Raw genomic sequence first — 110680 nt, forward strand, 5'->3', positions numbered from 1 at the left:
GATACGGCTCGAGTGACCATCTGGGGAACAGGTTGCTCGAGTGGCAGTAAAACGTTCCGAACGGCGGCGACAGCGGGTGGGTTTACGGCAGCTGCGCCCGGCGACGCACTCGAGCGACGCAAACGGCGGAATCTTATGGCACTGGGATGCGGACGTGTACGCATGCCAACCGACCGAGACGAGCGACGCGGCACCGACCATCACGGCCACGACATCATCGATCCCCTCTACGTCGGGATTGTCACGGTCTCGACCTCGCGCGCCCAGTCCGACGAAAAAGCGCCGGACGATCCGGGCGGCGACACCGTCGAAGAGTGTTTCGAGGCTGAGGGCCACGAGGTCCAAGAGCGCGTGCTCGTTCGGGACGACTACGCTGCGATTCGCACGGCGGTCCGACGACTCGTCGCGCGCCGGGATATCGACGTCGTGATCACGACCGGCGGAACGGGCGTCTCCGCTGACGACGTGTCGCCGGAGGCCACGTCCGCGCTGTTCGAGCGCGAACTGCCCGGCTTCGGCGAGTTGTTCCGGTCGCTGTCGTGGGACGAGGTCGGCACGCGGGCGATGGCCTCGCGCGCGACGGCCGGCATCGCCGTCGACACGCCCGTCTTCTGTCTGCCCGGCAGCAAGAACGCCTGCCGGACCGCCTGCGAGGAACTGATCGTTCCAGAAGCGCCCCACCTCGCGGGCGTCGCAACCAGCCACCAGACCGACCGAACGGACCAGTCGCTGTCGGCCTACGGCGACGACGAGTAACGGCCGAACCGAACTCCTATCTAGCCGCCTTCGGGCGATTGTACCGCCGCTGTTCACTTTCACCACGGTTGCGGCAATTTAAATACTATTGGGCGCGAATAGTGGTATGCCTCCCAATGAAACGAAAGAGGAGGCGTGACACAATGAGCGACGTACGACAGCATGCGGACGACATACACGACCAGTTTTCGGACCACATAGACGTTAGCGTCGACGACATCGCAGAGCGACTCACGACGCTCGTCGACGAGTACAAAGTACCCATGGACGAGGCACGACGAAGCGTCACCAACCACTACTTAGAGGAGGCCGGTCTCGAGCGCGAGGATATCTCGAGTGGCTCGAGCGAGGCCGTCAACATCGAAGACGTTGACGAACCCGAGGAGTGGATCGACCTCACCGCGAAAGTGATCGAGCTGTGGGACCCACGCAGCGACTCCGTCGCACAGGTCGGCCTGCTGGGCGACCCGACGGGAACGATCAAGTTCACCAAGTGGGCCAAATCCGACCTGCCCGCGCTCGAGGAAGGCGGTGTCTACGACCTTCAAAACATCGTCACTGACGAGTATCAGGGCCGGTACTCGGTCAAACTCAACTCGACGACCATCGTCGAAGAGCGTGACGAAGAGATCGAAGTCGGCGACGACACCAGCGTCGTCGAAGGCGCGCTCGTCGACATGCAACGCGGGAGTGGCCTGATCAAGCGGTGCCCGCACGAGGACTGTACCCGCGTTCTCCAGAACGGTCGCTGTAACGAACACGGCGAGGTCGAAGGCGAGTTCGACCTCCGCATCAAGGCCGTCGTCGACGACGGCATCGACGCCCACGAGGTCATCTTCAACAAGGAAGCCACCGAGGACCTGACGGGACTCAGCCTCGAGGAGGCCAAGGACATGGCGATGGACGCCTTAGACACGACCATTGTTGCCGACGAGATCGCAGACGACATCGTCGGCACCTACTACCGAATCGAGGGGCCGACCTTCGGCCGGTACGTCTTGGCTGACGAGGTCGAGGAACTCGAGGGGCCAGCGGATGCAGAACAGTTGCTGATCAAAGCGAGGTCGATGTAAATGTCTCAGGCAGAACTCACCCGCGAAGTCGCCCGCCGCGTCTTCGCCTCCGAATTCAACGACGCGACGTATTCGTTCAAAGAAAGCGACGACGAACGCGCGCCAAACTACGCGCTCTTGCCGACGGGGGACCGCGCAAACCGCGTCTTCGTCGTCGGCACTCTCACGGAAACCGAAGATGTCGGCGAGGACAGCGAGTACTGGCGGGGCCGGGTCGTCGACCCGACAGGGACGTTCTTCGTCTACGCCGGCCAGTACCAGCCCGAAGCCGCCTCGGCACTTCGCGACACGGAGCCGCCAGCGTACGTCTCCGTCGTCGGGAAGCCCCGAACCTACGAGACCGAAGACGGCACGGTCAACGTCTCGTTGCGACCCGAGAACATCACCGTGGTCGACGACGCCACCCGCGACCGCTGGGTCGTCGAAACCGCCGAACGGACGCTCGACCGCATTGAGGCCTTCGGAGAGTGGGAAGCCGAACAGGAAGCACCCGAGAGCGGGTCGACCGCCCCGACCAACGAGTACGCCGAGATGGTCCGTGACCGGTACGACTCACCTGTCGAGAACTACCGCCGCGACGTGATTCAGGCACTCGAGCAACTCGAGACGGTCGAGGATACGGAAGCCGCCCCGCAGTAACAGTCGGTAGCCTATCGCAAACACAGCAGGGTCGTTTTTCGATCCTGTTTCACCCCATTTTCGTGATGTCCGTGTGTGCACACTCCAGCACAGCCATTACTGGATTCGGCCTCGTTGGCTCGAGTACTATGGTGACTGACGCTGAGTCCGATGCTGACGACGAGGCTCCCAACGGTTCTGCAGACCACCTCGAGAGCACAGCGCCCGACCGCGCGCGTCTCGTTGGGACCAACCACGTCGCACTCGAGGTCGGCGACATCGACGAGGCGCTCGCGTTTTACGACTCGCTATTCGCCTTCGACCTCCGGGGCCGCGGTGACACGAAGGCCTTCATCGACATGGGCGATCAGTTTATCGCGCTCGCAGAGACTGACGCAGCGGACAAGGCGACCGACGACGCCCGTCATTTCGGGCTGGTCGTCGACGACGCGGCTGCCGTCGAGCGCCGACTCAAAGACCTCGAGATCGACCAACTCGACGCTCCTGGCCTCGAGTTTCACGATCCGTGGGGAAACCGGGTACAGGTCGTCGACTACGAGGAGATCCAGTTTACGAAGACAGACCACGTACTCGAGGGAATGGGTCTTACAGACCTCGAGAAGACGGACGAGGCACTCGAGGAGCTACGTGAAAAGGGGCTCGCACCGGACTCGAGCGGTGAGTGATGATCAGGTGTCGTCTGCGAGCAGCGCCTCGAGCATCGCCCGGACGGCGTCGAACTCGTTGTCGGTGACTTCGTGGCCGACGCCGGGATAGGCTCGCTCGTCGACGTTGGCACCTGCATCCGCGAACGTGCGGGCAGTCCGTACGACTCGCTTGGAACTGACGTGTGGGTCGTCCTCGCCGTAGCCGAGCAGTACTGGCGTTCCCTCGAGCGCGCCTGCAATTTTCCAGTCGTCATCGCTCGAGCCAGGGAGCACACCCGAAAGACAGCACAGACCGCCGTAGCGCCGTGGATTTCGGCGGAGGAACTCCGCGGCGACACAGGCACCCTGCGAGAAGCCACCGATGACGGTTCGTTCCGGGGGCACATCGACCGCTCGCGCGGCCTCGAGTGCTGCGCCGACGCACTCGACGCTCGAGGTGAGCCAGGGTTCGTTCTCGGCTCGCGCTGCGGTTGCACGGCGAGGATACCAGCGACTGCGCTCGGCGTTTGGCGCGAGGACGGTCACGCCGTGGCGATGGGTCGGTGAAAAGAGGTTGACGACACCCTGTGCAGTTGCGCCGCGGCCGTGACAGAGCACGAGCGCGGCGTCGGCGGCCATCGCGGGCGCACCCGCCGTCACCATCGGCTGGCCGCGGTGGGGGCCGGAAACGGACTCGAGGCGGCGAGTATCGCTCATCGTTTCACTTCGATATCGTCTCCGGAAGGTGTAGTTTTGGCAACTGACTCTCGATCAGATCTCGGTCCTGTTCGAACCACTCAGGAAGTACGAGTTCGATGCTGGGTTCGGCTGCCCGGTCGCCGTCGTCGAGGGCAACGCCACCCGTCTCGGTCGCCAACTCGACGAGCACGCCACCCGGCTCGCGGACGTACAGCGAGTGAAAGACGTGGCGATCCTTGACGCGTGAGACGTCGTAGCCGCGGTCGTCGAACAGGTCGCGCCACTCGTGTAACTCGTCTTCGTGTTCGACGCGGACGGCGACGTGGTGGTGTGTTCCCTGCCCTTCGCGGCCGTAGGGACCGTCTCGAGTCAGGATATCCACTCGCGTCGCTCGCCGCCCTGGGGCTTCGTACCGGACGCGCTCGCCCTGTTCGGCGACGTACTCGAATCCGAGCGTCTCGAGCAGGCTCGCCGTCGCGTAGGGATTGACCGAGAGTGTCGTGACGCCGTCGATACCACGGAGTGCGTGCTCGAGGGGGACTGGGCTGTATTCCCACGACTCGAGGGCACTCGCATCGATTTCTGTGGCCGGTCGGGCGACCAACTCGAGGTGAGTACCGACCGGATCCTGAAACTGCACGACGGTGTCGCCGAAGCGTTCACGTCGCTCGAGTTCGATGTCGTGGTCCTCGAGTCTGTTCTGCCAGTAGGGGAGGCTATCCTCGGAGATCAGAAACGAGACTGATTCGACTTGTGGTCGACCAACGCGGCCGTCGTCGCCGTAGGGGTCGGGAAAGACGGTCAGGACCGTTCCCGGCGTTCCGGCCGCGTCGCCGAAGTAGAGGTGATGCTGGAGGATGTCCTCGAAGTTCACCGTCTGCGTGACGAGGCGCAGTCCGAGCACGCCGGTGTAGAACTCAATCGCTTCCTGCGCGTCACCGACGATGCCCGTCACGTGGTGAATCCCGGACGTCTCTGAGACCATTATTGATGCTTCGGCCTCGAGCGAGATAGGGTGTGGGGTCGGCGCTGTGGGTCCGCCCATCCGCTCGAGCGCGCCAGCGCCCGTTTTAGAAGAACTTGTAGAGATCGTCCCGATTCTGTTCGTGGAGCTGGTCGCGAACGGCCTCGTTGAGCGCGTCGATCTGGCCGCGTTTGGCGGTGATCGGCGCGATAATTTCTTGCCACTGCTTCCAGGGTGGGTAGAGCCCGAGTCGATCACAGAGTTCGTTCAGCCGCTCGTCTTTGTCATCGACCTTATCCATCTTGTTGACGGCGACGACGGTCGGAATGTCCAGCTCCCGCAGGAAGTGAAACATTTCCACGTCGTAGGGGATCTCGTCCGGCCCCGAGTGGCGGTCGATGATATCGATGGCGCTCTTGCCATCGACGACCAAAATTGCGACGAGGATGTTGTCGGCATAGTCCTCGAGATAGTGGACGATGTTGGTCTTGATCTCCTCGCGGTAGTCTTCTTCGACGCCGCTCATGAAGCCAAAGCCGGGCAAATCCGTGATGACGAAGTCCTCGGCGTTCCAGTCGTAGTGGTTCGGGTTGCGGGTCACACCGGGCTTGCCGCCGGTGTCGAAGCTGTGGCCGGTTATCTCGCGCATGAGCGTCGACTTGCCCACGTTCGAGCGACCGACGAGTGCGACCTCGGCCTCGCGATTGGGGCGATTCTCAAACATAGCGCCACCTAGGTTCGTCAGCCGTTTATACGCAGTGTGTTCAAGTCGCCCGCTCGAGTCACACGACCATTGCAAGAATGAGTCCGATCCCGATGGAGCCAATCGCGAGTGCGAACACGCCAACGAGCCGTCTGCGGGAGGGTGTCGCCTCGAGGTCGACGTGGCGCGTCTCGCGGGCAGTCTGTACGCCGAACCAGCCCAGCGAGATGCCACCGATGATGGCTGCCACGCTGAACAGGAGCGGTGCTGTCCCGTCAACGATGATGGCTGTGTGAAGCCCCGATGCGATGATACTGACCGCCAGAACGCCGTCTGCCCCACCGAGCAGTGTGTTCCACGGAACCGTGTACGGCCCAATCGAGACTGACGAGCGGACTCCACCGAGGATCGACAGCACACCGACAATCATGAGTCCACCAACGCCGAGTGCAATCAGTGGCTCCGTAAGCGCCTCGAGTCCGAAACCGACGAGACCGCTGGCGGCGAGTCCCAGCACGAACAGACCGAACCAGGGAGCGAGGCGTCGATGCATGCTGTCAGTACAGTGAGTTTACAGATAGTAGTTGTGGTGGTCGTTTTCCGTCCGGAGACGAGGGACTGACTCGTGTGCCCAGAGACGACAAAAGAGCCGAAGTTATGACCCCAGGGGTTCTCAGCCAGAGACGTGCGGCTCGTACAGCTGACGGTTCCGACGGGAAAGCAGGAGACGATCCTCGAGGCGTTAGACGACCGAGAGATCGATTACGTGTTGACTGACGAGAACAGCAATCGCGAGTACGCGGGCGTCGTGTACTTTCCGTTACCTGCACCCGCTGTCGAACCCGTCCTTGACGAGCTACAGGACGCTGGCGTCAACGAGGATGCATACACGGTCGTCGTCGACGCTGAAACGGTCGTGTCACGACGGTTCGAAGCCCTCCGAGACGAGTACGAAAATGGTGACGTCGATTCCGACCGCATTTCGCGTCAGGAACTACAGGCCGAAGCCCAGTCGCTGACGCCGACGTTTGCCGTCTATGCGATCATGACGATCATCAGCGCCGTCGTCGCAACCGCGGGGTTGTTCCTCGACTCGCCGGCCGTCGTCGTCGGCTCGATGGTGATCGCGCCGCTGATCGGGCCAGCACTCGGTCTCTGTGTCGGCTCGGTCATCGACGACGAAGAGCTGTTTCGTGAAAGCCTTCTGTATCAGATTCTCGGCGTTCTCCTCGCGATCAGCGCCGCGGCCATCTTCGCCTGGCTGGTTCGGATAACCAACATCGTTCCGCCCGGCCTCGAGATCGGGTCCGTCGACGAGATTTCGGAACGACTCGCGCCGGATCTACTCTCGCTGGCGATTGCGCTCGGAGCCGGCGTCGCGGGGATTATCAGCATCGCAACGGGTACCTCCGTCGCGCTGGTCGGCGTAATGATCGCTGCCGCGTTGATTCCGCCCGCTGCGGCGGCTGGCATCGCAATTGCGTGGGGCCAGCCGTCGGCTGCAATCGGCTCGACGGTTCTCGTGCTGGTAAACGTCCTCTCGGTGAACCTCGCCGGCTTGCTCACCCTCTGGTACACCGGCTACCGACCCGAGAACTTGTTTTCAATCGGTCAGACCGAACAGCGGGTCCGCCGCCGTGTGATCGGGCTTGCCGGCATCGTGCTCATCTTCGCGCTTTTTCTCGGCGCGATTACCTACACCTCGTTCGTCGCCGCGTCGTTCGAAGAAAACGCCCGCGAGGAAGTCGAGATGATCCTCTCCGAAGAAGAGTTTGCCGAGTACCAACTCCTCGAGTTCGAGGTCGTCATGGATGACGACTACCCCTTCGTTGGCCCGGAGCGCGTCGTCGTGACGATTGGCGGCCCAGCAGGTGAGTCACCGCCGGAACTCGCGGATCAAATCCACGAGCACATCAATCGCCATAGCGACGAGACTGTCGCTGTCGAAATTCGCTATTTCGAAACGGTCGAGCGCTGACCTGCCGACACTCCGGCGCTGCTTTTTCGTGACGTTCCAGAACAACTGTCTCGTTATCGCCTGCGAAGTCGCTCGAGCAGACTCGGACTCGAGTGTCTGGAATCGGTCTCTCCAGTCTGTGCTCCCGACCTCGAGTCGGCCTCTGATGGATCGTCGGCTGCCTGGTCGGACTCGGACTCCGATGTCCGTCCGAGGCGGCGCGCGACCCACGTCCGCGGGCCGCCGATTCGGCGCACACGACCGGTGAAGCGGTTGACCAGAAACGTCGGGAGATACAGCGCGAACGCTCCCATTGCAAAGAAGCCAATTCCGGCCGCGGTCCGCCCGGTCCGGACGAACTCGAGGCCAACGACGAACATCGGGCCGGCCATCGAGAACCCGGCGGCCGTCTGCAGCATCCAGAGGATACCCGGATTTTTCATCGACTCGTCACCATCGTTCTCGCCTTAGCCGTCGAACGGCAATTCCGGCTCGTAATCGACTGCCTCGACTGCTGCCTCGAGGACGGTCTCGACGTTTTCGCCAGTCTCAATACTCATCTCGAAGTCGGCCTCGAGGTCCTCGAGTTGGTCGTCCCAGACCTCTCTGCGGTCGGTCTTGTTCGCGATTGTGAGTACGGGGACGGTCTCGAACTGGGCGGCAATCGAGTCGCGTAACTCGAGTTGGGAGGCAAGCGGGTAGCCACACTCGCCGCTCGGATCGACCATCACGAGCATGCAGTCTGCGAGGTGTTCGACGGCGCTGACGGCCTGTGATTCGATCTCGTTGCGCTCGGCTGGTGGCCGGTCGAGCAGTCCCGGCGTGTCGACGATCTGGTAGCGAAGCCGTTCGTGTTCGAAGTGACCGAGGCCGATCCCTTTCGTCGTGAAGGGATAGGATGCGGTCTCGCCGCGGGCGTTCGTCACGTCGTTGACAAACGAGGACTTGCCGACGTTGGGGTAGCCGGCGACGACGATGGTTGGCTCATCGGGGTTGATCTCCGGCAGGTCGCGCAGGTCGTTACGCGACTTGTTGATATACAGTAGTTCGTCATCGACCTGCTCGACGATATCCGCCAGTCGCGCGAAGGCCTGCTTGCGGTGCTTGCGCGCCGTGTCGGTGTCCGTTTTCCGGAGACGTGGTTGGTACTCCTCGTGAATCTCGCGCGTTTTCCGGCTGGCCCACATTACCTCCGAGAGGCTCTGTCGGAGCCGGTCGACGTCGACGATGGCGTCGGCCAGTTCGTAGTAGAACGGATGGACGTCGTCTTCGTACTCGAAATCGGGCCACGCCGTGACCACGTTCTCGAGGTTATCCGACATGATGTTTGCCGCGGTTTGGAGCATCGACTGCTGGGCCTCGAGGCCGCGTTTTGCGTTGCCTGACCGTGCTGCCCGCGAGAACGCCTTGTCAATCAGCTCTTCCGACGTGGGCGTCGTCGGAAGGTCTTCGAAAATCATACTCGGTCTAGCGGCCCCAATCATAAAAGGCCGTTCGATCCGTGTGTCGGTGTTTCGACTTACGCGCGCAGCGATGTCGACTTCCTGTGGGTGCAACTGTCTCGATCCGTCGCTGATTATCCGTTCGCATCCCCGATTCTCGAGGTCGTCACGTTCTGGCGCACGCCAGACGGCGAGTCGTTTATCTGGATGCCAGCCCTTTAGACGGCTATGACCAACTGGCGGGCCGTCATTATTGGCTTTCTCGTCGCAACCGTTGTCGGCGTGCTCGGCGTCGCCGTCCCCGGAATCGGACAACTCGCCGCCGGACTATTCGGTGGCTTTGTCGCTGGCTACATCGCCGGTGGCGGACTCCTGCGGGGCTTCTGGCACGGCCTGCTCGCCGGCGCGCTCGGTGGGATCGTCGCCGGACTCGCAATCGCGTTCATCGTTGGCATCGTCGGCTGGGCTGGCGGCCCACTCGGTGGCGCGCTTTCGGGCATCGCCGGCATTGGCATCTTTGCCGTCGTGGTGCTCGTTTCATTCGTCATGGCACTCGAGAGCGCGATTGCAGGAGCTATCGGCGGCGTGCTCAACGCCAACCCGGAGTCGTCTCGCTCACAAACCCATACTCGCTACTGATCGCTCCACTCACTCGAGTGAACCGACATGCTGCTCAACTCGCGGTCATCTCGCGACAACTGTTGACGCACTCCGGCAGCACTTCCGCACAGGCCTGACAGTGGTCGTGATCGTGCTGGCTGCACTCCTCAGCACACGCCTCGCAGAGATCCGCACAGAGTTCGCCCAGTTCCGCGTGATACCCCGAGTTTCGGGCCATGAACCGTGCGTGCAGCGACGCGATATCCGCGACGTCCCGACAGAGTCGGATACAGCGGGCCATCTCTTCGCCCTCGCCCGCACAGGCATCAGCGCACCACTCACAGACCTGTGCGGCCTCGAGACAGTTGTCGATACACTCTTGCATCTGGTCGTCTGCGTGCTCGAGTTGTTGCAGTGCCATTGCACTGCACCGTCATCGACCGACCCAATGAAAATGAGAGTAGCGAGTGCAAGCGCCGCGCTGTTGAACGGATCTTACCGGCGTGCCTCGAGTTCGGCCTCCAAGTCCTCGAGATCCATGTCTTTCATCGAGAGCAAGACGAGCATGTGGTAGACGATATCGGCGGCTTCGTAGGCGATTTCGTCGTGGTCGTCGTCTTTCGCGGCGAGTACGAGTTCCGTCGATTCCTCGCCGAGTTTCTCGAGGACGGCGTTTTCGCCTTTCTCGTGGGTAAACAGCGAGGCGGTGTAGGAGTCCTCAGGGAGCGTCTCTTTGCGGTCTTCGATTACGTCAAATAGCTCGGCGAGTGTGTCATCCATCTATAGGTCACCGGGTACGTTGCGGATATCTTCGAGTTCCGCGAACTTTGCGCTGTCGTCTCGACTACTTTCGAAGACTGCCTCTGTGACGTCGATTTCGACGTTCGTCCGTGCCGCGAGCGCGAGTGAATCGCTCGGGCGGGCGTCAATCACGGTCTCCCCGCGTGGCGTCTCGACGTGGAGATCAGCGATGTAGGTGCCACCCTCGCCAACGCCGCTGCCGTCGATTTCACTGACGACGACGCGGTCGATCCGCCCGCCGAGTTCTTCGACGACGTCCAACAGCAGGTCGTGTGTCATCGGCCGGCCGATATCTTCGGCCTCGAGGCCGCGGGCGATGCTCGTCGCCTCGCTGAAGCCGATGAAAATGGGGACGACATCGTCTTCGCCCTCAATTGTGAGGACCACGACCGGTATCGGTCCCTGCTGGGTCCCGGCGACGCGAACCGCGTCGATAGATGCCTGCATACACCAGTGCTTGCGGGCGAGCGGGAAAACAAGTCCGGTCGCGAATGCATGCATACGGCCAGCCGCGGCCGCTCCGACCGAATCGCAACCGATATTCCGACCGCGCTGATCGACTCGAGTATGGATATTTTCTTCAGCGGTTCGATCCGCGGCGGTCGCGACGATGTCGACCTGTACGCAGCCCTCATCGACTGTCTCGAGACTCATGGCACCGTCCTCACTGAACACGTTGGAACTGAAAATGTCGAAGCAGTCGAACAGGAACAGGGACTCACCGACGGCGATATTCACGACCAGGACGTGACCTGGCTCGAGCAGGCTGACGTCGTCGTCGCCGAGGTGACGACGCCGAGTCTCGGCGTCGGCTACGAACTCGGTCGTGCGGTTGCCTGGGAGAAGCCCGTTCACTGCCTGTATCGCCCGGACTCGACGCACGACCTCTCGGCGATGATCCGGGGCAACGACGCCGTGACGATCACCGAATACGACGACCTCGAGGAGGCCGAAGCTGCGCTCGAGGACTTTCTCGAGCGCAACCGCTGAGCTAGTTTAGGTTAGACGCTCTCTGCTCGGTCTGCATCACCGATGACCGCGTCGTCGTTCGCAAAAAAGGCAAGTTCGTGAATCCGGTCGTCGGGCGTCAGTTCCGGGTGGAACGCGGTGGCGACGACTGGCCCCTGTTTGACCGCAACCGGGCGGTCGTCCCACGTCGCGAGGACCTCGGCGTCGCTGTCGTCGACGGCGTCGATTGCTGGTGCACGGATGAATACTGCAGGGTAGGGGTCGTCCTCGGCGAGGCCATCCACGATTAGCGGCGCTTCGAAACTGTCCTTCTGCCGGCCGAAGGCGTTGCGCTCAACGGTCACGTCCAGTAACTCGAGTTCTTCAACGCGGTCATCGGCCGCATCACTCGAGGCGACGATCAGGCCGGCACAAGTCGCAAGCAGCGGCTTGTCTGCCTCGACGTGGGCGACGATTTCGGGGGCAATGCCGTCGCTATGAATCAGCCTCGAGATCGTGGTCGACTCGCCACCGGGCATCGCGAGCAGGTCGCAGTCGGGGACGATGCCGGCCTCGCGGATTTCGTGGACGGTGATCTCGTAGCCGTGTGCGCGGGCCGCCCGCTCGATGGCGGCGGCATGTTCGGAGACATCGCCCTGGACGGCGATGACGCCAGCGGTCAGTGACATACTCCGGCGTATGAACAGCGGCGGGAAAAGTGTCGCGTCACGTCCGTCGAGTCTTGTTCCGAGCCTACGCGATTGGGGCAACGGCAACCCACGTCAGCAACTGGACGAGAATGCCCAGCAGGACGCCGCTCGCGATGATCGTTTTCGGGTTGAGCAAGATCGCATTCGAGTCTTCCGCGTCGAAGTACCGGACCAGTCCGGCACTGGACATCAAGCCGCCAGAGTTCTGTCCTCTATCCATACTCGTGTGTATGGGTCCCCGAAACTAAATCTTTCGTCCTTGCATCTACCTCCACTCGAGTCCGCAATATCCCTCCAGCGGAGGGGATAACACGCTCTCGCCCGAGGTCGCGGCAAACGATTACGACTGGGAAACCCTTATGCGCGACGGGTAGCAACGTAGCGATGACTGCATGACTGTTACGCTTAAGGATTTCTACGCGGACTGGTGTGGCCCCTGCAAGACGCAGGATCCCATCCTCGAGGACCTCGAGGACGATTGGGATGGCCGCTTCGAAGTCGAGAAAGTAAACGTCGACGAACAGCAGGATCTGGCAAACGAATATCAGGTCCGTTCGCTGCCAACGCTGATTATCGAAAACGACGACGGCATCGTCGAGCGATTCGTCGGTGTCACTCAGCGCGAAGACTTAGAAGACGCCCTCGAGACGGCTGGCGCGTAAGTTTTCTGCCGACGACCCGTCTTCGGTTTTTGCGTCCTGTCGGGAGTCACAACGATATATACTACCTCTACGCGCCCCGGCGGTAAACGACCACGGGTCGGGTGACCCGTGGAACTCTCGCTGTTTTCTTTAGACCCACTTCACGCCGGCCTCATCCAGTTCGCTGTTGTATTTCGTGATGTTGATCACGAGCGGGGTGAGGCTCTCGACTTCGCGCGCGTTCGCGAGTGGACCAGCCGCGAGTCCGCGGAGGCCCTCGACTTCGTTTGTGAGCGAAATAACCATCTGGACGGCGTCTGTGTCGCCGACGACGGGAGTGTCGAAGTCAATCTCGGTCTCGAGGTCGGCGAGGGTGTTCGCAGGAAGGTTATGGTAGGTGCCGACGACGGGGGTGCCCGCAGGTGCGCGATTCGCGACGAGTTCGGTCGTGCTGCCGGCGGGCGGAGAGTGATAGTGCATGCCGTTTTCATCGCGTTTCATGCCGACAGCGGGCGAGACGAGAATCGTATCGCCATCGAGTTTGTCTGCAATCGCGTCAACCGTGTCACCGACGTAGTACGGCGGGACTGCGAGGACGACGATGTCGGCTCTGTCCGCGACCATTTCGTTGGTAAAGCCCTTGATCGAGCCGGACGCGCCGTGGGTCTCGAGGGTGTCTTCGTACGCTGTCACGGCCTCGCGGGCGCGTTCCGGGTCGCGCGAGCCGATGAGGATTTCGTGATCGGTGTCGCGAGCGAACCGAAGCGCCAGCCCTTCCCCAAAGTCTCCGGTCCCGCCGAGCAGTGCAAGTCGCATACTGGCCACTCTGAGCGAAATCAGGATAAAAGCACAGGATCCGGACGCGGACAGCCGACTCGAACGGTTACCGTGAAAACACTTGCACGGTCGTCTGGACGGTGTCGTCGGCCCCGACCACCCGAACCGGAAACTCCTCGTCTTGCCGTGTCGGATACGTCTCGAAGCCAAGCGTCGCCGCGCCGGTCTCGCCCGGTTCGACGATGATCTCCTGTGTGTCAAGCACCTCGGGGTCGTGGCCCACGACTAGCTCGAGGACGTCCTCACCTATCTCAGAGCCGGTATTTTCGATGTCGACGATCACCTCGAGATACTCGCCCGCGTCGACGGGCGAGTCTGCGTGTCGGATCGAGAGGTCGAGCGTTGGGCCGGGTTGCTCGTCGCCGTTGTCGTCGTCATCCTCGACCATCTCGAGTTGCCACTCGCCGTCCAGTTCGGCGACGGTGCCGTCCGCACAGATCACCCATGGGACGACATGGCAGGTGTGACAGGTCGAATCCGTCGTGAGCTGTGCCGTGTCCCTCGTGCCGCTGAGGTCGCTCGTTCCCACGATCACGTCGGCCTGCGTGAGCCACCAGACAACGCGCTCGAGGCTGGTCGCTGGATCGCTCGCCTCGAGTTCGAAGGTAATCTCATCGCCGCGTGCGGGAACGGTGCCGAGGGCGGGCTGGAGTGCTTCGACTGTCGGTGCGTGCCAGCCGCCGTTGGTCACCTCGACCTCCCAGTGGAGCGTGTAGGTTTCTTCGCGGTCGTGCGGGAGTATGGCTACGGCGACGTCGTGCGTGCCGGGCGTCTCGAACGATTCCTGGGCAAAGTGTGCGCCGGTTTCCTGTAGATACTCCCACTGCCAGGGACCACCCAGTGCACCGACCTGCTCGCCGTCGACCCACCAGACCGTCTGCTGGGATTCGTCCGGATCGACGGGGACGGCCTCGAACATGACGGTTGTGTCCGGCTGGACGCTGACCGTCTCCGACGGATCGGGGCTCCCATCCGACAGAAACGATGCACCGACGACGGAGACCATCTCGTTGGCCGCGTCGCCCTCGACTGCGACCCGGATCGGAAACTCGTCGTCAGTCGGCACCGGATAGGTGTAAAAGCCGAGCGTCATCGTGTGTGTCTCGCCCGCCTCGACCGTCGTCGTGATGCGACTGAGTTGGGTCCGATCCTCGCCAACGAGCAGGTCGACGTCGGTCCGGACGTTCGATGCGCTCGTATTCTCGATCTCAGCGGTCACATCGAGATACTCGCCCGCGCCGACCGGCGCATTTGTCTCGCGAATCGATACCTCGAGTGCGTCAGTGGCTGCATCCTCGAGCGCGGTGACGTCGTCACCGGCCGCTGCTGTGGCAGTAGATGTTCCACGGTCTCGAGTCCGCGTCCAGGCCGCTGTTCCGAGGACGACGGTGCCAGTTGAGACTCCGTGGAGCACCCGTCGTCGCGTTGGTCGCGTCATACTCTTGTAGAGTCGTCAAGACACGCAAAAGTCCGCGTACCGTTTCGCGAGGAAACACGTTGTTTCGGCCTGTAGGCTCTCATTTCAGCCGTTGCACGTGCTGGGATCGGCGTCGATTTCACCAGTCGTCTCAGGGCGCGTCGTCATCCGTCGGATTCATCGCCGACCCAAGCCCGCCATCGTAGGCATCACGCTCACTGACCGCTCGCAGGCGCTGTTGCACTCGCTCCTCGAGTTCCGTCCGGCGTTTCGCATCGACGCTCGAGTCGCCCTCCAGCGACTCGAGTCGATCCTGTGTCTCACGGATGAGGGTCATCGCGTCCTCGGTCTCGAGTTCCGTTGCCCGATTGAGCTGGCGTTCGATCTCCTCGAGCGGTGACTCGGTCATAGCAACGGTCTTGCTCCCAACCGTTGTGAATGAATGGCAAGAATGTGCCGACGTGCCCTCGAACACGACTCTGTGAGAGTGAGTTATACTATTCATCACGTTGAGAAGCCTGTATGAGCGGTCCTTCACTCATCGCCCATCGCGGCTATGCCGGCATCGCCCCCGAAAACACCGTTGGCGCGGCCGTTCGTGCGGCCGGTCACGACGCGACGACGATGATCGAAATCGACGTCCAGCCCGCCGCTTGCGGAACACCGGTTGTCATCCACGACACCGCACTCGATGGGAGACGTGATGGCCGCCCGTTGACCGACGCGACGGGTCCCGTCTGGGACGCCTCGCTCGAGGCGCTCGCAGAAACCAGCGTCCTCGGCACTGACGAATCCGTCCCGACGCTTCGGACACTGCTCGAGGCGATTCCGGACACCGTCGGCGTTAACGTCGAACTGAAGAATCCGGGCTGTGCGCCAACCGAACTGCGTGTCGGTGAGGCTCTCGACGCTGCCACACGCGAGGAGCGCCAGGCTGTCTGGCAGCCGTTCGTCGAGCGCGTCGTCGATGACTGTGTCGAGGCTGTGTTCGGTGGTGAGGTGCTCTTCTCGACGTTCTGTGAAGGCGCACTCGCAGCGGTTCGTGACGTCACGCCCCACTATGGGGTCGCCCCGCTCGTCTGGGATGACCTCGAGGCCGGACTGGAACTTGCTCGTCGCTACGACTGCGAGGCGATCCATCCACCCAGAAACGTCATCGCCGAGACAGCGCTTTCGAGCACCGCCTATGCGGGTTTCACCGCCAGCGAACCCGCTGTCGACGTCCTCGAGACTGCCCATGCGGAGGGGCGAGCCGTCAACGTCTGGACCGTCGAGACCTGGCAGCAGGCTGCCCAACTCGAGGCTGCCGGTGTCGATGGGCTCATCGCGGAGTATCCGGGGGTTCTCGAATGGGCTGCCGACGCTTCGGAGTGACAATACTCCTCACGGCGCCTCGCCGAAGCCAACGTGTAGCGCGAGCAACTGGATACTTACCGCAGCGACTGCACCGACTGTTGGCTCGAGAATCCACGCGCCAAGCAGTGTCTCGAGAATGCTACTGAGCGAGAGCAACGACTCGAGCGTGACGACAGCGAGGACGGCACACAACACGACGAGAAACGCCCAGCCGAACTGTGCCGTCTCGAGTGACAGTCGCTCGAGACCACCGTCGAACGCGAGCCAGCCGGCACAGAGCACACACGCAGCGAGATAGAGATTGATGAGGAAACCGGGACCGTCGACGAGAGTCCAGAGTGCATAGCCAGCGGGCAAGAACAAGATGGGGAGATAGCAGACGCCGAGCCAGGCAAAGTCCCGGCCGGCGTGTGCGTTCGCACGCAGGTATCGAGAGCCGCCGTGCTCGAGCCAAATCGTTCCTGTTGTAGCGACTGCGAGGACGCCGATCCAGAGCCCCGCTTCGGGAACCCAGCTATCGGCTGTCGACCACTCGAGAAGGCGACTGCCGGCGATCACGAGGTGGCCGGTGAGCCAGGTGAACGCGACGAACGTCCCAACGGCTGCGCCGATTTCAGCGAGTATCGAGCCAGCAGTCGTCCGGAGCGTCCGAATCGTTCTGGTCACCAGCGATCTTTTTCGAGTTCTCACAGCGAGTTTAAATAAATATCTCTGCTACATGTGTTTGTGATTGTCTATCCTACTGAACACTAGTACCGACTAGCGGTTCGAATCCGACACTACTATTCTACAGCCGGGGCCGACGCTATCGCTCCGACTGGGTGTCTCGAGTCGGTAACGGGTCGGTTGCCGGCCCCTCGAGTACCTCGCCGTCGAGGTCGAATCGGGAGCCGTGACAGGGACAGTCCCAGCTGCCTTCGGCGTCGTTCCACTCGACGACACAGTACATGTGGGTACAGACGGCCGAGGTCGTATGCAGGTCGCCGTCGGCATCGCGAGCGCAGGCGACCGGTTTCCCACCCTCGCGGATGACGGTTCCCTCGCCGGGCTCGAGGGCGGCGTGGTCGGGGCCGAACAGCGTCTGGAGCCAGTCAGTTGCGAACGTACTCGCGGTGTCTGCGTTCTCGGTGAGCGTCGTTCCAAGCGAGGGCTTCGGGGTGAATCGAAGCGGGTCGAACAGGCTCCGTGTCGATGGCTGGTCGCCAGCGATCAGGCCCGCGAGCAGCCGGCCCGCTGCGACGCCGTTCGTCATTCCCCAGCCGCGAAAGCCGGTTGCGACGGAGACGTTCTCGGTTCGCGGGCCGGCACGACCGACGAGTGGCACCTGATCTGCGGGAACGTAATCCTGCGTTGACCAGTGGTACTCGACCGACCGAACCGGAAAATGCTCGCGCGTCCAGCGCAGCAGTCGCTGATAGCGATCAATTGTCGACCCACCCTGTCCAGTCTTGTGGTTTTCGCCGCCGACGAGCAGCAGTTCGCCGTCCTCGTCGCGGTGGGTCCGCACCGAGCGATAGGGATCGCCCGGCCGGTAATACATCCCCTCAGGTGGGCGTCCGTCGAGTCGCACGCCGAGTACGTAGGATCGTTTCGGATGCATCCGAGCGAAGTAGCCCGCTCGGTCGAATATCGGAAAGCCAGTCGCGAGAACAACCTGCCGTGCCCGAACCCGCTGTCCGTTCGCCCGAATCTGACACGGCGATCCCGGTTCGAGGTCTGTCACTTCGGTCCCCTCCGCAATCGTCGCGTCGTCGTCTTCGGCCAGCGCGTCGGCGATCCCGAGGAGGTACTTTCTGGGGTGGAACCACGCCTGTTCGTCGAACCGGACGCCGGCCTGCGAGCGCTCGAACGGCGGCACGGACGTGACGTACGTCGCATCAAGCCCTGCTGCTCGAGCAGCCTCAGCCTCGCGCTCCATGGTATCGGGCTCGTTACTGTAGAGATACGACGGTACCCGTTCGAACCCACACTCGATACCGAGGTCCGCGATTCGCTGTTCGACGGTGTCGATGGCGTCTTCCTGTGTCTGGGCGTACTGGCGTGCCTGTCTCGAGCCGAACTCTCGCGTGAGGTGATCGTAGATCTGTCCGTGTTGGCTCGTCAGTTTTGCTGTCGACTTGCCGGTGACACCCGTCCCAACCCGGTCGCGCTCGAGGACGAGCACGGTCTGGCCTTGCTCTCGGAGTTCGAATGCGGTCGACAGCCCGGCAATGCCAGCCCCAATCACTGCGACATCGACTGGGTCATCGTCAGCGCCGAATGCCTGCTCGAGGGGTATCTCCTCGCTCGAGGGTCGTTCATCACTCGAGGGGGCGGACGAGTCAACAGGTGGCTCCTCGAGTGTCTCTGCAAGCCAGGGCGAGGTCGGTTCGCCGGGGAGTGTGTTGGTGCGGGGCACGTTGGGCATGAGTCGACTCTCGTGAGAATACAGCAACAGGTACCAAAAAACGGGTGCCCGCCGTGGCTCTCGACTCGAGCACGTCGGCTGGCTCGAGTGCGGCGTCTTCCCACGACCCGACCCTCACCGCGATGCTCTTGCTGACTGGCCGACTAGTCTCGATATGCCCCAAAAACGCCCCTCGCTCGAGGAGCCAGTGACCGTTCTACTGGTAGAGCCAAACCCTGGTGACGCCAGGCGCTTTGCCGAATCGTTCACAGACGCGAGTATTGCGTGTGACGTTGTCTCGGTCTCGAGCGGCGAGGATGCACTCGATTACATTCACCAGCGACATGAGTACGCCGACAGTCCACCCCCGGATCTCGTGTTGCTCGACTTCCATCTGCCAGATGTCAGCGGCGAAGACGTCCTCTCGGAGATCAAATCTGAACCGACGCTGCGACAGATTCCGGTAATCGTCCTCACGAGTTCGGACGCCGAAGTAGATATTGCGCGGTCGTACGATCTGCACGCCAACGCAACCATTCAGAAACCCGACAAACCCGACGAGTTCGTCGACCTCGTCCGCTCGTTCGAGAACTTCTGGCTCACTGCTGTCCGACTGCCCACAACCACCGATTCACGGTCGGATATTCATCCATCCTCGACCATCGACCAACCAGGGGCAGATCCGTCCGCAGAGTCCGACACGGAGCGCCACACTCGGCAACAGGGTCCTGAGCGTGGCGGAACTGACTGACAGGTGCCAGTATGTGACAGCGTCGGCGTCTATAGTGACAACACCAACTATTTACACACTGATCGCCGAGCCATCTGTCGATCAGGTGTACATTGACTTGCAGTGGCTACTATAGATCAGTATCCGACCACGATTAGGCGTCCTCGAGCAGGTCGGGCACCTCGTTGACCGACTCGAGGACGGCTGCGGCATCCTCGGCTTCGTATTTTCGTCGTCCCTCCTCGCCAGTCAGCCCGCCAGTTAGCACGCCAACGCCGTGATACTCTCGCTCCGAATCAGCATCGGCGGCGTTAGTCGCGGTTCGGACGTCGTCTAACGTATCGCCAACGAAGACAACACGCTCGGCATCGAAGCGCTCGGCGAGCGTCGTCAGCGCCCGCGGATGTGGTTTGCCTTCCTCCCAGTCGTCCATCGTGAACCGGTGCTCGAGCGAAATCGCGTCTTCGAGGCCGACGCGCTCGAGCGCGATCTCGGCTTCAGCCTCCGGGCGGCCAGTGAGGACGCCGACGTCGTACTCGGCGAGCAGTCGGTCGCGAGTTTCAGCCTCGAGGATGATCGGCTCGTCGTGGATGAACCCGCGGGTCTCGCGGTCGGGTTCGCCACCCTCGAGGCCGCGATACAACTCCGCACCGAGATACAGTTGCTGGAAGACGTCACGCAACTGCTCGCGATCCCAGCGCTCTGTGACGCGTTGGGTTGCCCGCGCACCGATTCGATCCCGGACTGCGGATTCAGCCGCCTCGAGGCCGCCACCCTCCTCCGCGATGGCGTCCGTGAATGCCTCGAGCGATTCGTCGTACCCTTCCTCGGTCGCGAGGACGTACAACGCAGCGGCGTCGGTCAATTCCCAGTCGTTGTTGAACCCGCCTGCGTCTTTGAATAGCTGGATGTCGTCTTTGCGAATCGTCCGGTCATAGACCGATTCGACGGACTCGAGGATTGCGCGCCGGTAGGAGTCGGCCACGTCGACGAGCACTCCGTCGATGTCGAGGACGACGGCGTCTGCGTTCATACCCGTTCGAACGGGCGGGTGGGAATAAAGGCGGTCGATTTCGACTGTGGGTTCTGACTCTCGAGTTGTCCTGTCATTGCTCCAAAATAGTTTTCACGTGATGGGTTGTGCGTGGAATATGGCTCTCGAAGTCCTCTTCAGTCTCACGACGCTTGCAGTGATCAGCGCGCTCGTCGCAGTCGGCGCGGCCTCGTACGTCGGAACGCGACTCGCATTTCGGCGATCCGATGCAGAGGACCTGTATCCGTCTCAGTGACGGGCAGAACTGGTCGCTGCTGTCACACCCGCGATAACACCTACCGCTATCGGCTTCTCAAGCGAACACATCGCCAGCCGACGTCGGACAGCCGTCGGGAACCTGATTCTGTGGGTTGGTGCCATTTCCGCTCTCGAACGCAATCGTACTCCCTGACTGTTCCGTCCACCCACCGTTGAACCCGTCGTCCCACTCGGTGTCGGTGATTGTCATGTGGCTTGGCTCGCCGTTCGCTCCGGCCCGGAACGAGTAGTGGTGGCCGTTCATGTCGAACTCGGAGTCAACGACCTCGACCGTTCCCGGATTCCACGCCCAGACGCCCCGGCCCTGTCGATACGGTCTCGAGTCAGTCACACTCGCGACGCAGTTGTCGATGGTCCCTGCTGCGAGTCGATACTGGGCAACCCAGCAGTTCGCCGCGTAGCAGTCCCTGAACGCGACCGTCCCGCCACCCGCGCGGCCGGGTGGTGAGCAGTAAAATGCGTTGTCCGAGAGACTTTGGACGTTGACGCGCTCGATCTCGAGATGGCCGTCGTGACTCGGCGGGGTCCAGAAGCCCGTTGCGCCTTTTTGCTGGTAGTCGTCTCCGTCGCCGAGCCACACGTTCTCGATGCGAGAGGTCCCACCGTCCGTATCACCCACGCTGAACACGCTGTTGTCGCCCATCTCGACCGTGCCATGGATCGCAACGTTCCGGATTGTCCAGTCCGTCTCGACTGCGACGATTGAGACGCCCGCGCCGGCCGCCGTCACATCGTACGTGACGTTCTCGAGTGTCTCGCCATCATCGACGAAGACGACCTCACGGGTATCTTCGGCGACTGTGACGGTCTCGAAATCGCTCTTTGCAGTCGCTGTTGCCGTTGCCGACCCGACGACTGCGCCGCCGATCACTCCGAGACACGACCGTCTCGTGATGGCTCCCAGCTGCTGGTTGGTCTGGTTCGTCATTGTTCCAGCCTACTCATTCATGTATTCATTATAGAATACGATGCATAGACTCAGTGGCTGAAAATATGGGAGTGTCGCTGTGCTATCGGTCGGTGGCTCGTCACGGAATAATCCCGCCGACGAGCGAAAACGCGAGCACGAGCAATGCGAGGGCATAGAGCACGTCCGCCCACAGCCACGAAAGCACGTTCACGACGTAGATCACGACGACAACGGGCAATCCGAGCAAAACGAGCGGGGATCGTTTCCACTCGAGGCGCGAGCGCGTCCAGAGCTGGTTCGCGTCGCCGGTGCTGGGAAATGCAGCCATCCCGACGGAGAGCCCGAGCCACGCGAGACCGAATCCGGCGAGGAGTGTCTCCCGTGGGGCCGATAGCACGCGCTCGAGGCTCACCGGCTCCTCGAGTGTGCCGACCACGACGGCGAGGCCGAGAAACGTGACGAGCGCAACGGCGGTGTTGACCAGAAACGGCGCGACGCAGATGACGAACGTCTCGCGATAGCGCGCCGGCTGTTCGTGGCGGACGTAGCCCGCTGGGTCGCCGAATCGGAAGTAGACGACCTCGAGTACCCGCACGCCGACGAGTTGACAAGCGCTTTCGTGGGCGAATTCGTGGACGACGACGCCGGGAATCGAGAACAGTCGAACTGCGATCCAGAGCATCGTTCCGATGCCGATGACGGCGAACGTGAGGACGACTACAAGGAGGACAATTACGAGAGACAGCGGGAGTGACTCGAGGGGCACGGAAACGTCTCGTCGGTCGACAACGAACGGATGGCTGTTAACTCATGTGCTCTGTTCGTCGCCGTCGTGGGCCACGTACAGCGTCCCCTCTTGAACCGTCTTCCGCTCGACCGGAACCGTGGGCTGATCGCCGCCGAGCGTGGTAAAATAGAACGCAGTGTCGACCTCGCGGGCAACCTCGAGTGCCGGCCGGTGTAACTCCGGGGGCAAGTTGCGCGCGTAGATGGCGTCTGCGTCGGCGTAGACCGCGAGGTCCGGATCGACGATATCGTCTTCGACGAACTCTACACCGGCGGGAACCTCGCGCTGGGTAATATCGGTTGCGACGACCGACACGCCCGCGTTCTCGAGTGTTACCGCGAGATCCGTGCGGCGACCGATTCCAATTTCGACGACATGTTCGAACCGAGTAAGGTAATTTATTATTGACTCAAGATTGCGGCGAGAGTGGGACACGGCGGGACGTTTATGATGGCCGCGCTCATAGCAGTTGCCATGCTCGTCGACATCGTGCCGATCGGAAACGTCCCCGCGGAGGTCAAACGGGCAGCCTCCGGTGCGTTGCGATCGGTCTATGACTGCGAGGTCACGGTCAACGACTCGCAGTCGGTTCCAAACGGCGCGTACGACTCCGGGCGGAACCAGTACTCCGCCGAGCCGTTCATCCAACTCGCCGAACGCGTCGGTCGCGGTGAGAAAAACATCGCGATCACGCCACACGATCTGTTCTATCGCCGGCGTAACTACGTCTTCGGACTCGCCTACCTCGACGGCAGCGGCAGCGTCGTCTCGACGTACCGCCTCCAGACCTCAAGTGACGGCGGCTTCTCGAATCAAAGCGCCAACGAAATCTTCGAAGATCGCGTCCGCAAGGAAATCGTCCACGAAATCGGCCACACCTACGGGCTCGAACACTGCGACAACAACCGGTGCGTGATGAACTTCTCGCCGACCGTCCGCGAAGTCGACATTAAAGAGGAAAACCTCTGTGGTAGCTGTCAGCGCCTGATTAGCTAACCCCGAGACCCATTTGTTCGTCCGAAACGCCGACGAACACAACTCCTTTCTTTTCGGCTTGTGTCTGTTGACCAATGCCGACTCCCACCCCCTTTGAAACACAGACGGCAGCGTACGACGACTGGTTCGACGCGAACGACGGCGTCTACCGCACCGAACTAGCCGCCCTCGAGCGCGCACTCGAGGACGTCGCTGTCGATACCGACACGCAGGCTCTCGAGGTTGGCGTCGGCACTGGCCGGTTTGGGGCCCCACTCGATATCCCTGTAGGCGTCGATCCAGCCCACTCGCCGCTCGAGCGCGCCGCTGAACGTGGCGTCTCCACTGTCCGCGGCGTCGCCGAGTCGCTGCCGGTCGCCGACGACGCGCTCGATCTCGTCCTGTTCGTCACCGTCCTCTCGTTCGTCGACGACCTCGAGGTAACACTGCAGGAAGCCCGCCGTGTGCTTGCGCCCGATGGCACGCTCGTTGTTGCCGTCCTCAACCGAGCGAGCCCCGGCGGACAGGTGTATCAGGAACACAAAGACGAGGACCCCTTTTACGCCGAGGCTGCATTTCTGAGCGCCGACGAGGCGTGTACTACACTCGAGGATGCGGGATTCACTGTCGAGCAGCGCCGCCAGGCGGTGTTCGGCGATCCGACCGAGATCGACGCTGACGCTGAACCGGACGTTCGCGAGGGCCACGGCGAGGGCCTGTTCGCGGTGATTCGAGCCGACCCAACTGATGCGTAACGCGTCGGACCGACCAGCGGGAACAACCACTTATCCGGAGGCATCCTACAGGGTCGTACCAAAGCGACCGTGACCGATTCCACCGACCGAGACGACGAGATCGAAATCGAAATCGAGCAAGACCGGCCGACACCCAGTGACGACTCGAGCGATTCCGGCGCTCACTTTGACTCTGGCGCTCACACTCCTGGTGAGACCAGCACCGAGGCGTCCACAGATAGTCCCAGTTCGCGTTCACACACGGGTCGGCAGCCCCTCGAGACGCCCGAACGTCGCCTCGAGGACGAACTCGGCCGGGTCGACGTCTCGACGACCCACGACGGGTTCGTCGAAGGCCACGTCGTTGGCTTCGACTCACTCGATGAGACGACAGTTCGACTCGAGGTGGCGCTTCCCCACGGTGGGATCGTCGAATTCACGCTCGAGAAGCCGATTCCGTGGTCTGAGGAGTTCTTGCTGGCTCGCATCGTCGACGACGTCGGCTACGATGCGACTTCGATTAGCCACCTCGTCGATGAAACGGTGTACGTCACTCGCGCTGATCTCGAGGACGACCCTGAAGTCGACTGGTGGACACAGCCGGTGCTGGCTGCACAGTCATCGCTCGGAGACTGGTTCACGGTTGACGACCCTGGACCCCAGTGGCGACTCGTCGATCCGCGAGAGCGCCAGACAAGAGACGAGACCAGGCGATTCACGGCACATACGCCAGAACTCGCGACGCTTTTGATCGTCCTCGCGCCGCTGGTCACCGCGCTCGGCGTGGCGTACGCACTCACTGGGGGACTTGTTCTCTCCGCGCCCGTCATTGGCGCGACACTCGCTGGAATCGTGCTTGCACTCCTCGGTGCGAGCGGATTCGTCATCGACGAGTAAGACGTGAAAAATCGGTCCGACGCTCCGTCGCTCCGATGTTCGAGAGACGACGATTACGGCGCGTAGTAGTACTCGCCGTCGCTTTTTTGCTGTTTGTCCAACTGCGAGTCGGGCTTGTTGATCCGCGGGCGCGAGGTCCGCTCGTCGCGACGGAACGTGACCTCGAGATTTGCGAGGAAGTCGTTCATGCCACCACGCATCGACTGTGGCGTGCCAGCGCGACCATGGGCCGCGGGTTCGCCGTCGAAGACCATCATCCGGTCCGCAAGCAGATCCATCATGTAGATGTCGTGGTCGATGACGAGCACGGTCGCATCCTGCTGTTCGGCGTATCGGCGAATCGCGCTCGTGGCCTGAACACGCTGTTCAACGTCCAGATGTGCCGACGGTTCGTCGAGCAAGTAGAGGTCCGCGGAGTCGGAGAGACACGCAGCAATCGCAACTCGCTGGCGCTCACCGCCGGAGAGATCCGAGAGATTCTGCTCCATGATCCGCTCGAGTTGGAGCGGCTGGGCGATTTCGGTGTTCCAGTAGGACGAGCCGAACTGGTCCGTAATCGACGAGAGGAACGCATCGACGCGCATGTGCTGGTCGATGGTCACATACTGCGGCTTGTAAGAAATGTTCAGGTCGAGGTCTGCGTCACCCTCGTCGGCCTCGAGGTTTCCGGTCAACAGTTTCGCGAACGTCGACTTCCCGATCCCGTTCGGGCCGACGATGCCGAGGACTTCGTTCTCCCGAATTTTGCCTGACTCGACCTCGAGTGTGAACTCGCCGTCGCCGTAGCTCTTGGTGAGGTCGGGGTATTCGATGAGCGTGTCCCCGTGGCCACCGCTTCGGGGTGCGTGTTCCTCGAACTCGATTGGGTTCGGCCGGATTCGCATGTTCTCGTTGTCGAGATAGCCCGAGAGGTACTCGTTGATCCCGTTTCGGACGGATTTCGGCGAGGTGATGACACCGTACGCGCCGGGTTCACCGTATGCGACGTGAAGCGTATCGGCGAGCAAGTCCAGAATCGCAAGGTCGTGTTCGACGACCAGCATCGACCGATCTTCCTCTTCGGCGAGTTCCTGAATCAGTCGCGCCGCGGTGACACGCTGGCCGATGTCGAGATACGGCGTGACTTCGTCGAGGAAGTAAAAGTCCGTATCGCGCGCTAAGGTCGCTGCGATGGCGACACGCTGGAGTTCACCGCCCGAAAGATCGTCGATTGAGTGGTCCATCACTGGCCCAATCTCGAGGCGCTCGACTAACTCATCGAGCGCACCACGTTCGTCAGTCTGCTCGAGCAGTTGGCGTGTGTTGCCGTCGAAACTGTTCGGAATCTGGTCGACGTACTGTGGTTTGCGCGCAACCGTCACGTCGCCGTCGCGAACGTCCTCGATGTAATCCTGTAGTTCGGTCCCGCGATAGGCCTCGAGGACGTCATCCCAGTCGATGTCTTCGTCGTGGCGGCCGAGATTCGGCTCGAGTTCGCCGGCCAGGATGCGCACGGCCGTCGTTTTCCCGATCCCGTTCGGGCCAAGAATCCCCGTGACCTGACCTTCCTGTGGTGCCGGCAGCCCGTACAGCGAAAAGGCGTTTTCGCCGTATCGGTGGACTGGATCATCCTGTAGTTCGTTGGGAAGATTGATGATCTCGATGGCATCGAAGGGGCACTTTTCGACGCAGATTCCACAGGTTTCACCGAGACAGATCTCCTCAGAGATATGAACCTGTTCGGGTTGGCCTTCGTCGGTTTCCTCGCCGCGCAGCGTGATACACTCCTTACCGGTGCGGTTTGGCGGACAGTAGTTCTTGCACTCGTAACTACACCGATCTGGCTGGCACCGATCAAGGTCGACGACGGCAATACTATCGTCCGCCATGGTTTAGGCTGCGGCCCCCGCCGTCAGCATGATGCCCCACACCACGAACCAGAACGCAAACGTCATGAACGTGACGTAGAGGTAGTGTTTCATCCCGAACTCGTCGTCACCGTAGATGCTCGTCACATCGTAGAAAATAATCTGTGCGAGGATCGCACCCACGACGAGCAACAACGCCCGCGTATCACCCGCGGCAGCGTCCGCCGCCTCGAGTGAGTTCACGTCGCCCGTGATCGCCATCGAGGCAAATGCCGCGGCGACGCCGAGCAACGCAGACAGCGCGGTGACGCTGATCGAGCGGATATGCTCACGTCGGTCACTAATCGATTCAGTCGACATGTATCGACTTCTGTTGTCGGTGGTGAAAAGGGGTTCGGGTTCGGTTGTGATTTAGAGTTCGCTGTGAACTCGTATTGTGCTGCAAAGTTAGTTTTCAATCACAATATAGTCGTTTTCGAATTCGAAGCCAATGTCGATAGCACCGCTGTTGTGTTCGTTCGTCCCTCCTTCACCGGCTTCAGGTGTGGGACTCGAGCCTTCGACTGGGTCTCCGTTCTCGAGTCCGAATTCGATTTCGTCCGGCATGCTGGCGTCGCCGCCTTCTCCAATACCAACTGTTGATTCCTCGCCGTTACTGTGGGGGATAATATCGATACTCGGTGTGCCGGGATTAACATCCGCTCGGTTCACTCGGACGTATACGATCAGATCGTTGAAATTGGGGTCTCCAGCACCGCTCGTTTGCTGTGCACTCTCCCACAGTGCATCAATGTTCTCGTCATCTTCGCTGCAACCTGCATCCGACATTCCACATTGGGTTGTCGTCTCAAAGAGGAAAATAAACTCGTTATCCTCGAGGTTGAGTTCACCGTTCTCCCACAGACTGTCTCGATTAATCGCCGGATCAGAGATATCTGCAAGGATTTCGTCGACACTCTCCTGTTCGCTGTTACCTGGTTGGAGTGATGGAACATCGTTGTTTTCAGCACTTCGAACGCGGAGATTCTGTTCCTGTTCATCAGTTGTCGCATCAACTGGATCAACCAGATAGTCTGTTGAGCTATCGTCAAACTGAGTACACCACCTGTGGTCTCCCCGCCCGCGACTTGCCGTTTCTAGTTCACAGCCAGCAGTACTTTGTGGTAGTCCATATGAACGTGAGGCAAGCGTCAGCGTCGACTCTTCTTCGATCTCAATCGTCGTGTTATATACATAATGGTCTTTGTTCTGCCATGCAGGATACGTATTGATATTGTTCCCACCTTCCGGATTTTCGAACACGTGTTCTGTCTGGGTTTGACCATTTTGCTCAGTGAGCACATCGAGTGTCATTGTTCCAAGGGAATGGTCTCTATCCAAGAAATCCGTTCCAGACACCTGCGAACCCAGTACAGAGATATCAACGGTCGCATTATCGATCTCACCCAACCCAACCCGACCGGGGTCTACACCAGCACTGACTGTAAACTCTGTCTCCACTTCGTCGTATTGCGTGCTGATCGTCGCAGTGTAGTTTCCATCAAGGAGTTTACTCTGATTAATTGGTAGTTCGATACTACTATTTGTTCCGAGCGGCTGTTCGACAGGTCCTGCATTGATCGGATCTTCGTACGGATCTTCGTCAAGTTCCTCCGGTAATCCATCTTCTTCAGTGTACTCGAGATCGACGTAGACGGGACTCTCGATTGCATTATCGACGCCAACGTTGTGGAGGTCTGCAGTAATTGTGACATCATCATCGACCGTCGTGTCCGCATTCGAGAGCCTGAGGTCAGTGCCAGACGAACCGAAATAGAACGTTCCGTTCTCTGAAAGACCATCGCCTTCGGCTTGCATATCGTACTCGTAGACTGTACCAAGCTCAAACTCGTATTCATCAGGGTCGACTTCGAATGTGATCATCTCATGTTCGCCTTCGTTGAGCGTTATCGACTCGTTGTATTCCTCAACACCGGCATCGGGAATCGTCAGCGTCACATCTCGAGTTACATTATCGTGGGGGTACGCACTCTGGATACCACCACGGACTTCGAACAGTTCTCCGTTGTCTTTGACGATTTGGTCGCTGCCAGCACCTTCGTCTTCGACGACGACGAACATTCCGTCGCCGTCGCTGGCGATCCCAGTGACTGTACCGCTCGCAACAGACTCGTCTCCGAGCGAAACGGTGAACTCGTTCGATCCAGCAGGCAAGGACGTTTTGTTGACGGTCCAGTCGGCCGTCGTTTCGCTCCCGTAGTCAACATCTATTGACTGTGTTGAATTCGCATCGAGGTCACCGAACTCCAGTTCGAGATCAGCAGACGTATCCTTGATACCCGTATTTTTGACCGCCAGTTCGATTGTTGCGTTTCCGTCGACAATATCAGGAGTAATCTCACCGCTTGAAGGATTGATCACATCCAGATTCGAACCCTCGTGGCCGAAGTAGAACGTCCCCGCGTCGCTGTCGTCGTCATCGGTCTCAATAGTGTACTCGTACGTTTCCCCTGGTGTTAGTTCAGAGAGGTCGTCTGGTGCGAAGTTGAGGACGTCACCCGTGTAAGTGGGGTCGTCTGGATAGAGTGAGATTTCCGTCTTTGTTTTTGTCTCTCCCTCGATTATCAGTTTGACCTCCTGCGTTGCGTGTTCATCACCCTCGTTTCTGATCGTGCTGTTGACGCCGATTTCGTCAGTCTGATTTTCATGAATGACGTGGTCAATAGAGCCACCATCGTCGTCAACGAAGCCGTTTTCGTCCTCAATCACGAACAGAGAGGGATCTCCTGGGTCTCTAGCTCCGGTAATATCGACAGTAACAGTATCTCCATTACTGTCGACAGTCGCGTTCTCGTGACCTCCAATTTCATCTTCCAAATAGGTTTCCCACCCCTCGTAGTACTCACTCTCAATTTCGATTGAGACATTTTCACCGTCAGACTCATCAGCAGCCTCACTAATTCGGTCGTTCAGATCTGTTGCCGCTGTATGATTTGCCCGCGCAACTGGGTTAGACAATTCAGTTGTATCTTCGTCAATCTGAAGAACCGTTAGAGAAAGACGCTCACCATCGTATTCAATTGGTGGCTCAGAATTGACCAGTACGGTATCACCAGTATCCTCCCATATGCCGCCTCCCTGATGCGCAACGGTTCGGTCTGCAAATTCAAACTCGAGTGCACCAAGCGGGCCATTTGCCGAACGGTTTTCATCACCACCATGCCATGTAACGTTGATTTCGCCAGCATTGCTGTCTACTACAAACCGATCTGTCGACATATCGCTAATCGGTAGTTCTTGTGCATGGCCCGTTGAGGCAACCGTTAGGAGATTGTGGTTGGTTTCGTCAATGAATAACTGACTTTGTTCGTCTTCGGCACCAGACTCAATTGCATCCAGAACTGCTGACCCTGTTACGAATAGAAGCGTACTTGCAATAAGTACCATCCCAACAAGGAGTACAACCCCTACGACAGGGCTAACGCTGCGTTCTGTGCCGGTTCTCGTATGCTCTCTTGGCCGATTAGTGCCCGATGTCATCGATGATCCCTACTGCTGTTGTCTGACCCGTTCTGCCCGTGCTCGAGCACGCCATGTCTCCCCGACTGGCAGCCCCGAACGCCGAGTACTCGAGTGGTTGTGAGTTCCCCGCCACACTGTGAATGCCCGCCCCCGCGACATGGGTGGCTGATTCACAACGTTACCATAAAAATCTACTCGAAAGCTACTGTTATAATAGTTATTCAGTATTTCCAACTTAACTTGCGGGAAGACGTACTGTCTCACCGCACCTCTATCAGCGCGCACGACTATTGACTGGCCACAATGTTCATGTACGACGACCACCACCACGTCGTGTTCCCAATATTGTGACGTACTGTGCACAAGAACTCCCACTGTACCAACACCTATCCTGACCAGCCGGTCAATTGCTGTATTGTTGTATTACAGGCACTATAGGTGTATTTTACGTACGTTCGTCTCCGTAACTTGTCGGCTTTTTCTCGGGTAGAAGGCTCAACTTTTATACTGCTGGGAGTTTTCGAATCGTAATATGGCAGAGACTGACGGGGAGGACATCGAAGACTTGCCACCAAGCGCCAAACTCGTCTTCAAGGTTCTCGAATATGATGGTCCATTGACGCAAAAACAGATCGTCGAGGAATCGATGCTCTCGGCTCGAACGGTTCGCTACGCCCTCGAGCGCTTAGAGGACATCGGAATCGTCGATGAGGATATCTACTTTGCAGACGCTCGACAGAGTCTCTATCGGCTCGAGGAACCGCTTGCAGCCGATGGAAATGGTGTCGAGGAGTCACCAAAGAAAGACGCCTGCTGCGCGGAGTAACGCTCGTTCCGCCCCGTACGTACAAACAGCAGAACAGCAGGATTATTTTCGTTCAATGACTGTCTCTCCAGTATGGACAAACAACGGCTCCCACGATGGGGCTGGTTGCTGCTTGGGTTGTTTGCGATGTCGGTTCTCTCGACGGCGATTAATATGGCCCTTCTCGATCCGCGAGGGTTAGAAGAGGCGTATCAGATCGTCACCGTCATCACGATGATGGCACCAGTGTTGATCTACGTCGGCGTCTGGTACGATGAGCACCGCCAACACTACTGGGAGCATCCAACTGAACGGATTATCGGTGACCTGACGTTCGTCCTCTTCGGGGCACTAATCGGGTCGACGATGACGCTCGCAGTGATCCTCGGTCTTGGACTCCCCCGCGTGATACAGGACATCATCGCGATGGGTGGCGGCTTCATGCTCTCGTGGGGCCTGTTCTGGTGGCGAAATCCGGATCTCTACTTCGAGGAAGCCACGAGCTGAACAGCACACTCAGCAGTGAATATCGTCTCTCAGCTGAACACTGTTTTCGACTCTCGAGTGAGTATTCGTGTTCCTCGGAGTCAGCTCCCGCCGTCGAAGCCAGCGCTCGAGTCGGGTCGATCTACAACACCCGGCGTCGGTGGCTGGGTGCGTTTGTGTGCTGTTTCCGCCGAACGCCACGCGAGCGAGCGGGCTATCTCAAGGTCAATCGAAAGCTCCGTCGCTGCCTCGTGAATGGAGGTGTCTGTTTCGAAGAGACGCTCGAGGAGTGGATCGATCACGTCGTAGGGGGCACCAAGCTCACTGGCGTCGGTCTGGCCGGCCCAGAACCCTGCCGTTGGCTCCTTGCTGACGATGCGGCGCGGAATGCCGATCCGGCCTGCAAGCGCTCGAACCTCGGTCTTGTAGAGGTCTCCGAGTGGATAGGTGTCTGCTGCACCGTCACCATACTTGGTGAAATAGCCAAGCAGGAGTTCCGACCGGTTCGCTGTCCCGAGCACGAGACGCGAGTGGCGGTTTGCCGCGTAGTATGCACACACCATCCGCAGACGTGCCGTTACGTTCCCGAGCGCATCGTTTCGCTCAGCAGGGCGCGCGGTTGCCGTCTCTTCACCTGTCTCGAGTGCGGGGTCGACCGCCGTTTTGAACGCCTCGAGCAGCGGTCGGAGTTGAATCTCCTGAAACTCCATTCCGAGTCCGTCTGCGATTGTCCGCGCGTCACTCACGTCTGCGTGATCGGCCTTGTGACAGGGGAGTCCAAGTCCGAGGACCTGGTCACCGCCCAGTGCGTCGACCGCCAGGGCTGCCGTGACCGTCGAATCAATGCCACCGCTCATTGCGACGACGACACCATCAGCGCCCGCGTCGGCGACACGCGTCTGAATGTCGTCGATAATCCGCTTGCGGACATCCTCGAGCGCCGCGTCGTTGGTAATGAACGATCCCTTCTGTGCACCGACTTCCGGATAGACGAACGTATTGCTTTCTGCAGCCATTGTAGTGGATCTCTCTTTGTTCTCTATCACAAGTAGACAAGCGTCTCGTATATAGGCTTAATCCTTAAACACCTAATAGTGAGAAGATACTCGGCTGGACAGACTGTCTCTTAACTACCGGCATAGTTCGTTACTGTCAATAACTCCTCCAACACAGACTTGCTCGTAGCAATACCAGCACTTTGGAGTCAGATACCACTCGAGACACCGTTCTACGATCTTTTCAATGTGGTTCTGGCACCACGAAAATACCGTTCTCCGATAGAGACCCTTACGACGGCACGACCGTTACCGGCTCTTTCCGGTCGATTGACTGCTCTAACTCTTCGGCAATTGCACTCCCCCGCGAAACCTGTATCTCACGCACGTACCTTTTTTCTCGTCGGGTTCACTCACTCTGTTCGCGAACCGCTTCTCGAAAAAATCTACGCTAAAAAAGGCCGCTCACTCACTGACTCACGGGCGGTGCCCGTTCGTCTTGGCGCGGAGCGCCGCGCTTTCGCTCGTTCGCGGGACAATACCTTACGAGGGAACGACCGTTACCGGCTCTTTCCGGTCGATTGACTGCTCTAACTCTTCGGCAATTGCACTCCCTCGAGACACCTGAATTTCGCCCCCGCGACTCACCGTCGCCGTAAAGAGGTAGTCGCCGCCGGCTTGGACCTCGACGGTCTCGCCGTGGTTGCCATCAACCGGGATGACGATGTGTCTTGAGGTGACCTCAGGAGTAACCATCTGGCCGGCGGTCTGTCCGCCACCGCTCCCGCCGCTGCCGTTGGCGCTTGCACTCCCGGCACCCGCTCCGTAGTTGGGATTCTCGTCGTGTGTTCGGACGTCGATATTGATCCCGAGGCGGTTTTCGACGTCCGTGATGCGACCGCCACCTTTGCCGATGACACTCGAGATGTCATTTTCTTCGACGTAGACGATGGCCTTGTCCTGGCTTTTGAGTTCGACATCGACGTAGCCTTGGGCGATTGACCGAATCTCACGTTCGATCTCCTGTTTGGCGATGCGGTCGACGCCGGACTCGTTGCCGGGGCCGCCCTCCTCGTCCGTGAGCGGGACGGTGACGACCTGGCGGTTGAAGGTGTAGATCTCGTACTCCGGCTCGCCGGTATCGAAGTTGGTGATCTGAATAACTGGTCGCGCGAGGTCTTCTTCGGTGAGTCCAGCGGGCACTTTGACCGTCGTCTTGACGTCGTAGACGGTGTGGACTTCACCGGCTTCGATGTAGACGACGGTGTCGACGACCTGCGGGATCATCCCGAGTTCGACACGGCCGACGAGACGCTGGAGAGCGTCGATTGCTCTGGTCGCGTGAACGACGCCGATCATGCCGACGCCCGCGAGTCGCATATCGGCAAAGACCTCGAAGTCGTCCGTTTTGCGGACCTCGTCGTAGATGGTGTAATCCGGCCGAACCATCAGGAGGGCGTCTGCGGTGTTTGCCATCTCCCCGCCCAGTTCGGTGTACTGCGTAATTTCGGGGCCGACCTGCAGGTCCCGTGGCTTCTCCATCGTCTTCACGGAGAAGTCGTGATCCGAAATGTAGCGCGCAACTGCCTGTGCAAACGTCGACTTCCCGGCACCCGGCGCACCCGAGATGAGGACGCCCCGCTGGTGCTCGAGCAGTCGGTCTTTTAACTCGTCGGCGTTATCGTAGTCGTCGATATCCGTCTGCGCGATTGGTCGGACGGCGGTGATCTCGATGCCATCCGAGAAGGGTGGCCGACCGACGGCAATCCGGTAATCACGGAACTGGACGATTTTCATGCCCGGCTGTGAGAGTTCGAGAAAGCCATCGGACGATTCCTTGGCGGCGTCGGTGACCTCTCGGGCGTACTCGTCCATTGTCGACTCCTCGAGTGGCTCGTCGGCAATCGGCTCGTAGCGCATCTCGCCGAGTTCGCCCCGCTTGGCTTTTGGCACCGCGTCCGTGCGGAGGTGGACGCTCATCGTTTGGTCGTCGAAGTAGTTCTCGACGGCGAGTGTTCCGACATCGACCTCTCGAATCTCGGGTGCAATGTGTTCGACATCGAGGCCTTTCGCCTGGGCGACTTCAGCCTGGACGATATCGCTCGTCAGGAACGTTGCCTCGAGGTCCTCTGCGAGGTCACGGATCAGGGCATCAATCTCGCCTTCGGAGGCGTGGCCACGCTCGATGGCGTTTGGCCGCTCCCCGATGTACTCGAGGTCGATGGTGCCCTCATCGGCGAGGTCGGCGAGGCGCTGGAGTTCTTCCAGGCCATCCCAGCCGCTCTCGATGCCGTCGTTGGCCTGCGCTTCGAGTTCTGCGACGACGGCTTCCGGCACCGAAATCATCGCTCCCTCGAACTGCCCGTCATCTATCGTCGCTGAGACGCGGCCGTCGATAACCACGCTCGTATCCGGCACGACGTTCATAATGAGGGGTTCGCTCTTCGCAGGTAAAAGGGTGCGGACACGTCGGCAGTGGCACTACTCAGAGTTTCCGCTGTGTGCGGGTTGAATGCGCGTCGCTTGCGTGCGATAGCGCTCGTATATCTCGTCAGCCCAGTCGCGAAACGCTGGCGCGGTGCTTTCGATACACGCAACGAACGTTCCGGCGTCGTAGGTACCGACGAACGCCCGTTCATCCGTCAGCGTCACCCCGAACTCGAGTGTGTCCTCGAGCATGTAGACGTCGAATATCGGCGAGGGAAGCTCCTCGATTGGGGGTGGGGCGGCCTCGAGAACGGGCCGTGGTGCGATCAGTTCCGTTTCGACGCCGTTGTCGAGCAGATCACGGTGGACTTCGATGAGCAGTTCGCTGAAGATCGGCAGGATACCACGGATGGTGTCGGTCGTCGTCCCGGTGATCGCGTTCCGATAGTGATAGATCGGCTCGTGTGGATCGTTCGGTTCGGCGACTGAGACCGTCGCATCCGACAGTAAGAGCGGATCGAACGAGTCATCAATCGAGGCGAGACAGTCGATCACCGCACTGTGTTCCTCGAGGACGGCCAACTCCTCGAGATACGTCGTCGTGGCATCACAGACGCGTTCGCCGACCGGTGTGAGTTCGTACTGGCCGTCGACTTTCCGAATCCAACCGTGTTCCGTGCAGTGATTGAGGTGGCGCTGAACCGTGACACGGGAAATTGAGAGTGTGTCCGTCAGCGTCTTCGTATCCGCGGGATTCGAGCGAAGTTCTCGAAGTAACGCCAGGCGATGTGACGAGGCAAATAGCTGTGTGCCCCACTCGTACCCCATTACGTGACCTCTGGTTGACACAGCGCCTTATTCCTTCCGGTAAAATCACCCGACAGCACCGATCAGTCGCGACTGATTTCCCAATGAGACCTTGCTGTGGCGATAGTCTGACTGACGGAGAATGGAATCAATCAACAGACTGCTATCGTCTGAAAACCAATCAGTGACTGAACCTGTTGGCCTCAGTCACTGTTCGTTGGCCGGTGTGCGTTCATGTGGTGAACAGGCACACAGACGATAAGGTAAGGTTTGGTTCGAGCCAATACCCAGTGCGCCACGACGTCACAGTCGACAGTGTCCGTCTCTGTGCGTGTCTGGCACTCTCTCGTGATTGTCGTGTGCCTCTGACACATCGGCGCTCGAGTCTGCCCGACTCGAACGCCACACACTGGTTTCGTCCTTACTCCCCTGAGTCATGAGTCTCGCTTTCTTCCTCGAGTCGATGGATCGAGACGTCTTCGAACGTCGCCGTACACGGCGTGCCAGGGACGACACTACAGACGACGAGGCCGACGTCGACCGGCGACGTGTACTCGAGTGGCCGCTGATCGACCGGCGTCCACTCGCTCCCGTCCTGTGAGACGAAACAGGTCACGTCGCCCTCGAGTACGTCTACGCGAAACCAGGCCGAACAGGAGTCCTCGCGTAACTGCTGGCTGATTCCGTGCTCACCGCGGTGCATCCGCCAGAGCAGTTCCGTTCCGAACTCGGGTGTGGCCCCGATGTAACCGTAGGTCGCGTCGGTATCCCGGTTATTTCGAACCATAATACCAGCCTTGCTGAACGGATCGACGTTCTCGAGTCCAGTGACACGGCCCCGGATACTGACGGGTGGATCAATGGCAGTCGAGACGAAGTAGAAATCATTCCAGTGACGCCAGATGTTTGACCCATCTGCTGTGACCGTCCAGCGCCCGGCCTTCGGGTCATACTCGGCGCTCGCATCTGCCTCGAGCGTGCCGACCGCACCCGTGTCGCTGAGTGCGACCGACGAAGTCGCGGTCGTAATATCGGCGCGGTCGGCTGCTGTCGGTGCTGTGGCAACCGGACAGTTCGTAAACTCGAATCGGGCACCGCCCTCGTCGCTCTCGGTGATCGTGAGGTCCCAGTTTTGCTGTTGGCAGACGTCGGCGACAATGCTAAGTCCCGTTCCGCTGCCAGTTGGGGCCGTCGTATAGCCGCTCTCGAGCACTGCCATTCGTTTGTCTTCCGGGATTCCACCGCCCGTATCTTCGACGTAGAAACCGTCAGTGAGCGTCCCTACACGAACCGTGATATCCGACCCACCGTGTGTGATGGCGTTTTTGAACAGATTCTCGAAGACCGGTCGCAGCGTCCCCTCGGGCGTGTACGTCCGGACGTGGTCGGGAAGTTCGACCTCGAGCGTCGCCTCACCTGTGTATAGAATCTCCCAGACGGACCTCGCAAGGTCGGCGAGCGAGTTTGGCCCCTGTTTCGGGCGCTTCGTCTCGTCTTTGGCGATTGACTCGAGGTCCGTAATTATTTCTTCAATCCGCTCGAGTGCTTCGGTCGTCGTGTCGAACGCCTGCTCGTCGCCGGTTTCCCGTGCGAGTTGCAGGTTTCCAATCGCGACCTGCAGTGGGTTTTTGAGTTCGTGACGAACGTTCGAGGAGAACTTCTCGAATTGCTCTTGGAGAATCTCGAGTTCGACCTCCTGGCGTTTCAACTCGGTTATATCGGTGGTGATACCAACCAGTCCTTTTGTCGTCTCGTCGTCGGTCCACGGAATCTTCGTCGTTCGGACGACGTGTGCCGTGCGCCCGTCGCCGTACCACTCTTCGCGCCCGCGAATCGCTTCGCCCGACTCGATGACCTGCAGATCGTCTTCGTACGTCTGCCGTGCCATTTCGGGGTTGTTCTCCGTGTAGATATCGAGATCTGTTCGGCCGAGTTTCTCCTGATTGCTCGAGTCAGATCCAGCCGCTGCCCGGAGATACCGCGCCTGCTCGTCCTTGACGTAGATATTCGTCTGGCCGTTCTCGAGTAACGTTTCGAACGCCGAACTCTCTTCACGGGCGACTCGCTGTCGGTCGTAGGCCTCGAGTGCCTCATCGACGGCCCGTCGAACGGTCTCGAGTGAGTCGTCAGTCGTATAGTACCCCGTTACACCCGCGTTGAGGGCGTCTCGAACCGTGTCCGACTCGTTGCTATCGCTGTCCGTCTCGGTGTAGACCACGACCGGAAAGCGGTCATCGTGTGCCTGGGCCTCGCGACAGAGATCGCCAGCAGTCGTCTCCGGCAGGGGTGTGTCGGTAAGGAGACAGCCGATATCCTCACGCTCGCGGATCAACTCGAGTGCAGCGTCGGCTGACTCGACGAGTTGGTAGTCGGTGGCTGTCCCGTTGAGCAGTGACTCACGAAGGGCGTCAGAACGGGTTGTATCACCGATTCCGACGACAACAGTGGGGTCAGTACAGAGGACGCTCATTTCTCGTTCACCCAGCGATGTACGCTTGATCGACTCGCGCGCTCAGCAGACTGCTGTCCGTTCATCGTCGCGTGATGGCTCCAAGAGAGATGATTCCCCCACTGGCCAGGGTAGAGTGTGATTGGGTTACGAATACCACCATTCGAGTATGCTCTCGGTTTGCAACTAATTATCACTAGCGGCTTCCGGTCGCCACCGGTGCACTCACAGCCCTGGCGATGGAGCATCACGTATGGCATCCACGGTTGCTGCACTGACTCAGGAACTGGTCGCGGTCCCGAGCCACGAGGACGAAACCGCCGTTGGCAACCACATCGAAGACTGGCTGCGCCGTGAAACCGATAGTGCGATCACTCGAGACGATGCGGGAAACGTGATCGCTCGCGCGGGCGCTGGCGAGAACTCACTCGCACTGGTCGGTCATCACGACGTCGTCGAACCGGCTCCATCACAGGTCGCTGGTCCCGACGAATACGTCGTCGACGAACGCGATGGCCGTCTCCACGGCCGGGGAACGGCCGACATGAAAGGGGCCGTCGCGGCTGCCATGCTTGCGTTTCGAGACGCTGTCGAGACGCTTCCGGAGTCGGCCGGCGATGGTGAACTCGTCTTCGCGAGTTTCGTCGGCGAGGAAGTCGGCGGCGTCGGCGCACGCCACGCCATCGACGACGGCTTCGCGCCGGAGTACGCCATCGTCGGTGAAGGCTCGACCGGCTACTCGAGTCCCGGCGTGACCGATGTCGCCATCGCCCACAAGGGACGGCGCGGGAGTACGATCACCGCCCACGGCAGCGCAGCTCATGCGAGCGAAGCCGATGCCGGCGAGAACGCTATCTATCGCGCGACGGACGCTGTTGACCACCTCCGAGAACTCGAGGCACCCGCTGTCGAGGTCGCGGGCGAGACGCTGTCGGGGAGCGTCGTCGTCACCGAAATCGAGGGCGGCACGGCCTGGAACGTCGTCCCGGACCGCTGTGAGATCACCGTCGACGAGCGGACAGTTCCCGGCGAACGCGCCTCGCTCGAGGCGGTCGACGAACTCGAGGGCTTCGAGTGGACCGTCGACCAGGACCTGCCGCCGATGGAGTGCGGTGACGACGGGTTTGCCGACCTCGTGCTCGAGGCGGCCGACACTGCCCAGACCGGCTCGCCCGAACTCGTGACGAAACCCCACGCGACCGACGCTGGCTGGCTCTCACAGGCTGGAACCGAGTGCGTTGTCTGTGGCCCCGCTGAACCCGGCGAGGCCCACACCGAATCCGAAAGCGTGAGCATCGCGGTGCTCGAGCGCTGTCAGGAGACCTATCGGCGGGCGCTCGAGTCGTGGCTGTGACGATTCTGTGTTCCGATCACAGTCCTGGTACGCCGACTGCGTTGAAGCCCGTGATCCCGACTGCGGCGAGCACGTAGAGTGCAATGAGGACGGTCACCCAGGCGACGAGACCGATCATAGCCGCTGCGGTCCAGTCGCCGGGATACTGGAAATTGATTACCGTGATGTAGGCCAGCAACGCCAGTGCCGGGCCCAAAAGTGGAATCCAGCCGACAAAGAAGCCGACGACTGCCCAGACGACCGCCCCGATTAACGCGGTGACGAGTGCGTGGTCGTAATTGCCCGCGCCGACGATGATTCGCGCCCCGAGATAGATCCCGAGTGCACCGATGAGCAAGCTCGCCAGGAACACGACTGCGGATGCAACAACCATGCATATCGACTCACCAGCCAGGTCGAACAACCTGCGGCTTGCACCTTCCTCGGATTTTACTGATCCGGATGGGAGTCCGTTGAGGACCTGTAGAAAACACGTCTCGAGTACTTTCGGTCGATTTATATTGATTGTTCCATCGAGTGGCATGTATGGACGATTCAACCGCGATTACGGCCGGCTTTGGAGTATTGCTCGTCGGCGTCCTCGTCATCCTCGCTGGCGTATTCACCGGCGGTCAGGAACTGATCATCGGCGCTGGCGGCATCCTCATGATTCTCAGCGTGAGCGGCTTCGTCATCCCGCTCTTTGGCGGCGACTCCCACCACGAGAGCGCGGCCGGCGCAGACTAACGCTCGAGTAAATCTATTTTCACCCGCTTCGAAGCCGTCGCAACCAGGAGACAGTGCCGTCGCTCGAGTCGACGCCTCGATCACAGTATACCCGGAACCACGAGGTTGATACAGCGTCCACACATATCGCTCTGATATGGCATCCGAGCAGGCCCACAGCGACGAGCGGGCCGATACCTACGACGAGTTCGAATCGCGCGTCGAACGTATTTCTAACATCGGCAACGCGGCCGGTATCCTGCGTTGGGACCAGGAAGTCGTCATGCCCGAAGCAGGGACGCCCGCCCGCGCACAGCAACTGTCGACGCTGTCCTCGCTCAGCCACGAACTGCTGACCGCCGACGAAACTAGCGACCTACTCGAGGCACTCGAGTCCGACGATCTCTCCGACGAGCAGGCTGCGGTCGTCCGTGAGATCCGTCGCCAGTACGACCGCGAGACGAGCGTTCCCGGCGAACTCGTCGAGAACATCTCGGAGACGACGACGAACGCCCATCCGAAGTGGATGGAAGCCAAGGAGAACAACGACTTCGAGACCTTCGCGCCCGTGCTCGAGGAACTGGTCGAACTCAAACGCGAGTACGCGAATCACATCGATCCCGACGCCGATCCCTACGCGGTGCTATTTGCAGACTACGAACCCTACATCGACCTCGAGACCGCGGAGAAAGTGCTCGAGCGCCTGCGTGACGAACTCGTCCCGCTCATTGACGAGATTCAAGCGAGCGACACCGACTTGACCACGGACGCGTTCGCAGGGACGTTCGACGACGACGATCAGGAAGCGCTCGCCCGCGACGTGCTCGATTCGCTGGGCTACGACTGGGATCGGGGCCGCCTCGACACCGCACCGCATCCGTTCTCTTCGGGGACACAGTTCGATGCCCGCGTGACGACCCGTTTCGAGGAGGACGATCTGCTCGGCTCGATCACGTCGACGATCCACGAGTTCGGCCACGCCAACTACACCATCGGTCTTCCGGACGAGGGCTACGGCACGCCACTGGGCGAGGCGCGCGACCTTTCAGTCCACGAATCCCAGTCGCGTCTCTGGGAGAACCACGTCGGCCGTTCGCGGCCGTTCTGGGAACACTTCCTCCCCATTGCCCGCGAGCGATTCGCCGAACTCGAGGACGTCTCTCCCGAAGCAGCCTATGAGTCTGCAAATCAGGTGTACGACGACAACCTGATCCGCGTCGAGGCGGACGAACTCACCTATCACCTCCACATCGTCATCCGCTTCGAGATCGAGCGCGACCTCATCTCGGGCGACCTCGCCGTCGAAGACGTGCCCGAGGTCTGGAACGACAAGTACGAGGAGTATCTGGGCGTCCGGCCCGAGACCGACGCCGAGGGCTGTCTGCAGGACATTCATTGGTCCCACGGCTCCTTTGGCTATTTCCCAACCTACTCGCTTGGGTCGGTGCTCGCCGCGCAACTCTACGCCGCTGCCGAGGAGGACCTTGGGGAGTTCGACGACCAGATTCGCGAAGGCGAGTTCGACGAACTCAACGGTTGGCTCCGCGAGAACATCCACCAGCACGGCAAACAGTTCACCACGCCCGACCTGATCGAACGCGCAACCGGCGAGGGCTTTACAGCAGATTACTTCCTCGAGTACGTCGAGTCGAAGTACGGCGAACTGTACGACCTGTAGCTGGAACGCATTCCAAGGCTTGGACTTGCCGGGGTGACACTCACGGCTGCTGGGATGCTCCTGTGGGTATGCGTGTTTCAGTTCCGGGGGTCCCTGGCGTCTACTACGATACCGACACGGGGACGACAGCGATGGCAACCGCCTTTTCACTGGCAGGCCGTACCGCACCGAAACCGAAAGGCTACGCACTGCAGGCGCTGCCCTATCTCTGGTCGTTCGAGGTCGACCTCCACGAGGTGCCCAACACGCACCCGATTCAGTACCTCCATCCCGAGGGTGCCCAATCACTCGGCGCACTCTCGCCCGACCAGAGCGTCCGCCAGGCCGGCATCGAACTCGAGGCCGTCCTGCGATTCGCCTGGGAAGTCAACCGCGAGGTCGAAACCGCGACGAACAGCCTGATCGGGCGCGCGCCCGAAGACGACGGGGTCGTCATCGAAATCGAGGACGGCAGCGTCAACGTCGGCGGCGACGAACTCGAGACGGACGAGTTCGATCTCGAGGACGAGTCGACGGACCAGGCGCTTGACGACGTGAACACTGGCGCCGACGCCGACACCGATGCCGAGACCGACGGCTCAGTGACGGAGACAGACAGCGAGTTCGACGGCGTGGACGACGGTGTGGACGACGATGACACGGAATAGCGGCCAGTAGCCACTCGAGATAGCGTTCACGCCGCGGAATTCGAGCGGCTGTAACGAGAGTAAAGCGTTTTCACCCTTCGTTGGCTATATGCGTGCATGCTCCGGTGGATCCTCGCGTTGTTGTTCATCCCGTTTCTCGACGCCGTCTTGCTGGCTATCGTAGTCAGTCAGACGTCGTATCTCGGCTGGGTCGGGATGGTCTTGCTCGTCGTCCTGACAGGTCTCGTCGGGATGTTATTCGTGCGTATGGAGGGCCGTCGAACCCTCGGGAAGATGCAACAGTCGCTCGCACAGGGCCAGCCGCCGACGAACGAACTGCTCGACGGCGGGCTACTCATCGCCGCCGGTGCGTTCCTGTTGACGCCCGGGCTGGTCACCGACGCGATTGGATTCATGCTCGTGCTTCCGATAACGCGAATTCCCATCCGTGCCGGCCTCAAGCGCTTCGTGATCGTCCCCTACGCGGACAAGAAAACGGACGGCCTCGCAAGCGGCGTCGTCTGGACCTACGGCTTCCCGGATGAGGATGCGCCAGGTAGCGCAACCGGCACTGCCGGCTCGAGTTCCGCTGGAACCGCTGGAAGCTCCGGCACTGCCGGAACCTACGACCTCGGCAGTGATTCCTATACTGTTGAAGGTGAGAACGACTCGAGCGAGCGCTATCGCGTCGATCTTGGCGATGGGAGTACGCACGATGCGGATGAGGATTCGGAATCGGACGATGGCGATGGGGTTTCTCGGTAGCGGTTCCCACAGCACGTGCGGAAAGAAACGCTTAAACATACCACCACGCAACTACTGAATGCAGACGCGGGCCAATAGCTCAATCAGGTTGAGCGCCACTCTGATAAGGTGGAGGCTCTCGGTTCAAATCCGAGTTGGCCCACTTCTTGGGGCGAACAAACTCGTGAGCCGCAAGCACGTGCTGCCGCGAGGATTTGAATCAGGGAGTGGGAGGTGAGCGAGGCCCCGCCGAGCGAACGGGAACGACCGTGGTTCAAATCCGAGTTGGCCCTTTTTGTAGTGACTAAGAGTACAAGTTCGAAATTGAGACTCGAGAAGGCACCCACCTCGAGTGATTGTTGTACGGACTGACACGCAAGTATCTGTGAGCGACTGGAACAGAGTCATGACACGCCTACGGCACGCTCGAGTGACTCGAGTCTCACCACCGCCATACCATCTCAACGGACAGTATATTCCAAAACCACCGCCCAGAACTAGAACGCGCGCAGGTCCTCGAGAACCGCTGCAGCACTGCCGTCGTCAATCACGCTGCGGGCCTGCTCGAGGCCGGTCTCGAGGTCGGGCACGTCGTCGCGTGCATAGATTCGGAACGCGGCGTTGAGGGCGATTGCGTCGGCAAAGTGGCCCTCGCGGTCGCCGGCAAGGACCGCCTCGGTGATCGTCGCGGAGTCAGCGCGGACGTCGTCGACCTCGAGATCGTCGCTGTCCATTTCCATGCCGTAGTCGGCGGTTTCGATCTCGAAATCCTCGAGCCCGTCCGTCTGCTCATCCCATTCGGCGACTTTCGTGTAGCCGGGGCGAATGTCGTCGTAGCCTTCCATCCCTTGGAAGAAGATCGCGCGGGAGTACTCGAGTTCGGTGCTTTCCTGGATCAGGCTGGTTAGCTTCTTTGCGAACGCGAGGTGGTAGAACGAGCCGAGGTGGACGTCAGCGTTGGCGGGGTTCGCGACGGTTTCGATGGTGTTGATGAACGTTCGGACGCCCATTTCGTCGCGTCGGTCGAAGAGCGCGTCGATGGCGGGGTTGAACGCCGGCTGGTAGTAGAAGCCGAAGCCGGTCTCGTCGACCATTGTGGCGCTTTCGTCGGGCTCGAGATCGGTTCGGACGCCCAGTTCGTCGAGAACGTGTTTGTAGGCGGTTTCTTTCTGTGTCGGGACGCCGTCGCCGGAGTGAACGACGACGGGGGTGCCCGCAGCGGCGGCGACGACGCCGGCCCCGACGCCGAGGAGGGCGGAGGTGTGCTTGCCGTCGTAGTTCGCGCCGCAGTCGACGGGATCGCAGTCCGGTTCGGCGGTGATGACCGACTCCTCGCGCATGACGTCGGTGTAGCCCGCGAGCTCTTCGGGGGTGTTTCGTTTCCAGCGGTTTGCCAGCCAGAACGCGCCGAGAGTCGTTTCCTCGGGTTCCCCGGCGAAAATGCGCTGGAGCGCTTCGCGTGCTTGCTCGTGGGTCATGTCGTCGGCGGATTTTGGCCCAGAGCCGACGACCTCGGTCATGAGCCGTTTGAGCGGCCAGTCACCGAATTCCTGTGATGTCCGTGCCATGTCGGGACTGTGTCTGGCGGGCGCAAAAGGCTCCCGTTTGCGGCGATGTTTCGAGCATCGGAAGGACCGTTCCGAATCCGTTATCCAGTCGCCACTCGCACCACACCGTATGCAGGTACTCGTCCACGGCGGTGCCGGCAGCGCCCCCGATGACCCCGACCCGAGACAGGCAGTCCTCGAGCGTGCAGCCGAGACGGGTTCGAACGAGACGGACCCGGTCGATGCAGTCGAGCAGGCAGTCCGCGTCCTCGAGTCCTCGCCGCGGTTCAACGCGGGCGTCGGCAGCGCCGTCCAGAGCGACGGCGAAATCAGGACTGATGCGGGGCTGATGACCGACGACCGGGCGGTCGGCGCAGCGTGTTCGATGCCCGGCGTCGAGCACGCGGTCAGCGTCGCTCGCGTCGTGATGGAGGAGACGCCACACGGCTTCGTTTCGGGCGAACAGGCCGTCTCGCTGGCCGATGTGTTCGATATCGAGACCGGCGTCGACCTCTGGTCGGAACGGACGCGTGAGAAGTGGGCCGACCTCGAGGCTCCAACTGGTGGCACAAAGGCCGAACTCGAGTGGATCAAACAGCGGTACGGAGCGTCGGATCCGGGTGGCAGAGATCGAAGTGGCGAGCAGTCTGGCGACGCGCCAGATCGGGATCCACAGGATCACGACACCGTCGGCGCGGTCGCGTTCGACGGCGAGCGGCTCGCTGCGGCGACCTCGACGGGCGGGCGCTGGCTCGCGCTTGCCGGTCGCGTCGGCGACGTGCCACAGGTCGGGGCTGGCTTTTACTGCTCGCCCGCCGCTGCAGTGAGCGCGACCGGTGCTGGCGAAGACATCGCCCGTGTCACCCTCTCGAGACGCGTCGCGCGTCACGTTGAGTGCGGTCTCGGGGCGGATACGGCTGCGTCGCTCGCGATTGAAGAGTTCGCAGAACTCACTGGCTCGACGGCCGGCGTGATCGTACTTGATGCTCATGGGACGCTCGGCTCAGCGTACAATAGTGACGCAATGCAGACGGCGTCACGAACGAGGTAACCGCCTCGAGACCGTGTGTCGGGATCCACCAGCATCATCTGAGTGGTCTCGAGACGGGTGGATTCACGACCGTTGTCGCTCGACCAGTGCTGGCGCGCGAGCGCCACCTGAGGCGATGCAATGGTGCGGTATAATGGCTCGTGACTGTTTCGAGACCCGGCGTGTGTTCACGCGTTGCTACCGAGTCTCAATCTTGGTGTTGGACCGTTGTTCGACTGTCTTCGGGTGAGTGAGCGATGCGGACGAATCGTCCGCACATGGTCGTGAGTTGGCCCTGCAGACGCAGCCTCGAGAATAAATACTCGATTAGTGCAGTCACCATAGCTTGCTGGGCTGTTTCAGGTCCAGTCGCTGACTCGAGGAGGGGAGTCGTTCAGTCTCGATGAGGTTCGGACTCGCACGTTGGCCGAGACTGCTGGGACGTGAGAGCGTTTCGACCGAACGGAGATCGAAACATGTCACTGACTGGTGTCAAAGAGTCTGAGGCGGAACCTCTTTTTGTCGACCGACCCAAGCCGATGGCATGGCTGAATCCGACGAGGACGTCGATCTCGAGTCCGAGCAGTACGAAAAGCACCGCGAAGCAGGCGAGATTCTCGCCCAGGTTCGTGAGGAAACCGCAGATCGGGTCGAGGTCGGTGCGAGCCACCTCGAGATCGCAGAGTACGCCGAAGACCGGATTCGAGAACTCGGTGGAAAACCCGCGTTCCCGGTCAATATCTCGATTGATGAGGAGGCTGCCCACGCAACGCCATCAATCGACGACGACTCGACGTTTGGCGAGGAAATGGTCAACTTGGATATCGGCGTTCACGTCGACGGGTGGCTCGCCGATACGGCGATCACCGTCGACCTCTCGGGGAATCCGGAACTCGCAGAAGCCTCTGAGCAGGCCCTCGAGGCAGCACTTGACGTGATCGAACCCGGTGTCAACACCGGCGATATCGGTGCTGAAATCGAGGACGTGATCAACGGCTACGGCTACAACCCCGTCGTGAATCTCACCGGCCACGGGTTGGGTCACTGGGAACAGCACACGGGTCCAAACATTCCGAACCGGGCCGTCTCCCAGGGAGCGACGCTCGAGGTCGGCGACGTCGTCGCAATCGAGCCGTTCGCGACGGATGGCGGTGGCAAAGTCACGGAAGGTGCGAGCGAGGAGATCTTCGCACTCGAACACGAGGGCTCTGTCCGAAATCGACAGGCACGCGATGCCTTGGACCAGATCTCAGCGGAGTTCCGAACGCTTCCGTTTGCAACGCGCTGGCTCGAGACGGACCGCCCGGAGATGGCGCTGCGCCGACTCAAGCGGAACAGCATCGTCCACGGCTACCCGGTGCTCAAAGAAGACGATGGACACCTCGTCAGCCAGAAAGAGCATACGATCATTATCACTCCAGATGGCTGTGAGGTAACGACGAAGTCACGATAATCCGAACCCGCGTTCGGTAGTGACCTCGTTGAGAGGGGGTGGGGACGGGAGACCGAATCGTGCGACTATTCCTGCGGTATGACGCCTGTTAAGCGTTGTTCATGCGCTGACTCGAGCGATCACCACACCGCTGACACTCGCGGACGCGGTAGGGTTCGCGGGAGAACTGCGCGTTCTCTTCTTTGACGCTTTCGGTTCGGATCTGGACAGACACTTCGTGGAGCGTTTCCAGGTCGCAGCAATCACAGTATTCGGTCATCCCGTTAAAGGAGTCGTCTGTCGTTGCCATTACCGCCTCCTTTCGATAGGGATTGCTTAAAAGCGCGTTTCATTTCGAGAACTGAGTCGAAACCGCCCAGCGCAAGCCAGTACTGGCGATATTCCTCTGTATCGTTTAACATCGTTTAAGACCGCTTCTCAAGGCGTCTCATTTCAGCGTAATATCCTATTACTTTGGTGTAATATGCTATTAAATACCACTGAGAGCGGCCTCACGTAGCGGGCTCTCGCGCGCAACCAGCAACCAGATAGGGCCGGCTCGAGTGAGCCACCGTATGGAGCAGGTGTTTGCGCCGTGGCGCATCGAGTGGATCAAACGCGAGGACAAGAACGCCGATATCGATGGCTGTGTATTCTGTGCGTTTCCCGAGCAGGAAACCGACCGCGAGAACTTACTCGTCGCGCGCAGCGAGCACGCGTTCGTGCTCCTCAACAACTATCCGTACAATCCAGGCCACGTCATGGTTATTCCGCGGGCACACACCGGCGACTACACCGACCTCTCGGACGCCTCCCTCCTCGATCACGCGCGGCTGAAACAGCGGACGTTCGACGCCCTCGAGGAGGCAATGGAGGCGGACGGGTTCAACGCGGGGCTCAATCTTGGCGATGGCGCGGGCGGCTCAATTGACGACCATCTCCACACGCACATCGTTCCCCGCTGGGAAGGCGACACCAATTTCATGCCGGTGCTCAGCGACACGTCGGTCATCGTCGAGGCGCTCGAGGAGACCTACGACCGACTTCACGAGGCGTTTGCGAGTCAGGAGGGTGCGACGGTTCCTGACGAGACTAGTGCGGTTGTTTTCGAGTGAACAGGCGTCAGGCCTCAGGCGTACGTCTGCTCGAGATACTCGAGGATGTGTTCGGACTCCGGCATGGTGACGCCGTAGTCGTCGTCAATGATGACGGGGACACCGCGCTGGCCGGAGACGCGCTTGACTTCGTCGCGGTCGGAGTGCAAGGCGTCGACCCAGACGCTTTCGTATTCGATATCGAGTTCCTCGAGGCGGTCGGCAACGGTTTCACAGTAGGGACAGCCGTCCAGTTCGTACAGTGTGACCATATCTCGAGTTTGGGCCGAATCACCAAAAGAATGGGTGGCCGATACCTGCTCACTGCGATCAATTCTAGTCTTCCGGCTCGAGTTCACAGTGCATCGAAAATCCCTGGACGACACACTCGATCTGTATCGGATCGTCGTAGGTCACGACGACCTGATCCATCGCCTGGACGTATTGCGTGGCGACGCCACCGGCGCGGTGCTCGAATCGCAGTATCAGGCCCGCCTCGTCTAACTCGGTGATCTTCCGGTATGCTGTCGACTCGGCCACGTCACACTGTTCGATAATCTCGGCGACAGTCGCTGGCTCCTCGAGCGACAGGTAGATTCTGCGCGCTGTTTCGTCCGTGAGCGCCTCGAGGAGTTGCTGTGGCACACAGCTCCCAGCGCCGTCCCGGTCGGTGCCGCCCCACGTACAGACTGTCGACTGATCAGCTGTTTCGCCCATACGTACAGATATCGGACTCTCGACTATAGTGGCTCGTGGCGATTCCTACGAACTGGGGACTGACTCGACTGATTTGCGGGCCAGTCTTTCAAGGAAGCTATATCGGCGTTCCGAACGCGTACATTGTCTCGTGGTATCCAATAGATCTACCAGACATTGTCGTTCTCTGTGACAGCACGAATTGCGTGCTCGAGCAACGGCTTCGCGAGATACAACGTCGTGTCCTGGTGCAGCTTTCGGAGAAGCGATTTCGCCTCGTTGCTGGTGAGTTCGTCCTGCGAGTAGGCCGCAAGAACCACACCGATTGAGCCGTGAACTTCGATCTCCTGCTCAGTAGCAGTCTCTCGAGCGGCAAGATCATCGGTCAGAACGACAGTCTCGAGTTGGTCTGCGAGAAGCATTGCTGCCGTTTCGCCGGGATCTAAATTTGGATAGGCAGTTTCGTCACCATCGACAACGTGCGTTTCTACAGTACACTCAGAGAGTGCGTCCGGCGTAGACCCCCTTTCCAGTTCTTCTAACACTGTATGAGGAACGTGAACCGTGTCGAATATCGATAGTAACCAGAGCGCATCGGCTTCATCGAGATGAATAATTGGGCCAGTGTCAGCGACGACCGGTTGCATTCACGACGACCCGGTTTCGAGTCCCCATTCGACATCCGACTCGACAGCTGCTTTCGCTTTGTCGATCTCGCCGACGAAAGCCGGACCGAGTTCGTCACGTGCCTCTTCGCGATCAATTTCCCCAGCGACATACTGGTCAACGACGACATCGCGCCAGAGGTCTTCGACACCCTGTTCGACGGCTTGTTGGATAATCTCTGACTCGTTGAGATCACGATGGCGGGCAATCTCACGAACGCGTTCGGACACCTCGACAGCCATTACTCATCTATGAGTGCTCGAGCGGTATAATGGTTCCCTCGAGGTATAGTAACAACTGCAACTATTTACACACTGATCGCACAGCTGTCGTGCGATCAGGTGTGCATTGACTTACAGTGGCTACTATAGCTATATCGGCGTTCCGAACGCGTACATCGTCTCGTGGGCCGTGATCTCGAGGTCGACAAAGTCGCCAGGCTCGAGGCCGTGTTCGCTTGCGTTCTGGACGATGATCTGGCGGTAGGCTGAGTCACGACACTTCACCGAGTCGGCGGTGCCCTCCTCGACGACCAGTACGTCCTCGCGTGTCTCGCCGACCATCGATTCGTAGGCCTCGCCGACAATCTCGCGTTTTGCTGCGCTCATCGCTTTCGAGCGTTCTTTCTTGATGGTCCCACCGAGGCCCTTCATGTCGGCCGCGTCGGTGCCGGGTCGCTTCGAAAACCGTGTGACGTTGACCTTCTCGGGGCGCGTCTCGCGCAAGAGTGCCATCGACTGGTCGTGGTCGTGATCCGTTTCGGTCGGGAAGCCGACGATGAAGTCAGTCGAGAGCGTCCAGTACTCGAGCGCCGAATCGAAGGTGTCGATGACCTCGAGGTACTCGCTGACCTGGTGCTGGCGGCGCATGTCGCCCAGAACGTCGTTGCTGCCCGACTGGACGGGTGCGTGCAGGAAGTCATAGAGTTCATCGTTTGCCGCGAAGACGTCGGCGAGTTCCTCGCGGATGCCGTGGACGCCCTTCGGGTTGGCCATGCCGACACGGACGCGGAAGTCGCCCTCGAGGGCACAGATTTCCTCGAGCAAGCGGTGCAGTTTCCGTTCGCCCTCATCCCAGCCGTAGACGCCGGTGTCCTGACCGGTGATTCGAATCTCTTTCGCACCGGCGTGGATCAACGCGCGGGCCTTTTCGACGTTTTCCTCGATGGGCGGTGACTCGATTTTCCCGGTCGCCTGCTTGGTGATACAGTACGAGCAGTCGGACATACAGCCGCGTGCGATGGGGAGGATACCGACGACGCCGTCCAGAATTGGTTCGGCGTCGGGTGTCGTCGTCGGGCACTCGCCGTTCGTGACGGCTTCGGGGACCTCGTCCCAGTGGAGGACCTGTCCGTCGACGTCAGCCTGGGCGAACTCCTCGCCCTGGGCGAGGGCCATACAGCCCGTGATGAACAGATCCGCGGTTTCATCGGCCAACTCTTCCGCCCGGCGGAGCATGTTCCGCTCGGTCTTCTCGACGACGGTACAGGTGTTCAGGATGGCGACGTCGGCCTCGTCGGCCCCATCGACCCGGTAGTGCCCGGCATCTCGGAGCCGGCGCTCGATCTCGCGACTCTCGCCACGATTTGACGTACAACCGTACGTTTCGATGTGATACCGGGCCATTCGTCTCACTACAGTCTCAGGACGCCGTCGCCAAAAGCCCGACGGATCGGATGTCTGTGAGGTGTGAGCAATCCATCTGCTCGAGGAGGTGTCTCTGGTCCGGACTATTCGGGGAAAATTTTTGACACTGCGATATCAATGTGAACTAACCCCTCCATGAGCTTTCGTGTGCGAATCTGTAGCGTCCTCGCCGTTCTGGTCGCAGTCAATGCGCTGTTTGTTGTTGCGCTCCTGTGGGCCTACGGCGTGTTCGTTCCGTGGGTCGTCGCCGGAACTATTGTTTTCCTCCGGCACGGGACTGTCTCGTTCGACCTGCTGCAGCTCCCCGTTTCGTGGCCGACCGTGGCCGTTCTGGTCGGGCTCTTTCTCATGGCACAGATCTACTACGGCTACCGACGCGTGCTCTCGGGAACCACTCGTGGAGACGCTGACCACGAAGCCGCCCGCATCGTTCGCCGACTGGCGATGACAGCCGACGTTCCCGAACCGACCGTTCGAGTGGTCGATTCCGACGAACCGAGTTGTTACACCGTCGGCCGGTTCACTGACGCGACAATCGTCGTCTCGAGTGGGCTTCTCGAGCGACTCGACCCGGCCGAACTCGAGGCTGTCCTCGCACACGAGGTTGCACACATCGCAAACCGCGATGTGACCTTGATGACGATTACGACGCTGTTCGTCGAGATTGCAGATCGGGCCTACCACAGCGCGCAGTTGGCTCGCCGTGCAATAACGAACCCCGATGGCCTCTCATCCGAAGGCCGCGTCGCAGTGACGTGGTTTCTCCCGCTCGTCGCGCTGACGTACGTCTTCGTGGCCCCGCTGTTGTGGGTGTTTCCGACGATTGCTGACTGGGCGACACGGACGCTCTCACACACCCGCGAGTTCGCTGCTGATGCGGGCGCTGCCCGGATGACTGGCTCGCCGCTTGCACTCGCGACGGCGCTGACGACGCTCGCCGGAGCAACAACCGCGCCGACGACTGATCTGCGCGTCGCCAAAACACGCGCGCTCTGTATCGTCCCGACACAACTCGTTACCGGCACGTCTGTCAGTGGCGACTCGAGCGCTCCAGCGGACGTCGAGACTGAGACTACTGCCGACCTGACGACAGCACAGCGCCGCGAGGAGCTTCAAACGTGGCTCGAAGGGGAGACGCCGGCGACGGCAAAGCGTGACACTGGAACGGGGGCCGGTACCGGAACACACCCGCCAGTTGAACGTCGTGTCGAGCGACTCCAAGACCTCGCTGCGACCCTCGAGCGAGGTGTATCGCCGTGAGCGGGCGGCGACAACTCCTGTTCGTGTTTGGCTGTGTCATCTGCTTGCTCGTTGCCGCCAGCGCGTTGCCTGCGGCTGATCCGCGGATCGATCCACCTGGCGGTGACGATGCGCCAATGGCTGGCGAGTGGGAGGCACTCGACGCCTCCGAAATCAGCCCAGATCCGGCGACCGAGACCGACGACGAATCCGACTCCAGTGACGACGACCCGGCGGCTGATGATCCCGACATCGAAATCGATGGCGCACTCGAGCCCGGTAACGAGGTTAGCATCCTCATCGACGGCGGTGGCCCGTTCGATGATCGCGAGGTCGAAGTCAACGGCGACTCAATCGGGATGACTGACTGGGGGGATGCCACTGCGACCGTCCCGTACGCTGAGGAGATGACCGTTGCCGTCCCCGAGGACAACACCTCGCGGACAGTCGACATCGAGACGGATGCGACGATCACTATGCTGGATGAGCCAGCACCGAACTCGACGGCCACGCTCGCGGTGGATGTCGGTTCGACATCGGTCGACAACGCCACCGTCTCCGTCGACGGTGAGCCAACGGTGCTGACGGACGACGGTGGACAGGCGACGATCAGGCTGCCAGAAGCGGCTGGACCAGCCGAGGTTCACGTGGAACGCGGGCCTGTCTCGGGTGAGCGCACACTCGAGGTGCCGGAACTCGAGGTTGGGTTCGTGTCGCCGCTGTTGTTCCCAGGGTCGCCCGCACCAGTATCGGTGACCGCAGACGGCACGCCGGTCGAAGACGCGACGGTCTCACTTGCCGACGGCGGAACGTCGACGACGGGCAGTGACGGGCGAACGCACGTCTGGTTGCCGATAGATGACACGGCGACGATTACGGCCGCTGCGGGTGCAGAGTCCGCAACGGTAACCGTCGAAAACCTCTATCTCCGATTAGGTGCACTCGCCCTGCTCGGGTCCGGATTCGTCATCGGACTGGTCGTCACCTACTTCCGCATCATCGCTCGTAACGAAGGCAAAATGGATGGCAGTCGCAGTAACGAACATGGCGGCATCGGACTCGAGGCGCTGTTCGTTGGCATCGCAAGTACGTTCACGGGGCTTTCGAACGCAGTCGGACACACCGGTACGTTCGCCTCGAGTGCGGCCCAGCGGCTCTCGGAGTTGGGCGCGCGAGTGTGGCGACTGCAACTGCCATCGCTGTCCATGTTTCGAGGGGGTCGCTCGCGAGCGGGACCAAGCGCGGGCGGGTTCAGTTTCAGCCTGCCATCGCTTGGACCAGCACTGTCTTCGTTTGGGACCGCAGTCGGTTCTTTGTCGTCGCTGGGGTCGCTGTTTACGCTCTCGCGTGGCAGGGGTGGCGCTGGACAGGATGAGTCGACGCTTGGCTCACTGTTTGGCCGCGATACCACTGACGAGACCGACGCAGACGACGATGCACCTGCTGGCTCTGACAGACCGACACTCGCGGACGATCCACTCGGCCCGCAAGACCCACAACGCGAAATTCGGGGGGCTTGGCATACCTTCCTCGACCGGGTTGGACTCTCGAACCGGGAGACACTGACGCCCGGACAGGCCGCCAGACACGCGCTCTCGGTTGGCTACCCGGCCACCCAGGTCTCGCGACTCGTTGCAATCGTCCGCGACGTCGAGTACGGCAGCCGTGATCCCTCCCCCGACCGCGTTCGGACTGTGCGTGACACGACGACTGACCTCCTCGAGCAACAGCCTGATGAGGACGACACGGAGGAAGACGAATGAGCGACCGTTCAATTCCGATCTGGCGGCCGCGTGCCTGGCTCAGGACCGTTGACTCAGAGCGCCTCGCAACCGCAGTGCTTGCGGGCGGACTCCTCATCACGATGGCTGCGCTCATACTCGGTGGCTTCGTTCAGTACGGTTCGGGCACCGTCTCCATTCTCTATTCGCTCGCAATTCTCCTGCCCGCAATTGGCGTCTTACTCGTCCTCGGTGCGCTCTGGTGGGGCCTTTCGGCCCTCAAACCGACTGAACCTCGACTGGCCGGGGCCGACCCGCCCGAATGGGGGACGACACGAACGAACCAGCGGGTTGCTCGCGAGACCATCTGGACGCTCGAGCGAGCCACGTCGAACTGGTATCACTGTCGCGATGAGGGCGCAACCGACGAGGTCCGTGAGCGACTGACAGCGGGTGCGATTCGAGCACTGCGATCAACGTGTGGCCTCGAGCGCGAGCGTACCCGCGAGGCGGTACAGCGAGGAACCTGGACCGACGACCCTGTCGCCGGTGCGTTCCTTGCAGCCGACCTGTCACAGCCACTTGGCGAACGCCTTCGCGCGATGATCGACCCCGGTGCGGCGTTCGACCGTCGACTCCGTCGAACGCTGGCTGCAATCGACTCGATTGCAGACGATCCACAGTGGCAGCCGCCGGTAGCGGGCGAGGAGTTATCGCCCGAGTCGACACCGGAAACGGCGACTGAATCCACGACGTCGACTGCAACAACACAGCCAACTTCGCTCGAGGCGACTGCGACTGAGACTCGAACATCGACGCGAGCCGACTCGAGCGAGCGGCTTCAGGAGGTGTCACAATGAGCGTTGCCGACCGAACCGTCAAGCGACTCGACCGGGGCGAGTGGGCACTCGCAGTGACGGTACTCCTTGCTGGCCTCGGCCTTGCAGTCGGGAGCCAGGTCCTCCTCGTTGGGGCAACGCTGCCGCTGTGGTACGTCGCCGCCGCAATTTTCGGCACGCCCCCGACCGGGACGGTTCGGATTGGTCGCGACCTGTCGCTCGAGGGCGAGAGTACGACGGAAGCGACACAAGCTGGCGACACGTCGCTTTCGGGTGATCCCAGCCAACGCGTCACCGTTCGAACAACAGTCCAGAACACCGGCTCAGATCCCATCGTCGACCTCCGGGTTATCGATGGCGTCCCCGACGAACTCTCGGTCGTCGATGGCTCGCCGCGAACCTGTGTCACGCTCGAGCCACTCGAGACGACGACGCTCGAGTACACGGTTTCGCTCCAGCGTGGCGAGCATACCTTCGATGTGGCAACGGTTCGAACGCGTGATCTGAGCGGGACGATCACCGAGACGTGGTCGGAACCAGTCGAGGGACAGGACGAGATTCGCTGTACACCAACTGTTGAATCAGTTGCACTCGGAAACGCGACCACTGAGTACACGGGCGATGTGCCGACCGATGACGGCGGTGCTGGCATCGAGTTCCATTCCGTCAGGGAGTACGAGCCGACGGATCCAGTCAACGCCATCGACTGGCGGCGATACGCTGCGAACCGGGAGTTAGCGACCGTCGAGTACCGTGCCGAGCGCTCGACGCACGTCGTCTGCGTCGTCGATGCACGGCCGAGCCAGTTCCGTGCAGCGACGACCGAACACCTGCCTGCGGTTGACCTCTCAGTTGATGCCGCCGACCGAACGTTCGAGACGCTCGTCGCGGCTGGCCACCCGGCAGGCGTTGCCAGATTCGGCTCCGGTGCCATCGAAACGATCCCACCGGGAACTGATGCAGAGACGGCCGAACGCGCCAGTCGGCTCCTCGAGTCGATTTCGAACTCGAACAAACAGATGCGATTCTATACACGAACCTCGTCGAACAACTCCGTCGCAGAACTGGTCACCACGCTCCCCGGCGAAGCACAGGTCTACCTGTTCTCCTCGTTCGTCGATGACGACCCACTCGAACTCGTCGACGGCTTGCGGACCCGTGGCTACCCCGTTCGCGTCATCTCACCCGACGTGACCAACGGTGACGACTCCGCAACCCAACTCGAGGCGCTCGACCGCACGACGCGACTGGCTCGAGCCCGCGCTGCCGGCGCTCGCGTCGTCGACTGGGACCTCGAGCGGTCGCTGGGACTTGTGCTTGCCGATGCAGTCGGGGAGGTGAAACACCGATGATGGCACAGCGCTCGAGTGGGCTGCCATCGACGACGGCGTGGGCGCTTGCAAGCGCTGGCGCTGTTGGCTCGCTCGCACTGATCGTCTTCGATCCGACCATTGCCCTCGGCGTCGCGTCCGGACTCGTCCTCGCAGCGGTGATCTCAGGATTCGATGGGCCGTACTGGCGTGTCGCCGTCGCAGCGGCACTGTTGCCGGTCGCCATTTTCGGCGTGATTGGCGCGATAGCAACTGGCTCGCAGCTACTCACCGGGGGAGTGACGATAATCGCAGTGGTGATCGCCGTCGCAACCGGGCGCGTCGTCGCCGGCGACATCTCCGACCGCGCGCTCAATCAGTTGAGTGGCGCGTCGGTTACTGCCGGCTTCACCGCCGGTCTCGTTGGACTCGGCGGACTGCTCGTTGCTGATGCCGGCGGCTGGTCCACACTGGTCGAGGCGACGCTGTGGTTTTCTGGTACGGGGCTGGTCGGCGTGTTCGTCTGGGCTATCGCTGGCGCGTTCGCGCTGGCGTGTGCAGTAACGGTCCTGCCCGCTGGCTCGTTTGTCCCACCGACGGATCACGAGTCGTATCTCGAGGTGCGGACCGGTCTGCTTGCGGCGCTCGCTGTGAGTGTCGTTCTTTTTGGTGTCGGACTTGCGGGACTGATCGTCGCCTCGTGGTACGTCCCGCTGTTCGGTGACGTTCTCGAGACGATTACAACCAGTTGGATCGTTCGCGGGGTCGGTGCACTCGTGACCGCACTCGGTGTCCTCTTGATCGTCTTTGCGATCAGTGTTCGCCACTCCTGGCTCAGCATCGATGCGCGACGAAATGCGGCCGTCCCGTTGATTGCTGGGTCCGCTCTTGGCGTCTTCATCGCGTTCACACTCACGCTCAGCGTCAGTGGTGGCTCACTCGAGACCGTCAGCCCGCTGTTCGGCCTCGGATCGGTCGTTCTCGGCGTCGGCTGGCTGATCGGCCAGGCGGGCCGGTGGGTCGAACGCGAGAGCAGCGCAGCCAGCGCCGCAGTACTCGCCGTCGCACTCGTCGCTGGCGGTGTCGTCACCGGCGCAACCGTCACCGAACTCACGACGCTCGAGGGGGTGCGAACCGCAGCGGTGTCGCTCGTCATGATCGCCGCAGGGCTGTTCGCGTACGATCTCAGTCGCTACGGGCGAACGCTGGCTCGAGATATCGGTCCGACTGCGTCACCGCGCCCGCAGTTCGTTCGCGCCGGCTGGAGTGCGCTGGTTGCCGGTCTCGGCGTTCCCGTCGCCGCGTTCGGACTCGTCGTTGCGACACTGTTCGCGCCGACGCTGTCGGTCCCGGCGACGGCAGCGGTGATCGTTGCGCTGGGTGCACTCGTCATCGGTACGCGCCTCCTATTCCGCTGAGGCGGGGTCCATCGCGGGCACATCGACCTCCTCGAGGACGGACTCGATAACGCGGTGTCTGGATGCGCCCTCGACGCTCGCTTCCGGCGTTAACACGAGCCGATGGGCGAGTGCAACGGGTGCGATTGATTTGACGTCGTCCGGAACCACGTAGTCCCGACCTGCGAGGACGGCGCGTGCGCGGCTGACTTCGAACAGGCGTTGAACGCCACGCGGGGAGACACCCACATCGACGCGGCCATCGCGTCGCGTCGTCCGACAGACGTCACCGATGTAGTCGCGGATCGGCTCGTCAACGGTGATTTCTTCGGGAACTGTCTGGAGTTCGCGGACGGTGTCGCGGTCGATAACGGGGGTGACAGTCGGATCCGGCTGGTCGCGGTCGGCGCGGCGGTCGATTAACTCGCGCGTCCCCGCGGTGTCGGGATAGCCAAGCGAGGTCTTGATCATAAACCGATCACGCTGGGCTTCCGGCAGTTCGAACGTTCCCTCCTGTTCGACCGGATTCTGCGTCGCGATAACGATAAACGGGTCCGGCAGTTCGTGCGTCTCGCCGTCGACAGTCACCTGCCCTTCGCCCATCGCCTCGAGCAGTGCGGACTGGGTTTTCGGTGGCGCGCGATTGATCTCGTCGGCCAACACGACGTTTGCAAACACTGGACCGGGCGTGAAGTGGAACTCGCCGGTCTCTTCTTCGAACACGTACGAGCCGGTCACGTCGGCGGGCATCAGGTCGGGCGTAAACTGAATCCGGGAAAACTCGAGGCCGAGCGCGGTCGCGAACGAGCGAGCAGTCAGCGTCTTACCCGTGCCGGGTACGTCCTCGAGCAGGACGTGCCCGCGCGCGAGCAAGCCGGCGGTGATCTCTTCGAAAATGGCTCTGTCGGCGACGACAGCGGAGAGAATTTCGTCGATAACGTCGTCGGCAGTTGCAGCGGCGTCGGGGACTGACATATCGGGTATCGGAACCTACGAGACCTTATATCTCTCGACAAACAGTACGGGGGCGAAATTATGTCTGCGACTCGAGGACTGCCCGATACCGTTTCCCCGCTGTGTCGTCGCTTCCGATGGCCTCGCGGATCGTCGACGAAATCCACTCGCGGTCGGCGTCGGGTGTGCGCCCGTCCATTGCGCCCGCCGTTCCATCGGCAGCCACGCCGTCGAACCCGTCCGTCCGCAACTCTTCAGGAAGGAATCGCTCGTAGACGGGCAGGCGCTCACCGAGTGGCAGATCCGCGCTCGCAGCGATCTCCTCGAGTTCGCGCAGTGCGGGCCACTTGTAGTCGGGGTTGATGTGGTCATCCGTAATCGGCGAGACGCCGCCAAGGTCGTCGACACCGCAGTCGATCAACTCGTGGGCGGACGCGAGGTTCGGCGGCACCTGCACCGAAATTTCTTCGGGTAATGCGGCGCGAGCCATCGCCGTCACGCGACGCATCGTCTCGAGGTCGGGCGAGCCACCGGACCAGCGTTCGTTGTCCGCAACTGGCTGGACGATCACTTCCTGAATGTGGTCGTAGCGGTCGTGCATCTCAGCAATTGCGAGCAGGCTCTCGGCGCGGTCGCGCCAGGACTCGCCGATGCCGACCAGAATGCCCGTCGTGAAGGCGACGTCGAGTTCGCCCGCGTTCTGGATGGTCCGCAGGCGTTGTCCCGGCTCTTTTTTTCGGGGACCGGCGTGGGCGTCGACCTCGGCAGTCGACTCGAGCATGACGCCCATACTGGCGTTGACGTCTGCGACGGTCTCCATCTGTTCGATGGTCTGGTCGCCAGGATTCGCGTGGGGAAGGAGTCCTTCCTCGAGGGCGACTTCACAGGCCTCGCGCAGGTAGCTATGAATCGAGTCATGGCCCCACGCTTCGAGTTGCTCGTGAATCTCCGTGTAACGGTCGTCCGGGTCGTCACCAAAGGTAAACAGCGCCTCCGTACAGCCTGCATCGGCACCGCGGGCACAGATATCGCGAACCTCCTCGAGTGAGAGCAGCGACGCCTGTCCGGGTGCATCGAAGTAGGTACAGTAGGTACAGGTGTAGCGACACGCCGTCGTCAGCGGGATGAATACGTTGCGCGCGAACGTCAGCGCCGGCGGGGCCTCGACAGCGGCTGGCGTCACTGCGAGCAACTCATCGACGGCTGTGTCGTCGATTTCGATCTCGACGCCGTACTCGCGCGCCCCGGGAATCATTACCTCGGAGTGTCCCCGCGGCCCACATAAGCGCTTCACTTCGGAGGCGAACGCAACCCACAGCCACGTCACTTCGACGGGTTCGACTCACGCCGACTGACTGTGACGCGCCCGTCGGTCTCAGTGAGTTCAAAGCCACACTCTCGAAGCACGGCGGGCGCGCGGGCATCATCTCGCCCGTGAACCAGCACCTCCACGAGATCTGCAGGCTCGTCAATATCCGTTGCCAACCGGAACGAATCGACCGTCTCGAGGCTGGCACCCACGTCTTGTGCGCGTTCGCGATGGTCGAGATACGACGTGCCGTGGTAGTCGACTCGAAATTCGGGGTGGCGTACGACGAGTGCGTTCGTCCCGCTGCCACGACCCGGAGCGATAGCGACGTCTGCCTCCGTCTCGAACAGTCGCTCGAGCGCTGCCGGCGTCGCAAGCGCCAAATCCGCCATCACGACGGCGACGGGGTCGTCCGTCCCAAGACGAGCGTTAACCGCCTCGGTGAGCGGTCGCTCGTCGACAGCGACTGACACCCGCTCGAGCACGTCGGGGTCGATGTCGTACTCCTCGAGATCCACTGGTGTCGTCGCGAGAATCGTCGCCTCGTGGCCCGTCTCAGTGAGTGTAGTGAGCACATCGGCCAGCATCGCCTCCGCAACCCTCGAGCGCTCCGCTGGTGAGAGCACGGGGCTCAGACGGGTTTTCGGTGCGGTTGCAGCGAACGGAACGACGACGCGCATTCGTTGCTGGGAACTCAGTCTGTCCTCAAAAGACCGTCGAACCGGGTACAATCCGTCACAAACGCCGACAGCACAGCACTCCGCGTTGTGCCCCCCGACACGACCCTCCTCGTCGCAACTCGAGTGGGCCACACTGACGCCACACGAGCAGTAGACGCTCGAGGCCGCTTAGAACAGCGGCTCGAGTTCGTCTTCGTCGTCTTCGACGAGCTCTTCCAGGTTGTCCTCGCTTTCCTGTTGGATGTCGTCGATGTTTTCCTGTGCTTCGATTGCAACCTGCTGGAGACGCTTGATGCGCGGGACGTTGGTGACTCCCGACAGCAGGATGGCGGCTGCGACTTCCGGCTCCTCGCGCGGATAGTCGCCGCCACGAACTTCCATACTTCCCGTTTCCTCCTCGAGCCATTTCCGCCCGCGTTCGATGCCTTTCCGGTTCAGATACTCCGAGGGACCGGCAAGTACGAGCAGCGCGCGCTCGGTGCCTTCAATCTCACAGGGGAGTGTGAGGCGACCGAGTGCGGCCTTGCGGACGAGACTCGTAATGCGGTTGGTCGTGTTCGCCGCGTCGAGATTGTCGTCGCCGCCACCGTCGCCGGTAAAGCGCGAGAGCAGTCCGCCACCACTGTTCAGTTCGACGTCTTCGCTGGCAAAGCCAACGGTCGAGACGCCACCTCCCGAGAGGGTGTTAATGATCTCGGAGGAGTCGACCACGCTTTCGGCGACCTCCTCGCCTTCGCCAACCTCTCCGGCTCCGAAGAGGATGCCAAAGCGGCGGACGATTTCCTCGTTGATCTGGTCGTAGCCGCCTTCGACGGACTCGCCGGTCTGTCGCCAGGAGTCGTTATCGAAGACCATCAGGTTGTCTACCTCGCGGACGAACGTCTGGAAGGATCGGGCCGCGTTAAGCGTGTAAATCCCACCTTCGTCCGTGCCCGGCAGGACGCCGAGACCATAGACAGGGATCGTATAGATCCGTTTGAGATGTTTCGCGAGGACTGGCGCGCCACCGGAACCGGTACCGCCGCCCATTCCGGAGACGACGAGGAACGCATCGACTTCGTGGGTCGGGATCTGGTCGATTGCGTTCTGGACCTCGTCGATGTCCTCTTCGGCGATTTCCGCGCCGAGTTCGTTGTCTGCACCCACCCCGTGGCCCTTCACGCGGGCCTGCCCGATGAGTACTCTGTTCTCCTTTGGAATATTGTCCAGCCCGATGAGATCCGCTTTCGCGGAGTTAACAGCGACCGCCGCGCGGACGATTCCGCTGTTCGTTCTATCGTCGTAATCGAGGAATCGATCGACGATTTTGCCACCGGCCTGTCCGAATCCGATCATCGCCAACTTCATTGTTTGTCAGGGGGCTCCGTTGAATTGGTACCAGAGTGATGAGGGGCATAAGTCTTTCTATGATCTGAATTTCTTACACAACACACTATTTCCTATAATAGGCAGCCAGCGACGATCTCCACCACGATTTTCTGATCCAGATGCCGCTTACAGGCCTCGGAGCCATCAGCCTTTTATAATAGAACGTGTCCGGAAATACGTTGTTACCCTTCAGTAACCTGTAATTGCGACGCAGAATATAGCTGTTATGTCACTCCCATACTCCCAAGTACGACTGCAACGTCTGTAACTTCGCTTCCTCGACACCGAACGCGTCCACGTCGTTGTCCGCGACAGTGTTATCAAACTCGAGCGAGCGAGCCTGATCCGGGCCGAAGGGAACGAACGGGACAGGACCAGCCGCTGTGAGTCCGAGTTTCGTCAGCGCCATCGGAACCGGGATGATCGTCACGGATTTGCCCTCAGCCGCATACGCGAGTTCCGTCGCGTCCGCGAGGGTGACAATTTGCGGGCCACCGATCTCGTAGGTCTCGCCAACGTGGGTGCCGTCCTCGAGCGTATCGGCGAGTAGCGGGACGAAATCCTCGACCCAGATCGGCTGGAAGCGCGTCTCGCCGCCGCCCGGCAGCCCAGTCACGTACGGCGTTGTCACCTGCTTCGTGAACTCGAGGAACTCAGCGCCGTCGCCGAAGACGATTGACGGGCGGATGATCGTCCACGAGAGGTCGGAGTCCGTGACGACGGCTTCGGCCTGTCCCTTCGCGCGGATGTAGTTGGTCGGGCCGTCAGGGTCGGCACCGAGTGCGCTGATCTGGACGAATCGCGGGACCTCGTGATCTTCGGCCGCGCGGACGAGGTTTGCCGTCCCGCCGAGGTGGACGCGCTCGTAGAGATCGTCGTCATCGGGGTCGAACAGCGGCGACGGTGAGACGAGGTTGATCACCGCGTCCTGGCCCTCGACTGCGCCCTCAATCGAGTCGTAGGCGCTGACATCACCCATTGCGAGGTCGACACCGTCAGGGAGGTCATCACTGTCAGGATTGCGCGACAGTGCCGTCACCTCGTGGCCGCGTTCGACCAGTTCCGTACACAGCGCTGTTCCAATAAAGCCGCCTCCACCAGCGACGAGGACCTTCATACCACTAACATACAGCCGTAGCGATAAATAGCTGATCGGCTACGCTGTTTGGGTGTGCACCGTGAGCGCTCCGACGGGAACAGCAGTCCATTAATATCACCCGCGCAGACGTGTGGGCATGCTCGTGACGCTCGAGGGACTGGACGGCAGCGGTAAAACGACGGTCTGGGAGGCCCTACAGGAGCGCTATCCCGATGCCGTCTTCACGCGCGAACCGACGAACGACTCGTGGTACGGCGAGGCGGTCTATCGTTCAATCGAGGACGACGACGCCGACTCGCTCGCGGAACTCTTTCTCTACACCGCAGACCACGCCGCCCACCTCGAGCGCGTCATCAAACCCGCTCTCGAGCGCGGTGATCTCGTGATTTCGGATCGCTACTCCGATTCTCGGTTTGCCTATCAGGGCGCGACCCTTGAGCGCGCTGATAGCGAGTACGGACTCGACGACCCGCTCCAGTACGTCGTCGACGTCCACGAGCCGTTTTCGATCACGCCCGATCTGACGATCTATCTCGACCTCGAGCCCGAACGCGGAGCGGAACGCGCCGGCGCGACGAACAAGTTCGAACACGCCGACTACCTCGCGGACGTGCGAGCGAACTACGAACGTCTCCGCGAGCGCGAGCCAGAGCGATTCGTCCGCGTCGATGCGACGCAGGAGTCGGGGGCCGTGCTCGAGGCGGTCGCAGACGCGCTGGCTGCGCGACTCCCAGAGTGATCCAGGCAGTAGGCCGGCCAAACCGCTTTCACGACAGCCGGTGACGGGCCGCTATGCACCGCGTTATTGGCGAGTGCGACCTCACAGAGACACGGTTCGAGGCCGAGGACGCGCTCGCGTGTTTCCGTGACATGGTCCGTGCGCGCCAGTTCGACGAGCGAGCGGTTGCCCTCCAGCGCCGGGGCTGGATGAGCGGCTACCCACCGTTCCGGGGACAGGAAGCTTCGCAGGTCGGCGCAGCACACGCCCTGCTCGAGTCCGACTGGCTAGTGCCGACCTATCGCTCGAACGCGATGCAACTCGCCCACGGCGTCCCGATGGCCGACATCTTGTTCTTTCGACGTGGCTACCCGGAGTTCGCCTCCGATCACGATCTGCACGTGTTCCCGCAGGCGGTGCCGATTGCGACGCAGATTCCACACGCCGTCGGGCTGGGGATGGCCCTCGAGTACGACGCGGAGTCCGACGCCGAGACACCAGCGGTTTGTTGTTATCTCGGCGACGGCGCGACCTCCGAGGGCGATTTCCACGAGGGGCTCAATTTCGCGGGGGTGTTCGATGCCCCTGCCGTGTTCTTTTGTGAGAACAACGGCTGGGCGATTTCGATGCAGCGTGAGCGCCAGACCGCAAGCGCAACGCTCGCACAGAAAGCCGACGCCTACGGCCTCGAGGGCGTCCGCGTCGACGGCAACGACCCGCTCGCAGTACAGGAAGTCGTGAGCGACGCCCTCGAGTCCGCCCGAAACGGCGAGCCGGTGCTCGTCGAGAGCCTGACGTACCGACAGGGCGCGCATACGACGAGCGACGATCCAGCGCGCTATCGAGACGACAACCCGGACCTCCCCGACTGGCGCACTGCGGACCCACTCGAGCGCTACGAGACCTACCTGCGAGAACAGGGTGTTCTCGAAGACGGCTATCGAGACGACCTCGAGGCCGACGCTGCGGCCGAACTCGAGGCTGCAATCGAACGGGTAGAGGAAACGGCGCTGCCTGCACTCGAGGATGTGTTCGACCACGTCTACGAGGAGCAGCCAGCGCGGCTAGACGATCAGCGGGCGTGGCTCGAGGCGTTCGTAGCCGAGGCAGACGTGCGCGACCTCGAGTACTGAGTCACCACTCCTCGACTCTCTGAAAACGGCGCAGAACGTGGGCGTTAGTCCATCGCGATGTACGTCTGCGTGTCCTCGATGCCTTTGATCCCCTGAATTCGGGTTGCGGCGATCTCCTTGACCGCTGCAGGCGTCTCGACGCGCGCTTTCGCGATGATGTCGACATCGCCGGCAACGATATGTGCCGAGTCAACACCATCGATGCCCTTGATTTCGTCTCGCAGTCGATCCGCCTCGCCCGTATTCGCCTTGATCATGACAAATGCTGTGACCATTAGTTGACACCCTCGTTTGCGTGTTCCGCATCACGATCTGATTGGTCCGTCTCCGCGTCCGCATCCGCCTGCAACGCAGCGTTTGTCGCTGCCTCGTTCGCCGACTCGCCAACCAGTAACTGGCGCACCTCGCTCAAGACAGCGAAATCGGCCAGTACGACGAGTCGGTCGCCCACCTCGAGCGATTCATCTTCCGTTGGCAAGGCAAGTTCCGCCTCGCGCTTGCCGAACGCGAGCACCCGCGCATCGGCGGGCAACTCGAGTTCGGTGATCGTGTAGCCGTTGATCGGCGCGTCGTCTGTGATCGTCAGTTCGACGACTTGCAGGTGCTGGGCGATATCTGCGATAGCGCGGATTGTCCCGCCGAGCAGGGCGTTTTTCGCACCGATTGCGCCCAGTCGTTCGGGATAGATGATTTCGTCGACCTCTGCAGCGTACTTGCGGTAGATGCCTTCGCGGTAGGCCTCGTCGATTCGCATCACGGTTCGACAGCCATAGTGGTTCGCGATCATACACGCGGTGAAGTTGGCGTTCAGATTACCAGTCAGTGCGCCCACTGCATCAGCGTCGGTGACGCCAGCCTCCTCGAGGCGGTCCTCGCGGGAGCCATCGCCCTCGACGACGGTGAACTCCTCTGAGCGAGCACGCCTGATTTTGGCCTCATCACGCTCGATGAGCGCCACGTCGTGGCCTTCCTCGCGCAAGACGCGCGCTGTTCGTAGCCCGACTCGTCCAGCGCCAATGATCACGAACCGCATACCCGCTGCTACGCTCGCCCCCGTCAATAAGTTTGCCCTGCGTTACCGTACCATGCGGAAAATTGGGTGCTTGACTTCGACTCTCCGACACGCCCCAGCCGTGCAAACGTTTTAGTCGTGTCACGAAGTACCACACACCAAATGGTACACGCGTTCATCATGGTCAAGACGGCCGCTGGTAAGTCTGAAGACCTCCTCGCCGATATCAGGGACTTCGAGCGTGCCACCGACGCCCACATCGTCGCCGGCACCTACGACATCATCGTCGAAGTCGACGCCGAGGAAGTGTACGACATCCTCGAGACCGTCTCCTCGAACATTCAGGGTCTCGAGGGGGTGACCGAGACGAAAACGTACATCGCGATGGATTAAGCCGCCGACGCGGACTACATCGGCATCCCGCCAGCGCCGTTCGGATCGTCGCCCTCAGCGGCGTCCTGGCCCTGCGTCTGTGCGTTCTCGAGCAAGGTCGCCGCCGCCCCCCGATACTTGTATCCAGGGATGATCCCCTGTGCGTAGGTGCCCTCGACGAACTCGATCAGGGCTTTGGCGTCTTCGACGCCCTCCGCAGCGTCCCAAGCGAGATACTCGAGCGTGACCGTGACCGACTCGGTGTCGCGTTCGACGATAGGATCGTCGTGTGTACCCGTGTGTGCGACGGAAAAGACATCCTCGAGGCGGCGCTCGAGGGTTTCGAACCAGCCATCTTCGACGACGCTGGCGACGGCTTCGTTGGCGACGGCGGCATCGAGTGTCGGGAGGGAGACGGTAACAGTAAACTCGCCGTCGCGTTTGCCCTCGGCGTCGCTCGCGATGACGGTCGCCTCGAAGACGGTGGTCGTGAGTCGGTAGGTATCGTTGTCGGCCGGTTCGAACGCGTCATGGGCCTCGAGTTCGCGGGCAACGGGGTCGGGAAAGGCAGTCATTATTGATGCAACGGGCGTGACGGAAAAGGGAGTTACGCTGTTGGTGTCTGGGTGTCCACTGAGGCCCGGACAGTGACGTGTCGAAACGGAAACCGGCGACCGGGAATCGTGTCTGGGCAATCGTTTCACCGATTTGCTGGAGAGAAGTCGCCGGTTTCGGTGGCAAATGCACCCCATTACTACAACCGATACCGACGTGTTTCGTTGGTATGACGCTCGATAGACACGCCGCTGAACGACGTCGATTTGCTCGTCTTCTCGGTGTTGATGGCGAACTCGGTTCTGGACTTCCGGTGACGGCTTCTGAGGGCGACCGACAGCATGGATCTCGTGATCATGGATCGTCACCACGGTCTGATTCTACAACGACGACACCGGCTACTGACGCGTTGCCGACTGATACTGAGTGCCCTGAAACCGACCTCGATCCTGACGAGACACAATCGCTCGGCGCTGACTGATTGTCCGTTCGCTCCGAACGACACATTCGAGTATTGTTGCTGCGTTCTCGAGACCCAATACACTCCGGTGTCCCCATTCCCCTTAGGCGTCGGGGTCGTCGCGTTCGGTGAGGAACACCCGGATCGCAGTTGCCACTTCTTCGAAATCTTTCATCGTCAGTCCATCAGTCGTCACGAACACGCCATCGGTGTCGGTGGTGACGCGAACCAAGAACCCGTTGTCGAACACCCGAATCGTGTAGTTGTAATCGCCCAGTTCGGAGCCTTCGTAGGCAGTCTGAGCCGTTTTGAACCCGCGCCACTCATGGCCGATAAACGTCGAGAGGTCGGCATCTCGCTCGAGGTCCTCGCGCAGGTACACTTGCTCAAAGTCATCACGCGTAAAGTACGTGATCGACCGGAGACTGTCGCCGACGGCCGTTCGACAGGTCGTGACGATCTGTTCAGCCCGCTCGGACGTGAGAAGCCCTGTGGCCATACTGGCTCCATCGAAGCCAACCGCCTTAATCACGGGGGCTGGTGGTACCCCACTGAAACAAACCGAAAAACCAACCGACAAGCGTCCCGCTACGTCTGCTCGAGCGCGTCCTCGAGATCTGCAATGACGTCAGCAGGATCCTCGATGCCGACGGAGAGTCGCACCAGGTCGTTGCTGACGCCGCTTGCGAGTTTTTCCTCCTCGGAGAGTTGCTGGTGGGTCGTACTCGCGGGGTGGATGATCAGCGACTTCGCGTCGCCGACGTTCGCCAGCAGGCTGAACAGGTCGACCTCGTTACAGACCGTCTCCGCGGCGTCGTAGCCGCCCTCGAGTCCGAACGTGATCATGCCGCCATACCCGCCGTCGAGGTACTCGCTGGCTTCGTCGTGCGTCTCGTGACTCTCGAGACCAGGATAGGTGACCCATGACACCTTGTCGTGATCCTCGAGATACTCGGCAACGACCAGCGCGTTCTCGCAGTGTTTGTCCATCCGGAGTGGCAGCGACTCGAGTTTCTGGAGTGTGACCCAGGCGTCGAAGGGCGACTGCTGGTTGCCCAAATCGCGCAGGCCACGCGTGCGGGCGACGACGGAGAATGCCATGTCGCCGAACGTTTCGTCGAAGTTGATCCCGTGGTACGCCGGATTCGGCTCCGTGATCTCGGGATAGTCGCCCTCGTCCCAGTTGAATGAGCCCCCATCGACCAGCACGCCGCCGACGGTCGAACCAGCGCCGTGGAGCCACTTCGTGGTTGAGTGCCAGACGAGATCCGCGCCGTGCTCGAGCGGGCGGCACAGATACGGCGTTGCGAACGTGTTGTCGACGAACAGCGGCACGTTGTGGTCGTGGGCGATATCCGCGATGCGCTCGAGGTCAGGAGTGACGAGCGCGGGGTTGCCGATGGTCTCTAAGTGGACAAAGGCGGTGTCGTCGTCGATGGCCGCCTCGTAGGCGTCGTACTCGAGTGTGTCGACGAACTTCGTCTCGACGCCACGCTTTTCGACGGTATGGGTGAGGTAGGTGTACGTGCCGCCATACAGCGATGACGAGGAGACGATGTTGTCGCCCACGTCCGCCAAAATGAACGTCGCGAGGTCGAACGCGGCCATCCCTGAGGAGGTGGCTAACGCGGCGACCCCGCCCTCGAGCGTCGCGATGCGCTCTTCTAACATCGCGTTCGTCGGGTTCATAATCCGCGAGTAGATGTTCCCGGTTTCCTCTAAGCCGAACAGCGCGGCCGCGTGCTCGGTATCCTCGAATTGATAGGACGTGGTCTGATACAGCGGCGGCGCACGCGCGCCGGTCGTCGGGTCGGGCTCTTGGCCCGCGTGAATGCTATTCGTGGCAAACTCGCGCGTTGGCTCCTCGGAGTCGTCGCTCATGTGATCGATCACCACACATCAGAACAGCATAAGTGTTGGCGACACTTGCCACCGGCTGGTAGTGTAATCGGTGTTTAGTCCTGCTCCTCGAGTAGCAGTTCGCCGGTCATCTCCGGTGTTCTGGTACTCGAGATCGACGATTTTCGGTAGGACGTGTTCGATTCCGTCGGCTTCTGTTGGAATAGTTCTACCGCGGACAGAGCGGAGCTACCAGTCCATCTCGAACGCTATCGTTTCACGGTCTTCCGTTTCGCTCTCGTACTCCTCCCGGGTGATCGAGAATCGGTGCTGGTCGGTCACGTCGCCGTTTGGGTGCGCCGACCCGTGCTGTCGTACCAGCCCCTCGTGGCGGCCGCCGTACCTGTCGATGCATTTCTCGATCATGCGACGGGACTGCTCGTTGTCCGCGGCACAGCTCGTACAGTAGGCCTCGAGATCGTACCGCTCGAACGTCAACTCGATAAACACCGACGCCCGCTCGAGGCCGTACTCCCGGCCCCAGTAGCGTTTCGCGAGGACGATGTCCGAGCCCGCGCGCCGTTGCTCCCACTCGGGTTTGTAGGCCGTGGTGCCGACGATTACCCTCTCCTCGTCGTTCGTCCGCAGCAGATACCGAGCGCCCTCGTGGTCAGCTCGCATTTGCTCCGCCCTGTCGAGAAAGGCGGCCACCTGGTCGAGTCGGTCCAGTCGAAACCACGGCATGTGTTCGGTCGTCTCTCCGTGCCACTCGTCTCGTCTCACGAACTCGTAGAGCTCGAAGGGGTCTACAGTGTCGTGACTCATCCGTTCGAAGACGAGCCGGCTCGTTTCGATGCGTTCGGGAAACAGATCTCGTGTCATTGTAACCCGTTTATCCATCGAATACGTAGGATAGAAGCGCTAACGACAGCGTCTATAAATACCACAACGCTGAAGGATATTTAACGCGTAGTATGAATTAAGATTTTGTACAGCGAGTAGCACCCCACCCTCTTGAGCTACTCGAGCAGCAGTTCCCCAGTCATCTCCGGCGGCTGCTCGAGGTCGAGCAACTCGAGCATCGTCGGCGCAATATCCGCCAGGGTGCCGCCCTCGCGGATCGTTCGGCCGCCGTCAGTGCCGTCGGGAGCGAGGTAGAGAAGCGGCACGTCGTTGTACGTGTGCGCCGTGTGTGGATTCTCCTCGGTCCCCATATTGTCTGCGTTGCCGTGATCCGCGGTGATGAGGACGTGTGAGCCTGCCTCCTCGAGTGCGTCGACGAGCCGACTCAACTGGGTGTCGACGGCTTCGACAGCCTCGATTGCAGCCTCGTAGTCGCCGGTGTGGCCGACCATGTCGGGGTTGGCGTAGTTGAGCACGAGCGTATCCGGGTCGTCGGATTCGATGTGCTCGAGTGCCGTGTCCGTCACCTCGGGGGCGCTCATCTCCGGCTGGCGGTCGTAGGTTGGTACGTCCGGACTCTCGACGATTTCGCGGTTCTCGCCGTCGAACTCGATCTCGCGGCCGCCATTGAGGAAGTAGGTCACGTGGGCGTACTTTTCGGATTCGGCGATCCGAAGCTGCGTTTTACCCGCGTCGGAGAGCACCTCGCCCAGCACGTTCTCGGGCTGGTTCGGCGGGTACGCAATCGGCAGGTCGAACGTCTTGTCGTACTGGGTCATCATCACGACCTCCGCCTCCGGCGGTTCGGTCTCGAGGGCGTCAGCCCAGTCTTCGGGCCGAATATCCGCCAGCATCCGGGTGAGCTGGCGCGCGCGGTCGGAGCGGAAGTTGAACCAGACGACTGAATCGCCATCTTGCAGCGCTGGCTGGCCGCGAACCGTCGTCGGCTCGACGAACTCGTCGGTCTCGTCGCGCTCGTAGGCGGCTTCGACGGCCTCGAGTCCGGAGTCTGCTTCGTACTTCGCCTCGCGCTCGACGATGGCGTCGTAGGCGCGTTTCGTCCGCTCCCAGTTCTGATCGCGGTCCATCGCGAAGTAGCGTCCGGAGACGGTCGCGACGTGGCCCGTGCCGTTCTCTGCGACGACATCCTCGAGGGCGGCGAGGTACTCGCGCCCGCCGGTGGGCGAGGTGTCCCGACCGTCCGTAATCGCGTGGGTGACGGCCTCGACGCCGCGGTCGGCGGCGAGTTCGATCAGCCCGTGGAGGTGTTCCTGATCGGCGTGGACCCCGCCGTCACTGACGAGACCGACGAAGTGAACGCGACCGCCGTTCTCGCGAGCGTTCTCAAACGCGGTGTTGATCGCGTCGTTTTCTCGGAAGGAGCCGTCCGCAATCGAGTCCGCGATGCGGGTGTACTCCTGGTAGACGACGCGGCCGGCCCCGATATTGAGGTGGCCGACCTCGCTGTTTCCCATCTGTCCGTCCGGCAGGCCGACCCGACGGCCGGCGACCTCGAGCGAGCCCTCGGCACCAGCGGCGGCGAGGCGGTCGAAGTTTGGCGTTTCGGCAGCAGCGACTGCGTCTCTGCTCGTCCCGTCGCCGAGTCCCCAGCCGTCGAGGATAATCAGCGCAGCGTTCATATGCGACGGGTTGCCTGCCGCTCCTAACTAGCTGTCGTTGTTCCGCGCTCGAGCGCGCACGCGACAAGGGCTACCGCCTGGCGATATCGGGGGAAGTGGCTGGCAAGATGGAAAGCAGCGCCTGGCAGTATCGGTGCCTTCTACTGCGCCGCGCCGAATGCACGCAGCAATGAGTCCCACACTCTCGCCGGGCCGTCGCCTACAGCTCCGACTCGCGCTCGGGCTGTGTCTCATCCTCGGCCCGTACGCGGTCCTCGCCGCCGGCATCACCGCCGCGATTCGCGCCGGTTCGCATCTCCTCTCCGGACTCGGGTTCTCGGCTGCTGACTCCCTGCTCGCCGTCCCGTGGCTCGTCTGGATCGGCGTGCTCACGCCGCTTTTGATCGCCGGCACGTACTCCCTCTCGAGGCGCTGGCTCGACCCGCGCGAGTTCCTCGACGAGGATCTGGCCAGTCGTGACGCCGACCTCGAGGCCCGCGTCACACGGCTTGCGAAACAGGCCGACGTACCCGCGCCGGATGTCGTCGTCGCCGAGGCGTCGGTGCCGAACTCGTTTCTCGTCGGCCGCTCGAGCAACGCCGTCCTCGTCGTGACGACGGGGCTTCGTGACGCGCTCGCAGACGACGAACTCGAGGCCGTCTTGGCTCACGAACTCGCCCACGCGAGTAATCGAGATAGTACGCTGATGACGGTCATCTGTGGCGTGTTCGTGCTCAACAACGTCCTCTTTCAGCTCCTGTTGCTGGCGTTGCCGACGTTCGGCGCGAAGCCGATCAACGTCGAGGCTGGCGTGCTCGCAACGTACGGGCTAATCGCCGCCGGAATCTCGTTTTTCGCTTTCGGCGAGTCGTTCTCGGTCCTCGTCTTCGCCGGCCTCGTCCTCTCGCTTTGGCTGTGCACCCTCGCCGTTGCCCTGTTTCAGGTGACGATGGGCGCGGTGACCGCGCCGCTTACGCGCGACCGCGAACTGGCGGCCGACCGCGGCGCAGTCGAACTGATCGGGACGGCTGCACCGCTTGCCAGCGCCCTCGAGACGCTCTCTGATCGGTCGCCGACCGACGTCGATGCCCGGGCGCGCAATCACGGCGTCCTGGCCGTCTCGTTCCTGCCGTACGCGACCGACCTCGTCTCGCGACCGGAACGGCACCTCTCCGTTCGGCTGCTCGATCAAGTCTGGATCATCGGTTGCATCCACGAAAGCACGCTCTTTGCGCCGGTCGCCGAGGTCCTCGAGTGGGGCGCGAAGTCCTCGGCCAGCGCCGCGGGGGCGGCGGTCGATCACCCCTCGCTCGAGCGTCGAATCGAGCAGTTGCGGGCAACAGCCGCCAACTCGCGGTGAGCACGCGGCGAGTCGGGCGACGACAACCGATCACTGACCGGTGACCGCTGACTTTTTGCGAGTGGACTGAGCGCCAGTGTGTATGACACTCGATCCGGTTCACTTCGACGGCATTGCCCAACTCGCGGGACGGATCGACCACGGTGCCGACGCGAGTGATCGCCGCGCGTTCGCTAAGACCGTCTGGGAGCAGTTTCTCGACCCGCTCGTCGCTCGAGATGGGCGGACAATCGTCGACCCCATCGGCGAGCAGTCGCTCCGATTAGTCGACTGTGAGGACGTGGCGCTGCGAGATCGGGAGTTTCCGACCGAACACGGCCTCGACGCGGGAACGATCAACCCGACGACGTTCAAAAATGGGCTGGTCATCGACATCGCACAGGCAGCGATGAGCGCGACTCCCTCGAATCTCGACTTGCATCGCTCGAGAACCGTCGTCGCGACGGTTCACTCGAACGACGAGACGATGACCGTCGACGAAACTTGGGGAAAGTTCGACGAGGGGTTCAGTCGCAGCCGCGCCGTGAAAATCCCGCCGCTGCCGCGCTTTGCAGAGGGCGTCGTCCACGCGCTCGCACTCTATCTCGCCGAGAGCACGCACGCTCGAGATCACGCCGACGACGTCGAGGATCTGCTCGTCCTTGATGGGCCACTGTACCCGCGCGGCCTGCTTCGCTGGGCCGACCAGCACCCCGACCTCGCGGACTTCCTGATCGAGGATCCGCGGCCAACGACCGTGCTCGAGAACTACGTGCGACTGGTCGAGGAGTTCGTCGACCGCGAGGTGCCGCTGTTTGGGTTCGTGAAAAATCCAGCGACGGGCGTCATTACACGCACGCTCAAACAGAAGCGCAAGGCCGAACTCAGCGTTCCCTGGGCCAACGACGCGGCGCTCTTTACGCGCCTGCTCGAGCGCGGCGAGTACGTCGACGACGTCGAGGGGAAACGCTGGGAACGGGACACGTCGGCGCTTACCTACACGAACTGGTTCCGCTCTCGCGGCGGCGTCGACGGGGTATTGTCTCAAAACGGTGATGCACTCGGCGTCGAACGAAAACGCGATCTCGAGGAGTACGAAGTTACCTTCTTCGTGGTCTACGATCCGCGCGATGATCTGTGTTATCGAGTCGAAGCACCCTACGCGTTCACCCGCGACGAGCAGACACGCGAGGCGCTGACGATGCAGGTGTTACAGGACGTGGCAATCGCCCACGGCCCGCCGACGATCATCGACAAGGCGGACGAACTCGCTCGCATTCGCAACCCCGAGAAGCGCTCGCTCTGTGAATCGTTCGAAGAACAGTTTGAGACGAGTCAGGACCGCAGTTATGACGACCATCGGTGGGCCGACCCGGCCGAACAGTACTAGCGGTCAACTCTGGCGCGTCACTACCGCTCAACCGGCTGTTCGTCCGTGTCACTCGTCGATTCCGTGTCGGTTTTCGTTTCCACCTCGAGTTCGACGTCCCCCGGATCGATGCCGATTCGAGCGAACTGGGTGCGGATGTGTTCGTTGGCACACTCGAGGGCTTGCTCTCTCGTGTCGAAGCCACGCGGCAGGGGTGATTCGAACGCGAGGTTGATCTCGCGGTCCTCGAGTTGCTGGACCGAGCCGCCGCTATCGACTTCGTAGAACTCGTCACAGATCCAGACGTACGCGGCGTCTTGATTCGGCGCACCGCTGAATGACGGGGCCTGTTCACCCCGTTCGTACAGCGTTCCGGTGAGTTCAGTCCCGCCGGCTCGACCGCGTACTATGTGCATACGTCTAGAGACGGCGTGTGCATGCAAAAAGGCCGCGCCCCACCTACTGTCTGCGCTGCCATCGGCAGTTACCGGACAGATGACCACACGTGCCACTTTCATTGACAGGTAACAGGATCATAAATCAAGAATAGCACCCTTCATCACGCAGTATTCACTGGTTTCGATCAGCGGCCGACAACCCTAGTATTCAATTATGCGAGTACTATCAGCTATCGAACCCAAATCGTTTTGGAACTGGTCTTATCCCCATTGGTATCGTTGCCAGCAGTAATGAGTTCGGACGTTCATCTCGGCGGTTCAAGCGAACACGGCCCACTCGGCGACGTGCCGACCGACCAGTATGACGTGCTTCGTCACCCACGCCGCGTTCGTCTCCTCGAGTATCTCGAGACAGACACGCGGTGCTCGCTGACGGAGCTGACAACTGCACTGCTCGAGCACGAGACAGTCGATGCACCGATGGGCGAGGCTCGCCACAACGTTCGTCTCACGCTCGTTCACAACCACCTGCCACGACTGGCCGCAGCAGGTCTTCTCGACTGGGATCGCGACGATGGCGTCAAACTCGTCGAGGACCCCGTTCTCTGTCCTGCCGCACTTTCGACGCTCCTCGAGACGGCTGCTGACGAAGACGAACTCCTCGAGCGTGTCGTCCACCCCGGCCGACTCCACCTGCTCGAGTCGCTTGCGAGCGCCGACTCGGCGCAGTCACTGGCCGAGATTGCGACGGCCCTTGCCGGACAGGTGCCAGCGCTCCCGGCGGATGTCGAACACACTAAAATCGAGCTGCATCACTCGCATCTGCCTGCACTCGACGATGTCGGGGCCATCGAGTACGACCACGAGGAACACACGATTGTATCGACCGAAAAGACGGCGTCGATCACCCTCATCCGATAAGCACCCTCTGTTCCACCGAATCGCCATCCAGCGTCCGCCCGACTCCGACTCGTATTCCTTCTGGTGATTGCGACAGCGAGACACACCACTCGAGACACTCAAGGGAACGCAGCGCCGAGTATCGGCTAATGGATTCGACAGGTCGGATCCGGGACGCCGTCGTCGCCGGAGCACTGATCGCCGGGCTTCTCGTGGCATTCGTCGGTGCCGGTATCGGCCCGGTGAGTGCTGCCGATCAGGTTGCAATCGTCTGGGCCGAACCCGAAGAGCAAACCGTTGCCCCCGGCGAGACACTCGACCTCGAGGTCGTCCTCCAGAGTGAGGGTGGCCACGGCGACGCCGGCCTCGAGCGAATCACACTCGTCGGCCAATACGATCCCGCTGTGCTCGAGGTGACGGCCGTCGAGCGCGGCCCGTGGCTCGAGGGCGAGGACGGAGCCGACGTCGACACGGCAGGCACAATCGCACACGAGAACGGGACGGTGATCCTCGAGCAAGAGCGAGACGGCGGCGCGACCGGCATCGACACGCTCGCGACGCTGACGCTACAGGTTGCCGAGGATGCGCCAGCGACAACAACCGCAGTCGAGTTCGGCGCGAGTGAGGCGTCGCTCGAGAACGACTGGCCGATTGCCGTCATCGATGACTCGCCGACGGTCACGGTCGACGCCGACACGAACGATGACACAGCCGGCGAGTTCGAGCATCCCGATCCCGGCCAGTTCGAACTCGAGGAGGGGTTCGGGAGTCCGACTGAGTCGACAGCTGGGGCGATTGTGTCTTGGCTCTCCGGGCCGACCTGGCTGTCTGTCCTCGGTGCTGGTGTCATCGGTGCCGTTGTCGCTGTTGCGGTTCGTGCGGTGGGCCGACGCGACTTCAGCTAAGGCGGTCCGTACAAGTGACCGACTGCGCCGGATCGTAGCCGGAGTTTCCGCAGGTAGCAACCGCTTTCGCCCTCAGTGTACCGTTCTAGCCCGGTGAACACTCGCCGCGGCTGGAGGGAAACGCGTTTGGGGACTGGGCCGGATGGGACTGATATGACTGATCTGGGAGACTTCGGCGAGCACGACGCCGACGCAGCGCCCGAATCCGACTTCTCGAGCGAATCCGACCCGTCAACCACCGATTCGGAGTCGACCACCGACGAGTTCGAGACGACCACAGTCGAACCCCGCGGCGACGACGTTGGGATCGGTGCCGTCTGTGTCTCTCAGGGACTTCGCGTTGCCGAAGACGGCGACGAGACGACGCTGCGAGCGTACATCACGCGCGGGAACCGCTCGTCGATCCGAATCGGGAGCTACCTCGTCGCGCCGTATCCCGACGGGGCAGCGAACGCTGCCAGTCCAGCGCGTGCCAGCGGGCACGACGGCGAAACGCTGTTCTGTCGGATCATCGGCCTCGAGTACGCCCAGCAGTACCACGCCGACGACGCGACGGAGATCCACGCCCGACGCGCGATGCGCACCGAGGGCGTCGAGGAAGCCGATTACAAGTTCGTCGCCGAACTCGAGCCCGTTGCAATCCTCTATGATGATGATGGCGAACTCAAGCGCCGGATGACCGACCGCGTCCCGAAACCCCAGACTGTGGTCCAGCAGGCAACCGACAGCGAGCAGATCAAGACGGGGCTGAAGATACCCGAAGACGGCGTCTTCCTGGGTCATCTTTCCGTTGGTGGCGAGAAAGTGAGAACCGCTGCGTCGCCGCCGACCATCGACTACCGACTCAAAGACGACTACGATTCGGGCGACCCGCTCGTCTTTCGCCACTCTCTGATCGCCGGCGGGACGGGATCGGGGAAGACCCACGGTGCGAAGAACATTCTGCGCCAGTATCTCGCTGAGGAGCGGACGTACCCGATGGAAGACGGCCGCTCCGTCCAGCCGGCGGTCGTCCAGTTCGACCCACAGGACGAGTACGCCCAGATGCACGACGACAACCCCGATCTGGACGGCGAGTTCGCACGCCGCCTCGAGCGCGAGGAGGTCGCCTACGGCGGCATCGACGACACGACGGCCTTTATCCCGAAAGTCGGCTCGGCCTCGTACGCGGCGGGCCACCACCGCGCGGAGCAAGTCGAGTTCACAATTCCGTTTGCGATGGTTCACGAGAACCCGTGGCTGGTCGCCGGCAGCGGGTTGAACGACAACCAGTACGGCGCGCTCGTGAGCGTCCTCCTGCCGCGATTCCGCAAGCAGTACGGCGGGGACGCAACCTACGACGAGTTCACGACCTTCCTCGACGACCCCGCACTGCGCGAGGAGTTAGACGAGTCTGGGCGCGTCCACGAGGCAACGTTCGACGCCGTCCGGCGGCGCGTGCTCGGCTTCGGACACGTCTTCGACCAGGACGCGCGCCCGATCACCGACCTGATTCACGACTTCGTGCGTCCCGGCGGGCTTTCGGTCGTGCCGACCTACCACATCAACGACACGCGGGCGGCCGAAACCGTCGTTCTCGCGCTCTCCTCGCTGCTGATCGATCAGAAACTGTCGAACGATCCCCGCTATGACCGGATCAAGGAAACGCCGCTCGTACTCGGGATGGACGAGGCCCACAACTTCCTCACCGACGCCGACAGCGTCCAGGCGGGCAAGGTGATCAAAAAGTTCACCGAAGCCGCCAAACAGGGCCGCAAGGAACGACTCGGACTGTTCCTCATCACGCAGGACCCCCAGGACATCGACGACGCGGTCTTCAAGCAGATTAATACGACCGTCGTCCTGAATTTGGGTGACGAAGACGCCATCAAGAGCGTGAATATTCCCAGTAACCTCGAGTCCAAAGTCCCCTACATGGAAAAAGGCCAGATGGTCGTCTACTCGCCCGATAACTCCGAACCCGTGGAACTGATCGGCCTGCCGAAGTGTCTGACCCGACACGGCCGAGACTGAGCCGTTCGTTCCGTCGTTCGCTGCGGTCCTTTACTCGCCATAGCCCATCGTCGACAGCGTCGCGTTTTCGGCCTGTCGGGTATCTTGGCGACTGAACTGGACGACGACGGGGACGTTCGATTCGACCACGATGGCATAGTCTCGCCCGAGCGGCGGCGCGTACGGGTCGATCAGGTCGTTGATCCGCATGTGACGCACCCGTTCTGCGGCGACCGTCAGCGGGTACGGCCCCGCCTCGTGGCCGTCGGCGTACGAGAGCGTGACCTCGAGCGTGGCCATCTCTGAACCGGTGTTGAGCACGCAGAGTTTGTCGTGGCTGACCATCTCGGGTTCGGGGCCGGTGCTGTCGACGGGGACGTGGCCGCCGGGGATCACCCAGCGGGTCTCGCCGATTGGCTCCTCGTCATCGCCATCTCCCTCGGCGGCAGTCATGTCGTGACCACCTCGTCGCTCGAGCCGTCCTCGAGCAGGGCCTCGAGGTAGTCGGTCATGAACACGCCCTCGGGGTCGAGGTCGCGTCGAATCTCCTGGAAGTGCTCCCATTCGGGGTACAGCTCTTCCAACTCTGCGGCACGGAGCGTGTGCTTTTTGCCCCAGTGGGGGCGGCCATCGTACTCCCGAAAGAGCGGTTCCATATCGGTGAAGTAGGGCCAGTGCTCGAGTTCGGCGCTCTGGATGCACGAAATCGACATCGCCTCGCGGTCGTACTCCGTCGAGAGCATGGCGTCGTCGGCGGCGATGGTGCGGACGAGCATGCGCCAGCCGACGTCTTTGCGCCAGTTCTCGCGAACCCGCTCTCTGGCTTTCTCGAAGCACTCGAGGCCGTCCTCGCGGGCGACGGCGTACTCCATCTCGTCGAACGCGCGGCCGATGTCGTCGTGTGCCGGAATCGCCTCCTGCCACCAGCCGGTCTGATTCTTGACGAGCGTCGCGTACTCGAGGTCGGCGTGGTCGGTGCCGCCGCCGGGGCCGTTGAGCAGGCGGAGTTTGACCTCGTCCGAGCGGGGATACCAGTAGAAATCGAAGTTGCGATTCTCCTCGATCAGCGTCGGGATGTGATCCTTGCACTCGCGCCAGTTCGTACAGTACTCGCGGCGCTGGACCTTGTAGGTGTCTTGCAGGTCGAGTTCGATTTCGGTGAAGATCCCGAGCGTGCCGAGCGAGACTTTGGCAGCCCGCAGGAGGTCCGGGTCGTCCTCGGCGTTAAACTCTCGAATCTCGCCGGTTCCGGTGACCAGCCGCCCGCCGGTGAGCACACTCGAGAGGTTCCCGAACTCCGGGCCGGTGCCGTGGGTGCCCGTGCCGAACGCGCCCGCGACGGTCTGCATCGACACGTCGCCGAGATTCGGGAAGGCGAGTCCGCGGGTGTGAAGCTCCGTGCCGGCCTCCTCGAGCGTCGTGCCCGCGTACAGGGTCGCCGTTCCCGCGTCGGCGTCGTGATCGATGAGTCCCGTCATATTCGCGAGCGAGACGATTACACCATCTGTTTCGACGACTGGCGTCCACGAGTGGCCCGCGCCGGCGACGCGGACGGTTCGTCCCTCCTCGGCGCAGCGACGGACGATATCCTGCAGTTCGGACTCGGTTTCGGGCTCGAGGATCTCGTCGGGATCACAACTGATGCTCCCGGACCAGTTGGCCCAGCCCGCCTCCTCGTGGTCGTCTTCGTCCAGAATGTCCTGGGCCACGACTACTCACCCGATTCCGAGGCCGCCGGATATGCCATCGTCGAGAGCAGGGCGTTTTCGGCCTGGCGAGAATCCAATCGCGTGTGCTGGCAGACGACGGGGACAGTGGACTCGAGAACGCTCGCGAAGGGCTCACCCGTCGGGATCTCCTCGGGGTCGTCGAACTCGTTGAACCGGAAGTGGCGAGTTCGCTGTGGCGGGACGGTCTTCTCGTAGGGACCGACCGGATCTTGATCTGGGAAGTAGATCGTGATCTCGAGGGTTGCTTTCTCGTCGGTCGTGTTGAGCACGCAGATCGTCTCGTGGCTGGTCATCTCCGGCTCCGGGCCGGTGCTTTCCTCGGGGATGTACCCCTCCGGAATCGCCCACGTCTGTTTGCCGGTCATGTCTGTTCTAACGACAGAGAGGCGGAAAACACGGCGGCCTGTACGCGCAGGCGCTCTCGAGTGCAGCGAGTGTTCGATGGAGATCCGGAACTGCGTTGCTCATGAACACGTCTCTGCCGTGTCCAGAGAGCCGTAGCTGGGCCGTGTAATCAGCTAAAAAACGATAGTTTGTGTGTCGCTGTGAGCGACAACTGTGTCTCGGTACTACTGTCGGACGACGTTCGCCGCACGAGGTCCTTTCGGTGAGGACTCGATGTCGAACTCGACCTCGGTCCCTTCCGTCAGATCCTCTCCGCCAACATCCTCCATGTGGAAGAACACGTCTTCGTCGTCGTCGAGGTCGCCGTCGTCAGTCGAAATGAAACCGTAGCCGCCAGTGTCGTTGAAGAAATCAACCTTTCCGTTTGCCATTACAAACAAACGTTACCTCCATTGACTGATAACCCTTCCGAGGGTTGCGGTACCACGACTCCTGTTTAAATACACACGTGGAACGGTTACGCCTCGCGTCCTGTTCGTTCGGATTTCGGCAGTCAGTTTGGTTTCGGAGGCAGGTATTTACCGGGCGGGTACGAGGTATGATATGCATCGACATGAAACCGTGCCAGAACTGCCAGACGGTAATCGACGAGTATCTTCTCGACAAACAACTCGAGCCCCTGCGCGAACTCACGGCCGACGACTTCAGCATCTGTACGGACTGTACGACCGTCGTTGCGGATGCGTGCGTGAAATGTGGCGGCGCGGTGTACGTTCCCCGAAATGAATCCATCACTCCCGACTACTGTCCCGCGTGTCGGTCCGATCTCATAGACCGCACCGGCCACGACCCTGGCTGGACGCGTGACCATGTCTCCACCTGAACGGTAGTCGCTCTCGACTCCGATCACTATTTTTGTCACGTACTCGGTTGATTCCCACATCTCGTGAGCGCTGGTCAGTGACCAATCTGGACCGACTGAATTGTCGCTCCGACACACCGTAAACACCTGTCAGGAACGTAGATTGTCCGGCTACTGTAGATACCGAGCCGTCGACGTGCTGTTACTCGAGCGCCGGCAACACGTCCTCACCGAACGCCTCGAGAAAGTCCGTCTGATTCGTCGGCACGTTGTGGATGAAGACACGCTCTACGTCGAGAGAAGCATCGTGCTCGAGCCACTCGATGTGGTCCTCGAGGGCGGCCGAACAACGAACGTTTTCGGCGACCTGCTCCTCGTCGACGGTTTCGGATAGCTCGTCGAACTGCTCGGGCGTTCGCAGTTCCTGGGTGACCGGGCCGGGCACGCAGTTGGTGTGCCACTGCTCGTAGGCACCCTCGAGGGCGGCCTCATCGCTGTCGGCGTAGGCGTGTTGGGCTTTGAGAAAGACCGGTTTCTCGGGAGCGTTTTCTCGGAAGGCCTCGACCCGGGCGGCGTCGGCCTCGTGGTCCGGCGTGGCGATGGTGATCATGCCGTCGGCCCACTCGGCGAGCCACGCGGCGGTTTCCTCGGAGAGCGCCGCGCCGATCAGCGGCGGCGCGGTGTCAGGCCGGGAGTACAGTTGGGCCTGTTCGACGTCGATCCGCCCGTGATGGGTCACCTCTTCGCCGTCCCAGAGTCGCCCCATCACGTCGGCACACTCCTCGAGTCGAGCATTGCGTTCGCGTTTAACCGGCCAGTCGGTGCCGGTAATCCCCTCGTTCAGCAGTTGGCCGCTGCCGACAGCCAGCCAGAAGCGCTCGGGGTACATCTCCCGCAGCGTCGCCGCGCCCTGGGCGATGATTGCGGGGTGGTAGCGATAGCCCGGCGCGTTGACTGTCCCGAACGTGAGGTCGGTCGCCTCGAGCGCGGAGCCGAGCCACGACCAGACGAGTCCCGACTCGCCTTGCCGTTCGCTCCAGGGGTGGAAGTGATCGGAGGCGAGGGCGTGCTCGAACCCGACCTCGTCGGCGAGTTCGGCGTACTCGAGGGCCGCACTCGGGGCGAACTGTTCGTGGGAGACGTGATAGCCGAGGTCGGTCACGGGCGATCACCCGGCTGTCGGCTCGAGCGAGTTGCGGCTGGAATGGATGGGGCGTACACGGTCGCTTCCTCTACGAATCGCCACTTAATTCTGCGGCGTTGTTGTGCCTGATTCGCAGCTCTGAGCCCGTGATCCGCTACTCGTCTGGCCCCTCCGAATCCCGGCCGTGCTGGGTGAAAAGCGGTGCCGCAGCGCCGCCAGCGAGTTCCTCGGGCGGCAACTCGTCGGCGTCGTCCGCGCTCGCGAGGTAGATCGCGCTGTTGAGCAGGCCGATGTGGCTGAAAGCCTGCGGGAAATTCCCCAGCAGGGTGCCGTCTTCGGCGTGGATCATCTCCGAAAGGAGTCCCAGCGGAGAGGCGTACTCGAGCAGGTTATCGAAGATTTCGGTCGCTTCCTCGATGCGATTCGAGAGCACGAGCGTGTCGACGAGCCAGCACGAACAGAGCACGAAGCCGCCGGATTCGGTCGGTCGTGCGGGGCTGTCGGTAAAGCGGAACACGAGGCCATCGTCGGTTGCAGCCTCCTCGAGAATCGTATCGATGGTGTTCTGGACGCGCTCGTCGTCGGAGGGCAGGAAGTCGTAGAGTGGGATGAGGAGAGCCGTCGCATCGAGTGCGTCCTCGGCACCGAAAAACTGCATGAAACTTCCTTTCTCCTCGTTGTAGCCGCGCTCTTCGATTGCCTCCCTGATGGCTTCGCGTTCGCGGTCCCATTTTTTAAATGGGCCGTCGTAGTCGTACTCACCGCCCATCCTGATCGCCCGGTCGAGGGCAACCCAACACAACAGTTTCGAGTGGACGAAGTGCTCCTCGAGGTCGCGAAACTCCCAGATACCTTTGCCGCGCTCCTCCCAGTGGTCGCAGACGTGATTCGCCAGGGCGCGAACCGATTCCCAGTCGTAGTCGGAGAGGCCGTCCTGGTAGCGGATCGTTTCGTAGATGCCCTGTACGACCGTGCCGTACATGTCGAGTTGCACCTGATCCGCCGCGGCGTTGCCGATTCTGACCGGCTGGGAGTCTCGATAGCCCGAGAGATGCTCGAGGTGTTCTTCCTCGAGGTCGGTTTCGCCGTGAAGGCCGTACAGCGGGCGGATGTCCTCGGGGGATTCGTGGCCGATCTCTCGGAACCACTCGAAGTACTCGTGGGCTTCTGCGGATTGGCCGACGTTGTGGAGCGCCTGAATCGTGAACTTCGCGTCGCGAATCCAGTTATATCGATAATCCCAGTTGAGTTCCCCGCCGATTTCCTCGGGCAGCGAGGTCGTCGCCGCGGCCGGGATCGACCCCGTTTCGTCGTGAATCAGGAGTTTGAGCACGAGCGTCGAGCGAACGAGCGCGTCGTGCCAGTCGTCTCTGAGCGAAAAGAGGTCCGAGGCCGACTCCTCGCAGCGCTCGAGCCAGTGTCGCCAGTACGAAATCGTCTCCTCGAGACACTGCTCGCAGTCAGGTTCGGGTGTAGTTTCGGGATCGCCGTACTGGAGATGAAACCAGTGTTGATCGCCGTCTTCGACGGTCATCGTCCCCGTTGCGACTGTCTCGTCTTCGTCAATCGCAAACTCGAGGTCCGTCTCGGTCCGTAACGAGAGTTGGCCTTGTTCGTCGCTGCGGTGGCGCTGTTCGTCGGCGGGCCGGTTCTCGTCGGTTACGTCGCCGTTGACGCTGTGGTTGCCCGTCTCGTTCGCCTCGGCGGCGACCACCGTGCCGTCGTCACTGCGTTCGAGGTCCGTGGTCGACCGGCCGTAATCGAAGCGTGGTTCGAAGACGATCTCGAGGTCGACCGAGCCTGTATTGCCCTCGACGGCGCGGTAGATCGCCTGTTGGAAGCGATCTGCCTCGCTGTCTGTCGCCGTGCTCGAGTCGTCGTCGACCGACTCGTCGTGTGCGTTGTCGCGGCTAACGGGCATGACGTCGGTTACAGTGACGCTGCCGCCATCCGTTTCGAACGTCGTCTCGAGGACGTTCGTTCGGTCGACGTAGGTCTGCGTCGTCTCGTACTCCTCGGCCGGGCGAATCGCGAACCGCCCGCCGTCATCAGCATCGAGTATCGCCGCGAACACGCTTGGCGACTCGAGATGGGGGAAACAACACCAGTCGATTGAGCCGTTGTGCCCGACGAGCGCACAGCGGTCGTTGTTGCCGATCACTCCGTATGCCTCGAGTGGAAGATAGTCGTCGTCCATGGGAGCAGGGTTGTGTATCGCGTTCGGACACTCGCGGCGTGTCCGGTGCGTTCGATACGCGTCGTTCAACGGTTTCCGTCAAAAGAATACGCGGTGCAATAGCCGGAGTGACGTCTTTCGGCGCGGCTCACTCACGAGTGTTGACACCGTTGGGCAGACGCTTTTTACGGGTACTGCAGAGAGCACCCATCAATGAGTCGGACCGTCCTTTGTGTTGATACTGACCGTCGTGTTTCGTCCGTCGCATCGACAATCGATGCGGACGACGAACTCACCGCGGTCGAAGCCACGTCACTCGAGCAAGCCGCTGCGACACTCGAGCGCGAACCGATTGTCGGCGTCGTCACCGCCTACGAACTGGCTGATGGAACCGGGCTGGATATCGTCGAACTCCTCCGAGAGCAGGCACCGCAGACGCCGTGCGTTCTCTTTACCGACGTCTCGCCGGGTGAGATCGACACCGCATCGTTCGAAGAACTGATCGTCGAATACCTCAATCGCGACCTGCCCGATGCCCACGACCGGCTCGGGTTCATCGTCAACGACATCATCGACCACAGCGCCCAGGTCGGCTTTCTCGCACCCGAAGACGAGGACGAACGGCTCGAGACGCTGGCGGCGTACAATATCGATGAACTCCCAATCGAGGAGAGTTTCGACCGCTTGACGGATCTAATCGCCGATCACTTCGATGTCGCCGTCTCGTTTATTGGGCTGGTCGAAGCAGACGAGGAGAACTTCCTCGCGTGTACCGGCGCGGACTGGGACTCGCTGACCCGTGAAGACACCATGTGCACCCACAGTATGCTCCAAGAAGACGTTATGATCGTTGAAGACATCGCCGACGACAGCCGATTCAACCGCAACGACCAACTCGAGAACCTCGGCATCGTCTCCTATGCTGGGGCCAATATGACCGCCCCGAACGGGCAGGTGATCGGCCAGGTCTGCGTACTCGACCACGAACAACGGAGCTATTCCACCGCCGAACAGAAGACGCTCGAGCAGTACGCTGACACAGCAATGGAGATCCTCGAGTTACGCCAGTCGCTGCTCGAGGCGCGCGAAGCGGGTGCTGAAACTGCAGTTACTTACACGGAGGAGCAATGAGTCTCGCGAACTCGAACACCTTCGGTGTTGACTCGCTCCCCATCGATGGTCTCGAGAGTGGGACCTCGATTTTGCTTACTGGTGAGGACTCCGAGGCGCTCAAAACCGTGTTCGCTCGACTAGTCGCCCCCGAGACGGACGAATATGGTGTCGTCCTCGCGACGGACCAACGTGGCCACGCCGTCCAACGGCAACTCGAGGCCGTCGAAACTGGGGCTGGCTCGCGTACATCGGTTCTGGCCGCAGAGGGCCGAGACAACGGTGACGACCTCCAGACTGTTGGGGCGCTCGGCGATCTGACAGCAGTCGGCATGGAACTGTCAACGATGGTCGCGACAGCACAGCAGTCAGTCGACCGATTCCGAACGGGCATCGTGTTCTGCTCGACGCTCTGTGCAGAAATCGACGACGCGCGATCAGTGTATCGCTTCCTCAATTCGAACTTTTTAACCGAACTCCGTCGCGGAGACGGTATCGGTGTCTGTGTGTTCGATACCAGTGTCGACCTCGAGACGGACGTCAACAGTATGCTGGCCGGTATGGAGACGTCCTTTACTGGCCGTCTCGATGTCGAGACGACTGGCCGCCGGATGGCGACGCTACACACGTCCGGACTGGCCGACGTTGAGTCGTCGCTCGAGGTATCACTATAATCCAATTCTGAGGCCAACACGATGGTGACAGACAATACACATCCGTGGTAATAAGACTAATAGCAGAAGCGACGTGAGTGTACTGTGAATGGTGCGGTCATCAATTCGTATTCTTCTCTTTGCGCCAGAACTCCCGGGGGAAGCGATTGCGACCCAACTCAGGAATGGCGACGACCAATTTGTAGTCAGCATCGAACACGACGAAACAGCGGTCCTCGAGCGACTGCAGGACCCTCACGATATCGATTGTCTGCTTGGAACGGATAACACGCTGTTGGCGTGCTCCGGCGATGGAGTGCGTCCAGTTGTCGCGGCCACTGATCAGATTCCAACGGTGTTGCTTACGGCCAGCGCTAGCCACGACGAGGCCGAGGCTGCACTCGAGGCAGGTGTCACAGAGTACCTTCGCTGGGACGATGAGACAGACGTTGCAGACGATATTTCTGGCATTCACTTCAATCTCCTCTCGAGTCGGATTCTGGGGGCGCTCGCTCAGTACCGAAACGCGGGCGAATCCACACAGTCTCAGAACATCGTGTCGCCACACGCGTCACGATCAACCTGCCGGGACTCGGTACCAGACCTGGCGCACGCGGACGGTGGGCAGAACGTCCGCCAGGACACGCTGATCGACAACCTTCCCGGCGTGGTCTATCGCTGTCGGAATGATTCTGCCTGGCCAATGGAGGTCGTCGAAGGAACCTGCGAGGAAATCACTGGCTACAGCGCCGCCCAACTCGAGTCGGGGGACGTGCTGTTCGGCGACGACCTGATCCATCCGGACGACCGCGAATCTACGTGGGGCGACGTACAGGCTGCCCTCGAGACGGGCGAACACTACGAAGTCACCTACCGGATTGAAACGAAAACAGGGGCCACAAAGTGGCTCTGGGAACGCGGACAGGGAATCTACGCCGAGGACGGCACCCTCGAGGCGCTCGAGGGCTTTTTCACCGATATCACCGAGCGACGTGGCCGCCAATTACGGCTTCGGCGGAATCAGCGCCGCTTCGAAGCCGTCTTCGAGGACCCCGAAATGCTCGTCGGCCTGCTCGAACTCGATGGCACGCTCTTGCAGGCAAACCAGACCGCCCTCGAGTACGCCAATGCGACACACGAGGAGGTTGTTGACACGCCGTTTTGGGAGACGCCGTGGTGGCCAGACGACATGCAAGAGCGAGTCAGAGAGTCGGTCGAACGGGCCGCAGAGGGTGAGTACGTCGATTACGTGGTCGACAATCCAATCGGTAATGGCGAGACGAGGCGCGTTAGCGGGACGATTCGACCCGTAACCGATAATTCGGGTGCGCCGACCTCCATGATCGTTTCCGCACGAGACGTCACCGATCAGCGGGACCAAAACCGAGACCTCGTCGAGACGCGCGACAAACTCGAGATCCTGAATCAGGTCGTTCGCCACGATCTGCGAAACGATATGCAAGTCGTCCGCGGTCGCGCCCGCTTGCTCGAGGACCACGTTGATGCGGAGGGGGCCTACCATCTCAACGAAATTCACGGCTCGGCTGCTGATGCAATCGAACTGACCGAAACCGCACGTAACCTTACAGAGGCGATGCTCGGGCGCGGCGACAATCAGCAACTCGTCTCGATCAACCAGGTCGTCACATCGGCAGTCGAAACCGTCCGCTCACGGTACGATTCAGCCGCAATTACGGTCTACGGGCTTGCCACAGCGCCACACGTACTCGCAAACGACATGCTCGAGTCTGTTATTCGTAACCTCCTCGAGAACGCCGTTGTCCACAACGATTCCGACCTGCCGGATATTGAGGTCGCAATCGATCATGACGATGAGACGGTCGTCATTTGCGTTGCGGACAACGGGCCGGGAATTTCTGATGACCGGAAGGAAGACGTGTTTGGCCGCGGCGAAAAAGGACTCGAGAGCCCCGGCACTGGATTGGGGTTGCATCTCGTCCAGACGTTAGTCGACCAGTTCGACGGCGAGATTGCGATTCAGGACAACCGTCCGACTGGGTGCGTTTTCCGAATTGAACTCCCGGTTGTTTCGCCGACACCGTCAGCTGAGACCGAAACGTGAACATCGATTCGGCCGTATCGTGCGAGCATGTACGCCGTCGTCGGCTGTAGCGAGTGTTCGAATCTCTGGATTATCGAAGGCCGGTCGGAGACCACACAGTGCCCTCGCTGTGGCTCGCGACGCCCCTACGAGAGACGCAAGAAATTCGTCGAAACCGACGACGCAGACCACGCTCGAGACGTCCGCGCCTCGATGCTCGCCAACCGGCAGGGCCACGGCGACGCCTTTGCCGAACTCGACTCGTTCGGTGCGCTCGAGGACGACGTTTCTGACGGCGTGATCGACGATGACGAGTATCTCGAGGAGTCGGGTCTCGACGTTTCCGAAGTCGACGCCGCAGGCGACCGCGACCCGCGCGGGTCAGCCCGAAGTGGGAGCAAGAAAGAGATCGTTCAGGAAGCCCTCCGAGAACTCGAACGTCCCACCGAAGCCGAGGTCGTCGACTACGCCGGCGAGCGCGGCGTGCCCGCCGACGACGCTCGAGATGGCCTCGAAAAACTCACGCGACGCGGCGAGGTCAGCGAGAGTCGCGGTCGGTATCGCTTGCTCTGATCGGATTCCCGACCACGAACCGAACGCGAACGGTAACACTTTGCCTCGAGCGCCAGAATAGCGGGCAAATGGCCGAAGTGGTGGATGTTCAAGCGGAGACAATCGGCGTCGGATCGGTGATCGCGTTCGCACTCTATGGCTACGGCATCTTTATTAGCGAGACGATTTTCGGACTCGAGGCGACGGCGCTTGCGATGTGGGTCTTCGCGGGGACGTTCGCCGCCGTGGCGCTCCTTCACGGGGCATACGGCCGGCGGCCGTTCGCGCTCGCCCACGGCGGTGCCGCGGTCGGGTTGGCGATCTTTTTGCTCGCGACGGACGGACTCCAGGCGCTGCTCGGCTTGCTTGTCTTGATGGGAAGCGGGGCAGCGATTGCGGTGATGACGATTCGGGCGCGAAACGCACGCGAGTCGACCGCGACGTAACCGAATTAGCGTCCGAGGTCTTCGTGAGCGCTCGCCAGATGTCGCGAAGACAGTGCTGCAAGCAAGGAGAGTTCGCCCGCGAGCGCGCCGACGGTAATGATCTCGGCCAGTGCGTCGGCGTTCGACCCCGCCGGATCGCCGCCGCCGCGGAGTCCGAGCACGTCGAGCGCTTCGGCTTGGGTCGGGAGTTTCGTCCCGCCGCCGACTGTGCCGACCTCGAGTGAGGCGATGGAGACGCTGGCGTAGAGGTCGGTCGCACCGTTTTCTCCCTCGCGCGTATCCATCGTCGTGATCGCGTTCGCGCCTTCGACAACCTGGGCTTCGTCCTGGCCGGTCGCGAGGAAGGCGGCAGCGACGACGTTTGCCGCGTGCGCATTAAAGCCGAGACTGCCCGCTTTGGCGCTGCCGGTCAGGTTCTTTCGGGTGTTCGCTTCGACGATGGCCTCGGCCGTCGTGTGGAGTCGGTTCTCGAGCAACTCACCGGGAATGACCACGTCGGCCGTTACGGAACGTCCGCGGCCTTCGACAGCGTTGACGGCGGCGGGTTTCTTGTCCGAACAGAGGTTGCCGGAGAGGGCAACGAGGTCGGCTGGCGTCTCCTGCTCGACGACCTCGCAGGCCGCGCCGGTCGCGATAGTGACCATGTTCATCCCCATCGCGTCTTTGGTGTCGTAGGCGAATCGCAGGTAGACCGAATCGCCGACGACGTAGGGTTCGACGCCCAGCAATTCGCCGTGGCTGGTCGTCGACTCGGCGGCCTCGCGGAGGGTCTCGAGATTATCTTCGACCCACTCCACGACTTCGGCGGCCTCGGCCACGCCGTCGACGCGGAAGACGGGCGCGCGAGTCATCCCGTTTTTCGTCACGCGAGCGTCCGCACCGCCCGACGAGCGGATCACCGAGAGTCCCCGATTCACGGAGGCCAAGAGCGCGCCTTCGGTCGTCGCAAGCGGCAGGTAGTGGTCGCCGTCGGCCGCGCTGCCATCGACTGCGACGGGGCCGACGACGCCCATCGGCACCTGCGCCGCGCCGATCATGTTCTCGATGTTCGGTTCGGCCTGCTCGGCGGGGAACGTGTAGTCGCCGACCGCCTCGAGGTCGGTTCCTGTCTCGCGCTCGACGAACAGCCGGCGTGCCTCGGCCGCTGTGTCCGCATCGGTGTGTTCCTCGAGTTCGTAGAGTCGAAGGTCGCCGTCCTGTAGCTTGTCGGCGAGATCCGTAGCGCTGGTCATGGGTCGAGGGACACAGTGGCCGTCCCTAAGCGTTGCTGATCAGTCTCGAGATTGCGCCCGCGACCGTCGGACTCGTTACGCACTCGAGTCGCCATCGCTGGACTGAGACCCAAAGCCAGCGACGAATTCGTAGCCCACCAATCCCAGGAACGCGCCGGCACCGATCACGAGAATCACCAGTCCCTGCAGCGACTCGAGGTTCTCGAGCGGGGCCTCGAGTGCCGCTTCGGGGTACGTCCCGCCGGTGAACAGCAGTGCGAAGAGACCGGTCGCGATGACGGCGAACCGGATCCGAGTCCGGGGCGATGCCTCGGCGTCGGTTCTGGCCAGAGACAGTTGCGGCAGGACGATGGCAAGCCCGACAAACAGGAGGAACGCCGGAAGCGGGTAGTCGTTGATCGAGAGGCCGGTCGCGTCCTCGAGCAGCGGTAACCCGACGAGCAAGAGCGCGAAGAGGAGGGCGAGCGAGCCGAGAATAACGAGGTTCTCGCGGGTGAGCATAGCCGCCTGTTCGCATACCTCCCATATACGTTTTCTCACCTGACAGGTGTGTCCGAACGTGCGGACACGAACTCGAGACGGTGCGAGCGAACCGAACGATTTTGCCCCTCGAGCGAGCCATCTCGAGTATGACTGCGGCCGCCGACCGGCTGGTGACGAACGCCGAGATTCACACGTTGAGCGACCCAGAGACGGTCTTCGAGGCGATGGCCATCCGCGACGGCGAGATCGTCCGTCTCGGCGACAGCTCCGAACTCGAGTTTCTCAACGGCGTCGAGACGGACGTGATCGACTGCGACGGGCGCGTCGTCCTGCCGGGCTTTATCGACGCCCACACGCACATGGAGCAGCTAGGACAGCACCTCGTTCACGCCGATCTGTCGGCCGCGACGAGCGCAGACGAGTGCCTCGAGTTGCTCGCTGCGGAGGGCGACCGGACGGCGAGTGCGGTTGCGGCCGACGCTGACAGCGACGCGGCTCCCGCCGACGAGAGGTCCGACGACTGGATCATCGGCTTCGGCTACGACGAGAGCACCTGGACCGACCGCGGCCACCGACTCACGCGGGTCGACCTCGACGCCGTCAGCGAGACGCGCCCGGTCGCCGCCCTTCGCGTCGACCTCCACACCGTTTCGCTGAACTCGGTTGCCCTCGAGCGCCTCGCCGACGAGATGCCGGACTCGGATATCGTCTACGAGGACGGCGACCCAGTTGGTATCGCCGTCGAGGACGCCGCCGAAGTCGTTCGCCGCGAGGTGGCAGCCGACCGCGAACAGATGCGTGACTTGCTCACTGCTGCCGCTGAATACGCCGTTGCCCGTGGCGTCACCGGCGTCCACGATAAGGTCCGAAGCGATACGAGTCCGCGCGTCTACCGCGAGCTTGCGGCTGCTGGCGAGTTGCCGATTCGCGTGCGAATCGACTACTGGAGCGACTACCTCGAGGCCCTCTCAAAAGTCGGACTCGTCACGAACGCGGGCAACGACCGCGTCCAGACGGGCGCGATCAAGTCCTTCTCGGACGGCAGCATCGGGAGCCGGACGGCGAAGCTCCGCGAGCCGTACACAGACGCGGATGTGGATGATGAAAGCGAGACGGAGGACGAACCGACGAGCGGCCAGTGGGTCGTCGATCCCGCGGAACTGACCAGTATCGTCGAACGAGCCGACGATGCGCGGTTTCAGCTCTCGGTTCATGCCATCGGCGACGAGGCAATTGAGGAGACGCTCTCGGCGCTCGAGGAGACCGCTGATCCAGCCGACAGCCGACACCGGATCGAACACGCCGAACTCGCGACGGATGACCAACTCGAGCGTATGGCCGACGCCGGCATCGTCGCCTCCATGCAGCCGAACTTCCACCGCTGGGCGGACGAGGGCGGACTCTACGATCAGCGACTCGGCCGCGAGCGCCGGGAACGGTCGAATCCGCTCGGGCGCGTGCTCGAGGTCGGCGCACCCCTGGCGTTTGGCTCGGACGGGATGCCACTCGGCCCACTGCTTGGGGTCCATCACGCGGTCAACGCGCCGTCTGAAGACCAGCGCCTGTCGGTGACGGAAGCGCTGCGTGCGTACACCCGCGGCGCGGCCTACGCCGGGTTCGACGAGGACCGACTGGGGACGCTCGCAGTCGGCAAACGAGCCGATTTCGTCGTCCTCGAGGCGTCGCCGTGGGACCAGCCGGAGCGCATTGGGGAGATCGACGTGGCGCTGACGGCCGTCGACGGCGAGGTTGTGTTCGAGCGCGAGTAGCGGGTCTCAAATCACCACGCTTATCATGTCAATACTCGCACTACTGAGCGATGCCCGGCTCACTGTTCGTCATCATCGGTCTCTGTGCGATTGCCTACGGTGGACTCCGCCTTCGGCCTGCCTACCACGTCTACCGCGGCGACACTGACGACGTGCTCTCGGTCGAACGCGCCGACGGGCCGGTCGAACTCGAGGGGACCGCAACACCGATTACCAGTCCAAGCGAGGGTCCCCTGACCGGGAAGCCGTGTCTGGTCTACGAGTACGAAGTCGAAGAACTCCAATCGAGCGGGAAGAACTCCTCGTGGAACACCGTCGACGAGGGCGCTGGCGGGGTTCCGTTTCGACTCGAGGACGAGACCGCGAGCATCCGCGTCAACCCCTCTGCAGGCGAGTTCGCGCTCTCGACTGTCGACCGAATCGACGTCGACGGCGGGGAGGCCGAACCGGACCACGTTCGGGAGTTTCTCGAGCACCACTCCGATCTCGAGTCCGAGAACACGAGCCTCGACCTTCGCGTCGTCGAGATTGCAACCGGGAATGACCGCCGGTACTCCGAGCGCCGCCTCGAGCCGGGCGGAGACGTGTACGTGCTCGGCCAGTCGCGCTACGACGTCGAGGCACGCGAGACGATGCGCGACGTGAGCGCGGTTATCGAAGACGGACCGGAGACGCCGGTGTTCGTCATCGGAGATTCATGTCAAGACGGGGCTGCTCGAATGCTGGCGAAACCAGCTGCGATCTGGCTCGTTGGTGGGCTGCTTGCGGTCGTCCTCGGCCTTGCACTGTTGCTATAGTCACCGCCGACGCTTGCCCGTTCGGGCACTGAGACGTTCTCCCCGTTCCCAATCCACTCGAGGACGGCCTGGTGAGCCACTCTGAGGACAGGTCGCTCTCGAGGGCTCACTCGAGTGCCAGTTCGACGCGCCGTCCCGTCTGGGCGGACTCGTAGGCGGCTTCGATGGCGTACAGATCGATGAGCCCGTCTCGACCATCCGGTTCGGGTTCTGTGCCCGTCAGCACGCAGTAGCCGAAGTAATCGAACTCCTCACAGACTTCGTCGACCGGCGGGCCGGTGTACTCCATACGCATGTCGCCGCTCTCGACGACCATCTCCTGCGGGACGACGCCGCCAAACGGCGAGGCGATCAGGATAATCCCGTCGGTGCCGATGATCTCGAGGCGGCTGTGGGCGTGGGCGTCGAAACTCGCCGTACACGAGGCCGTCACCTCCGTGGGAAACTCGAGTTGAAACGCGACGTGTTCGTCGACGGCTGCGAAGGGCCCGCCGCTCGAGTATGTCGTCGCGTAGACGCCTGTTGGGTCACAGTCAAGCAGAAAGCGGATGGTGTTCAACGGATAGACGCCGAGGTCGACCAGCGCGCCGCCGCCGGCGAGGTCCGGATCGAGTCGCCAGGTATCGGGACTTGTGTACTCGAGCAGCGGGTGTGAGAACCCACCCTGAATCTGGACGACCTCGCCGATGGTGCCCTCGCGGATGAGTTCACGCGTTCGCCGGACCGCGGGCTCCGTCTGGAGCCGGTAGGCCGTCATGAGCGTTACGCCAGCGTCCGCACACGCCTCGAGAATCTCTCGCGTGCGCTCGACTGTCGTCTCGAGTGGTTTCTCACAGAGCACATGAGCCCCGTGTTCGGCGGCGGCGATAGCGAACTCGCCGTGGGTTCCGTTCGGTGTCGCGATGTAGGCTGCGTCGTAGGAGTTGGCGTGGCTTCCACGGCGAAACGCGTCGTAGCTGATGACATGCTCGACGTCGAACTCCTCGGCGAGCGTGTGCGCGCTGTCTGGAGAGCCGGTGACAAGCGTCGTGACGCTGCAGTACCGACCGTCTGCAATCGCTGGCAGCGCCCGATTGCGAGCGAACCCGCCCGTTCCGACGATGGCGAGCTGGACTGTGCCATCGACTGGCTCTGACTCCCAGTCTCGCCGGGTAAATTCAGTAAAGGCCTCCTCGAGTGCCATACTCCTTCGACGGCCTCGAGCGAAATGAGCCCAATCCACAGTGACCGGACAGTCCCGAAAACGAACGTATTCGAACGCCATATCAACTGATTCTGGCGATTCGATACGGCTACCAGTGGATGGTACGCTCTCGAAATACGCTATCGAAGGAAAAAGTTATTCAATAGCGCCCTATGAGGTGAGGGTACCCACAGGTATCGCACAATGGTGACAATGGAAACTGCGGAACTCGACACCGATCTCAGTCTGTTCAAATACGACAACCTCGAGCAACTCCCGTCTGCGTACCGGGATCTCGAGGAGGCTGAGCGAACGGAGCGCATCGAGGCGGCGCTCGCCGAACTGGGTGACGACGTCGTTATCCTGGGACACAACTACCAGCGCCGGGAGATCGTCGAACACGCCGATTTCATCGGTGACTCCTATCAGCTCTCGAAGGAGGCGGCCAACGCGGACGCGGAGTACGTGATCTTCGGCGGCGTGACGTTCATGGCCGAAAGCGCGGACATCATCACCGACGACGAGCAGACGGTGATTCTGCCGAGTATGGAGGCGTCGTGTCCGATGGCCGGGATGGCCGAGGCCTTACAGGTCGACGCCGCGTGGGCCGAGATCACCGCCGCCGCGCCCGACGAGACCATCATCCCGATTACGTACATGAACTCCTACGCCGACCTGAAGGCGTTCTGTGCGAGCCAGGACGGTCTCGTCTGTACCTCCTCGAACGCGCACAAAGCGTTCGAGTACGCCTTCGAGAAGGGCGATAAAGTCCTCTTTTTGCCCGACAAACACCTCGGCGAGAACACCGCCTATCGGATGGGTCTCGAGGAGGAGATTGCGAAATGGGACCCCTGGGACCCCGAGGGCAAAGACGCCGAGGAGGTCGCAGACAGCGACATCATCCTCTGGGACGGCTACTGCCAGGTCCACGAACGGTTCCGGACGGATCACATCGAGCAGGTTCGCGACGAACACGACGACGCGAAGGTTATCGTCCACCCCGAATGTCGCCGCGAGGTCGTCGAAGCCGCCGACAAAGCGGGCTCGACGGCGACGATCTGCGAAACCATCGAAAACGCCGATCCGGGCGACACCTGGGCAATCGGCACCGAAATTCACCTCACGAACCACCTCGAGCGCTGGCACCCCGACGTGAACGTCATCCCGCTGTGTGGCGACGCCTGCATGGACTGTAACGCCATGCGCCAGATCGACCCGAACTACCTGACGTGGGTTCTCGAGGAGCTTGTGGAGGGCCGAGAACGCAACGTGATCGAAGTCGCCCCCGAGGAGAAAGAACTCGCCGGCCTCGCCTTAGAGCGCATGCTCGAGATCTAACCATGACGGACACACACCCCCCCGAAACCGCGGACGTCCTCGTCGTTGGCAGCGGCATTGCGGGCTGTGCGGCCGCCCTCGCTGCGGCCCGCGAGGGGAGCGAGGTCGTTCTCCTCACGAAAGCCGAACGCCCCGACGGCGCGAGCACCGACTGGGCGCAGGGCGGCATCTCGACCACCCGCGGCGATCCCGAGGCGCTCAAAGAGGACATTCTCGAGGCCAGCGACGGGACCGCCGACCCCGACGCCGTCGACGTGCTCGTCGAGAACGCAGACGAGGCCGTCGAGGACGTGCTCCTCGAGACGCTGGGAATCGAGTTCGACGGCAGCGACGACGCCGACGATGACGCGTTCGACTACGCGCGCGAGGCTGCCCACTCCGAAAATCGCATTCTCCACGTCGACGCCGCGACGGGCACGCACATCTTGCGGCCGTTTTTGAACTACATCGACGAGCACGAACAGATCGAAGTGCGCCAGGATACGGCCGCCCTCGAACTCATTACCCATGAAGGGCGGGTCCACGGCGTTCTGACGGATGAACAAGCGGATGGCCATCCGATCTACGCCGGCAACACCATCCTCGCGACCGGCGGCATCGGCGCACTCTACAGCCGCTCGACCAACCCCGACGACGCGACCGGCGACGGCATCGCCATGGCCGCACTTGCCGGGGCCGAGGTCGCAGACCTCGAGTACGTGCAGTTCCATCCAACCGCCTATGCGGGTGAGAACCCGTTCTTGCTCTCGGAAGCTCTGCGCGGCGAGGGGGCCGTCCTTCGGAACGCCGAGGGCGAGCAATTCATGCCCGACTACCACCCCGACGCCGAACTCGCTCCGCGCGATGTCGTCGCCCGCGCGGTCGCAAGCGAGCGCGAGGAAACTGGTGAGGTCGTCCTGGACGTGAGTTCGCTCGAGTTCGAGGCTGAGTTCCCCGACCTTGCCGAGAACTGTCGCGACCGCGGAATCGAGGGCGACGAAATCCCAGTCGCACCCTGCGAGCACTTCCTGTGTGGCGGGATCAATGTCGACGACCGCGGGCAGACGAGTCTCGACCGCCTCTACGCCGTCGGCGAGTGCGCCCGAACCGGCGTCCACGGCGCAAACCGATTGGCGAGTACGAGCCTGCTCGAGGGACTCGTCTGGGGGCTGCGCGCAGGTACAGAGGTAGCCGACGCAGACGCTGAACCGCAGATCGTCGAAGCACCCGATCTCCGCAACAGCGACCCCGACCTCCCCGAGCGATTCGCCGCCGAGAAGTCGATCCGACTGAAGCGCACGATGGACGAGTATCTGGGCCTCGAGCGCGACCCCGAGGAAATCGCCCGCGCGAGTGGTGTGCTTCGGCGGCTCAAAGGTGAGGTCGACGCCTATATTCGAACGCGAACCGCTCGAGACCTCTACGAACTCCGGAATGCGAGCGTCGTCGCCTTGCTGATCGCGCGTGCGGCGAGCGAGAACGGCGAGTCGAAAGGGTGTCACTACGTCGTGACCGAAAACGAGGAGCAACCGGCCGAACAGCCGGCGGGCGACTAATGATCACCGACGCACAGGTCGAACGCTGGCTCCGCGAGGATATCGGCCACCACGACGTGACGAACGACGTTCCCGGCGAGACCACGGGTCGTCTCGTCGCCAAAGAGTCCGGCGTCGTCGCCGGCCTCGAGGCAGCGACGGCCGTCTTCGATTATCTCGGCGTTGACGTCACCGACTCGCTCGAGGATGGTACCGCCATCGAACGCGGCGACGAACTGCTTCGCGTCGAGGGGGCCGCACGCGAGGTGTTGCGGGGCGAGCGCGTCGCCGTGAATCTCGCGGGCCACGCATCGGGAATCGCAACGCGAACGCGCCGTGTCGTCGACGCCGCTCGAGTCGAATCCGACGACGTGCGGATCGCTGCAACCCGCAAGACGACGCCCGGTCTGCGGGGCCTCGAGAAACGCGCCGTCGTCGCGGGCGGCGGCGACACACACCGACTGAATCTCTCCCAGATGGTGATGGTCAAAGACAACCACATCGCCGAGATGGGCCTCGAGAACGCAATCGCCCACTTCCGCGAGCGAGCCTCGTTCGCGACGAAAATCGATGTCGAGGTCGAGTCGGTTGTGGATGCGCCGCGAGCGGCTGCGGCGGGTGCGGACGTTGTGTTGCTCGATAATATGACGCCCGCGCAGACGCGCGAAGCCGTCGAAGCGCTCGCATCGTACGAGGGTGTACTGGCTGAAGCCAGCGGCGGCATCACGCTCGAGGGCGTGGCCGAGTACGCCGCGACCGGCGTCGACGTGATTTCGATGGGGTCGCTGACTCACTCCGCACCGTCGCTGGATCTGTCGTTTCGAACCGGCGAGTAGAGCGGGGCATCTTTTCGTCTCGAGCGCCGAATTACACCCATGACGGCACCGATTCGTACCTGTCCAGCCCACGGGCCGTTCGCAGTCGATGGCAACGAGGCCGCGGATGACGCACCCGGCGATGGCTGCCCCGTCTGTGGCAACCGCGGCGAACAGGTGCTCTCCGGCGCGCGTCGACGCCAACTCTCGAAATTCGTCAGCGGCGCACTTCGACACTTTCCGGCTGATGCTGGCATTGAGGTTGACGGCCAAGGCTGGACGAGAGTTGCGGACCTCGCAAGCGCCGTCGAGCGGAAATACGAGTGGGCCGACAAACGCCATCTCGAGGCACTCATCGACACCGATCCGAAGGGGCGATTCGAGCGGACGAGCGGGGAGGGCCGCGGGGCGGCTGATCGCGTCCGAGCCGCCTACGGCCACTCAATCGACGTCACGCTCGAGGCGACCGAGAGCCCGGTGCCCGATACGCTCTATCACGGGACTGCGCCGCGGAATCTCGAGTCGATTCGCGCGGAGGGCCTGCAGCCGATGTCACGACAGCAGGTGCATCTCTCCGGTACTCGTCGGACTGCCCGCGCGGTCGGCGAGCGCCACACCGCTGAGCCAGTGGTTCTCGCCGTCGACGCGGCGACGATGCTCGCAGACGGCTATCGAATCGCAAAACCCGGCCGCGAGACCTACACGACCGATGTGGTGCCACCAACATATCTCTCCGTTCCAGAGTGCTAAGCGGCGATGATGTGGCTCAAGCCAGGTGGCGTCTCACTCGAGCGAGGAGACCAGTCCCCGATCTTTCGAATCTAAATGAATAGTAATTTATAACATGCTGTCCGCTAACAGGTTTGGTATGGACAGTTCCCACGAGACAGACATAGAGGCGTTCGAGGAGGGACCGATCACGCCTTCCCGAATCGCGCTGATCGCTGCACTCTTTGACGTTGTCGCGTTCACCGCCATCGGCTATATCGCACTTGAATCGCCGCTCATCGGTGCTTTTTCCGGCCTTCTCATTGGGACCGGCGTCTACTGTTTCCTCCCGATTTTCTTCCTCTCGGAGTCTCGAGGCGGACTCGAGGCGATGGCTGACGACCGGGAGGGGAGTCCGTTCCAGTCGCTTCACCGACTGGCAGCGGGAATGGCACTTTCGGGTGGTGGCATCATTCCGATTGCAGTGATGTTTATGGAACTGGAACCGTTTATCGCTGCGACAGCCGGGATTGTCGCCGCTGTCGCGCTCTACGTTCCGCTCGCGTTCGTGTTGCCGAACGCGAAACTGTGAACTGCCTCGAGATCGCCGTTTCTGTGCTCCGTCCCGCTTACCTGAGCAGCGAGAGAAATCGTTGCCATCCCCAGATGAGCAACCCGAAACAGACGAGCACAGTCAGCAGATACAACGGCAATGCGTCTGCGATTGGGCCGTCTGCTGGCACGAGGAGGCTCGTGTAGCCGCTCCAGTAGAGCCCCACGCCGACTGTGGCGACAACGAGCGAACCGAGGACAACAGCGGCGGCCAGCCTGTTGTCCGCAATTCGGGAGTGCTCTCGGTCGGACTCGTCCATCAGCGACAGTTTGCGACGGGTGAGTAAACCGGTTGAACCTGCAGGTTCCAGTGGCCCAACTGCTGTCTCGTTTTCCGGTCGAGGTGAACCGGCTCGTCGAACGACACGTCAGTCGTCTCCGACTGGCAACCGAACCCGGCGAGTGATTGACGTTCTCGGTTGCGCTTCCAACACCGAACTGATTCGTGTCGCGTCTCTCCAAGTACCGGCACGAGGTTTATTCCTGTCACTCCCCACCACGTAGTCATGAGCAAACAGGGGGATACGACGGCACAGGCGTTCTGGGGGGATGACATAGATGATTCTGTGGCGCTCGAGCGCTACCGAACGCTCGTAAACACCGTCGACGACGGCATTTACCAACTCGACGCCGCGGGTCGGTTCGTCGCAGTCAACGACATCATTGTCGAGATGAGCGGCTACACGCGCGACGAACTGCTCAACGAGCACGTTTCTCTCGTCCTCGAGGACGGCGATATCGGCCGTATCTCGCGCAAGATTGCCGAACGTGTCCACTCCACTGAACGACTGGCCGAAACATTCGACATTGCAGTACAAACTGCCGACGGCCAGAATCGATACTGCGAGTTGCGCGTGAATCTCTTGATCGAAGACGGGACGTTCCAGGGGACAGTTGGAGTCGTCCGCGACATCACTGACAGCAAACGAACCGAACGAACGCTCGAGCACCGAGAGCAGGACCTCGAGCGTGAACGCGACGTGATCAACCAGGTTCTCGAGACCAGCCCCGTCGGTATCGTGGTGCTCGATGCTGACGGCGAAATTTTGCGACTGAACGATCGGGCGACGGACGTTCTCGAGATACCTGCCGGCGAAGCCGAGATGTACGATCCGTCGAGTCGACCGGTCTACACCGAATCTGGTGACCCGATCCCGGCCGATGACCACCCCTTCGCACAGACGTTGCAGACTGGCGAACCAGTGTACGACGAGGTGCTCCAGATCGAACTGCCGGACGGTACCCGTCGCTGGCTTTCGGTTAACGCCGCACCGCTTTTCGATGAGAGCGGTGAGATCGACCGAGTCGTCACGGCCGGCGAGGACATCACTCATATCAAAGCCCGAGAGCAGGAACTCGAGACGGAACTCGAGGAAATCTTCGGTCGGGTTTCTGACGCGTTCTACGCGGTCGACGACGAGTTTCAATTCACGCACGTCAACGAACGCGCCGAAGAGCTTCTGCAACAGTCACAGGACGAACTGATCGGCAAACAACTCTGGGATGTCTTCCCATCGGCCGCCGAGATCGACGACGTTTGGGACGCCTTTCAGACGGCACTGGACGACCAGGAGCCGACCAGTTACGAACTCTACTACGAGACGCTCGATTTCTGGGTCGAGGCGAACCTGTACCCCTCCGAGACCGGTATCTCGGTCTACTTCCGCGACGTGACCGAACGCAAGGCACGTGAACAGGCACTCGAATCGTCCGAGCGCCGGTATCGAACGCTCGCGGAGTACTTCCCAAACGGGCTGGTAACGCTGTTCGATCACGACCTCGAGTACACGCTGGCGGCGGGACAGGGATTCGACCGTATCCCCGTCGAGCCGAACGACCTGGAAGGACAGCAGTTCCACGACGTCTGGCCGGACGAAACCGCTGCCGACCTCGAGCCCGCGTTCCAGGCGGCACTCGAGGGCGAAGAGAAATCGGTGGAACTCGAGTACGCCGGCCGAGAGTGGGTACTCCACGGAGTTCCGATCACCGACGAGCGCGGCGAGGTCTTCGCGGGGATGACGATGGCACAGGACATCACCCAGCAAAAAGAACGCGAGCGCGAGCTCGAGGACGCGAAGACGCGACTCGAGGCGGCGACGGAGGCGGGTGCAGTGGGCACGTGGGAGTGGCACGTTCAGGAAAACCGGATGGAAATCGGCCCGTCGTTCGCCAAGACGTTCGGGATCGATCCGGGCGACACAGAAGGTGGCGTTCCGCTCGAGTGGTTACTCGATGCGATCCACAAGGCAGACCGCGACCGCGTCCAGCGAAAAATCCAGGAGGCCGTCGAGTCGGGCGGGGAGTACGAAGAGGAGTACCGCGTCTGGAACGCAGCCGGCGACCTTCGCTGGGTCGTCGCACGCGGTCACGTCGAGTGTGATGAGGCAGGCAACCCGACGACGTTCCCCGGTGCGCTCACGGACATCACGGAACGAAAGCAAGCCGAACTAGAACTGCAACAGAACAAAGAACAGTTGCAGTCGCTGTTCGAAATCCTCCCCGTTGGCGTCATCGTCGCGGATCAGGACGGCGGAATCGTCGAGGTCAACGATGCAGCCGAGGACATTTGGGGCGGTGATGTCTTCGATGCTGACTCCCTCGAGGAGTACGACAAGTTCCCCGTCACATGGGCCGAGACGGGAGAGCGGGTCCAGCGCGACGAGTGGACGACCGCTCGCGTTCTCCAGGGCGAAGAGATAACAGAGCCACGAACCTTCGAAATCGAGGCCATGGACGGCGAGCAGCGGATTCTCAGTGTCAAAGGGATGCCGATCCGGGATGAGTACGGAGCGGTGACCCGTGCGGTACTCACCTTGAGTGACATCACCGAACGCCGCGAGTATCAACGGAAACTCGAGCGGACGATTGACCAACTCGAGGCATCGAACGAACGCCTTGAGCATTTCGCGTACGCGGCCAGTCACGATCTCCAGGAGCCGTTGCGGATGGTCTCGAGTTACCTCCAGTTGATCGAGAAGCGCTACAGTGACACGCTCGATGCGGACGGTGAGGAGTTTCTGGCGTTCGCTATCGATGGCGCAGATCGAATGCGCGATATGATCGACGGCCTGTTGCAGTATTCTCGCATCGAAACGCAGGGCGACCCGTTCGAACCGACCGATCTCGAGGCCGTCCTCGACGACGTGCTCGCAGATATCCAGTTCAAAATCGAGGACACCGATGCCGATATTCGTGCTGATGATCTGCCCCGTGTAATCGGCGATGCGGGCCAGTTGCGACAGCTGTTCCAGAACCTCCTGCAAAATGCAATCGAGTACAGCGATGACGAGCCATCGCGTATCCACGTTTCTGCCGACCGTTCCGGCTCGATGTGGACGATTTCGGTTAGCGACGATGGGATCGGCATCGATCCCGCGAATCAAGACCGTATCTTCGAAGTCTTCCAACGACTGCACAGTCGCGCGGAATACGACGGGACGGGAATCGGCCTCGCGCTCTGTCAGCGCATCGTCGAACGCCACGACGGGGACATCTGGGTCGAGTCGGAACCCGGCGAGGGATCGACGTTCTCGTTTACACTCCCAGCGGCCGAGTAAGAGACCCGACCTATCCGCGGCGACAGCGGCGACTCTCACACCGAGGGAGTCAGTCTGGGACGAACGAGCAGTGAATCTACTCGAGACGGTCGCTCTTGTTTTCCTCGAGTGCTCACAACAGCAAGTGAGGGGTGGGATTTGAACCACGCCCGAGAACCTGCTCGCGGCGCTCACAGAATCACGGTCTGATTCACATCCCACGTTGTGCACTCGTCACTCACGGATTGTTCTCAGCGACATGCGAGGGTTGGGATTTGAACCACCTCCAGACGGTCGCCCTCACTTTGTTCGGACGCTGCGACTGGCGTAGTTCAAATTCAAGAACGCAGTCGCTGCTCACGCATTGTTCGCAGCGACATGCGAGGGTTGGGATTTGAACCCAAGGACCCCTACGGGAGCGGGTCTTAAGCCCACCGCCGTTGGCCTGCTTGGCTACCCTCGCACAGAAGGCACTCGCCAGTTGGCCACACGGTGGGATGTGCGTTTCGATGTGTGACGACTGCGAACGACTTACCAATCGACGCTCAGCGTCCCGTCGCCGTGTGGATCCGGTGCAATCTCCTCGTCGGTGCGTCGATCAATCACGTGAATACAGCCGTCGTCTTTTTTCGCCGGACAAACCTCTGCTGCGCGAACGTTGTCCTCGAGGTCGTCCTCGTCGATGTAGTACTCGTTTGGCTGGGCCATGCCCGAGGCGAGTGACATCTCCCAGTTGTCACTGACCTCGGCGCACTTGCCCGCGCCAAAGCACTTGTTCGCCTCGAAAATGACCTTGTAGGGCTTCTCGGCGACCGGCGGTGCGTCGGCCGAGCCAACGTCGCTCGCTCGCTGAATTCCCTTTTCGTCGTCGCTCATTGCTCGTCTCTCCGTGGGTGGCACACTTTCAGGTTGTGGTTACCGCAATCACCGCACCGATTCGGCCAGCGGCTTCGGCTCCGGCAGGCCGTAACGCACGTCCGTCAGTTCACTCGAGACGTCCCACAATTGCTGTGCCGTCTCGCGGTCGTAGGACCGATCCGAAGACCCCTGCCGTTCGGGCGTGCCACGCATGTTCATGAATCCGCCTGGGCCGTAGTAGGCGCCACCCTCGATGTCTGGTGCGGTCGCGGCGTAGAGCAGTGGCAACGCGCCCATTTCGGCTGACTGTGCAACAACGGCATTCATGAGTTTCATCGCTGCCAGTCGGAGCTGACTGCCACGTTCCTCGGGCCCGCGAAACTGTAACTGGGTGTTCGCATAGCCCGGATGCACGGCGACGGCCTTGGCGTTCGCCTCCGCCGTGAGCAGTCGCCGCTCGAGTTCGTACGCAAAGAGGACGTTCGCGAGTTTCGACTGGGCGTAGGCGTTCCACGGGTCGTAGGACTGCTCGGACTGGAGATCGTCGAAATAGATCTCACCCTGCTCGTGAACGCCGCTCGAGACGGTGACGACTCGTGACTCCCGACCGTCCTCGAGGCCGAGATTCTCGAGTAACAGTCCTGTCAACGCGAAGTGGCCAAGATGGTTGACGCCGAACTGGGTCTCGAACCCGTCGTCGGTCTCCGAGCGCGGAATCGCCATCACGCCCGCGTTGTTGAGCAGGACATCAATATCGTCCTCGAGTCGGTCGGCAAACGAGCGGATCGACTCGAGACTGGCGAGATCACACTTTTCGACACGAATATCGGCTGCCAGAATCTCGTCGCGAATCTCCTGGGCGGCGTCCTCGCCGCGCTCGAGGCTGCGACAGGCCATAATCACCGTTGCGCCGTTTCGAGCGAGTTCCCGGGTGGCCTCGAGGCCGATCCCGCTGTTCGCGCCGGTGATGACGACGGTTCGATCCGTCTGGTCGGGGATATCTGTAGCAGTCCAACCCATAGACATCGAACGTGGTCCAGCCATCTATACGTTTGTCACCACTGCCTGTCGCTACGAACCGACCTGTGTCGAACTGGCTCGAGTGAAACGACTGGCGATAGTTTTAAGCAATGGTGTAAAGTAGACTTTACTGTAAAGCATGCCCGACACCAAACGACAGACACACTCGCCGCTCGGCATTGGAAAGCGAACGTACGAACGAGGGATCTGGGGGCTCGTTGGCATCGGCTGTCTCGGGCTCCTCGCAGGCATCATCTTGGGACAACAACTCATCGGCACCGTCACGTACCTCGTGGCGGTCTGGGCTGCGGTACTCACAGCAGTTGCGCTCCCGTATCTTAGCGACGCAAAACTCGCCGATGAACGCGACGAACGGCTTCATAACCATGCAAGCGGACTGACAATCGGGATCACATTCATGGTCGGAATCAGTATTATCCCGGCGGTCTACGTCCTTGATGCCGGAAATTACATTTCCATCTCGGCGACAGCCTGGGGTGCCATCTTCCTGTTTTCGGCACTTGGCTTGCTCTACGGTGCTTGCTATACGGTTGTCAGCCGCCGTTCCTAAGCTCTCTGCCATGAAGAATCAGCTTACTGAACGACGGGAAGCAGCAGATATGAGCCAGGGTGGCCTCGCTGACGCCGTCGACGTGACACGCCAAACCATCAACGCAATCGAACGTGAACGCTACGATCCATCTCTGGAACTTGCGTTTAAACTGGCCGCGTTCTTCGAGTGTCACATCGAGGATCTCTTCGACCCAGACCTCGAGTGATATTGCCGACAACAGTCAGTGAAGCTGTTTGATCCTCGGTTCAGTCGAACAGTTGTAACTCGTGTTGTCCGGCAGGATGAGAGTCGGGTGTTATAAAACGGCTCTGGCTCTCGAGTGCGAAGCGTTATTCGTAGTTGATCGAGACGGACTCGAGGACGACGTCCTCTTTGGGTTCGTCGTTGCGGCCGGTGTCGACGCTACCGATTTCCTCAACGACATCCATGCCGTCAGTGACTTTGCCGAAAACGGAGTGGCGGTCGTCGAGGTGGGGCTGGGGGCCGAGGGTGATGAAGAACTGCGAGCCGTTGGTGTTCGGGCCGGAGTTGGCCATGCTCAGGATGCCGGCGTCGTCGTGGCGCAGTTCGTCGTGGAACTCGTCGTCGAACTGGTAGCCGGGGCCGCCGCGACCGGTTTCGGTCGGGTCGCCGCCCTGAATCATGAAGTCCTCGATGACACGGTGGAAGGCAACGTCGTCGTACAGCGCCTCGCCGTCGACCTCGTCGCCCGATTCGGGGTCAGTCCAGGTCTTGCCGCCGGTTGCAAGGCCGACGAAGTTGTCGACGGTGCTTGGTGCGCGGTCGTCGTACAGTTCGACATCGATATCGCCCTTGTTGGTGTGGAGGGTTGCAGTAACGTTTCCCATATGCACGGCGACGGTGGGCCGACAGAAAACGATAGTGGTCTTGCCTGTACGCTCGCACCGTAAGAAAATCCGTCGATGGCCCCCCGCAAGTACATACCGCCAAGTCGAGAACACAGACTATGGGAACTGGGACACATTCAACCGAGGAAGTCGTCCTTGCACGACTCTCCTCCGGCGTCGAATTGACGACGACGATTCACACCTATCACGGTGACGCTGACTCGAGTACAGACCCAGACGAGACACCCACGCTCTACGTGCAAGCAGCCCAGCACGGCCGCGAAATCAACGGCACTGCAGTCTTGCGCCGCTTTCACGAGCGCTTGCCGCTCGAGGAGCTGACCGGAACGATCATCGCGGTCCCGGTGGCGAATCCGTTGACGTTCGACCGAGTCACCTACACCGCCCCAGAACAGTTCGATAGCGTCAATCCGAACATGAATCGCGTCTGGCCCGGCAACGACGAGGGGACGCTCCACGAACGGATGGCGGCGCGCCTCTGGGAGGAAATTTCACAGGCAGACGCGCTCGTCGACCTCCATACCGGCAGTCCCGAGATGCTGCCACACATCGTCTTCCGCGAAGGCGATGAGCGCTCTCGAGGCCTTGCCGAAGCGTTCGGAACCGAACTCCTGCTCTCTGAGCAGGCCAACGACGACGCCGACGAGGAGTGGCATCAGCGAGATTTCGCCGGGAAACTCCGTGTTGCGGCCTCCGAAGAGGGCATTCCATCGATCACGCCCGAACTCGCGTACAACAAACAGATCCTCGAGGATGTCGTCGAACACGGCGTCGACGGGCTATTCGACGTGCTTCGGTATCTCGAGATGTTGCCTGGCGATGTGCCTGAGCGAGACCAGATTCTCGCTCGGAATCATCTTGGACAGGTGTCTGCGACGGCGTCAGGACTGTTCCGTGCCCACCCCGACCTCGAGTTGGGGCAAGAAATCTCAAGCGGGACGCCGATCGGAACGGTGTACAACCCGACGACGTACGAACCGCTTCACGAGGCAGTGACGGATCGGGATGGCGTCCTCTATACGCTAACCCAGGAGGCGACGGTTCTCGCCGGTGACAAACTGGCGAGTGTCGCGTTGCTCCGGGACGAGTAGCGAAACGGCCAACGGACTCGGTGGGGACCGAGTCTTAACAGCTCTCGATTTGATCTGGTCGCTCAGAAACGTGCTCATACTCCAGTAAATCGTCGTCTGCGATGGTGACGAGCAGGATATCGCTCTCTGCGACGCTCTCGAACGCATCGACGGAGACGACGAGTTGGTCAACCAGTTCGCCCTCGTACTCGAGTAAGAGGACGACGTGTTCGCCATCGACGATTCGGTCGACGACGGCGACGTACTCGGTCGCAGCCGCCGCGTCGTCGCTCGTTTCGCGTTCAGTTGCGCTTGCAGAGCCAGCGACAGACAGACTGGCAGTTCCGACACCACAGATCGTATACAGAACGCTTCGTCGTGTGGACAGACTATGTTCGTCCATGCCACCGTTGGCTGCGCCTTCGTATTTAAAAGGAAGCAGCGAACCGAACGCGACCGGTGAGTATCGCTGTGGCCGTATTCTACGCTGACCTGATCGAGCCTGAAAGCGCCGAATCCACCCTCGAGAGCAAAGCTACGAGAAACTGAGCATCTGAACCACCAAAGGTTTATCACTGGCATAAGAAATTACGTAACAATGGCTACGCAGGAGACCGTCACCCGAGAGGCGCAATTATGGGCCCGGAATATCGGCGGGATCGATGAAACCACAGTCGAACTCGACGACGGGATCACCGTTCTCGCCGGCCGGAACGCGACGAACCGAACGTCACTGTTGCAGGCATTTATGGCTGGTCTTGGCGGCGAATCGGCGTCGCTCAAGGCCGATGCCGAGGAGGGCGAGGTCGAACTCGAACTCGACGACGACACTTACACTCGAACGCTTCGTCGTGCCGGCAACAGTATCGTCACCGAAGGCGACCCCTATCTCGAGGACCCCGAACTCGCCGAACTGTTCGCGTTCTTGCTCGAATCGAATCCCGCACGCCGCGCGGTAACGACCGGCGCTGATCTTCGTGAAATTATCCTTCGGCCGGTCGATACCGACGAAATCGAGGCCGAAATATCTCGACTCACGGCTGAAAAGGAGCAACTCTCCGACGAACTCGACCGACTCGAGTCGCTCAAAGGCGACCTCCCCGAACTCGAGCGCCAGCGCACCTCCATTGAAGACCAGATCGAGGACAAACGCGCCGAACTCGAGGAGGTCAAAACGGCAATCGAGGAGGCTGAAGCCGAGGCGAGCGAGCAAGACAGCGACGACACCTCCGAGGAACTCGAGGCGAAACTCACCGAACTGCGCGAACAGCGCTCCGAACTCGAGGACGTCCGATTCGACCTCGAGACCGAACGCGAGAGTCTGGCTGCGCTCAGAACCGAGCGGGAAGAACTCGAAGCGGAACGTGAGGAGTTGCCGGAAACGGAGTCGCTGAACCGCGAGGCCGTCGACGACGAAATTGACCGACTCCAGCAACAGTCACAATCGATCGACAGCGTTGTCAGCCAACTCCAGAGTATCGTCCAGTTCAACGAGGAGATGCTCGAGGGGTCACATCCTGAGATCAAGGCGTTGCTCGCCGGCGAGGAGGGCGACGCAAGCGGCGACGGCGCAGTTACAGATCAACTGATCGCCGACGAGGAGACCGTCCAGTGTTGGACCTGTGGCAGTCAGGTACAGCGAGGCGAAATCGAGGGTACAATCGACCGACTGCGCTCGCTTCAAGAGGAGAAACTGAGCGAACGCGACGACCTCGATGAGCGCATCGAGTCGCTGCGAGACGAACGCCGCGAGATCGACCAGACGAAACGCAAGTACGAGCGCGTCGAGGAACGTCTCGCCGATATTACCAGCGAAATCGAGCGCCGCGAAGCCCGACTCGAGGAGTTGACCGAAGACCGGGAAACCCTCGAGACCGAAATCGACACGCTCGAGGACGAGGCTGCCGAACTCGAGGCCGAAGCCGACCCCGAGTCGGATGACGACGACGATGACGAGGAGAGCCTGCTCGATCTCAACCGGCGGGCCAACGAACTCGAGTTCTCGCTCGGTCGACTCGAGCGCGACCTCGAGACGACGACTGAGGAAATCGAGGACATCGAGGCTGCCCTCGACGAGCAGGGCGACCTGGAAACTCGCCGCGAGGAGATTCGCGACGAACTCGAGGAACTGCGCACCCGGATCGACCGGATCGAGCGCGAGGCCGTCGAGTCGTTTAACGAGCACATGGACGCCGTTCTCGAAGTCCTCGAGTACGAGAACATCGACCGGATCTGGATCGAACGCATCGGGCAGACGGTCCGAGAGGGCCGGCGAAAGGTCGAACAGACGGCGTTCGATCTGCACATCGTCCGGAGTACGGCCGATGGCAGCACCT

118 protein-coding genes, 2 tRNA genes and 1 pseudogene (2 of these 121 only partly in view) are annotated in these 110680 nt (G+C 61.4%); 57 read left to right on the forward strand and 64 right to left on the reverse strand.

Features of this window, described 5'->3' with window-relative positions:
• Positions 1 to 20, reverse strand: partial view of a DUF6498-containing protein gene (locus B2G88_RS15585; protein WP_087715272.1) — the 5' end (the start) only. Its footprint begins 1447 nt before the window's first position; only the first 20 of its 1467 coding nucleotides appear in the window; the start codon lies at positions 18 to 20; its stop codon lies beyond the left edge, outside the window.
• Between the two features lie 142 nt (positions 21 to 162).
• On the opposite strand from B2G88_RS15585, the gene B2G88_RS15590 reads away from it, so the two are divergent.
• The 4 genes from B2G88_RS15590 (at position 163) to B2G88_RS15605 (ending at position 3133) form a co-directional block, all read left to right on the forward strand.
• Complete coding sequence (locus tag B2G88_RS15590; protein WP_087715273.1) at positions 163 to 756, forward strand: MogA/MoaB family molybdenum cofactor biosynthesis protein; 594 nt, start codon at positions 163 to 165, stop codon at positions 754 to 756.
• Between the two features lie 143 nt (positions 757 to 899).
• On the forward strand, positions 900 to 1829 hold the full coding sequence (locus B2G88_RS15595; protein WP_087715274.1) for a replication factor A: 930 nt from the start codon (positions 900 to 902) through the stop codon (positions 1827 to 1829).
• On the forward strand, positions 1830 to 2468 hold the full coding sequence (locus tag B2G88_RS15600) for an RPA family protein (RefSeq protein WP_087715275.1): 639 nt from the start codon (positions 1830 to 1832) through the stop codon (positions 2466 to 2468).
• 131 nt (positions 2469 to 2599) lie between these two features.
• Positions 2600 to 3133, forward strand: a complete 534-nt coding sequence (locus B2G88_RS15605) for a VOC family protein (RefSeq protein WP_054863861.1) — start codon at positions 2600 to 2602, stop codon at positions 3131 to 3133.
• Between the two features lie 3 nt (positions 3134 to 3136).
• On the opposite strand, the gene B2G88_RS15610 is transcribed toward B2G88_RS15605, so the two are convergent.
• From B2G88_RS15610 to B2G88_RS15625, 4 genes are all read right to left on the reverse strand, one after another.
• Positions 3137 to 3811 (reverse strand): alpha/beta hydrolase, encoded by a 675-nt coding sequence (locus B2G88_RS15610; RefSeq protein ID WP_087715277.1) that lies wholly within the window; start codon positions 3809 to 3811, stop codon positions 3137 to 3139.
• A 4-nt stretch (positions 3812 to 3815) separates the two neighbouring features.
• Positions 3816 to 4778, reverse strand: coding sequence for a VOC family protein (locus B2G88_RS15615; protein WP_087715278.1), 963 nt, complete (start codon positions 4776 to 4778; stop codon positions 3816 to 3818).
• Between the two features lie 85 nt (positions 4779 to 4863).
• On the reverse strand, positions 4864 to 5481 hold the full coding sequence (engB, locus tag B2G88_RS15620; protein WP_054863933.1) for a GTP-binding protein EngB: 618 nt from the start codon (positions 5479 to 5481) through the stop codon (positions 4864 to 4866).
• A gap of 58 nt (positions 5482 to 5539) precedes the next feature.
• Positions 5540 to 6013 carry a hypothetical protein gene (locus tag B2G88_RS15625; protein ID WP_087715279.1) on the reverse strand — a complete coding sequence of 158 codons (474 nt, stop codon included), beginning with the start codon at positions 6011 to 6013 and terminating at the stop codon, positions 5540 to 5542.
• A gap of 132 nt (positions 6014 to 6145) precedes the next feature.
• On the opposite strand from B2G88_RS15625, the gene B2G88_RS15630 reads away from it, so the two are divergent.
• On the forward strand, positions 6146 to 7438 hold the full coding sequence (locus B2G88_RS15630) for a TIGR00341 family protein (protein ID WP_087715280.1): 1293 nt from the start codon (positions 6146 to 6148) through the stop codon (positions 7436 to 7438).
• 53 nt (positions 7439 to 7491) lie between these two features.
• On the opposite strand, the gene B2G88_RS15635 is transcribed toward B2G88_RS15630, so the two are convergent.
• Together B2G88_RS15635 and B2G88_RS15640 are read right to left on the reverse strand one after the other, a co-directional pair.
• Positions 7492 to 7860, reverse strand: coding sequence for a hypothetical protein (locus tag B2G88_RS15635; protein WP_054863932.1), 369 nt, complete (start codon positions 7858 to 7860; stop codon positions 7492 to 7494).
• A gap of 24 nt (positions 7861 to 7884) precedes the next feature.
• Positions 7885 to 8877 (reverse strand): NOG1 family protein, encoded by a 993-nt coding sequence (locus B2G88_RS15640; protein ID WP_054863931.1) that lies wholly within the window; start codon positions 8875 to 8877, stop codon positions 7885 to 7887.
• 210 nt (positions 8878 to 9087) lie between these two features.
• Between B2G88_RS15640 and B2G88_RS15645 the strand changes: the two genes are divergently transcribed.
• Positions 9088 to 9498, forward strand: a complete 411-nt coding sequence (locus tag B2G88_RS15645) for a DUF5518 domain-containing protein (protein ID WP_054863930.1) — start codon at positions 9088 to 9090, stop codon at positions 9496 to 9498.
• A 34-nt stretch (positions 9499 to 9532) separates the two neighbouring features.
• Here B2G88_RS15645 and B2G88_RS15650 read toward each other — a convergent pair whose 3' ends face one another.
• The 3 genes from B2G88_RS15650 to B2G88_RS15660 form a co-directional block, all read right to left on the reverse strand.
• Positions 9533 to 9880 carry a four-helix bundle copper-binding protein gene (locus B2G88_RS15650; protein ID WP_054863929.1) on the reverse strand — a complete coding sequence of 116 codons (348 nt, stop codon included), beginning with the start codon at positions 9878 to 9880 and terminating at the stop codon, positions 9533 to 9535.
• A 74-nt stretch (positions 9881 to 9954) separates the two neighbouring features.
• Positions 9955 to 10239 (reverse strand): phosphoribosyl-ATP diphosphatase, encoded by a 285-nt coding sequence (gene hisE / locus B2G88_RS15655; protein ID WP_054863928.1) that lies wholly within the window; start codon positions 10237 to 10239, stop codon positions 9955 to 9957.
• Entirely contained in the window at positions 10240 to 10707 is a 468-nt protein-coding gene (locus B2G88_RS15660; protein ID WP_087715384.1) for a bifunctional nuclease family protein, read from the reverse strand.
• A 120-nt stretch (positions 10708 to 10827) separates the two neighbouring features.
• Here B2G88_RS15660 and B2G88_RS15665 point away from each other — a divergent pair, with 120 nt between their 5' ends.
• Complete coding sequence (locus B2G88_RS15665) at positions 10828 to 11250, forward strand: nucleoside 2-deoxyribosyltransferase (RefSeq protein WP_054863934.1); 423 nt, start codon at positions 10828 to 10830, stop codon at positions 11248 to 11250.
• Positions 11251 to 11261: 11 nt separating this feature from the next.
• Here B2G88_RS15665 and pdxT read toward each other — a convergent pair whose 3' ends face one another.
• Both pdxT and B2G88_RS15675 read right to left on the reverse strand, forming a co-directional pair.
• Entirely contained in the window at positions 11262 to 11897 is a 636-nt protein-coding gene (gene pdxT / locus B2G88_RS15670) for a pyridoxal 5'-phosphate synthase glutaminase subunit PdxT (RefSeq protein WP_087715281.1), read from the reverse strand.
• A 64-nt stretch (positions 11898 to 11961) separates the two neighbouring features.
• Positions 11962 to 12138 (reverse strand): preprotein translocase subunit Sec61beta, encoded by a 177-nt coding sequence (locus tag B2G88_RS15675; RefSeq protein WP_054863927.1) that lies wholly within the window; start codon positions 12136 to 12138, stop codon positions 11962 to 11964.
• A gap of 172 nt (positions 12139 to 12310) precedes the next feature.
• Between B2G88_RS15675 and B2G88_RS15680 the strand changes: the two genes are divergently transcribed.
• Positions 12311 to 12580 carry a thioredoxin family protein gene (locus B2G88_RS15680; protein ID WP_054863926.1) on the forward strand — a complete coding sequence of 90 codons (270 nt, stop codon included), beginning with the start codon at positions 12311 to 12313 and terminating at the stop codon, positions 12578 to 12580.
• 129 nt (positions 12581 to 12709) lie between these two features.
• Here B2G88_RS15680 and npdG read toward each other — a convergent pair whose 3' ends face one another.
• The 3 genes from npdG to B2G88_RS15695 all read right to left on the reverse strand — a co-directional run bounded on the left by npdG (position 12710) and on the right by B2G88_RS15695 (position 15222).
• Entirely contained in the window at positions 12710 to 13375 is a 666-nt protein-coding gene (gene npdG / locus B2G88_RS15685) for an NADPH-dependent F420 reductase (protein ID WP_054863925.1), read from the reverse strand.
• A 67-nt stretch (positions 13376 to 13442) separates the two neighbouring features.
• Positions 13443 to 14834 (reverse strand): hypothetical protein, encoded by a 1392-nt coding sequence (locus tag B2G88_RS15690; RefSeq protein WP_176393267.1) that lies wholly within the window; start codon positions 14832 to 14834, stop codon positions 13443 to 13445.
• Between the two features lie 130 nt (positions 14835 to 14964).
• Positions 14965 to 15222 (reverse strand): hypothetical protein, encoded by a 258-nt coding sequence (locus B2G88_RS15695; protein WP_087715282.1) that lies wholly within the window; start codon positions 15220 to 15222, stop codon positions 14965 to 14967.
• Positions 15223 to 15335: 113 nt separating this feature from the next.
• Between B2G88_RS15695 and B2G88_RS15700 the strand changes: the two genes are divergently transcribed.
• Entirely contained in the window at positions 15336 to 16187 is an 852-nt protein-coding gene (locus B2G88_RS15700) for a glycerophosphodiester phosphodiesterase (RefSeq protein ID WP_087715283.1), read from the forward strand.
• Between the two features lie 9 nt (positions 16188 to 16196).
• Here B2G88_RS15700 and B2G88_RS15705 read toward each other — a convergent pair whose 3' ends face one another.
• Positions 16197 to 16835 (reverse strand): hypothetical protein, encoded by a 639-nt coding sequence (locus B2G88_RS15705; RefSeq protein WP_087715284.1) that lies wholly within the window; start codon positions 16833 to 16835, stop codon positions 16197 to 16199.
• Between the two features lie 139 nt (positions 16836 to 16974).
• A complete protein-coding gene (locus B2G88_RS15710; protein WP_087715285.1) occupies positions 16975 to 18576 on the reverse strand; it encodes an FAD-dependent oxidoreductase in 1602 nt (533 codons plus the stop codon).
• Between the two features lie 154 nt (positions 18577 to 18730).
• Here B2G88_RS15710 and B2G88_RS15715 point away from each other — a divergent pair.
• Positions 18731 to 19177, forward strand: a pseudogene (locus B2G88_RS15715) (response regulator); the annotation flags it as partial.
• Positions 19178 to 19439: 262 nt separating this feature from the next.
• Here the strand turns inward: B2G88_RS15715 and B2G88_RS15720 are convergent.
• Positions 19440 to 20318: a TIGR01548 family HAD-type hydrolase gene (locus B2G88_RS15720; RefSeq protein ID WP_054863922.1), complete on the reverse strand. Its 879-nt coding sequence runs from the start codon at positions 20316 to 20318 to the stop codon at positions 19440 to 19442.
• A gap of 118 nt (positions 20319 to 20436) precedes the next feature.
• Here B2G88_RS15720 and B2G88_RS19705 point away from each other — a divergent pair, with 118 nt between their 5' ends.
• On the forward strand, positions 20437 to 20574 hold the full coding sequence (locus B2G88_RS19705; protein ID WP_176393268.1) for a hypothetical protein: 138 nt from the start codon (positions 20437 to 20439) through the stop codon (positions 20572 to 20574).
• Positions 20575 to 20631: 57 nt separating this feature from the next.
• On the opposite strand, the gene B2G88_RS15725 is transcribed toward B2G88_RS19705, so the two are convergent.
• From B2G88_RS15725 to B2G88_RS15735, 3 genes are all read right to left on the reverse strand, one after another.
• Positions 20632 to 21525: a hypothetical protein gene (locus B2G88_RS15725; protein WP_140408883.1), complete on the reverse strand. Its 894-nt coding sequence runs from the start codon at positions 21523 to 21525 to the stop codon at positions 20632 to 20634.
• A gap of 100 nt (positions 21526 to 21625) precedes the next feature.
• Positions 21626 to 22273 (reverse strand): metalloprotease family protein, encoded by a 648-nt coding sequence (locus B2G88_RS15730; protein WP_054863920.1) that lies wholly within the window; start codon positions 22271 to 22273, stop codon positions 21626 to 21628.
• 42 nt (positions 22274 to 22315) lie between these two features.
• The gene (locus B2G88_RS15735) at positions 22316 to 22729 is read right to left on the reverse strand and encodes a UPF0146 family protein (RefSeq protein ID WP_176393269.1); all 414 of its coding nucleotides are present in this window, start codon (positions 22727 to 22729) and stop codon (positions 22316 to 22318) included.
• A gap of 39 nt (positions 22730 to 22768) precedes the next feature.
• Here B2G88_RS15735 and B2G88_RS15740 point away from each other — a divergent pair, with 39 nt between their 5' ends.
• The 3 genes from B2G88_RS15740 to B2G88_RS15750 all read left to right on the forward strand — a co-directional run bounded on the left by B2G88_RS15740 (position 22769) and on the right by B2G88_RS15750 (position 24900).
• Entirely contained in the window at positions 22769 to 23290 is a 522-nt protein-coding gene (locus tag B2G88_RS15740) for an archaemetzincin family Zn-dependent metalloprotease (RefSeq protein WP_087715288.1), read from the forward strand.
• A gap of 74 nt (positions 23291 to 23364) precedes the next feature.
• On the forward strand, positions 23365 to 24024 hold the full coding sequence (locus B2G88_RS15745) for a class I SAM-dependent methyltransferase (RefSeq protein WP_087715289.1): 660 nt from the start codon (positions 23365 to 23367) through the stop codon (positions 24022 to 24024).
• Between the two features lie 69 nt (positions 24025 to 24093).
• Positions 24094 to 24900, forward strand: coding sequence for a hypothetical protein (locus tag B2G88_RS15750; protein ID WP_087715290.1), 807 nt, complete (start codon positions 24094 to 24096; stop codon positions 24898 to 24900).
• A 53-nt stretch (positions 24901 to 24953) separates the two neighbouring features.
• Here B2G88_RS15750 and B2G88_RS15755 read toward each other — a convergent pair whose 3' ends face one another.
• The 3 genes from B2G88_RS15755 to B2G88_RS15765 all read right to left on the reverse strand — a co-directional run bounded on the left by B2G88_RS15755 (position 24954) and on the right by B2G88_RS15765 (position 30287).
• Complete coding sequence (locus B2G88_RS15755) at positions 24954 to 26768, reverse strand: ribosome biogenesis/translation initiation ATPase RLI (RefSeq protein ID WP_087715291.1); 1815 nt, start codon at positions 26766 to 26768, stop codon at positions 24954 to 24956.
• Between the two features lie 3 nt (positions 26769 to 26771).
• On the reverse strand, positions 26772 to 27107 hold the full coding sequence (locus tag B2G88_RS15760) for an EMC6-like membrane protein (RefSeq protein ID WP_054864026.1): 336 nt from the start codon (positions 27105 to 27107) through the stop codon (positions 26772 to 26774).
• Between the two features lie 87 nt (positions 27108 to 27194).
• The gene (locus tag B2G88_RS15765; protein ID WP_140408884.1) at positions 27195 to 30287 is read right to left on the reverse strand and encodes a DUF7289 family protein; all 3093 of its coding nucleotides are present in this window, start codon (positions 30285 to 30287) and stop codon (positions 27195 to 27197) included.
• 514 nt (positions 30288 to 30801) lie between these two features.
• Here B2G88_RS15765 and B2G88_RS15775 point away from each other — a divergent pair.
• Together B2G88_RS15775 and B2G88_RS15780 are read left to right on the forward strand one after the other, a co-directional pair.
• The gene (locus B2G88_RS15775) at positions 30802 to 31095 is read left to right on the forward strand and encodes a winged helix-turn-helix transcriptional regulator (protein ID WP_054864023.1); all 294 of its coding nucleotides are present in this window, start codon (positions 30802 to 30804) and stop codon (positions 31093 to 31095) included.
• A 72-nt stretch (positions 31096 to 31167) separates the two neighbouring features.
• Positions 31168 to 31581 (forward strand): hypothetical protein, encoded by a 414-nt coding sequence (locus tag B2G88_RS15780; RefSeq protein WP_087715294.1) that lies wholly within the window; start codon positions 31168 to 31170, stop codon positions 31579 to 31581.
• An 80-nt stretch (positions 31582 to 31661) separates the two neighbouring features.
• On the opposite strand, the gene B2G88_RS15785 is transcribed toward B2G88_RS15780, so the two are convergent.
• From B2G88_RS15785 to B2G88_RS15800, 4 genes are all read right to left on the reverse strand, one after another.
• Positions 31662 to 32576, reverse strand: coding sequence for an NAD+ synthase (locus B2G88_RS15785; protein WP_054864022.1), 915 nt, complete (start codon positions 32574 to 32576; stop codon positions 31662 to 31664).
• A gap of 522 nt (positions 32577 to 33098) precedes the next feature.
• The gene (locus B2G88_RS15790) at positions 33099 to 34982 is read right to left on the reverse strand and encodes a PINc/VapC family ATPase (protein ID WP_087715295.1); all 1884 of its coding nucleotides are present in this window, start codon (positions 34980 to 34982) and stop codon (positions 33099 to 33101) included.
• Between the two features lie 54 nt (positions 34983 to 35036).
• Positions 35037 to 35810, reverse strand: coding sequence for a helix-turn-helix transcriptional regulator (locus B2G88_RS15795; protein ID WP_054864021.1), 774 nt, complete (start codon positions 35808 to 35810; stop codon positions 35037 to 35039).
• Between the two features lie 400 nt (positions 35811 to 36210).
• Positions 36211 to 38259: an ATP-binding protein gene (locus tag B2G88_RS15800; protein WP_087715296.1), complete on the reverse strand. Its 2049-nt coding sequence runs from the start codon at positions 38257 to 38259 to the stop codon at positions 36211 to 36213.
• 232 nt (positions 38260 to 38491) lie between these two features.
• On the opposite strand from B2G88_RS15800, the gene B2G88_RS15805 reads away from it, so the two are divergent.
• Positions 38492 to 39592, forward strand: coding sequence for a M20 family metallopeptidase (locus B2G88_RS15805; protein ID WP_087715297.1), 1101 nt, complete (start codon positions 38492 to 38494; stop codon positions 39590 to 39592).
• 16 nt (positions 39593 to 39608) lie between these two features.
• Here the strand turns inward: B2G88_RS15805 and B2G88_RS15810 are convergent, their stop codons facing one another.
• A complete protein-coding gene (locus B2G88_RS15810) occupies positions 39609 to 39965 on the reverse strand; it encodes a hypothetical protein (protein WP_087715298.1) in 357 nt (118 codons plus the stop codon).
• Between the two features lie 152 nt (positions 39966 to 40117).
• Here B2G88_RS15810 and B2G88_RS15815 point away from each other — a divergent pair, with 152 nt between their 5' ends.
• From B2G88_RS15815 to B2G88_RS15835, 5 genes are all read left to right on the forward strand, one after another.
• Positions 40118 to 40318, forward strand: a complete 201-nt coding sequence (locus B2G88_RS15815; protein WP_054864149.1) for a hypothetical protein — start codon at positions 40118 to 40120, stop codon at positions 40316 to 40318.
• A gap of 136 nt (positions 40319 to 40454) precedes the next feature.
• Positions 40455 to 41975 (forward strand): carboxypeptidase M32, encoded by a 1521-nt coding sequence (locus B2G88_RS15820; protein ID WP_087715299.1) that lies wholly within the window; start codon positions 40455 to 40457, stop codon positions 41973 to 41975.
• Positions 41976 to 42043: 68 nt separating this feature from the next.
• Positions 42044 to 42622 (forward strand): hypothetical protein, encoded by a 579-nt coding sequence (locus tag B2G88_RS15825; protein WP_087715300.1) that lies wholly within the window; start codon positions 42044 to 42046, stop codon positions 42620 to 42622.
• A gap of 96 nt (positions 42623 to 42718) precedes the next feature.
• A complete protein-coding gene (locus B2G88_RS15830) occupies positions 42719 to 43366 on the forward strand; it encodes an FxsA family protein (RefSeq protein WP_054864151.1) in 648 nt (215 codons plus the stop codon).
• 68 nt (positions 43367 to 43434) lie between these two features.
• Positions 43435 to 43508, forward strand: a tRNA-Ile gene (locus B2G88_RS15835).
• A 334-nt stretch (positions 43509 to 43842) separates the two neighbouring features.
• Here B2G88_RS15835 and B2G88_RS15840 read toward each other — a convergent pair.
• The gene (locus B2G88_RS15840) at positions 43843 to 44913 is read right to left on the reverse strand and encodes an anthranilate phosphoribosyltransferase (protein WP_087715301.1); all 1071 of its coding nucleotides are present in this window, start codon (positions 44911 to 44913) and stop codon (positions 43843 to 43845) included.
• Positions 44914 to 45022: 109 nt separating this feature from the next.
• Between B2G88_RS15840 and B2G88_RS15845 the strand changes: the two genes are divergently transcribed.
• Together B2G88_RS15845 and map are read left to right on the forward strand one after the other, a co-directional pair.
• Entirely contained in the window at positions 45023 to 45943 is a 921-nt protein-coding gene (locus B2G88_RS15845; protein WP_087715302.1) for an isoaspartyl peptidase/L-asparaginase, read from the forward strand.
• A 523-nt stretch (positions 45944 to 46466) separates the two neighbouring features.
• On the forward strand, positions 46467 to 47375 hold the full coding sequence (gene map / locus B2G88_RS15850; RefSeq protein ID WP_087715303.1) for a type II methionyl aminopeptidase: 909 nt from the start codon (positions 46467 to 46469) through the stop codon (positions 47373 to 47375).
• Positions 47376 to 47463: 88 nt separating this feature from the next.
• Here the strand turns inward: map and B2G88_RS15855 are convergent, their stop codons facing one another.
• Positions 47464 to 47664, reverse strand: a complete 201-nt coding sequence (locus tag B2G88_RS15855; RefSeq protein ID WP_054864070.1) for a DUF7835 family putative zinc beta-ribbon protein — start codon at positions 47662 to 47664, stop codon at positions 47464 to 47466.
• A gap of 265 nt (positions 47665 to 47929) precedes the next feature.
• Here B2G88_RS15855 and B2G88_RS15860 point away from each other — a divergent pair, with 265 nt between their 5' ends.
• Positions 47930 to 48469, forward strand: a complete 540-nt coding sequence (locus tag B2G88_RS15860; RefSeq protein WP_054864071.1) for an HIT family protein — start codon at positions 47930 to 47932, stop codon at positions 48467 to 48469.
• 14 nt (positions 48470 to 48483) lie between these two features.
• Here B2G88_RS15860 and B2G88_RS15865 read toward each other — a convergent pair whose 3' ends face one another.
• From B2G88_RS15865 to B2G88_RS15885, 5 genes are all read right to left on the reverse strand, one after another.
• On the reverse strand, positions 48484 to 48720 hold the full coding sequence (locus B2G88_RS15865; RefSeq protein WP_054864072.1) for a glutaredoxin family protein: 237 nt from the start codon (positions 48718 to 48720) through the stop codon (positions 48484 to 48486).
• A gap of 64 nt (positions 48721 to 48784) precedes the next feature.
• On the reverse strand, positions 48785 to 49165 hold the full coding sequence (locus tag B2G88_RS15870) for a winged helix-turn-helix domain-containing protein (protein WP_054864073.1): 381 nt from the start codon (positions 49163 to 49165) through the stop codon (positions 48785 to 48787).
• Positions 49166 to 49311: 146 nt separating this feature from the next.
• Positions 49312 to 49791 carry a hypothetical protein gene (locus B2G88_RS15875; protein ID WP_054864074.1) on the reverse strand — a complete coding sequence of 160 codons (480 nt, stop codon included), beginning with the start codon at positions 49789 to 49791 and terminating at the stop codon, positions 49312 to 49314.
• Positions 49792 to 50052, reverse strand: coding sequence for a hypothetical protein (locus B2G88_RS15880; RefSeq protein ID WP_054864075.1), 261 nt, complete (start codon positions 50050 to 50052; stop codon positions 49792 to 49794).
• A gap of 129 nt (positions 50053 to 50181) precedes the next feature.
• Positions 50182 to 51435 carry a tRNA (N(6)-L-threonylcarbamoyladenosine(37)-C(2))-methylthiotransferase gene (locus B2G88_RS15885; RefSeq protein ID WP_087715304.1) on the reverse strand — a complete coding sequence of 418 codons (1254 nt, stop codon included), beginning with the start codon at positions 51433 to 51435 and terminating at the stop codon, positions 50182 to 50184.
• Between the two features lie 156 nt (positions 51436 to 51591).
• On the opposite strand from B2G88_RS15885, the gene B2G88_RS15890 reads away from it, so the two are divergent.
• The 5 genes from B2G88_RS15890 to B2G88_RS15910 are packed head-to-tail and all read left to right on the forward strand — an operon-like array spanning position 51592 to position 57983.
• Positions 51592 to 52716: a M48 family metalloprotease gene (locus B2G88_RS15890; RefSeq protein WP_054864076.1), complete on the forward strand. Its 1125-nt coding sequence runs from the start codon at positions 51592 to 51594 to the stop codon at positions 52714 to 52716.
• Positions 52713 to 54458 carry a DUF4129 domain-containing protein gene (locus tag B2G88_RS15895; RefSeq protein ID WP_087715305.1) on the forward strand — a complete coding sequence of 582 codons (1746 nt, stop codon included), beginning with the start codon at positions 52713 to 52715 and terminating at the stop codon, positions 54456 to 54458. Before B2G88_RS15890 ends, B2G88_RS15895 begins: the two co-directional genes overlap by 4 nt.
• Positions 54455 to 55276 (forward strand): DUF7269 family protein, encoded by an 822-nt coding sequence (locus B2G88_RS15900; protein WP_087715306.1) that lies wholly within the window; start codon positions 54455 to 54457, stop codon positions 55274 to 55276. The genes B2G88_RS15895 and B2G88_RS15900 overlap by 4 nt, the downstream gene beginning before the upstream one ends.
• Complete coding sequence (locus tag B2G88_RS15905) at positions 55273 to 56607, forward strand: DUF58 domain-containing protein (RefSeq protein WP_087715307.1); 1335 nt, start codon at positions 55273 to 55275, stop codon at positions 56605 to 56607. The genes B2G88_RS15900 and B2G88_RS15905 overlap by 4 nt, the downstream gene beginning before the upstream one ends.
• Positions 56604 to 57983: a hypothetical protein gene (locus B2G88_RS15910; RefSeq protein ID WP_140408885.1), complete on the forward strand. Its 1380-nt coding sequence runs from the start codon at positions 56604 to 56606 to the stop codon at positions 57981 to 57983. Before B2G88_RS15905 ends, B2G88_RS15910 begins: the two co-directional genes overlap by 4 nt.
• Here B2G88_RS15910 and B2G88_RS15915 read toward each other — a convergent pair.
• The 5 genes from B2G88_RS15915 to B2G88_RS15935 all read right to left on the reverse strand — a co-directional run bounded on the left by B2G88_RS15915 (position 57972) and on the right by B2G88_RS15935 (position 63390).
• A complete protein-coding gene (locus B2G88_RS15915) occupies positions 57972 to 58937 on the reverse strand; it encodes an AAA family ATPase (protein ID WP_054863566.1) in 966 nt (321 codons plus the stop codon). The two genes, B2G88_RS15910 and B2G88_RS15915, sit on opposite strands and share 12 nt — an antisense overlap.
• Before the next feature lie 58 nt (positions 58938 to 58995).
• Complete coding sequence (gene cofG, locus B2G88_RS15920) at positions 58996 to 60171, reverse strand: 7,8-didemethyl-8-hydroxy-5-deazariboflavin synthase subunit CofG (RefSeq protein ID WP_087715309.1); 1176 nt, start codon at positions 60169 to 60171, stop codon at positions 58996 to 58998.
• 68 nt (positions 60172 to 60239) lie between these two features.
• On the reverse strand, positions 60240 to 60905 hold the full coding sequence (gene cofC / locus B2G88_RS15925; RefSeq protein ID WP_054863567.1) for a 2-phospho-L-lactate guanylyltransferase: 666 nt from the start codon (positions 60903 to 60905) through the stop codon (positions 60240 to 60242).
• A 168-nt stretch (positions 60906 to 61073) separates the two neighbouring features.
• On the reverse strand, positions 61074 to 62252 hold the full coding sequence (locus tag B2G88_RS15930; RefSeq protein WP_054863568.1) for a tubulin/FtsZ family protein: 1179 nt from the start codon (positions 62250 to 62252) through the stop codon (positions 61074 to 61076).
• Between the two features lie 250 nt (positions 62253 to 62502).
• Positions 62503 to 63390: a complex I NDUFA9 subunit family protein gene (locus B2G88_RS15935; protein ID WP_054863569.1), complete on the reverse strand. Its 888-nt coding sequence runs from the start codon at positions 63388 to 63390 to the stop codon at positions 62503 to 62505.
• Positions 63391 to 63508: 118 nt separating this feature from the next.
• Here B2G88_RS15935 and tmk point away from each other — a divergent pair, with 118 nt between their 5' ends.
• Complete coding sequence (gene tmk / locus B2G88_RS15940; RefSeq protein ID WP_054863570.1) at positions 63509 to 64111, forward strand: dTMP kinase; 603 nt, start codon at positions 63509 to 63511, stop codon at positions 64109 to 64111.
• Between the two features lie 53 nt (positions 64112 to 64164).
• Positions 64165 to 65223 (forward strand): thiamine pyrophosphate-dependent enzyme, encoded by a 1059-nt coding sequence (locus B2G88_RS15945; protein WP_087715310.1) that lies wholly within the window; start codon positions 64165 to 64167, stop codon positions 65221 to 65223.
• A gap of 44 nt (positions 65224 to 65267) precedes the next feature.
• Here B2G88_RS15945 and B2G88_RS15950 read toward each other — a convergent pair whose 3' ends face one another.
• Both B2G88_RS15950 and B2G88_RS15955 read right to left on the reverse strand, forming a co-directional pair.
• Complete coding sequence (locus tag B2G88_RS15950; protein ID WP_054863571.1) at positions 65268 to 65498, reverse strand: Lrp/AsnC family transcriptional regulator; 231 nt, start codon at positions 65496 to 65498, stop codon at positions 65268 to 65270.
• Positions 65498 to 66256 (reverse strand): potassium channel family protein, encoded by a 759-nt coding sequence (locus tag B2G88_RS15955; protein ID WP_054863572.1) that lies wholly within the window; start codon positions 66254 to 66256, stop codon positions 65498 to 65500. Before B2G88_RS15955 ends, B2G88_RS15950 begins: the two co-directional genes overlap by 1 nt.
• Positions 66257 to 66397: 141 nt before the next feature.
• Here B2G88_RS15955 and B2G88_RS15960 point away from each other — a divergent pair, with 141 nt between their 5' ends.
• The gene (locus B2G88_RS15960; RefSeq protein ID WP_087715311.1) at positions 66398 to 66628 is read left to right on the forward strand and encodes an Lrp/AsnC ligand binding domain-containing protein; all 231 of its coding nucleotides are present in this window, start codon (positions 66398 to 66400) and stop codon (positions 66626 to 66628) included.
• A gap of 14 nt (positions 66629 to 66642) precedes the next feature.
• Here the strand turns inward: B2G88_RS15960 and B2G88_RS15965 are convergent, their stop codons facing one another.
• Entirely contained in the window at positions 66643 to 67182 is a 540-nt protein-coding gene (locus B2G88_RS15965) for a DUF5813 family protein (protein WP_087715312.1), read from the reverse strand.
• A gap of 209 nt (positions 67183 to 67391) precedes the next feature.
• On the opposite strand from B2G88_RS15965, the gene B2G88_RS15970 reads away from it, so the two are divergent.
• Positions 67392 to 67643 carry a hypothetical protein gene (locus B2G88_RS15970; protein ID WP_054863573.1) on the forward strand — a complete coding sequence of 84 codons (252 nt, stop codon included), beginning with the start codon at positions 67392 to 67394 and terminating at the stop codon, positions 67641 to 67643.
• Between the two features lie 82 nt (positions 67644 to 67725).
• Here B2G88_RS15970 and B2G88_RS15975 read toward each other — a convergent pair whose 3' ends face one another.
• The 4 genes from B2G88_RS15975 to gpmI all read right to left on the reverse strand — a co-directional run bounded on the left by B2G88_RS15975 (position 67726) and on the right by gpmI (position 72004).
• Positions 67726 to 68121, reverse strand: coding sequence for a DUF7522 family protein (locus B2G88_RS15975; RefSeq protein ID WP_054863574.1), 396 nt, complete (start codon positions 68119 to 68121; stop codon positions 67726 to 67728).
• An 89-nt stretch (positions 68122 to 68210) separates the two neighbouring features.
• A complete protein-coding gene (locus B2G88_RS15980; protein ID WP_087715313.1) occupies positions 68211 to 69503 on the reverse strand; it encodes an O-acetylhomoserine aminocarboxypropyltransferase/cysteine synthase family protein in 1293 nt (430 codons plus the stop codon).
• Between the two features lie 207 nt (positions 69504 to 69710).
• Positions 69711 to 70343: a GNAT family N-acetyltransferase gene (locus tag B2G88_RS15985; protein WP_087715314.1), complete on the reverse strand. Its 633-nt coding sequence runs from the start codon at positions 70341 to 70343 to the stop codon at positions 69711 to 69713.
• 137 nt (positions 70344 to 70480) lie between these two features.
• Entirely contained in the window at positions 70481 to 72004 is a 1524-nt protein-coding gene (gpmI, locus tag B2G88_RS15990) for a 2,3-bisphosphoglycerate-independent phosphoglycerate mutase (RefSeq protein WP_087715315.1), read from the reverse strand.
• Positions 72005 to 72368: 364 nt separating this feature from the next.
• On the opposite strand from gpmI, the gene B2G88_RS15995 reads away from it, so the two are divergent.
• Together B2G88_RS15995 and B2G88_RS16000 are read left to right on the forward strand one after the other, a co-directional pair.
• Positions 72369 to 73343 carry a M48 family metallopeptidase gene (locus tag B2G88_RS15995; RefSeq protein ID WP_394335714.1) on the forward strand — a complete coding sequence of 325 codons (975 nt, stop codon included), beginning with the start codon at positions 72369 to 72371 and terminating at the stop codon, positions 73341 to 73343.
• A gap of 82 nt (positions 73344 to 73425) precedes the next feature.
• On the forward strand, positions 73426 to 74712 hold the full coding sequence (locus B2G88_RS16000) for a DNA double-strand break repair nuclease NurA (protein WP_087715317.1): 1287 nt from the start codon (positions 73426 to 73428) through the stop codon (positions 74710 to 74712).
• Between the two features lie 20 nt (positions 74713 to 74732).
• Here B2G88_RS16000 and B2G88_RS16005 read toward each other — a convergent pair whose 3' ends face one another.
• The gene (locus B2G88_RS16005; RefSeq protein WP_054863577.1) at positions 74733 to 75107 is read right to left on the reverse strand and encodes a DUF7113 family protein; all 375 of its coding nucleotides are present in this window, start codon (positions 75105 to 75107) and stop codon (positions 74733 to 74735) included.
• A 273-nt stretch (positions 75108 to 75380) separates the two neighbouring features.
• On the opposite strand from B2G88_RS16005, the gene B2G88_RS16010 reads away from it, so the two are divergent.
• The 3 genes from B2G88_RS16010 (at position 75381) to B2G88_RS16020 (ending at position 78907) form a co-directional block, all read left to right on the forward strand.
• On the forward strand, positions 75381 to 76010 hold the full coding sequence (locus B2G88_RS16010; protein WP_054863578.1) for a DUF7344 domain-containing protein: 630 nt from the start codon (positions 75381 to 75383) through the stop codon (positions 76008 to 76010).
• Between the two features lie 128 nt (positions 76011 to 76138).
• Positions 76139 to 76894 (forward strand): cohesin domain-containing protein, encoded by a 756-nt coding sequence (locus B2G88_RS16015; RefSeq protein ID WP_054863579.1) that lies wholly within the window; start codon positions 76139 to 76141, stop codon positions 76892 to 76894.
• A 153-nt stretch (positions 76895 to 77047) separates the two neighbouring features.
• A complete protein-coding gene (locus B2G88_RS16020) occupies positions 77048 to 78907 on the forward strand; it encodes an ATP-binding protein (RefSeq protein WP_087715318.1) in 1860 nt (619 codons plus the stop codon).
• A 30-nt stretch (positions 78908 to 78937) separates the two neighbouring features.
• Here the strand turns inward: B2G88_RS16020 and B2G88_RS16025 are convergent, their stop codons facing one another.
• From B2G88_RS16025 to B2G88_RS16040, 4 genes are all read right to left on the reverse strand, one after another.
• Entirely contained in the window at positions 78938 to 79339 is a 402-nt protein-coding gene (locus B2G88_RS16025; RefSeq protein WP_087715319.1) for a sensory rhodopsin transducer, read from the reverse strand.
• A complete protein-coding gene (locus B2G88_RS16030) occupies positions 79336 to 80595 on the reverse strand; it encodes a D-arabinono-1,4-lactone oxidase (protein ID WP_087715320.1) in 1260 nt (419 codons plus the stop codon). The genes B2G88_RS16025 and B2G88_RS16030 overlap by 4 nt, the downstream gene beginning before the upstream one ends.
• Before the next feature lie 2 nt (positions 80596 to 80597).
• Positions 80598 to 80981 carry a sensory rhodopsin transducer gene (locus tag B2G88_RS16035; protein WP_087715321.1) on the reverse strand — a complete coding sequence of 128 codons (384 nt, stop codon included), beginning with the start codon at positions 80979 to 80981 and terminating at the stop codon, positions 80598 to 80600.
• A 204-nt stretch (positions 80982 to 81185) separates the two neighbouring features.
• Positions 81186 to 81392 (reverse strand): cold-shock protein, encoded by a 207-nt coding sequence (locus B2G88_RS16040; RefSeq protein WP_008418277.1) that lies wholly within the window; start codon positions 81390 to 81392, stop codon positions 81186 to 81188.
• Between the two features lie 182 nt (positions 81393 to 81574).
• On the opposite strand from B2G88_RS16040, the gene B2G88_RS16045 reads away from it, so the two are divergent.
• The gene (locus B2G88_RS16045; protein ID WP_054863580.1) at positions 81575 to 81844 is read left to right on the forward strand and encodes a DUF7571 family protein; all 270 of its coding nucleotides are present in this window, start codon (positions 81575 to 81577) and stop codon (positions 81842 to 81844) included.
• 181 nt (positions 81845 to 82025) lie between these two features.
• Here B2G88_RS16045 and B2G88_RS16050 read toward each other — a convergent pair whose 3' ends face one another.
• Both B2G88_RS16050 and B2G88_RS16055 read right to left on the reverse strand, forming a co-directional pair.
• Positions 82026 to 82985: a TIGR03885 family FMN-dependent LLM class oxidoreductase gene (locus B2G88_RS16050; RefSeq protein ID WP_087715322.1), complete on the reverse strand. Its 960-nt coding sequence runs from the start codon at positions 82983 to 82985 to the stop codon at positions 82026 to 82028.
• A gap of 136 nt (positions 82986 to 83121) precedes the next feature.
• Complete coding sequence (locus tag B2G88_RS16055; RefSeq protein WP_054863581.1) at positions 83122 to 85164, reverse strand: glycoside hydrolase family 15 protein; 2043 nt, start codon at positions 85162 to 85164, stop codon at positions 83122 to 83124.
• A gap of 192 nt (positions 85165 to 85356) precedes the next feature.
• Here B2G88_RS16055 and B2G88_RS16060 point away from each other — a divergent pair, with 192 nt between their 5' ends.
• The 5 genes from B2G88_RS16060 to B2G88_RS16080 all read left to right on the forward strand — a co-directional run bounded on the left by B2G88_RS16060 (position 85357) and on the right by B2G88_RS16080 (position 89966).
• The gene (locus B2G88_RS16060; RefSeq protein WP_087715323.1) at positions 85357 to 86274 is read left to right on the forward strand and encodes a GAF domain-containing protein; all 918 of its coding nucleotides are present in this window, start codon (positions 85357 to 85359) and stop codon (positions 86272 to 86274) included.
• Positions 86271 to 86927 (forward strand): DUF7504 family protein, encoded by a 657-nt coding sequence (locus B2G88_RS16065; RefSeq protein WP_054863582.1) that lies wholly within the window; start codon positions 86271 to 86273, stop codon positions 86925 to 86927. Before B2G88_RS16060 ends, B2G88_RS16065 begins: the two co-directional genes overlap by 4 nt.
• Positions 86928 to 87015: 88 nt before the next feature.
• Positions 87016 to 88989 carry a PAS domain-containing protein gene (locus B2G88_RS16070; RefSeq protein ID WP_087715324.1) on the forward strand — a complete coding sequence of 658 codons (1974 nt, stop codon included), beginning with the start codon at positions 87016 to 87018 and terminating at the stop codon, positions 88987 to 88989.
• A 27-nt stretch (positions 88990 to 89016) separates the two neighbouring features.
• Positions 89017 to 89541, forward strand: a complete 525-nt coding sequence (locus B2G88_RS16075; protein ID WP_087715325.1) for a DUF5817 domain-containing protein — start codon at positions 89017 to 89019, stop codon at positions 89539 to 89541.
• 68 nt (positions 89542 to 89609) lie between these two features.
• A complete protein-coding gene (locus B2G88_RS16080; RefSeq protein ID WP_054863587.1) occupies positions 89610 to 89966 on the forward strand; it encodes a hypothetical protein in 357 nt (118 codons plus the stop codon).
• Between the two features lie 5 nt (positions 89967 to 89971).
• On the opposite strand, the gene hmgA is transcribed toward B2G88_RS16080, so the two are convergent.
• Complete coding sequence (hmgA, locus tag B2G88_RS16085; protein ID WP_087715326.1) at positions 89972 to 91198, reverse strand: hydroxymethylglutaryl-CoA reductase (NADPH); 1227 nt, start codon at positions 91196 to 91198, stop codon at positions 89972 to 89974.
• A gap of 75 nt (positions 91199 to 91273) precedes the next feature.
• Positions 91274 to 91699, reverse strand: a complete 426-nt coding sequence (locus B2G88_RS16090) for a hypothetical protein (protein WP_087715327.1) — start codon at positions 91697 to 91699, stop codon at positions 91274 to 91276.
• Positions 91700 to 91827: 128 nt separating this feature from the next.
• Here B2G88_RS16090 and B2G88_RS16095 point away from each other — a divergent pair, with 128 nt between their 5' ends.
• Both B2G88_RS16095 and B2G88_RS16100 read left to right on the forward strand, forming a co-directional pair.
• Positions 91828 to 93450 (forward strand): amidohydrolase, encoded by a 1623-nt coding sequence (locus B2G88_RS16095; protein WP_087715391.1) that lies wholly within the window; start codon positions 91828 to 91830, stop codon positions 93448 to 93450.
• Between the two features lie 50 nt (positions 93451 to 93500).
• Positions 93501 to 94247, forward strand: coding sequence for a GIDE domain-containing protein (locus B2G88_RS16100; protein WP_054864192.1), 747 nt, complete (start codon positions 93501 to 93503; stop codon positions 94245 to 94247).
• Between the two features lie 106 nt (positions 94248 to 94353).
• Here the strand turns inward: B2G88_RS16100 and gfo6 are convergent, their stop codons facing one another.
• Positions 94354 to 95430 carry a D-xylose 1-dehydrogenase Gfo6 gene (gene gfo6, locus B2G88_RS16105; RefSeq protein WP_087715328.1) on the reverse strand — a complete coding sequence of 359 codons (1077 nt, stop codon included), beginning with the start codon at positions 95428 to 95430 and terminating at the stop codon, positions 94354 to 94356.
• A gap of 204 nt (positions 95431 to 95634) precedes the next feature.
• Between gfo6 and nadA the strand changes: the two genes are divergently transcribed.
• From nadA to B2G88_RS16130, 5 genes are all read left to right on the forward strand, one after another.
• The gene (gene nadA / locus B2G88_RS16110) at positions 95635 to 96768 is read left to right on the forward strand and encodes a quinolinate synthase NadA (protein ID WP_087715329.1); all 1134 of its coding nucleotides are present in this window, start codon (positions 95635 to 95637) and stop codon (positions 96766 to 96768) included.
• 2 nt (positions 96769 to 96770) lie between these two features.
• The gene (locus B2G88_RS16115) at positions 96771 to 98303 is read left to right on the forward strand and encodes an L-aspartate oxidase (RefSeq protein ID WP_087715330.1); all 1533 of its coding nucleotides are present in this window, start codon (positions 96771 to 96773) and stop codon (positions 98301 to 98303) included.
• Entirely contained in the window at positions 98303 to 99118 is an 816-nt protein-coding gene (nadC, locus tag B2G88_RS16120) for a carboxylating nicotinate-nucleotide diphosphorylase (RefSeq protein ID WP_054863193.1), read from the forward strand. Before B2G88_RS16115 ends, nadC begins: the two co-directional genes overlap by 1 nt.
• A 39-nt stretch (positions 99119 to 99157) precedes the next feature.
• Positions 99158 to 99847, forward strand: coding sequence for an RNA 2'-phosphotransferase (locus tag B2G88_RS16125; protein WP_087715331.1), 690 nt, complete (start codon positions 99158 to 99160; stop codon positions 99845 to 99847).
• 118 nt (positions 99848 to 99965) lie between these two features.
• Complete coding sequence (locus tag B2G88_RS16130; protein WP_087715332.1) at positions 99966 to 100397, forward strand: hypothetical protein; 432 nt, start codon at positions 99966 to 99968, stop codon at positions 100395 to 100397.
• Positions 100398 to 100434: 37 nt separating this feature from the next.
• On the opposite strand, the gene B2G88_RS16135 is transcribed toward B2G88_RS16130, so the two are convergent.
• On the reverse strand, positions 100435 to 100677 hold the full coding sequence (locus B2G88_RS16135) for a hypothetical protein (protein WP_054863195.1): 243 nt from the start codon (positions 100675 to 100677) through the stop codon (positions 100435 to 100437).
• Between the two features lie 246 nt (positions 100678 to 100923).
• On the opposite strand from B2G88_RS16135, the gene B2G88_RS16140 reads away from it, so the two are divergent.
• Positions 100924 to 103974 carry a PAS domain-containing sensor histidine kinase gene (locus tag B2G88_RS16140; RefSeq protein WP_087715333.1) on the forward strand — a complete coding sequence of 1017 codons (3051 nt, stop codon included), beginning with the start codon at positions 100924 to 100926 and terminating at the stop codon, positions 103972 to 103974.
• A 358-nt stretch (positions 103975 to 104332) separates the two neighbouring features.
• Here the strand turns inward: B2G88_RS16140 and B2G88_RS16145 are convergent.
• The 3 genes from B2G88_RS16145 to B2G88_RS16155 all read right to left on the reverse strand — a co-directional run bounded on the left by B2G88_RS16145 (position 104333) and on the right by B2G88_RS16155 (position 105831).
• A tRNA-Leu gene (locus tag B2G88_RS16145) sits at positions 104333 to 104416 on the reverse strand.
• Between the two features lie 68 nt (positions 104417 to 104484).
• Positions 104485 to 104829: a ferredoxin gene (locus B2G88_RS16150; RefSeq protein WP_087715334.1), complete on the reverse strand. Its 345-nt coding sequence runs from the start codon at positions 104827 to 104829 to the stop codon at positions 104485 to 104487.
• A gap of 48 nt (positions 104830 to 104877) precedes the next feature.
• Positions 104878 to 105831, reverse strand: coding sequence for an oxidoreductase (locus tag B2G88_RS16155; protein WP_054863197.1), 954 nt, complete (start codon positions 105829 to 105831; stop codon positions 104878 to 104880).
• 139 nt (positions 105832 to 105970) lie between these two features.
• On the opposite strand from B2G88_RS16155, the gene B2G88_RS16160 reads away from it, so the two are divergent.
• Together B2G88_RS16160 and B2G88_RS16165 are read left to right on the forward strand one after the other, a co-directional pair.
• Positions 105971 to 106402, forward strand: coding sequence for a DUF2178 domain-containing protein (locus tag B2G88_RS16160; protein WP_087715335.1), 432 nt, complete (start codon positions 105971 to 105973; stop codon positions 106400 to 106402).
• Positions 106403 to 106412: 10 nt separating this feature from the next.
• Positions 106413 to 106610 carry a helix-turn-helix transcriptional regulator gene (locus B2G88_RS16165; protein WP_087715336.1) on the forward strand — a complete coding sequence of 66 codons (198 nt, stop codon included), beginning with the start codon at positions 106413 to 106415 and terminating at the stop codon, positions 106608 to 106610.
• Positions 106611 to 106734: 124 nt separating this feature from the next.
• Here the strand turns inward: B2G88_RS16165 and B2G88_RS16170 are convergent, their stop codons facing one another.
• Positions 106735 to 107253: a peptidylprolyl isomerase gene (locus B2G88_RS16170; RefSeq protein WP_087715337.1), complete on the reverse strand. Its 519-nt coding sequence runs from the start codon at positions 107251 to 107253 to the stop codon at positions 106735 to 106737.
• Between the two features lie 119 nt (positions 107254 to 107372).
• Between B2G88_RS16170 and B2G88_RS16175 the strand changes: the two genes are divergently transcribed.
• Positions 107373 to 108365: a succinylglutamate desuccinylase/aspartoacylase family protein gene (locus B2G88_RS16175; RefSeq protein ID WP_054863199.1), complete on the forward strand. Its 993-nt coding sequence runs from the start codon at positions 107373 to 107375 to the stop codon at positions 108363 to 108365.
• A gap of 34 nt (positions 108366 to 108399) precedes the next feature.
• Here the strand turns inward: B2G88_RS16175 and B2G88_RS19710 are convergent, their stop codons facing one another.
• Complete coding sequence (locus tag B2G88_RS19710) at positions 108400 to 108747, reverse strand: hypothetical protein (RefSeq protein WP_054863200.1); 348 nt, start codon at positions 108745 to 108747, stop codon at positions 108400 to 108402.
• Positions 108748 to 108942: 195 nt separating this feature from the next.
• Here B2G88_RS19710 and B2G88_RS16185 point away from each other — a divergent pair, with 195 nt between their 5' ends.
• Positions 108943 to 110680 carry the 5' portion of an archaea-specific SMC-related protein gene (locus B2G88_RS16185; RefSeq protein ID WP_087715338.1) on the forward strand. Its footprint extends 260 nt past the window's final position, so only the first 1738 of its 1998 coding nucleotides appear in the window; its start codon is at positions 108943 to 108945; its stop codon lies off the right edge, out of view.

This window comes from Natronolimnobius baerhuensis (genome assembly GCF_002177135.1).
In the GTDB taxonomy this organism is placed as follows: Archaea; Halobacteriota; Halobacteria; order Halobacteriales; family Natrialbaceae; genus Natronolimnobius; species Natronolimnobius baerhuensis.

Bases quoted from the DNA above. Each gene is read 5' to 3' on its own strand.
- B2G88_RS15590 (WP_087715273.1), top strand. From the start codon at position 163: ATGCCAACCGACCGAGACGAGCGACGCGGCACCGACCATCACGGCCAC.
- B2G88_RS15595 (WP_087715274.1), top strand. From the start codon at position 900: ATGAGCGACGTACGACAGCATGCGGACGACATACACGACCAGTTTTCG.
- B2G88_RS15600 (WP_087715275.1), top strand. From the start codon at position 1,830: ATGTCTCAGGCAGAACTCACCCGCGAAGTCGCCCGCCGCGTCTTCGCC.
- B2G88_RS15610 (WP_087715277.1), bottom strand. From the start codon at position 3,811: ATGAGCGATACTCGCCGCCTCGAGTCCGTTTCCGGCCCCCACCGCGGC.
- B2G88_RS15615 (WP_087715278.1), bottom strand. From the start codon at position 4,778: ATGGTCTCAGAGACGTCCGGGATTCACCACGTGACGGGCATCGTCGGT.
- engB (WP_054863933.1), bottom strand. From the start codon at position 5,481: ATGTTTGAGAATCGCCCCAATCGCGAGGCCGAGGTCGCACTCGTCGGT.
- B2G88_RS15625 (WP_087715279.1), bottom strand. From the start codon at position 6,013: ATGCATCGACGCCTCGCTCCCTGGTTCGGTCTGTTCGTGCTGGGACTC.
- B2G88_RS15635 (WP_054863932.1), bottom strand. From the start codon at position 7,860: ATGAAAAATCCGGGTATCCTCTGGATGCTGCAGACGGCCGCCGGGTTC.
- B2G88_RS15640 (WP_054863931.1), bottom strand. From the start codon at position 8,877: ATGATTTTCGAAGACCTTCCGACGACGCCCACGTCGGAAGAGCTGATT.
- B2G88_RS15645 (WP_054863930.1), top strand. From the start codon at position 9,088: ATGACCAACTGGCGGGCCGTCATTATTGGCTTTCTCGTCGCAACCGTT.
- B2G88_RS15650 (WP_054863929.1), bottom strand. From the start codon at position 9,880: ATGGCACTGCAACAACTCGAGCACGCAGACGACCAGATGCAAGAGTGT.
- hisE (WP_054863928.1), bottom strand. From the start codon at position 10,239: ATGGATGACACACTCGCCGAGCTATTTGACGTAATCGAAGACCGCAAA.
- B2G88_RS15660 (WP_087715384.1), bottom strand. From the start codon at position 10,707: ATGCAGGCATCTATCGACGCGGTTCGCGTCGCCGGGACCCAGCAGGGA.
- B2G88_RS15665 (WP_054863934.1), top strand. From the start codon at position 10,828: ATGGATATTTTCTTCAGCGGTTCGATCCGCGGCGGTCGCGACGATGTC.
- pdxT (WP_087715281.1), bottom strand. From the start codon at position 11,897: ATGTCACTGACCGCTGGCGTCATCGCCGTCCAGGGCGATGTCTCCGAA.
- B2G88_RS15675 (WP_054863927.1), bottom strand. From the start codon at position 12,138: ATGGATAGAGGACAGAACTCTGGCGGCTTGATGTCCAGTGCCGGACTG.
- B2G88_RS15680 (WP_054863926.1), top strand. From the start codon at position 12,311: ATGACTGTTACGCTTAAGGATTTCTACGCGGACTGGTGTGGCCCCTGC.
- npdG (WP_054863925.1), bottom strand. From the start codon at position 13,375: ATGCGACTTGCACTGCTCGGCGGGACCGGAGACTTTGGGGAAGGGCTG.
- B2G88_RS15690 (WP_176393267.1), bottom strand. From the start codon at position 14,834: ATGACGCGACCAACGCGACGACGGGTGCTCCACGGAGTCTCAACTGGC.
- B2G88_RS15695 (WP_087715282.1), bottom strand. From the start codon at position 15,222: ATGACCGAGTCACCGCTCGAGGAGATCGAACGCCAGCTCAATCGGGCA.
- B2G88_RS15700 (WP_087715283.1), top strand. From the start codon at position 15,336: ATGAGCGGTCCTTCACTCATCGCCCATCGCGGCTATGCCGGCATCGCC.
- B2G88_RS15710 (WP_087715285.1), bottom strand. From the start codon at position 18,576: ATGCCCAACGTGCCCCGCACCAACACACTCCCCGGCGAACCGACCTCG.
- B2G88_RS15720 (WP_054863922.1), bottom strand. From the start codon at position 20,318: ATGAACGCAGACGCCGTCGTCCTCGACATCGACGGAGTGCTCGTCGAC.
- B2G88_RS19705 (WP_176393268.1), top strand. From the start codon at position 20,437: ATGGCTCTCGAAGTCCTCTTCAGTCTCACGACGCTTGCAGTGATCAGC.
- B2G88_RS15725 (WP_140408883.1), bottom strand. From the start codon at position 21,525: ATGACGAACCAGACCAACCAGCAGCTGGGAGCCATCACGAGACGGTCG.
- B2G88_RS15740 (WP_087715288.1), top strand. From the start codon at position 22,769: ATGCTCGTCGACATCGTGCCGATCGGAAACGTCCCCGCGGAGGTCAAA.
- B2G88_RS15745 (WP_087715289.1), top strand. From the start codon at position 23,365: ATGCCGACTCCCACCCCCTTTGAAACACAGACGGCAGCGTACGACGAC.
- B2G88_RS15755 (WP_087715291.1), bottom strand. From the start codon at position 26,768: ATGGCGGACGATAGTATTGCCGTCGTCGACCTTGATCGGTGCCAGCCA.
- B2G88_RS15760 (WP_054864026.1), bottom strand. From the start codon at position 27,107: ATGTCGACTGAATCGATTAGTGACCGACGTGAGCATATCCGCTCGATC.
- B2G88_RS15765 (WP_140408884.1), bottom strand. From the start codon at position 30,287: ATGACATCGGGCACTAATCGGCCAAGAGAGCATACGAGAACCGGCACA.
- B2G88_RS15775 (WP_054864023.1), top strand. From the start codon at position 30,802: ATGGCAGAGACTGACGGGGAGGACATCGAAGACTTGCCACCAAGCGCC.
- B2G88_RS15780 (WP_087715294.1), top strand. From the start codon at position 31,168: ATGGACAAACAACGGCTCCCACGATGGGGCTGGTTGCTGCTTGGGTTG.
- B2G88_RS15785 (WP_054864022.1), bottom strand. From the start codon at position 32,576: ATGGCTGCAGAAAGCAATACGTTCGTCTATCCGGAAGTCGGTGCACAG.
- B2G88_RS15790 (WP_087715295.1), bottom strand. From the start codon at position 34,982: ATGAACGTCGTGCCGGATACGAGCGTGGTTATCGACGGCCGCGTCTCA.
- B2G88_RS15795 (WP_054864021.1), bottom strand. From the start codon at position 35,810: ATGGGGTACGAGTGGGGCACACAGCTATTTGCCTCGTCACATCGCCTG.
- B2G88_RS15800 (WP_087715296.1), bottom strand. From the start codon at position 38,259: ATGAGCGTCCTCTGTACTGACCCCACTGTTGTCGTCGGAATCGGTGAT.
- B2G88_RS15805 (WP_087715297.1), top strand. From the start codon at position 38,492: ATGGCATCCACGGTTGCTGCACTGACTCAGGAACTGGTCGCGGTCCCG.
- B2G88_RS15810 (WP_087715298.1), bottom strand. From the start codon at position 39,965: ATGGTTGTTGCATCCGCAGTCGTGTTCCTGGCGAGCTTGCTCATCGGT.
- B2G88_RS15815 (WP_054864149.1), top strand. From the start codon at position 40,118: ATGGACGATTCAACCGCGATTACGGCCGGCTTTGGAGTATTGCTCGTC.
- B2G88_RS15820 (WP_087715299.1), top strand. From the start codon at position 40,455: ATGGCATCCGAGCAGGCCCACAGCGACGAGCGGGCCGATACCTACGAC.
- B2G88_RS15825 (WP_087715300.1), top strand. From the start codon at position 42,044: ATGCGTGTTTCAGTTCCGGGGGTCCCTGGCGTCTACTACGATACCGAC.
- B2G88_RS15830 (WP_054864151.1), top strand. From the start codon at position 42,719: ATGCTCCGGTGGATCCTCGCGTTGTTGTTCATCCCGTTTCTCGACGCC.
- B2G88_RS15840 (WP_087715301.1), bottom strand. From the start codon at position 44,913: ATGGCACGGACATCACAGGAATTCGGTGACTGGCCGCTCAAACGGCTC.
- B2G88_RS15845 (WP_087715302.1), top strand. From the start codon at position 45,023: ATGCAGGTACTCGTCCACGGCGGTGCCGGCAGCGCCCCCGATGACCCC.
- map (WP_087715303.1), top strand. From the start codon at position 46,467: ATGGCTGAATCCGACGAGGACGTCGATCTCGAGTCCGAGCAGTACGAA.
- B2G88_RS15855 (WP_054864070.1), bottom strand. From the start codon at position 47,664: ATGGCAACGACAGACGACTCCTTTAACGGGATGACCGAATACTGTGAT.
- B2G88_RS15860 (WP_054864071.1), top strand. From the start codon at position 47,930: ATGGAGCAGGTGTTTGCGCCGTGGCGCATCGAGTGGATCAAACGCGAG.
- B2G88_RS15865 (WP_054864072.1), bottom strand. From the start codon at position 48,720: ATGGTCACACTGTACGAACTGGACGGCTGTCCCTACTGTGAAACCGTT.
- B2G88_RS15870 (WP_054864073.1), bottom strand. From the start codon at position 49,165: ATGGGCGAAACAGCTGATCAGTCGACAGTCTGTACGTGGGGCGGCACC.
- B2G88_RS15875 (WP_054864074.1), bottom strand. From the start codon at position 49,791: ATGCAACCGGTCGTCGCTGACACTGGCCCAATTATTCATCTCGATGAA.
- B2G88_RS15880 (WP_054864075.1), bottom strand. From the start codon at position 50,052: ATGGCTGTCGAGGTGTCCGAACGCGTTCGTGAGATTGCCCGCCATCGT.
- B2G88_RS15885 (WP_087715304.1), bottom strand. From the start codon at position 51,435: ATGGCCCGGTATCACATCGAAACGTACGGTTGTACGTCAAATCGTGGC.
- B2G88_RS15890 (WP_054864076.1), top strand. From the start codon at position 51,592: ATGAGCTTTCGTGTGCGAATCTGTAGCGTCCTCGCCGTTCTGGTCGCA.
- B2G88_RS15900 (WP_087715306.1), top strand. From the start codon at position 54,455: ATGAGCGACCGTTCAATTCCGATCTGGCGGCCGCGTGCCTGGCTCAGG.
- B2G88_RS15905 (WP_087715307.1), top strand. From the start codon at position 55,273: ATGAGCGTTGCCGACCGAACCGTCAAGCGACTCGACCGGGGCGAGTGG.
- B2G88_RS15910 (WP_140408885.1), top strand. From the start codon at position 56,604: ATGATGGCACAGCGCTCGAGTGGGCTGCCATCGACGACGGCGTGGGCG.
- B2G88_RS15915 (WP_054863566.1), bottom strand. From the start codon at position 58,937: ATGTCAGTCCCCGACGCCGCTGCAACTGCCGACGACGTTATCGACGAA.
- cofG (WP_087715309.1), bottom strand. From the start codon at position 60,171: ATGATTCCCGGGGCGCGCGAGTACGGCGTCGAGATCGAAATCGACGAC.
- cofC (WP_054863567.1), bottom strand. From the start codon at position 60,905: ATGCGCGTCGTCGTTCCGTTCGCTGCAACCGCACCGAAAACCCGTCTG.
- B2G88_RS15930 (WP_054863568.1), bottom strand. From the start codon at position 62,252: ATGAAGTTGGCGATGATCGGATTCGGACAGGCCGGTGGCAAAATCGTC.
- B2G88_RS15935 (WP_054863569.1), bottom strand. From the start codon at position 63,390: ATGAAGGTCCTCGTCGCTGGTGGAGGCGGCTTTATTGGAACAGCGCTG.
- tmk (WP_054863570.1), top strand. From the start codon at position 63,509: ATGCTCGTGACGCTCGAGGGACTGGACGGCAGCGGTAAAACGACGGTC.
- B2G88_RS15945 (WP_087715310.1), top strand. From the start codon at position 64,165: ATGCACCGCGTTATTGGCGAGTGCGACCTCACAGAGACACGGTTCGAG.
- B2G88_RS15950 (WP_054863571.1), bottom strand. From the start codon at position 65,498: ATGGTCACAGCATTTGTCATGATCAAGGCGAATACGGGCGAGGCGGAT.
- B2G88_RS15955 (WP_054863572.1), bottom strand. From the start codon at position 66,256: ATGCGGTTCGTGATCATTGGCGCTGGACGAGTCGGGCTACGAACAGCG.
- B2G88_RS15960 (WP_087715311.1), top strand. From the start codon at position 66,398: ATGGTACACGCGTTCATCATGGTCAAGACGGCCGCTGGTAAGTCTGAA.
- B2G88_RS15965 (WP_087715312.1), bottom strand. From the start codon at position 67,182: ATGACTGCCTTTCCCGACCCCGTTGCCCGCGAACTCGAGGCCCATGAC.
- B2G88_RS15970 (WP_054863573.1), top strand. From the start codon at position 67,392: ATGACGCTCGATAGACACGCCGCTGAACGACGTCGATTTGCTCGTCTT.
- B2G88_RS15975 (WP_054863574.1), bottom strand. From the start codon at position 68,121: ATGGCCACAGGGCTTCTCACGTCCGAGCGGGCTGAACAGATCGTCACG.
- B2G88_RS15980 (WP_087715313.1), bottom strand. From the start codon at position 69,503: ATGAGCGACGACTCCGAGGAGCCAACGCGCGAGTTTGCCACGAATAGC.
- B2G88_RS15985 (WP_087715314.1), bottom strand. From the start codon at position 70,343: ATGACACGAGATCTGTTTCCCGAACGCATCGAAACGAGCCGGCTCGTC.
- gpmI (WP_087715315.1), bottom strand. From the start codon at position 72,004: ATGAACGCTGCGCTGATTATCCTCGACGGCTGGGGACTCGGCGACGGG.
- B2G88_RS16000 (WP_087715317.1), top strand. From the start codon at position 73,426: ATGACACTCGATCCGGTTCACTTCGACGGCATTGCCCAACTCGCGGGA.
- B2G88_RS16005 (WP_054863577.1), bottom strand. From the start codon at position 75,107: ATGCACATAGTACGCGGTCGAGCCGGCGGGACTGAACTCACCGGAACG.
- B2G88_RS16010 (WP_054863578.1), top strand. From the start codon at position 75,381: ATGAGTTCGGACGTTCATCTCGGCGGTTCAAGCGAACACGGCCCACTC.
- B2G88_RS16015 (WP_054863579.1), top strand. From the start codon at position 76,139: ATGGATTCGACAGGTCGGATCCGGGACGCCGTCGTCGCCGGAGCACTG.
- B2G88_RS16020 (WP_087715318.1), top strand. From the start codon at position 77,048: ATGACTGATCTGGGAGACTTCGGCGAGCACGACGCCGACGCAGCGCCC.
- B2G88_RS16025 (WP_087715319.1), bottom strand. From the start codon at position 79,339: ATGACTGCCGCCGAGGGAGATGGCGATGACGAGGAGCCAATCGGCGAG.
- B2G88_RS16035 (WP_087715321.1), bottom strand. From the start codon at position 80,981: ATGACCGGCAAACAGACGTGGGCGATTCCGGAGGGGTACATCCCCGAG.
- B2G88_RS16040 (WP_008418277.1), bottom strand. From the start codon at position 81,392: ATGGCAAACGGAAAGGTTGATTTCTTCAACGACACTGGCGGCTACGGT.
- B2G88_RS16045 (WP_054863580.1), top strand. From the start codon at position 81,575: ATGAAACCGTGCCAGAACTGCCAGACGGTAATCGACGAGTATCTTCTC.
- B2G88_RS16055 (WP_054863581.1), bottom strand. From the start codon at position 85,164: ATGGACGACGACTATCTTCCACTCGAGGCATACGGAGTGATCGGCAAC.
- B2G88_RS16060 (WP_087715323.1), top strand. From the start codon at position 85,357: ATGAGTCGGACCGTCCTTTGTGTTGATACTGACCGTCGTGTTTCGTCC.
- B2G88_RS16065 (WP_054863582.1), top strand. From the start codon at position 86,271: ATGAGTCTCGCGAACTCGAACACCTTCGGTGTTGACTCGCTCCCCATC.
- B2G88_RS16070 (WP_087715324.1), top strand. From the start codon at position 87,016: ATGGTGCGGTCATCAATTCGTATTCTTCTCTTTGCGCCAGAACTCCCG.
- B2G88_RS16075 (WP_087715325.1), top strand. From the start codon at position 89,017: ATGTACGCCGTCGTCGGCTGTAGCGAGTGTTCGAATCTCTGGATTATC.
- B2G88_RS16080 (WP_054863587.1), top strand. From the start codon at position 89,610: ATGGCCGAAGTGGTGGATGTTCAAGCGGAGACAATCGGCGTCGGATCG.
- hmgA (WP_087715326.1), bottom strand. From the start codon at position 91,198: ATGACCAGCGCTACGGATCTCGCCGACAAGCTACAGGACGGCGACCTT.
- B2G88_RS16090 (WP_087715327.1), bottom strand. From the start codon at position 91,699: ATGCTCACCCGCGAGAACCTCGTTATTCTCGGCTCGCTCGCCCTCCTC.
- B2G88_RS16095 (WP_087715391.1), top strand. From the start codon at position 91,828: ATGACTGCGGCCGCCGACCGGCTGGTGACGAACGCCGAGATTCACACG.
- B2G88_RS16100 (WP_054864192.1), top strand. From the start codon at position 93,501: ATGCCCGGCTCACTGTTCGTCATCATCGGTCTCTGTGCGATTGCCTAC.
- gfo6 (WP_087715328.1), bottom strand. From the start codon at position 95,430: ATGGCACTCGAGGAGGCCTTTACTGAATTTACCCGGCGAGACTGGGAG.
- nadA (WP_087715329.1), top strand. From the start codon at position 95,635: ATGGTGACAATGGAAACTGCGGAACTCGACACCGATCTCAGTCTGTTC.
- B2G88_RS16115 (WP_087715330.1), top strand. From the start codon at position 96,771: ATGACGGACACACACCCCCCCGAAACCGCGGACGTCCTCGTCGTTGGC.
- nadC (WP_054863193.1), top strand. From the start codon at position 98,303: ATGATCACCGACGCACAGGTCGAACGCTGGCTCCGCGAGGATATCGGC.
- B2G88_RS16125 (WP_087715331.1), top strand. From the start codon at position 99,158: ATGACGGCACCGATTCGTACCTGTCCAGCCCACGGGCCGTTCGCAGTC.
- B2G88_RS16130 (WP_087715332.1), top strand. From the start codon at position 99,966: ATGGACAGTTCCCACGAGACAGACATAGAGGCGTTCGAGGAGGGACCG.
- B2G88_RS16135 (WP_054863195.1), bottom strand. From the start codon at position 100,677: ATGGACGAGTCCGACCGAGAGCACTCCCGAATTGCGGACAACAGGCTG.
- B2G88_RS16140 (WP_087715333.1), top strand. From the start codon at position 100,924: ATGAGCAAACAGGGGGATACGACGGCACAGGCGTTCTGGGGGGATGAC.
- B2G88_RS16150 (WP_087715334.1), bottom strand. From the start codon at position 104,829: ATGAGCGACGACGAAAAGGGAATTCAGCGAGCGAGCGACGTTGGCTCG.
- B2G88_RS16155 (WP_054863197.1), bottom strand. From the start codon at position 105,831: ATGGGTTGGACTGCTACAGATATCCCCGACCAGACGGATCGAACCGTC.
- B2G88_RS16160 (WP_087715335.1), top strand. From the start codon at position 105,971: ATGCCCGACACCAAACGACAGACACACTCGCCGCTCGGCATTGGAAAG.
- B2G88_RS16165 (WP_087715336.1), top strand. From the start codon at position 106,413: ATGAAGAATCAGCTTACTGAACGACGGGAAGCAGCAGATATGAGCCAG.
- B2G88_RS16170 (WP_087715337.1), bottom strand. From the start codon at position 107,253: ATGGGAAACGTTACTGCAACCCTCCACACCAACAAGGGCGATATCGAT.
- B2G88_RS16175 (WP_054863199.1), top strand. From the start codon at position 107,373: ATGGGAACTGGGACACATTCAACCGAGGAAGTCGTCCTTGCACGACTC.
- B2G88_RS19710 (WP_054863200.1), bottom strand. From the start codon at position 108,747: ATGGACGAACATAGTCTGTCCACACGACGAAGCGTTCTGTATACGATC.